Source organism: Hyphomicrobium sp., from assembly GCF_003987855.1.
Lineage (GTDB): Bacteria > Pseudomonadota > Alphaproteobacteria > Rhizobiales > Hyphomicrobiaceae > Hyphomicrobium_B.
The window spans coordinates 25,095-140,437 of sequence record NZ_RXIZ01000008.1; the positions used below are offsets into that span (position 1 = coordinate 25,095).

The 115,343-nt window shown below is 58.8% G+C and carries 95 protein-coding genes, 3 tRNA genes and 1 pseudogene (1 of these 99 only partly in view); 33 read left to right on the top strand and 66 right to left on the bottom strand.

The features are described from left to right. Positions 1 to 64 precede the first annotated feature (64 nt). The 13 genes from EKK30_RS07410 to EKK30_RS07470 form a co-directional block, all read right to left on the bottom strand. Positions 65 to 1,177 (bottom strand): hybrid-cluster NAD(P)-dependent oxidoreductase, encoded by a 1,113-nt coding sequence (locus tag EKK30_RS07410; protein ID WP_290982609.1) that lies wholly within the window; start codon positions 1,175 to 1,177, stop codon positions 65 to 67. A 3-nt stretch (positions 1,178 to 1,180) separates the two neighbouring features. Further along, entirely contained in the window at positions 1,181 to 2,461 is a 1,281-nt protein-coding gene (locus EKK30_RS07415; RefSeq protein ID WP_290982612.1) for an aromatic ring-hydroxylating dioxygenase subunit alpha, read from the bottom strand. A gap of 25 nt (positions 2,462 to 2,486) precedes the next feature. After that, entirely contained in the window at positions 2,487 to 3,266 is a 780-nt protein-coding gene (locus tag EKK30_RS07420) for a hypothetical protein (RefSeq protein WP_290982615.1), read from the bottom strand. Continuing rightward, complete coding sequence (locus EKK30_RS07425) at positions 3,259 to 4,386, bottom strand: electron transfer flavoprotein subunit alpha/FixB family protein (protein WP_290982618.1); 1,128 nt, start codon at positions 4,384 to 4,386, stop codon at positions 3,259 to 3,261. The genes EKK30_RS07420 and EKK30_RS07425 overlap by 8 nt, the downstream gene beginning before the upstream one ends. Continuing rightward, the gene (locus EKK30_RS07430) at positions 4,383 to 6,263 is read right to left on the bottom strand and encodes a (Fe-S)-binding protein (RefSeq protein WP_290982620.1); all 1,881 of its coding nucleotides are present in this window, start codon (positions 6,261 to 6,263) and stop codon (positions 4,383 to 4,385) included. Before EKK30_RS07430 ends, EKK30_RS07425 begins: the two co-directional genes overlap by 4 nt. Positions 6,264 to 6,265: 2 nt before the next feature. Continuing rightward, complete coding sequence (locus EKK30_RS07435; RefSeq protein WP_290982623.1) at positions 6,266 to 8,332, bottom strand: FAD-dependent oxidoreductase; 2,067 nt, start codon at positions 8,330 to 8,332, stop codon at positions 6,266 to 6,268. A gap of 22 nt (positions 8,333 to 8,354) precedes the next feature. Next, positions 8,355 to 9,752, bottom strand: a complete 1,398-nt coding sequence (locus EKK30_RS07440; RefSeq protein ID WP_290982627.1) for an L-serine ammonia-lyase — start codon at positions 9,750 to 9,752, stop codon at positions 8,355 to 8,357. Further along, a complete protein-coding gene (locus EKK30_RS07445; RefSeq protein ID WP_290982630.1) occupies positions 9,753 to 10,382 on the bottom strand; it encodes a sarcosine oxidase subunit gamma in 630 nt (209 codons plus the stop codon). Next, the gene (locus EKK30_RS07450; protein WP_290982633.1) at positions 10,375 to 13,422 is read right to left on the bottom strand and encodes a sarcosine oxidase subunit alpha family protein; all 3,048 of its coding nucleotides are present in this window, start codon (positions 13,420 to 13,422) and stop codon (positions 10,375 to 10,377) included. The genes EKK30_RS07445 and EKK30_RS07450 overlap by 8 nt, the downstream gene beginning before the upstream one ends. Beyond that, positions 13,419 to 13,718 carry a sarcosine oxidase subunit delta gene (locus tag EKK30_RS07455; protein WP_290982635.1) on the bottom strand — a complete coding sequence of 100 codons (300 nt, stop codon included), beginning with the start codon at positions 13,716 to 13,718 and terminating at the stop codon, positions 13,419 to 13,421. Before EKK30_RS07455 ends, EKK30_RS07450 begins: the two co-directional genes overlap by 4 nt. Before the next feature lie 15 nt (positions 13,719 to 13,733). Next, positions 13,734 to 14,987 (bottom strand): sarcosine oxidase subunit beta family protein, encoded by a 1,254-nt coding sequence (locus EKK30_RS07460; RefSeq protein WP_290982638.1) that lies wholly within the window; start codon positions 14,985 to 14,987, stop codon positions 13,734 to 13,736. Positions 14,988 to 15,177: 190 nt separating this feature from the next. After that, complete coding sequence (locus EKK30_RS07465) at positions 15,178 to 15,666, bottom strand: hypothetical protein (RefSeq protein WP_290982641.1); 489 nt, start codon at positions 15,664 to 15,666, stop codon at positions 15,178 to 15,180. Between the two features lie 156 nt (positions 15,667 to 15,822). Further along, positions 15,823 to 16,365 (bottom strand): hypothetical protein, encoded by a 543-nt coding sequence (locus EKK30_RS07470; protein WP_290982644.1) that lies wholly within the window; start codon positions 16,363 to 16,365, stop codon positions 15,823 to 15,825. Between the two features lie 1,250 nt (positions 16,366 to 17,615). On the opposite strand from EKK30_RS07470, the gene EKK30_RS07475 reads away from it, so the two are divergent. The 6 genes from EKK30_RS07475 (at position 17,616) to dinB (ending at position 24,875) form a co-directional block, all read left to right on the top strand. Further along, positions 17,616 to 18,152 (top strand): HD domain-containing protein, encoded by a 537-nt coding sequence (locus tag EKK30_RS07475; RefSeq protein WP_290982647.1) that lies wholly within the window; start codon positions 17,616 to 17,618, stop codon positions 18,150 to 18,152. Positions 18,153 to 18,252: 100 nt separating this feature from the next. Next, positions 18,253 to 18,630 carry a hypothetical protein gene (locus EKK30_RS07480; protein WP_290982650.1) on the top strand — a complete coding sequence of 126 codons (378 nt, stop codon included), beginning with the start codon at positions 18,253 to 18,255 and terminating at the stop codon, positions 18,628 to 18,630. A 583-nt stretch (positions 18,631 to 19,213) separates the two neighbouring features. After that, positions 19,214 to 20,845: a B12-binding domain-containing radical SAM protein gene (locus EKK30_RS07485; protein ID WP_290982652.1), complete on the top strand. Its 1,632-nt coding sequence runs from the start codon at positions 19,214 to 19,216 to the stop codon at positions 20,843 to 20,845. A 391-nt stretch (positions 20,846 to 21,236) separates the two neighbouring features. Then, on the top strand, positions 21,237 to 21,434 hold the full coding sequence (locus EKK30_RS07490) for a hypothetical protein (protein WP_290982655.1): 198 nt from the start codon (positions 21,237 to 21,239) through the stop codon (positions 21,432 to 21,434). 56 nt (positions 21,435 to 21,490) lie between these two features. After that, on the top strand, positions 21,491 to 23,326 hold the full coding sequence (locus EKK30_RS07495) for a patatin-like phospholipase family protein (protein WP_290982658.1): 1,836 nt from the start codon (positions 21,491 to 21,493) through the stop codon (positions 23,324 to 23,326). 472 nt (positions 23,327 to 23,798) lie between these two features. Then, positions 23,799 to 24,875 (top strand): DNA polymerase IV, encoded by a 1,077-nt coding sequence (dinB, locus tag EKK30_RS07500; RefSeq protein ID WP_290982661.1) that lies wholly within the window; start codon positions 23,799 to 23,801, stop codon positions 24,873 to 24,875. 558 nt (positions 24,876 to 25,433) lie between these two features. On the opposite strand, the gene EKK30_RS07505 is transcribed toward dinB, so the two are convergent. From EKK30_RS07505 to EKK30_RS07520, 4 genes are all read right to left on the bottom strand, one after another. Beyond that, positions 25,434 to 28,583, bottom strand: coding sequence for an efflux RND transporter permease subunit (locus tag EKK30_RS07505; RefSeq protein ID WP_290982664.1), 3,150 nt, complete (start codon positions 28,581 to 28,583; stop codon positions 25,434 to 25,436). A 9-nt stretch (positions 28,584 to 28,592) separates the two neighbouring features. Continuing rightward, positions 28,593 to 29,612, bottom strand: coding sequence for a hypothetical protein (locus EKK30_RS07510; protein ID WP_290982667.1), 1,020 nt, complete (start codon positions 29,610 to 29,612; stop codon positions 28,593 to 28,595). A 285-nt stretch (positions 29,613 to 29,897) separates the two neighbouring features. Beyond that, entirely contained in the window at positions 29,898 to 30,815 is a 918-nt protein-coding gene (locus EKK30_RS07515) for a hypothetical protein (protein ID WP_290982670.1), read from the bottom strand. A gap of 1 nt (position 30,816) precedes the next feature. Then, a complete protein-coding gene (locus tag EKK30_RS07520; RefSeq protein WP_290982673.1) occupies positions 30,817 to 32,253 on the bottom strand; it encodes a CHASE2 domain-containing protein in 1,437 nt (478 codons plus the stop codon). Between the two features lie 348 nt (positions 32,254 to 32,601). Here EKK30_RS07520 and EKK30_RS07525 point away from each other — a divergent pair, with 348 nt between their 5' ends. After that, complete coding sequence (locus tag EKK30_RS07525) at positions 32,602 to 35,397, top strand: caspase family protein (RefSeq protein ID WP_290982677.1); 2,796 nt, start codon at positions 32,602 to 32,604, stop codon at positions 35,395 to 35,397. A gap of 78 nt (positions 35,398 to 35,475) precedes the next feature. Here EKK30_RS07525 and EKK30_RS07530 read toward each other — a convergent pair whose 3' ends face one another. Further along, on the bottom strand, positions 35,476 to 36,372 hold the full coding sequence (locus tag EKK30_RS07530; protein WP_290982680.1) for a LysR family transcriptional regulator: 897 nt from the start codon (positions 36,370 to 36,372) through the stop codon (positions 35,476 to 35,478). Between the two features lie 141 nt (positions 36,373 to 36,513). Between EKK30_RS07530 and cysD (EKK30_RS07535) the strand changes: the two are divergent. From cysD (EKK30_RS07535) to EKK30_RS07555, 5 genes and pseudogenes are all read left to right on the top strand, one after another. Further along, a pseudogene (gene cysD, locus EKK30_RS07535) lies at positions 36,514 to 37,422 on the top strand (sulfate adenylyltransferase subunit CysD); the annotation flags it as partial. Next, a complete protein-coding gene (locus EKK30_RS07540; protein ID WP_290982683.1) occupies positions 37,422 to 38,327 on the top strand; it encodes a DUF6671 family protein in 906 nt (301 codons plus the stop codon). The pseudogene cysD (EKK30_RS07535) and the gene EKK30_RS07540, both read left to right, overlap by 1 nt. A 321-nt stretch (positions 38,328 to 38,648) precedes the next feature. Further along, the gene (gene ccrA / locus EKK30_RS07545; protein ID WP_290982686.1) at positions 38,649 to 39,968 is read left to right on the top strand and encodes a crotonyl-CoA carboxylase/reductase; all 1,320 of its coding nucleotides are present in this window, start codon (positions 38,649 to 38,651) and stop codon (positions 39,966 to 39,968) included. 214 nt (positions 39,969 to 40,182) lie between these two features. After that, complete coding sequence (locus EKK30_RS07550; protein WP_290982689.1) at positions 40,183 to 41,748, top strand: proton-conducting transporter membrane subunit; 1,566 nt, start codon at positions 40,183 to 40,185, stop codon at positions 41,746 to 41,748. Between the two features lie 11 nt (positions 41,749 to 41,759). Beyond that, positions 41,760 to 44,159: a YbcC family protein gene (locus EKK30_RS07555; RefSeq protein ID WP_290982691.1), complete on the top strand. Its 2,400-nt coding sequence runs from the start codon at positions 41,760 to 41,762 to the stop codon at positions 44,157 to 44,159. 229 nt (positions 44,160 to 44,388) lie between these two features. Here EKK30_RS07555 and EKK30_RS07560 read toward each other — a convergent pair whose 3' ends face one another. From EKK30_RS07560 to EKK30_RS07590, 7 genes are all read right to left on the bottom strand, one after another. Next, positions 44,389 to 44,946 carry a heme-binding protein gene (locus tag EKK30_RS07560; protein ID WP_366927324.1) on the bottom strand — a complete coding sequence of 186 codons (558 nt, stop codon included), beginning with the start codon at positions 44,944 to 44,946 and terminating at the stop codon, positions 44,389 to 44,391. A gap of 317 nt (positions 44,947 to 45,263) precedes the next feature. After that, a complete protein-coding gene (locus tag EKK30_RS07565; protein ID WP_290982697.1) occupies positions 45,264 to 46,304 on the bottom strand; it encodes a hypothetical protein in 1,041 nt (346 codons plus the stop codon). After that, positions 46,301 to 47,083: a creatininase family protein gene (locus EKK30_RS07570; RefSeq protein WP_290982700.1), complete on the bottom strand. Its 783-nt coding sequence runs from the start codon at positions 47,081 to 47,083 to the stop codon at positions 46,301 to 46,303. Before EKK30_RS07570 ends, EKK30_RS07565 begins: the two co-directional genes overlap by 4 nt. Positions 47,084 to 47,093: 10 nt before the next feature. After that, positions 47,094 to 48,455, bottom strand: coding sequence for a type III glutamate--ammonia ligase (glnT, locus tag EKK30_RS07575; RefSeq protein WP_290982703.1), 1,362 nt, complete (start codon positions 48,453 to 48,455; stop codon positions 47,094 to 47,096). Positions 48,456 to 48,546: 91 nt separating this feature from the next. Further along, a complete protein-coding gene (locus EKK30_RS07580; RefSeq protein WP_290982706.1) occupies positions 48,547 to 49,515 on the bottom strand; it encodes an ABC transporter substrate-binding protein in 969 nt (322 codons plus the stop codon). 59 nt (positions 49,516 to 49,574) lie between these two features. Further along, positions 49,575 to 50,423: an ABC transporter ATP-binding protein gene (locus EKK30_RS07585; RefSeq protein WP_290982709.1), complete on the bottom strand. Its 849-nt coding sequence runs from the start codon at positions 50,421 to 50,423 to the stop codon at positions 49,575 to 49,577. A 3-nt stretch (positions 50,424 to 50,426) separates the two neighbouring features. Beyond that, entirely contained in the window at positions 50,427 to 51,281 is an 855-nt protein-coding gene (locus EKK30_RS07590; protein ID WP_290982712.1) for an ABC transporter permease, read from the bottom strand. Positions 51,282 to 51,518: 237 nt separating this feature from the next. On the opposite strand from EKK30_RS07590, the gene EKK30_RS07595 reads away from it, so the two are divergent. Further along, complete coding sequence (locus EKK30_RS07595; RefSeq protein WP_290982715.1) at positions 51,519 to 52,202, top strand: TetR/AcrR family transcriptional regulator; 684 nt, start codon at positions 51,519 to 51,521, stop codon at positions 52,200 to 52,202. A gap of 173 nt (positions 52,203 to 52,375) precedes the next feature. Here EKK30_RS07595 and EKK30_RS07600 read toward each other — a convergent pair. The 7 genes from EKK30_RS07600 to EKK30_RS07630 all read right to left on the bottom strand — a co-directional run bounded on the left by EKK30_RS07600 (position 52,376) and on the right by EKK30_RS07630 (position 59,951). Further along, a tRNA-Lys gene (locus tag EKK30_RS07600) sits at positions 52,376 to 52,451 on the bottom strand. A gap of 186 nt (positions 52,452 to 52,637) precedes the next feature. After that, a complete protein-coding gene (gene rodA, locus EKK30_RS07605) occupies positions 52,638 to 53,765 on the bottom strand; it encodes a rod shape-determining protein RodA (RefSeq protein WP_290982718.1) in 1,128 nt (375 codons plus the stop codon). Next, positions 53,765 to 55,627 (bottom strand): penicillin-binding protein 2, encoded by a 1,863-nt coding sequence (gene mrdA, locus EKK30_RS07610; protein ID WP_290982721.1) that lies wholly within the window; start codon positions 55,625 to 55,627, stop codon positions 53,765 to 53,767. Before mrdA ends, rodA begins: the two co-directional genes overlap by 1 nt. Beyond that, positions 55,627 to 56,136, bottom strand: coding sequence for a rod shape-determining protein MreD (gene mreD, locus EKK30_RS07615; protein ID WP_290982725.1), 510 nt, complete (start codon positions 56,134 to 56,136; stop codon positions 55,627 to 55,629). The genes mrdA and mreD overlap by 1 nt, the downstream gene beginning before the upstream one ends. After that, positions 56,133 to 57,086, bottom strand: a complete 954-nt coding sequence (mreC, locus tag EKK30_RS07620) for a rod shape-determining protein MreC (protein WP_290982728.1) — start codon at positions 57,084 to 57,086, stop codon at positions 56,133 to 56,135. Before mreC ends, mreD begins: the two co-directional genes overlap by 4 nt. Before the next feature lie 42 nt (positions 57,087 to 57,128). After that, positions 57,129 to 58,169 (bottom strand): rod shape-determining protein, encoded by a 1,041-nt coding sequence (locus EKK30_RS07625; RefSeq protein ID WP_290982730.1) that lies wholly within the window; start codon positions 58,167 to 58,169, stop codon positions 57,129 to 57,131. Between the two features lie 201 nt (positions 58,170 to 58,370). Continuing rightward, a complete protein-coding gene (locus EKK30_RS07630; RefSeq protein WP_290982733.1) occupies positions 58,371 to 59,951 on the bottom strand; it encodes a 2-isopropylmalate synthase in 1,581 nt (526 codons plus the stop codon). A gap of 506 nt (positions 59,952 to 60,457) precedes the next feature. On the opposite strand from EKK30_RS07630, the gene EKK30_RS07635 reads away from it, so the two are divergent. Beyond that, positions 60,458 to 61,018 carry a cytochrome b gene (locus EKK30_RS07635; RefSeq protein ID WP_290982735.1) on the top strand — a complete coding sequence of 187 codons (561 nt, stop codon included), beginning with the start codon at positions 60,458 to 60,460 and terminating at the stop codon, positions 61,016 to 61,018. Between the two features lie 16 nt (positions 61,019 to 61,034). On the opposite strand, the gene EKK30_RS07640 is transcribed toward EKK30_RS07635, so the two are convergent. The 3 genes from EKK30_RS07640 to ilvC all read right to left on the bottom strand — a co-directional run bounded on the left by EKK30_RS07640 (position 61,035) and on the right by ilvC (position 64,568). Continuing rightward, a complete protein-coding gene (locus tag EKK30_RS07640; RefSeq protein WP_290982738.1) occupies positions 61,035 to 61,946 on the bottom strand; it encodes a PhzF family phenazine biosynthesis protein in 912 nt (303 codons plus the stop codon). Between the two features lie 110 nt (positions 61,947 to 62,056). After that, positions 62,057 to 62,794 (bottom strand): NUDIX domain-containing protein, encoded by a 738-nt coding sequence (locus tag EKK30_RS07645; protein WP_290982741.1) that lies wholly within the window; start codon positions 62,792 to 62,794, stop codon positions 62,057 to 62,059. A gap of 754 nt (positions 62,795 to 63,548) precedes the next feature. Next, positions 63,549 to 64,568, bottom strand: coding sequence for a ketol-acid reductoisomerase (gene ilvC, locus EKK30_RS07650; protein WP_290982744.1), 1,020 nt, complete (start codon positions 64,566 to 64,568; stop codon positions 63,549 to 63,551). A gap of 276 nt (positions 64,569 to 64,844) precedes the next feature. Between ilvC and EKK30_RS07655 the strand changes: the two genes are divergently transcribed. Then, positions 64,845 to 65,315 (top strand): DUF1190 domain-containing protein, encoded by a 471-nt coding sequence (locus tag EKK30_RS07655; RefSeq protein WP_290983329.1) that lies wholly within the window; start codon positions 64,845 to 64,847, stop codon positions 65,313 to 65,315. A gap of 12 nt (positions 65,316 to 65,327) precedes the next feature. Here the strand turns inward: EKK30_RS07655 and EKK30_RS07660 are convergent, their stop codons facing one another. The 9 genes from EKK30_RS07660 to EKK30_RS07700 form a co-directional block, all read right to left on the bottom strand. Beyond that, the gene (locus EKK30_RS07660; protein WP_290982747.1) at positions 65,328 to 65,933 is read right to left on the bottom strand and encodes a LysE family translocator; all 606 of its coding nucleotides are present in this window, start codon (positions 65,931 to 65,933) and stop codon (positions 65,328 to 65,330) included. Between the two features lie 72 nt (positions 65,934 to 66,005). Next, positions 66,006 to 66,551, bottom strand: a complete 546-nt coding sequence (gene ilvN, locus EKK30_RS07665) for an acetolactate synthase small subunit (protein ID WP_290982750.1) — start codon at positions 66,549 to 66,551, stop codon at positions 66,006 to 66,008. A 17-nt stretch (positions 66,552 to 66,568) separates the two neighbouring features. Next, the gene (locus tag EKK30_RS07670; RefSeq protein WP_290982753.1) at positions 66,569 to 67,246 is read right to left on the bottom strand and encodes a glutathione S-transferase family protein; all 678 of its coding nucleotides are present in this window, start codon (positions 67,244 to 67,246) and stop codon (positions 66,569 to 66,571) included. A gap of 2 nt (positions 67,247 to 67,248) precedes the next feature. Continuing rightward, a complete protein-coding gene (locus EKK30_RS07675; RefSeq protein WP_290982756.1) occupies positions 67,249 to 67,761 on the bottom strand; it encodes a hypothetical protein in 513 nt (170 codons plus the stop codon). Positions 67,762 to 67,787: 26 nt separating this feature from the next. Further along, positions 67,788 to 69,554: an acetolactate synthase 3 large subunit gene (locus EKK30_RS07680; RefSeq protein WP_290982759.1), complete on the bottom strand. Its 1,767-nt coding sequence runs from the start codon at positions 69,552 to 69,554 to the stop codon at positions 67,788 to 67,790. Between the two features lie 82 nt (positions 69,555 to 69,636). Then, positions 69,637 to 70,575 (bottom strand): tRNA (adenosine(37)-N6)-dimethylallyltransferase MiaA, encoded by a 939-nt coding sequence (gene miaA, locus EKK30_RS07685; RefSeq protein WP_290982762.1) that lies wholly within the window; start codon positions 70,573 to 70,575, stop codon positions 69,637 to 69,639. 70 nt (positions 70,576 to 70,645) lie between these two features. Then, a complete protein-coding gene (locus EKK30_RS07690; protein ID WP_290982765.1) occupies positions 70,646 to 71,923 on the bottom strand; it encodes a carbohydrate porin in 1,278 nt (425 codons plus the stop codon). A gap of 269 nt (positions 71,924 to 72,192) precedes the next feature. Beyond that, positions 72,193 to 72,888, bottom strand: a complete 696-nt coding sequence (locus EKK30_RS07695; protein ID WP_290982767.1) for a hypothetical protein — start codon at positions 72,886 to 72,888, stop codon at positions 72,193 to 72,195. Positions 72,889 to 73,203: 315 nt separating this feature from the next. Further along, complete coding sequence (locus EKK30_RS07700) at positions 73,204 to 73,509, bottom strand: ETC complex I subunit (RefSeq protein WP_290982770.1); 306 nt, start codon at positions 73,507 to 73,509, stop codon at positions 73,204 to 73,206. Between the two features lie 271 nt (positions 73,510 to 73,780). Between EKK30_RS07700 and EKK30_RS07705 the strand changes: the two genes are divergently transcribed. After that, positions 73,781 to 74,962 carry a hypothetical protein gene (locus EKK30_RS07705; protein ID WP_290982773.1) on the top strand — a complete coding sequence of 394 codons (1,182 nt, stop codon included), beginning with the start codon at positions 73,781 to 73,783 and terminating at the stop codon, positions 74,960 to 74,962. Here the strand turns inward: EKK30_RS07705 and EKK30_RS07710 are convergent. The 4 genes from EKK30_RS07710 to EKK30_RS07725 all read right to left on the bottom strand — a co-directional run bounded on the left by EKK30_RS07710 (position 74,959) and on the right by EKK30_RS07725 (position 77,683). Further along, positions 74,959 to 76,110: an NAD-dependent epimerase/dehydratase family protein gene (locus EKK30_RS07710; RefSeq protein WP_290982776.1), complete on the bottom strand. Its 1,152-nt coding sequence runs from the start codon at positions 76,108 to 76,110 to the stop codon at positions 74,959 to 74,961. The two genes, EKK30_RS07705 and EKK30_RS07710, sit on opposite strands and share 4 nt — an antisense overlap. Before the next feature lie 305 nt (positions 76,111 to 76,415). Further along, positions 76,416 to 76,492: transfer RNA gene (locus tag EKK30_RS07715), tRNA-Pro, on the bottom strand. Positions 76,493 to 76,551: 59 nt separating this feature from the next. After that, complete coding sequence (locus EKK30_RS07720; RefSeq protein WP_290982780.1) at positions 76,552 to 77,028, bottom strand: DUF192 domain-containing protein; 477 nt, start codon at positions 77,026 to 77,028, stop codon at positions 76,552 to 76,554. A gap of 55 nt (positions 77,029 to 77,083) precedes the next feature. Continuing rightward, positions 77,084 to 77,683, bottom strand: a complete 600-nt coding sequence (locus tag EKK30_RS07725; RefSeq protein WP_290982783.1) for a cold-shock protein — start codon at positions 77,681 to 77,683, stop codon at positions 77,084 to 77,086. 586 nt (positions 77,684 to 78,269) lie between these two features. Here EKK30_RS07725 and EKK30_RS07730 point away from each other — a divergent pair. The 6 genes from EKK30_RS07730 (at position 78,270) to EKK30_RS07755 (ending at position 84,280) form a co-directional block, all read left to right on the top strand. After that, entirely contained in the window at positions 78,270 to 78,710 is a 441-nt protein-coding gene (locus EKK30_RS07730) for a VOC family protein (RefSeq protein ID WP_290982786.1), read from the top strand. Further along, entirely contained in the window at positions 78,704 to 79,924 is a 1,221-nt protein-coding gene (locus tag EKK30_RS07735) for a TIGR03862 family flavoprotein (RefSeq protein WP_290982789.1), read from the top strand. Before EKK30_RS07730 ends, EKK30_RS07735 begins: the two co-directional genes overlap by 7 nt. Positions 79,925 to 80,096: 172 nt before the next feature. Continuing rightward, a complete protein-coding gene (locus EKK30_RS07740; protein WP_290982792.1) occupies positions 80,097 to 80,906 on the top strand; it encodes a phosphoadenylyl-sulfate reductase in 810 nt (269 codons plus the stop codon). Continuing rightward, positions 80,903 to 81,808, top strand: coding sequence for a sulfate adenylyltransferase subunit CysD (cysD, locus tag EKK30_RS07745; RefSeq protein ID WP_290982795.1), 906 nt, complete (start codon positions 80,903 to 80,905; stop codon positions 81,806 to 81,808). The genes EKK30_RS07740 and cysD (EKK30_RS07745) overlap by 4 nt, the downstream gene beginning before the upstream one ends. Continuing rightward, the gene (locus EKK30_RS07750) at positions 81,808 to 83,343 is read left to right on the top strand and encodes a GTP-binding protein (RefSeq protein ID WP_290982798.1); all 1,536 of its coding nucleotides are present in this window, start codon (positions 81,808 to 81,810) and stop codon (positions 83,341 to 83,343) included. Before cysD (EKK30_RS07745) ends, EKK30_RS07750 begins: the two co-directional genes overlap by 1 nt. 136 nt (positions 83,344 to 83,479) lie before the next feature. Then, on the top strand, positions 83,480 to 84,280 hold the full coding sequence (locus EKK30_RS07755; RefSeq protein ID WP_290982800.1) for a sulfite exporter TauE/SafE family protein: 801 nt from the start codon (positions 83,480 to 83,482) through the stop codon (positions 84,278 to 84,280). Positions 84,281 to 84,344: 64 nt separating this feature from the next. Here EKK30_RS07755 and EKK30_RS07760 read toward each other — a convergent pair whose 3' ends face one another. Continuing rightward, a complete protein-coding gene (locus tag EKK30_RS07760; RefSeq protein WP_290982802.1) occupies positions 84,345 to 85,220 on the bottom strand; it encodes an oxidoreductase in 876 nt (291 codons plus the stop codon). A gap of 105 nt (positions 85,221 to 85,325) precedes the next feature. Further along, positions 85,326 to 86,735, bottom strand: coding sequence for a cysteine--tRNA ligase (gene cysS / locus EKK30_RS07765; protein ID WP_290982805.1), 1,410 nt, complete (start codon positions 86,733 to 86,735; stop codon positions 85,326 to 85,328). Positions 86,736 to 86,994: 259 nt separating this feature from the next. On the opposite strand from cysS, the gene EKK30_RS07770 reads away from it, so the two are divergent. Next, a complete protein-coding gene (locus tag EKK30_RS07770) occupies positions 86,995 to 88,296 on the top strand; it encodes a DUF2865 domain-containing protein (RefSeq protein ID WP_290982808.1) in 1,302 nt (433 codons plus the stop codon). A 21-nt stretch (positions 88,297 to 88,317) separates the two neighbouring features. Here the strand turns inward: EKK30_RS07770 and gltX are convergent, their stop codons facing one another. The 8 genes from gltX to rpiA form a co-directional block, all read right to left on the bottom strand. Further along, positions 88,318 to 89,688, bottom strand: a complete 1,371-nt coding sequence (gltX, locus tag EKK30_RS07775; RefSeq protein WP_290982811.1) for a glutamate--tRNA ligase — start codon at positions 89,686 to 89,688, stop codon at positions 88,318 to 88,320. A gap of 94 nt (positions 89,689 to 89,782) precedes the next feature. Beyond that, on the bottom strand, positions 89,783 to 91,501 hold the full coding sequence (locus tag EKK30_RS07780; protein ID WP_290982814.1) for an NAD+ synthase: 1,719 nt from the start codon (positions 91,499 to 91,501) through the stop codon (positions 89,783 to 89,785). Positions 91,502 to 91,555: 54 nt separating this feature from the next. After that, on the bottom strand, positions 91,556 to 91,717 hold the full coding sequence (locus EKK30_RS07785) for a hypothetical protein (protein ID WP_290982816.1): 162 nt from the start codon (positions 91,715 to 91,717) through the stop codon (positions 91,556 to 91,558). 76 nt (positions 91,718 to 91,793) lie between these two features. Beyond that, a complete protein-coding gene (locus EKK30_RS07790) occupies positions 91,794 to 93,197 on the bottom strand; it encodes a class II 3-deoxy-7-phosphoheptulonate synthase (protein WP_290982819.1) in 1,404 nt (467 codons plus the stop codon). A gap of 135 nt (positions 93,198 to 93,332) precedes the next feature. After that, a complete protein-coding gene (locus tag EKK30_RS07795; protein WP_290982822.1) occupies positions 93,333 to 94,088 on the bottom strand; it encodes a glucose 1-dehydrogenase in 756 nt (251 codons plus the stop codon). A 51-nt stretch (positions 94,089 to 94,139) separates the two neighbouring features. Beyond that, positions 94,140 to 95,522, bottom strand: a complete 1,383-nt coding sequence (gene gor / locus EKK30_RS07800) for a glutathione-disulfide reductase (protein WP_290982825.1) — start codon at positions 95,520 to 95,522, stop codon at positions 94,140 to 94,142. A 13-nt stretch (positions 95,523 to 95,535) separates the two neighbouring features. Further along, positions 95,536 to 96,030, bottom strand: coding sequence for a DUF2059 domain-containing protein (locus tag EKK30_RS07805; protein WP_290982828.1), 495 nt, complete (start codon positions 96,028 to 96,030; stop codon positions 95,536 to 95,538). Beyond that, on the bottom strand, positions 96,030 to 96,752 hold the full coding sequence (rpiA, locus tag EKK30_RS07810; protein WP_290982831.1) for a ribose-5-phosphate isomerase RpiA: 723 nt from the start codon (positions 96,750 to 96,752) through the stop codon (positions 96,030 to 96,032). The genes EKK30_RS07805 and rpiA overlap by 1 nt, the downstream gene beginning before the upstream one ends. A gap of 178 nt (positions 96,753 to 96,930) precedes the next feature. On the opposite strand from rpiA, the gene EKK30_RS07815 reads away from it, so the two are divergent. Continuing rightward, positions 96,931 to 97,614 (top strand): HAD family hydrolase, encoded by a 684-nt coding sequence (locus EKK30_RS07815; protein WP_290982834.1) that lies wholly within the window; start codon positions 96,931 to 96,933, stop codon positions 97,612 to 97,614. Between the two features lie 4 nt (positions 97,615 to 97,618). On the opposite strand, the gene EKK30_RS07820 is transcribed toward EKK30_RS07815, so the two are convergent. Both EKK30_RS07820 and EKK30_RS07825 read right to left on the bottom strand, forming a co-directional pair. Next, positions 97,619 to 97,996, bottom strand: coding sequence for a DsrE family protein (locus tag EKK30_RS07820; protein WP_290982837.1), 378 nt, complete (start codon positions 97,994 to 97,996; stop codon positions 97,619 to 97,621). Positions 97,997 to 98,077: 81 nt separating this feature from the next. After that, positions 98,078 to 100,393: an MMPL family transporter gene (locus EKK30_RS07825; protein WP_290982840.1), complete on the bottom strand. Its 2,316-nt coding sequence runs from the start codon at positions 100,391 to 100,393 to the stop codon at positions 98,078 to 98,080. Positions 100,394 to 100,682: 289 nt separating this feature from the next. On the opposite strand from EKK30_RS07825, the gene EKK30_RS07830 reads away from it, so the two are divergent. From EKK30_RS07830 to msrA, 5 genes are all read left to right on the top strand, one after another. Beyond that, complete coding sequence (locus tag EKK30_RS07830; protein ID WP_290982843.1) at positions 100,683 to 101,216, top strand: hypothetical protein; 534 nt, start codon at positions 100,683 to 100,685, stop codon at positions 101,214 to 101,216. 83 nt (positions 101,217 to 101,299) lie between these two features. After that, a tRNA-Val gene (locus tag EKK30_RS07835) sits at positions 101,300 to 101,374 on the top strand. A 209-nt stretch (positions 101,375 to 101,583) separates the two neighbouring features. Then, positions 101,584 to 102,132 carry a YSC84-related protein gene (locus EKK30_RS07840; RefSeq protein WP_290982847.1) on the top strand — a complete coding sequence of 183 codons (549 nt, stop codon included), beginning with the start codon at positions 101,584 to 101,586 and terminating at the stop codon, positions 102,130 to 102,132. A gap of 91 nt (positions 102,133 to 102,223) precedes the next feature. Continuing rightward, on the top strand, positions 102,224 to 102,817 hold the full coding sequence (locus EKK30_RS07845) for a YceI family protein (protein ID WP_290982850.1): 594 nt from the start codon (positions 102,224 to 102,226) through the stop codon (positions 102,815 to 102,817). 83 nt (positions 102,818 to 102,900) lie between these two features. Further along, on the top strand, positions 102,901 to 103,644 hold the full coding sequence (msrA, locus tag EKK30_RS07850) for a peptide-methionine (S)-S-oxide reductase MsrA (protein WP_290982853.1): 744 nt from the start codon (positions 102,901 to 102,903) through the stop codon (positions 103,642 to 103,644). A 26-nt stretch (positions 103,645 to 103,670) separates the two neighbouring features. Here msrA and EKK30_RS07855 read toward each other — a convergent pair whose 3' ends face one another. The 3 genes from EKK30_RS07855 to EKK30_RS07865 all read right to left on the bottom strand — a co-directional run bounded on the left by EKK30_RS07855 (position 103,671) and on the right by EKK30_RS07865 (position 109,199). Continuing rightward, positions 103,671 to 104,849, bottom strand: a complete 1,179-nt coding sequence (locus EKK30_RS07855) for a type III PLP-dependent enzyme (RefSeq protein WP_290982856.1) — start codon at positions 104,847 to 104,849, stop codon at positions 103,671 to 103,673. A 266-nt stretch (positions 104,850 to 105,115) separates the two neighbouring features. Continuing rightward, positions 105,116 to 107,425 carry a DUF4384 domain-containing protein gene (locus tag EKK30_RS07860; protein WP_290982858.1) on the bottom strand — a complete coding sequence of 770 codons (2,310 nt, stop codon included), beginning with the start codon at positions 107,423 to 107,425 and terminating at the stop codon, positions 105,116 to 105,118. A 514-nt stretch (positions 107,426 to 107,939) separates the two neighbouring features. Continuing rightward, positions 107,940 to 109,199, bottom strand: coding sequence for a threonine ammonia-lyase (locus tag EKK30_RS07865; protein WP_290982861.1), 1,260 nt, complete (start codon positions 109,197 to 109,199; stop codon positions 107,940 to 107,942). Between the two features lie 156 nt (positions 109,200 to 109,355). Between EKK30_RS07865 and EKK30_RS07870 the strand changes: the two genes are divergently transcribed. Together EKK30_RS07870 and EKK30_RS07875 are read left to right on the top strand one after the other, a co-directional pair. Next, positions 109,356 to 110,093, top strand: a complete 738-nt coding sequence (locus tag EKK30_RS07870) for a hypothetical protein (protein WP_290982864.1) — start codon at positions 109,356 to 109,358, stop codon at positions 110,091 to 110,093. Between the two features lie 112 nt (positions 110,094 to 110,205). Further along, on the top strand, positions 110,206 to 111,081 hold the full coding sequence (locus EKK30_RS07875) for an NAD(P)-dependent oxidoreductase (RefSeq protein ID WP_290982867.1): 876 nt from the start codon (positions 110,206 to 110,208) through the stop codon (positions 111,079 to 111,081). Between the two features lie 28 nt (positions 111,082 to 111,109). Here the strand turns inward: EKK30_RS07875 and EKK30_RS07880 are convergent, their stop codons facing one another. The 3 genes from EKK30_RS07880 to EKK30_RS07890 all read right to left on the bottom strand — a co-directional run bounded on the left by EKK30_RS07880 (position 111,110) and on the right by EKK30_RS07890 (position 112,786). Continuing rightward, the gene (locus tag EKK30_RS07880; RefSeq protein WP_290983332.1) at positions 111,110 to 111,604 is read right to left on the bottom strand and encodes an Lrp/AsnC family transcriptional regulator; all 495 of its coding nucleotides are present in this window, start codon (positions 111,602 to 111,604) and stop codon (positions 111,110 to 111,112) included. A 128-nt stretch (positions 111,605 to 111,732) separates the two neighbouring features. Then, a complete protein-coding gene (locus EKK30_RS07885) occupies positions 111,733 to 112,344 on the bottom strand; it encodes a glutathione S-transferase (protein WP_290982871.1) in 612 nt (203 codons plus the stop codon). A 10-nt stretch (positions 112,345 to 112,354) separates the two neighbouring features. After that, entirely contained in the window at positions 112,355 to 112,786 is a 432-nt protein-coding gene (locus tag EKK30_RS07890; RefSeq protein ID WP_290982874.1) for a thermonuclease family protein, read from the bottom strand. A 268-nt stretch (positions 112,787 to 113,054) separates the two neighbouring features. Here EKK30_RS07890 and EKK30_RS07895 point away from each other — a divergent pair, with 268 nt between their 5' ends. Together EKK30_RS07895 and EKK30_RS07900 are read left to right on the top strand one after the other, a co-directional pair. Then, complete coding sequence (locus EKK30_RS07895; protein WP_290982877.1) at positions 113,055 to 114,689, top strand: HAMP domain-containing sensor histidine kinase; 1,635 nt, start codon at positions 113,055 to 113,057, stop codon at positions 114,687 to 114,689. Positions 114,690 to 114,714: 25 nt separating this feature from the next. Continuing rightward, a protein-coding gene (locus EKK30_RS07900) for a TIGR02281 family clan AA aspartic protease (protein WP_290982880.1) crosses the window boundary here: on the top strand, positions 114,715 to 115,343 show its 5' portion. The gene runs 67 nt beyond the window's last position; the window shows 629 of its 696 coding nt (coding positions 1–629); its start codon is at positions 114,715 to 114,717; its stop codon lies off the right edge, out of view.

The window sequence follows — 115,343 nt, forward strand, 5'->3', positions numbered from 1 at the left end:
GTGCCTGACGTGCTTCAGGCGATACTTCGGCGCAAAGAATAGCGAAGCACAGCCGTCGTCCGCGTCATTTGTCTATTACAACGTCGCTGAGCGGCTTACTGCAGCAGATCAGGACCATGCCTGCGTCGATCTCGCGCTGCCTGATCCCACCGCCATGGTTCATGACCACCTGCCCGGAGATCTTCTTGCTCTTGCAAGTACCGCAGACGCCCTTGCTGCACGAGAACGGAAGGCGCATACCGGCCGCCTTCGCCGCATCCAGGATGAATTGATCCGGCCGACAAGGAATGGAGCGGCCCGATTTCGTAAATTCAATCGTATACCCCGTGTTGGGAGCTTCAGCCTGCAGGTTTTGAACTTCCGCCTTCTCTTCAGCGCTGAGATTCTCGAAAGAAAAACTCTCTTCGTGGTAGTGCGCCCGATCGAAGCCCACTTCGGCCAACATGGCTCGCACATTCTTCATGTAAGCGTCCGGACCGCAGCAGAAGATTTCACGCTCGGCCAGATCGGGAACGATGGATTTCAACAACGGCAATGTTAGATATCCGGTCGGCGCGCTCCAGTCCCGATGCTCGCCCATCTGCTCGCAGACGAAGCCCGTGCGAAACTTCGTCATGCCGTGGGTCATCATGGTGAGTTCATTACGGAAGATGATGTCGCGCGGGGTGCGGGCGCTGTGCACGAAAACAACATCGGGGTCTTCGCCCAACTCGTAAAAAGTGCGCGACATCGACATCAGCGGCGTCACGCCGGAGCCGCCAGACAGAAAAAGATATTTGGGCGCCGGATGGAAGGTGCAGCTGAACTCACCGGCCGGGCCAAGAGCCTTTATTGCCATCCCTGGCTTTAGATTAGCGTGGAGCCAATTGGATACCTTGCCTCCCGGCGCGCGCTTCACTGTGATCGACAGCGTGTCAGGGCGCGTGGGGGGCGATGAAATCGTGTAGCAGCGGTTGACCGCCTCCCCATCTATCTCCACTTCGATGGTTATGAATTGCCCGGGACGGAAGCGAAACAGACGAGGCGCTGGAGTTCGGAACAAGAAGCTTTTGACATCGTGTGTCTCCGGACGGACATGCGTACACACCAGCACGTCGTCCTGGTCCGAGTTCCACTTGGCTGGCACCGCATCCCAAAGGGCGGGGCCAAGCCTTTCGCGCGCTTCCTCTTCGCTCATTGATCAGGCGCTCGCGGCGAGCGGGCTTATCGTCGCCGACTCCTGTCCGGTCTCGGAACGAAGCCGCTTGAAATACCAGGACATAAATTTTTCGACCAACTCTTCGGTGTAGGGCGAATAGGGCCCGGGCTGATACGCGGCGTTGTACGACCCGATTTGGGTTCGTTCGACGAGCGATCCATCCTGAAGGTTCGTTGCGTGCCAGACCGCGCTCAACTCCTTTGGATCGTAATCTTGTCCCTCGACGGCATCTTTATGCACGAGCCACTTGGTGCGAAGCAGAGTCCGGTCCGGGCTTATGGGTAACACGCTGAACGTCACGATGTGATCACTCATGAAGTGATGCCAGGAATTGGGCTGGGTCCAGAATGAAAGTCCGCCAAGATTCCGTTGCGTCAGATCGCCAAGAAGCTTCTTGCACGCAACCTTGCTGTCGAGCGTCTGCGACTCGCCGGCCTTATCCAACGGCAAACGCTCAGTGCGATAGGCGGTAACGCGACTATCCAGAAACTCTCGTTCCACGGAGGGAAGTCCGCAGGATTCCCATCGCGCATGCTCCCGCTTGATCAGATCCTGAAACGCGTGAACCTCAGCGGCATTCTCCGGAGACGGTTGATATCCAAATCCGAATTCATAAAGGGAAATGGTCAACTCAGGGTGATTGCTTTTGCAATGGTAGCACTCACGATTGTTCTCCATCGTCAGCTTCCAATTGCCGTTCTCGATCAGGTCCTCTTCGTAAGCGACTTTACACTCTGAAATCTTATGCGGAAGGATGTAGGGTTCCATCTCCCGCCGCATCTGATCGAAATCCTTGGGCGGCTCCTCAGCAAGGCAAATGAAGATCAGGCCGGCGATATTCCCGACGTGCACCATCTTCAATCCAAACTTGCTGCGATCGAACTCGTCACCCATATGCTCGGTGTGGATGAGATTTCCTCGCAGATCATAGGTCCACTGATGATAGGGACAAACGACGTTGCCAACGCTTCCCTTGTCTCCGTCACAGAGGCGTGCTCCGCGATGACGGCAAACATTATGGAATGCAGTGATAGACATATCATCGTCGCGCGCTACGACGATCGAGGTCTTTCCCATCGGCACGGTGAAGTAGTCACCAGGCTCCGGGATATCGGGTTCCGATCCGACGTAGATCCACGTTCTGCCGAAGATGACATCCATGTCGAGATCGAAAATTTCGGTGCTCTGATAGAATGGAGCCTCAAGGCTATAGCGTGGCCGCCTGCGTGCAATCATGGACCGCAGTTCATTTGATAATTGCATGGGGTCCTCCCTTTTGAGGGGCTCGCTAAAAATCGACGAGGCGATGTTCTCTCAGATAATTCAGCACCACTTGTGCTTTATCGACAGTTGTCCCCTCAAAAGCGACAACGCCGCCCTTCGCCTCAGACACTATCGCTGACAGCAAACGAGCATGTCCGGCCTGCTTTTCTGCTGCTTTCAGGCGAACAGGCCGCCGCGGCGCGGCTTCTACGGCCCAGCTTGGCTGACGCGCCGGCGCAGCACTTACGGATCCGATAACGTTGATTGTTCCCGAGACACGGCGCGAATGAGCGTACTTCAAAGTTGCAGCCGCAAAAGGATGGACTGCGATCACAAGCGGTGTCGCAGATGCGATCGAACGGCGTTGCCCCTTCGGGAGGAATTGGCTGATTACGACATTCGTTCCGGTATCAGATTGGTCAACTCTGATGTCGAGCGCATTCGTGACGACCGGGCACGCCATCGCATGAGCCAACATATAAGGAAACATGCCGCTGCCGGCGGCCACCTCGGCCCTAGTGCCGGTCAGAACAATATCGAAGTTTTTCACAACATCGGCGACAGCGTTGATATCAACGTCGCCCTTATTCGCCGGTATGACCTCAACTTTGTCGGCTCCATACGCCAGATAATCTCGCAAAGACGGCTCGTCGACGCTGCCAATATGGAAAAGGGCGAACTTCTCACCCGCAAGTGCACGTCCGAGAGCCATTGCGACGGCATCACCACGACATGCGCGCGGCACGCCCGTTAACGGGTGGCGGCCGGCCGAAACGAGCGCCGCTACGGACGGGACGTCACCCATTGCTGTCGCCCTTAAGTTCAGACTGTTCACGGGCCTGAGCCACTCGTGTTATTAGCGCCTGCATGAATTCTTCGGCATCAGCAATGACGGTCAGATCGGCACGCTTCACAATCGGCGCGCCGGGATCGCGGTTGACCGCGATGACATGGCGGCATGACTTGATGCCTTGAAGATGCTGCACGGCGCCGGAAATGCCGACCGCAAAATATGTTGTGGCGCTGACTGTCTTGCCCGAGGCTCCGATCTGCTTGCTTCTCGGTAACTTCCCATCATCGACAGCTACGCGGCTCGCCCCGACTGCCGCGTCGAGGGAACGCGCCAGTTCTTCGAGCGTCGCGATGCTATGCACACCGTTTCCGGCCGACACTATAAAGTCCGCCTCCTCCAGGGCAATTTCCGATGGCTTGGACGGAGCCAAGCCGAGGTCAACGCACCGTTCGGATGCCAACCCTGTTGACGGAACAGCAATTTTCTCACCCGCACCGACAAACGGCAAATTTGCGTCGACTGCGCCAGGATCGAGCAGCACGATTCGAGGTAATGGTGCGCATGCGAGTCTGTTGCCGCTAGACCAAACAATCGCGATGTGCTTGCGGTCGATTTCTATAACGTGTGTCGCCCCTGAGCTCTGCTGCTTGGCGAGCAGCCGGCGTCCAAGATCTCCATCGCCCAGAGAATTGTCCGGCAGGAAAATGTGCTCAGGGCAATAGTCTTGGAGGAAAGCGTCGACCAAAGCCTCTTCGCGGACGGGCTCATATCGCGACCAGTCCAGATCATCAACGATAGCAATCCTATCTGCGCCGAGCGGCGATGGGTCCTCTTGAAAGGTTCCCAGCACGACAACAAGGACGCCTGTGTCGGGCTCCGCCAATATGGCGGCGCAAGCGATCGCTTCGCGCGCATGGTCATCCAGCCGACCGCGATAACTATGAGCCACAACCATATGCCATTTCGTCGGTTGAATCGTGGTGCGTAGCGGCTTGGCCTTCGGACGCCGCGAAGCTTCGACAGTTGCTGAAGTCGTACCATTCACAGAAATCTCGCCAAGAACGATCCTTCGGAGACCTTGTGGACCGACGCGATAAGCGCGCCGTGGGTCGATTCTTTTCGGAGGATTCATGCAGGCACCTCCAGCGCCGAGGCGACGAGTTCGGCGATATCCAAAACCTCCGCGTGAGAACCGGCAACCCCCTCGAGCATCGCCGTACACTGAGGACACGCGACCGCTACGATCTCAGCGCCCGCTTCACGAACATCGGCCATGCGCATGTCGGGAATTCTCTGAATTCCCGCGATGTCCGTTAGCGGCGCGCCGCCTCCCCCACCGCAACACCGGGCGCGAGGACCCGATCTTTCCATTTCACGGAGGGTAGCGCCGAGCTTTCGGAGGACGGCACGCGGCGCCTCGAATTCGCCGTTGTACCGACCGAGATAGCAAGGGTCATGGTATGTCAGCGGCTTTCCATTCGTCAGCGTCGCAGTGCTCAATCGCCCTTGTTCCATCAGTTCAGCGATCAAGGCGGTGTGATGGACGACGACATAGTGTCCGCCGAGTGCAGGATATTCGTTGCGGAGGCTATGCAGCACGTGGGGATCCGCCGTCACGATGCGAGAAAACTTCAGCGTTGCGAAAGTGGAGATGTTTTCTTTGGCTAGGCGTTGAAACGTTGCTTCATCGCCTAGGCGCCTTGCCGTGTCACCCGTATCGCGCTCCTCGCCCCCAAGGACGGCGAAGTCGACCTTCGCTGCCTTCAGAATTCTCACGAGCGCCCGAAGTGTTCGCTGATAGCGCATGTCGAATGCGCCTTCTCCCGCATAGAGGAGAACGTCAAATGGCTTCCCGGGTACCGCCTGGGGGACATCGAGATCGATCGACCAGTTGTATCTCGCAGGTTTGGGGTACCCGCCTTGCGTATCCGTCTCTCGTAAATTCGCCAGGATCTCAGGAGCGGTGCCTGGAATTTCCCCGCGCGTAAGATTTAAGCTTCGGCGCATCCCGACGATCGCATCGACATGTTCGATCAGCATCGGGCATTCCTCGACGCATGCGCGGCAGGTGGTGCATGACCAAAGGGTTGCTGGCTCGATGAGCTGCGGAACGATTGGATTGTCCAGCGCTCCGCTGTGCGCGCCAATCGCAATCCCCGGATAAGGGCGACCGGCGTAATTTGCATCGCTAGTTCCAGATAAGCCGCAAACCAAATCCTGAATGAGTTTTTTCGGATTGAGCGGCTGCCCGGCTGCGAAGGCCGGGCACGATTGCTCGCATTTCCCGCATTGGACGCAGGCATCAAAACTCAGAAGTTGGTTCCAGCGAAAATCAGCCGGCGCGTCGACGCCAAGTTCCATCTTCTCCAATTCGAGCGGCTTGAGCGCGGTGGAGCGAACGCCGGAAAATCGTTCCGGGCGCGGATGGAACGCCAAATGCAGGAGGCCCGCCACGGCGTGCTTCATCGGCGCGCCGAAACCAATGCCTAGAACAAGCTCAGCAGAGCCCGCCAGCAGGAAAAAAAGCGCGACGGAAGCGATTGCCGCCGATAGATACTGCGCGGGCGTCGCGATTACTACGAGCAGACCGACGGCGAAGAGAGCCAGGGTATAGGGCAGCCGATCCCACGCTCCGCGCGACAGACGCTTAGGTGGATGTCTCCGCCGCTGCCAAACGAAAAAAACGCCCGCGACCATCACGAGCGCCGCGAGCACAATCGCTACATCGAGGATCGGAGAATAGATCGCCAAACCATAGTTTAGCGCTACCAGTAAAATCGCTGCTACCGCGCCGCCTGCGACCGCAACATGGGTGTTTGCGATATAAGGCTCCCGAGCTACAACGTGGTGCAGGTCAACAAAGTAGCGCTTGGGAACGGCGAGCAAACCAGCCCATTCAACGGGCGCTCGCTGACCTGCACGCCAAAGCCTCGCGCGCCGCGCTAAGCCAATCATCAACGTTGCCGTTGACAGCCAGAACAGAACAGTAATGGCAGGCGCGACTGCCATCCTCAGAAGTCCTTGCAGAGACGTAGCGAGTCATAGATGGCCGCGTGGATGTTGTGCATCGACACACAATCACCCACCCGAAAAAGCACAAAGCGATTACCATCTGTTTGTTCGTTCAACACCGGCTGGGCTTCGTTCGAATAAAGCGCGTTTATGTCGATCTGTCCGCGATTGATCGACATTTCCTTCAGCGACCAATAGAGTTCGGTGTTGGGAGTGATCCCGTTTTCGATCACCACCTGGTCGACAGCGCGCTCTTCGAGTTCGTCGGTATACTCGTTGCGCAGAACTGCAATCTTCTTATTTCCTTCTGCGTAAACTCGATCGAGCCAGAAATTGGGGGTCGGAATTATGCCCTGCGCGTACATCCGACGATAAAAAATGGGGAACGTGGTTCCCCCGACGTCATCACCGACTTTAACGTCCGGCGTAACGATCTCCACCGTGGAGCCGCGGCTCGCGAGAAAATCTGCAGTGCCAAAGCCCGCGTGGGTGCTGATCCCATCGTAGACGAGCACGTTCTCGGCAGGTTGTACCTTCTCAGCAAGAATATCCCAGGAGCTGACCGAGAGTCCCTCGGATGCTCCCCACGCTTCGACTTGATGAACATGGCTCCGGCCGCCTGTCGCGAGAACGACGATATCAGGCTTTTCCGCCAGGATCATTTCTGCGTTCGCTTCGGTGCCGAGACGCCGATCGATGCCCAAGCGCTTGGTTTCGAGATCGAACCAGCGAACGATGCCCGCCATCTGCTCCCGCTGCGGAGCCTTTGCAGCCAGGTTGATCTGGCCCCCGACCGTCTCGTTCCGTTCGAACAACACGACATCGTGCCCACGCGAGCGGGATACGCGCGCGGCCTCCAGCCCTGCCGGCCCACCACCCACCACAACAATGCGGCGCATCGGTCCGTTCGTCGGAGAGATCACGTGAGGCATCGTCGCTTCACGGGAGGTCGCCGCGTTTTGTACGCATAGGGTATCAGAACCAGAATACATTCGATCGATGCAATAGTTGGCACCCACGCACTGCCGGATTTGATCCTCGCGCCCCTCCCTCACTTTGTTCATGATGTGAGGATCTGCAATATGCGCACGGGTCATGCCGACGAGATCGACAAGGCCATTCGCCAAGATGCGCTCTGCCTGAGACACATCGCGAATGCCTTGGGCGTGCAGCACCGGCACCTTGACGACGGATTTTATCCCCGCGGCGAGATGCACGAATGGCTCAGGTGGAAGCGCCATCGGCGGCATGCAATTGGCAAGCGAATTATGCGTATCTGCTCCTGACCCGATTACACTGATGAAATCGATGAGCCCCGTCTCCGACATCGCCTGTGCAATGTCTTTCAGCGTCTCATGATCCAAACCGTCGTCATGGAATTCATCGGCACACATTCGAATGCCGACGCAAAAATCCCGGCCCACCGCTGCCCTAACGGCCTGCAACACTTCCAATCCAAAGCGCATGCGGTTTTCGAGGCTGCCGCCCCATTCGTCGGATCGCATATTCGTGCGGGGCGACCAGAACTGATCGATGAGTTGCTGGTGGGCTGCGGAGATCTCTATTCCATCGAATCCGGATGTCTGCACGCGCTTTGCTGCCTTCGCGAAGTCACCGATAATCCGCTTGATCTCTTCGATCTCAATCTCTTTCGCGTTACCGCGATGAACGGGCTCGCGCACGCCCGAGGGCGACACCAGGTGCGGCCAGGGATCGCCGGCGTAGGCGGAACGCCGGCCCATATGCGTCGCCTGAATCATGATCTTCATGCCGTGGCGGTGCACTGTGTCGGCCAAGCGCGCCATAGGCTCGATCACCCGGTCGGTCGTGAGATTCACGGGCTTCCACGAGCCCTGCGGGACATCTATTGAGACGGGGCTTGAGCCGCCGCAAATCGCCATGCCTAATCCGCCTTTGGCCTTCTCTTCGTAGTAGCGGATGTAGCGATCCCCCGGCATTCCGCCGGCATCGGCGTAAACCTCGGCGTGTGCAGTCGAATAGATGCGGTTCGGTAGCGTCAGCTGATTGAGCTTGATCGGAGTGAAGATATTCGGATAAGCCGCCATCGCCTGATCCTCTCATCCGATCTCAGCAGTAGACGACCGTGGCGGCTAAGCCGCCGAGCGACGTTTCTTTGTATTTCGATTGAAGATCGTGCCCGGTCTGCCGCATCGTTTCGATGACGGCATCGAGCGAAACGAGGTGCCCCCCGTCATCCATCATTGCAAGACGCGCAGCATTGATCGCTTTCATTGCCCCCATGCTGTTGCGCTCGATGCAGGGAACCTGCACCAATCCACCGATCGGGTCGCACGTCATGCCGAGATTGTGCTCCATACCGATTTCGGCGGCATTCTCCACTTGCTGTGCCGTAGCACCCATGACTGCAGCAAGTCCGGCCGCTGCCATCGAGCACGAAACGCCGATCTCGCCTTGACAACCCATTTCGGCTGCAGAGATCGATGCATTCTTTTTGTAGAGCATGCCGATCCCTGCCGCCGTCAGCAGAAACGTGATGATGTGGTCGTCACGGATATCGGAATCGGATGCCGCGTCACAGAAGCGAATATAATAAGCAAGTACTGCAGGAATGACGCCCGCCGAGCCGTTCGTCGGTGCAGTAACGACCCTGCCTCCCGCAGCGTTCTCTTCATTGACTGCGATCGCGAACGCGCTGACCATATCCATGGCTCGAAAGTCCGGCGTCAGCTTGCCTGCCACATCACAGGCTTGCCTATAGAGCGCAGGCGCTCGGCGTTTTACCCTGAGCCCACCCGGTAGAATACCTTCAGTGGTCAAGCCGCGCTGCAGGCAGGTATTCATGACGTCCCAGACTTTGAGCAATCTGGACCGCGTCGCCGCTTCATCTTGATAGGCGAACTCGTTGCGCCAAACGATGTCTGCGATCGACAGGTTGTAGCGCTGGCAAAGTGCAAGAAGTTCGCCCGCTGTGCTGAACCCATAACGAACAGGGCGATGTGGAACTTCGTCCGTCCTGCGACTCGCGATAAGAGCGGTCTTATCGAGAACAGCGCCGCCGCCAATCGAGAAGTATGTATTTCTATAGAGCGATGCGCCGAGCTCATCGAATGCTTCAACAGTCATCCCATTGGGATGCTCGCTCAACATCCGGTCGCGGAGAAACAAAAGGTCAGTCTCGGGTGAAAATGCGATCTCTCGAAACCCACCAAACAGAAGGCGCTTTGTGCGACGAACTTCGCCTACACGCTCAGCCAGAATTTGCGGATCGGCATCTTCCGGTGTCGCGCCGAGAAGTCCGCTAATCACAGCGAAATCCGTCGCGTGCCCTACTCCCGTGAGCGCCAGCGAACCGTATAGCTCCACGACGACCCTCTCGACGTGATGCTCGAGTTTACGATTGCGAAGCTCGGCAATGAAGCTGCCCATGGCACTCATCGGCCCAACCGTGTGCGAACTTGAAGGGCCTATGCCGATACGGAAAACTTCAAAGACGCTGTAGTTCATTCATGCCACTACCAGCGCAGCGTGGCCCGTCGTCTCTACGACGGCGATTCCTAATCCATATGGCGCCGCAGCGCGGACAAGATAGCGCCAGATATAGTCGGCGAAACTGCGACGCATTACGAGGCAAAAACCCTCCCCAGACCTATGCGCGTAAACGGAAGATTTTCCGAAGGTCGTGCCGACCACTCGCCCAGGCTCAAGCGCCGCAAAGTCATAAACCGTGGTGTGCTGAAGAACATCCAACGCGTTCCGGCCTCGGAGAAGAACTTGCGTATAGCCGCCGGAGTTATCCGCGACTTGGCTTCTAACGCCTTGGAGGGCCGCCTTTAGGTCGGCCGCCAATGATCCAATCCTGTCCCGCTGGCTGACGATCAGCCACTCGTCAGGAGAAATCCAAAGGACCTTGGCGCCGTCGGTGCCTGCATAGGTGCATGGGGACGTGGGCAAGGCAACACCGAGTGAATGCGTTACCTTTTCAACGAACGTCCTGTCCTTAGAATCCCCGCGAAGGCTGACATATCCAAGCGACGGTAGTTCGTTTGCCCAGACCCCGCGCGTATCGTTGATGGCGGTTGCCTGCAAAGGGAGTCCAAACGCATGAAGAGGCGATCGAGACACGTGTTCAAGCATTCTGTCGCTCCCCCTTCGGGTCGACGAATACCGGTGAGACGACTTGCACCCGATGCGTTTGTCCACCAAAATAAGCAAAGAGCCGATCCCGGCCCGCATTCTGGCCTTCCGGGGAGCGCCGCTTGATGCCATCCCGCACAACCGCCAGGGCGATAGAGCGCCCAAGTTCAGGGCTGAAATAGCTGGAAGTTACATGCCCGAGCATTGCTACTGGCGGGTTCACCTCGGGCGCTTCAATAATCTGGGCACCTTCTGCCAATACGATGGACGGATCTTCTGTCAGCAATCCGACGAGCTGCTTTCTATTGGGACCGGCGGTATCGCTTCGTGCAAAGGAACGCTTACCGATAAAGCTGAAGGGCTTTTTCATCGATACAGCCCAAGCCATGTCAAGGTCGAATGGCGTCATCGAACCATCGGTGTCCTGCCCCACGATGATGAAGCCTTTTTCCGCTCGCAGTAGATGCATCGCGTCAGTGCCGTATGGCGTAATGTCGAACTCGGCACCGGCAGCCAGCAGTGCTTCCCACAGATGGTATCCGTAATTCGCGTCAACGTTCACCTCGAACGCGAGCTCCCCAGAAAAGCTGATACGGAAAACCCGTGCTGCGACGCCCGCGACCGTGCCCTCGCGCCAATCCATGAACTTGAAGGACGATGGCGATAAATCGATGTCGGAGCACACCTTCGCCAGAACCTCGCGGCTCTTTGGTCCTACCACTGCCGCGGTCGCCCAATGGTCGGTGACGGAGGTCATGTAGACGTCAAGATCCGGCCACTCCGTCTGGTGCCAGTTCTCCAGCCAGGACAAAACGCGCGCAGCCCCGCCCGTCGTCGTCGTCATGGCGAAATGCTCGTCTGAGATGCAGGCGGTGACGCCATCGTCCATCACCATTCCGTTCTCGTCCAACATCAAGCCGTAGCGGCACTTGCCCGGAGCCAGTTGCGTCCACGAGTTGGCATAGACGCGATTGAGGAACTCACGTGCATCCTTGCCCTGCAAGTCGATCTTGCCAAGTGTCGACGCATCCATAATGCCGACGCCGCGGCGGGCAGCGATGCATTCCCGCCTGATGGCCGCGTCCTGATCTTCGCCGGCCTTGAGAAAATATTGCGGCCTGAGCCATTGCCCCACGTTCTCGAAAACTGCTCCCCTTGCCACGTGCGACGCGTGCATCGGCGTGTAGCGTTTGGGTTCGAAGGTGTCCCCCTCATGAGGGCCAGCAAGGGTGCCGAAGGTCACCGGGGAATATGCCGGACGGTAGGTCGTTGTTCCAACGTCCGGAATGCTTTTGCCGAGCGCTTCAGCCGCGATGGCAAACCCGTTGACGTTTGAAAGCTTGCCCTGGTCGGTGCCAAAACCTAGAGCGGTATAGCGCTTGATGTGCTCGATGGAGCGATAGTTCTCGCGCACCGCCAGGTGAATATCGGCGGCAGTTACGTCATTCTGAAAATCGACGAACGCTTTCTTCCCGTGACCCTCAACTTTGCCGTCCGGAACGCGGAAGATTCGTCGTGCAGGGATGGCATTCGGTTCATCCGTTTCGATGCTACGGCGCTCACCGACCGACGCCTTACCCGTCGCAGCAAGCACGGCGTCCGATACCTCGTGAGCTTGCATCAAGGCGGGCTGCAAACCAAATGTGCCGGTGATGCCGCCGACGCAGTAAATACCGGTTGCAGCACGCCCCATTGCGGGAGCAACGAATGCCAGCTTCTCTTCATCCCAATGGGGACGACCACCGTCGTGGCAGTAGAGATGCACCGTTGGCGACAAGCCCCCTGAACTGCCGAGCGCGTCGCATTCGATGGTAGGTCCATCGCCCGAGATAGAATTCTGGTCTGCGCTGATCTTGACGAGCTTTGCCGCCTTCACGGCCCGAGACCCTAATGCTCCGGATATGGCGTATCCCGGGCGAACATCGACACCCGCGGCGTGAGCGCGTTGCTCCCAAACGGTATTGGGTCGCGTTCGCGTGTCTGCCAACACTACGGAGCAGCCCGCGCGTGCGAGATCGCAAGCACCCTGGTAGGCGAAATCATTGCTTGTTTGCATCACCACGCGCCGGCCGACCGCAACGCCGTAGCGGTTAAGGTACGTTGTTAGAGCCGATGCGGTCAAAATTCCTGGAAGATCATTATTCCCGAATACCAAGGGGCGCTCGATCGCTCCCGTCGCCAGAACGATGTGCGACGCCCTGATACGGTGAAGCCGCTGCCGGGGCGACGTCTCCGAACGCTCGGCTAGGGGAAGGTGGTCCTGCAGCTGCTCGACAGCTTGGATCAAGTTCAGATCGTGCAGAGCGAAGGCGCTGGTCCGCGTAAAGATCTGCACGCGAGGCAAAGATCGAAGTTCCGCAATGATGTTTTTTAGCCAATCATAGCCCGGCTGGCCGTCAATGATCGCATGTGGATAGGACAGCAGCCATCCGCCCAGCTCCCTTTGCTCATCAAGGAGGGTTACATTCAATCCAGCTCGACCCAGGTTGAGCGCCGTTAGCAGCCCGCACGGACCTCCACCCACGACCACGACCTCAGCGTGCCGATGACTGTGATCATAGCTGTCAAGATCGGCTTCCTCAGGTGCAGAGCCATAGCCCGCCGCTTGTCGAATGACGTGCTCGAATTTGGGCCAAAGAGCCCTGCTCTGAAACGTCTTGTAGTAGAAGCCTGCCGGCATGAAACGGGAAAAGCGCCCCGAAACACTCTTGAGATCGAAATCGAGCGCCGGCCATCCCGTCGTTCGGCGGGCCGTCAAACCATCATAGAGCTCAACTTGCGTGGCCTTCAGATTTGGGATCGTCGCGGCGCCAGTCTCTACCTGCGTAAGGGCATTCGGCTCTTCAGCTCCCGCGCCAACGATCCCGCGAGGCCGTCCATATTTGAAACTTCGCCCCAGCATTCGAACGCCGTTGGCCAACAACGCCGATGCAAGAGTGTCGCCGGCATATCCCGTGTACGATTTTCCGTCGAAGTGGAAACTGATAGGGCGCCCGAAATCGACGCGGGCCTTTTCATGCCGAATGCGGTGGCTTGTCATTGCGAGCCACCTTCCGCGTCATACACTTTGCGCCCGTCGGATAACGTCCACGAACCCGCGATCGAGTTGGTGGCGGTATTACGCTTCACCACGAAAAATTTCCGGCATCCCGTGGCGTGGGACCATAACTCCCAATTCCAGCCCTTGGGATTGGTGCGCATGAACAGATAGTCAGCCCATGTATCGTCGTCCGCGGTATCGGGTGACGCCGGACGGATGCGGAAAGCCTCCCCTCCGTAGCCAAATTCCTCTTCCTCGCGCTTCTCTTGGCAGTGCGGACAAAACAGTACGAGCATCGAAGCGTCCTGGATCTAGTGAGCGACGGCGGCGGCGCCGTGCTCATCTATGAGATGTCCCGTAGAAAACCGATCGAGACTGAAGGCTTTGTTGAGCGGATGTGGCTCGTCATTCGCGATCGTGTGCGCAAAAACATTTCCCGATCCGGGCGTAGCCTTGAAACCGCCGGTGCCCCATCCGCAATTGAAGTAGAGGCCTTTGACCTTCGTCTTGCTGATGATCGGGCACGCATCCGGTGTTGTGTCGACGATACCGCCCCACTGACGATTCATGCGCACGCGGGAGAATATCGGAAACAGCTCAATGATAGCTGCAGCAGTATGCTCGATAATGTGCGGGCTGCCGCGTTGGGTATAGCTTGTATAGTGGTCGATACCCGCACCGATAACGAGTTCACCCTTGTCGGACTGGCTCGCGTAGCCATGCACTGCGTTCGACATCACCACGGTATCCAGCACAGGCTTCATGGACTCGGAGACGAATGCTTGAAGGGGATGGCTCTCGATCGGGAGACGAATGCCGGCCATCTTCGCTAGAACGGAGGAATGCCCCGAGGCCACGCAGCCGACGCGATCCGCCCGTACAGAGCCGCGCGACGTTTGCAGGCCCTGGAGCCTGCCGTTCACGATATCCATGCCCGTGACTTCGCAATTCTCGACGATGTCTACGCCGTACTTGCTGGCCGCACGGGCAAACCCCCACGCCACGGCGTCATGACGCGCAACGCCGGCGCGTGGCTGATAGCTCGCACCAAGAACAGGATAACGGGCATTTCTGGAGGTATTGAGGATCGGGATCCTTCGCTTGACTTCGGCCGCATCCAGAACCTGAGCGTCAACACCGTTCAACACGTTGGCATTCACGCGGCGTTCGATATCGCGCATATCCTGTAAGGTGTGGCCAAGATTGAAAACGCCACGCTGGCTGAACATCACATTGAAATTGAGCTCTTCAGTGAGGTGCTCCCAAAGTTTCAGCGCGTGCTCGTAGAGCATCGTCGCCTCGTCCCAAAGATAGTTCGAGCGCACGATGGTCGTATTGCGAGCCGTATTCCCGCCTCCGAGATAGCCTTTCTCGATAACAGCGATGTCACGGACGCCGTGCTCTTTCGCGAGGTAATAAGCTGTTGCGAGCCCGTGGCCGCCAGCGCCGACGATCACTACATTATAGGAAGGCTTAAGCTCCGCACTCCGCCACGCCGGATCCCAGCCCTCATTATAATTGAGGCCTTTCGTGAAAAGCGACCAGATGGAGTAGTCTTTCTTCATCGAAGTCCTCGGCGAATAGGTCTGCGACCGCAGCGCACCCCAAACACGCATGTAATTTGTGTCTTGTCAGTTAGCGAATGCACTTATTTTGCGTCCGGCCAAGGGAGACGCAAATTTTGCTATTTGCGACACGCGGGAGCTGGTCCTAGCGAACCCTGAAGGCACCGGGCACGCTTTTGGGAGTTGAGCTTTAAGCCTTTCGGGCCGAAGCGATAAGCGCGCGCGTCGGCTCGATCGACACATCGGCTCGGCCCTGGAGTTCGAGGTCGCAAAAGACCTTCGTCACCACTTCGTGCTCGGTAAGAAACCGCAAAGTCGCGGCATCCTCTGGAGCGCACTCCCTCTCTAATTGAGCGTAGCGCGCGATCACGGGCTCCAGCTCACGGCTGTAAAGTGCCATAAAGTCTTGCCAAGCGAGGCTAGAATATTTGGCGACGTTGTCGACGCCCTTCTGGCGGAACACTTCGCTCTCACGCGTGTCCCCGCCGAGCTTTTCGACAAGCGCTCGCATCTGAGACTTCGTTACGGCCTCAAGTTCTGCGAGAAGACGCCATTTGTCGGAGCGAGAGCGGTCCGTTATGGCTTCCGCCAAACCGTTGTATAGGGCCTCGCCGTAAATCTCTCCCTGGTAGGCGCGTTCAACCCTCGACAGAAAGTCAGTTCGTTGGTGCGCAGACAATTTCAAGCCGCCCTTGCAGGGAGTGGTCTAGCCTAGGCCACTAGTCGTAAAGCTTATCCGATTTCAGCTCAAGATCATTGCTGAAGTCAGCTCTTCCGCGATCGCCGCCGCAGAAAGCGAGCAAGTCCGTGCGGTTGCAGCGACCTAAGAGAAGGTTTATGCGAGCCTTCTTTCGATCGATAGCGCCGTATGGTCGTCAGCCCGCCGGCGAAGCCAAGTGCCACCCTGCTTGTCCGCTTCGCTGGCGCAATCATCGACCCAGGCAATCAGATTGGATGACTGCCTCCGAAGATCCTCGAGTTTGATCGTCCGCTTCGCTTCCATCATCCGCCCTGGCTGGTGCGGAAAAACCGGCCGTCCGCTTCGGTCGCGATGCCACTGGCAGACGATATGAAGGTCGCCGTCGCCGGCCGCGCCCTCCTTGATAACCTCAGAAACAATATCATCGACTGGAAGGATTTCTGCACTCCCGCCGCCGAAGCCCACGAACAGGAGAATCTGAGCCAGATTTTGGGGACGGCGCAACGCGTTGCGCAGGATTACATGACGATGCATCGCGCGAAGAGCATTCTTGAACTCCAAGCTCAAGATCTGCAGTAACGCCGTGCCCCGGTCACGATCAATATCGCGCCAGATCGTTTGTTCAGGATCGAATTCGAGTTCGAGGGTTTCGACTTTAAGATCGCGATGGATCGACATAGCGGGCTCCGAATAGTCGGACAGGCGCGGCGCTTACGCACCGACGCACATTTTCGAAATCCCGCAAGACCAGCTAATGCAAATACTGGGTCAAAAGAATGGCCAATTGGAGCATTTATCGCGGTTCAAAAAACTAATTTGCGCGAACTCTGCTGGCGATGGCCCGGGGAACACTCCCCACACCCTCCGTTGCAATTTGAAAAGGAGTTCTGAATTGGCAAAACAGATCGACAGTCGCAATTCTCGCCGTACTTGGCGCGCGGGCCTGTGGACTGCGTTGTGGGAGTGGTTTTGATTTTGCAGTCGCCGTCGATCGATTTTGTTGTATGGGCCACGAGGACGCCCCATCCTTCGGCAGCGCAATAAGCGCCGCGGGACAGGAGTGCTTGGCAGGCCTTCGGCAACCATCATGACATTGTCTTGAATGAGTCGGAGGACCGTCTATCCACAGCCAACCCACAACTTTCGTGTCCCTCGATCATAACGTGAATTGGAAGTCCTCTCGGGACAGTTAGGATCGCATCTCGGAAATGGTCGCGAGCTAAGCCGGAGAGGCTGCGGGGGCGGGCGTGACGGAGGGGTTCAAAGCAATCGTTATTCCGGCGACAGCGAGTTCGTCTCGCGCAAACCGCCCGCACGTATTTAATACGTTTTCTTCCGCCCTCGCTTTCATGAGAGGCACGCGCGCTTCCACCGTAATAATCGAATTCAGCGTCGAGGTCGAAACGCTCGATTTTTACGATGCTGTGAAAGCGATTAGCGTTCCAGTTATTTTTTCCGCCAACCGACTCGACGCCTCGCAATTTTCTCAACTTGGAATTCGCGCGGCGGATGTGGTCTGCCAGAACGACGAGCGCGGCGTCGAAAGTTTTGCGGGCTACCGGCCGCGACCGGGGCTAAAGGGATCCCGCTCCCACGTCCGCCTTATGACCTCCAGCGCGCTTCTTGAAGCTTGAAGATGCCGCTGGGTACGCGCTGAACTTTCGCGCATCCTTTCAGCGAAAGACAACACCTGCTTATCTCGGATATCTTTCGATAAACGAAAATCGACCCAGATAACGTTGTCCCATTTCATGACACGCTGAACCCAATGAACTTCCGATAATCGAACTTGCAATCAGCATGCCGCGTTCCTCCGGCAGGAAAGAGGCAGCAAATCTCATTTATTTGAGCGCTCCTTTGTGACGTAGACGGAACTTTTGTGCCGATCCTGCGTTGACGCCCGCCGGTCTGGTAGCCTGAGATTTCGCGTGCCAGTAGCAACCGTCCAGAACAAGGTCGAGATGGCTCGGATGTTCGCCGTGCACAAGCATGGGTCACGCCGGCGGAGCTTGGATGGCGCCCAAACAATCGCTCATCTGGAGAACGTCGTCGCAATCCTAAAGGATCACGGACACGATGCGCAGGATCTTCTGGCGTCTGCCTATCTGCACGACTGTCTCGAGGATACCGATACGACGCTTCAGCATCTTATTGTAAGGTTTGGGAATCCGATCGCTGAACTCGTGTTCTGGCTGACAGATACCTACGACGGGAACCGGATGTCGAACGCGCTAAAATCGGCTTGGCGATTATCTCGCGCACCCTGGGATGCGAAGCTTATCCAGATGGCTGACATCGTCGACAACTGCCGAAGTATCCGTCTGTACGATCAGGCGTTTGCAGCGTCCTATCTGGACGAGAAGCGACAGGTGCTTCGCCTGATGGCGGAGCGAGAAGGTCCCGCTCTCATGCAGCTTTCGCTATTTCAGCGCGCGGTCGCCGTAACGGATTTGGCAGAACGGTAGCCGTTTTTCTGGACCTCACAAATCCGTAAGGTTGCGTCTCGAAACTCCGGAAGCGCGATCAGGGTTGAGAAATCAAACCGCACGGTTTGAAGGAGTACTCATGTTTAGATTCAAACAAGCAACCGCCGCCTTGATCACAACGGGCGCGCTTGCAGCATTTTCACTTCCGGCCTCAGCGGCCCACTTTGGCGGTGGACACATGGGCGGAGGCGGGTTTCGCGGCGGCCATTTCGGTGGCGGTCATTTTGGTGGTGGTCATTTTGGTGGACGTCACTTCGGAGGCGGCCATTTCGCTGGCGGCGGTCATTGGCATGGTGGCGGCTGGCGCGGCCACGGATGGCGTGGCCGCGGTTGGGGCTACGGGTTCTATCCCGGCATCGCATTCTATGGCGGTCCCTACTACGATGACTATTACGATGACGACTACTACGGGTACGACTGCTACTGGCGTCACGGTCGCCGCTACTGCGGCTACTGATGACACGACCTGAAAGCGGGCCCCAGCTTCTCGGAAGCTGGGGCTTTTCGTTCGCAATCGTTTGCCCGGTACCATTCCGCCGGGGCGTGTCGGGAGCACGTAAGATAGTAGCTGCCAACAAAAGTCTTCACTCGATGACTCGTGACGGTCTGCTTGGGCCAGCGCCTGCGCTCGCTAACTAAGGCTGTCCTGGTTCCCGACGAGAAAACCCGGAGGTGGCGTCGATGTGCACCCATGAACATGCTCTCATCGACGAGTAGTGCTCCACCAAGCCAACGCTGGTTTGGTGGTTATCTGACAGCTTGGGCGGTTGAGTATGCAAAAAAGCGGGAGACGCGCATTTCTTACGCCGTTGGTCTTGCTGGATAAATAGAGTGAGATCACGTTGGGCCGAATGTGGCGTCCATTCAGAAATGCTCCCCGTCACCATCAGCGCAGAATGCAATCGCTCGCTTGCTCTCAACGAGCCGTAGCGCTTTCGGCAATGTAATCGTATTCTCCCGCGAGAGCCCGGAACGCTGTTGCTTCCAAAGCATTTTGAAATAGGGCGCCATACTCAACCACAATTCTATGGAGGCGATCTTTGGCTGACATTGTGATCGTCAACCCCCGGTTCGGCACATCGTTCTGGGGCATGGAGCATTGCATGCGCATGCTCGGTAAGAAGGCCAACCTCCCTGTCGCCTGTCTCCCTTTGCTGGCTGCGCTCGTGCCACCTGGGCACAACGTGACGATTATCGACGAGAACGTTGAAGATCTGGACTTCGATCGGCTCGCTCGAGCGAACATGGTCTGCGTCACTGGCATGTCCGTACAGGGCGGGCGCGTTCTTGAAATTCTCACGGAGTTGAAGGCCCGAGGCGTTTTCACCGTCATTGGTGGGCCCATGGCGACGGTCGAGCCGGAAGCCGTCGAGCATCTCGCCGACGTTGTCTTCGTTGGCGAAGCGGACGTGACGTGGCCTCAATTCATCAAAGAATGGGAGGTAGGTCGGCATGCTCGGCGTTACGAACAACTCGAAAAGACCGACATGGCCACACTTCCCCGGCCGCGCCTCGATCTATTGAAGTCCAGCCGCTACATGTTCGGAAGCATGCAAATCTCACGCGGCTGCCCGTTCACGTGTGAGTTTTGCGACATCATCGTCACGTTCGGGCGCAAGCCGCGACTGAAATCGCGGGAACAGGTGCTTGCGGAGCTAGATTCCTATTATCGCGAAGGCATCGACATCGTCTTCGTCGTCGATGACAATCTCATCGGAAACAAGAAGGCGATCAAGCCGCTGCTGCGTGATATTGCCAAATGGCAAGAAGAGCACGCGTATGCGCTCACGCTGTTTACGGAAGCCTCGCTCGATCTAGCTGAAGATGACGAGCTCATGCAGCTGATGGGGCAGGCAGGATTTCAAAGCGTGTTCATCGGCATTGAGAGCCCCGACGAAGCGTCGCTTAAGGAAACCAAGAAGTACCAGAACGTTCGCGAGAGGGCCGGCACGATCGTTGAACGCGTACAGCGCATCCAGGAAAATGGGCTGGACGTCTGGTGTGGAATGATCGTGGGCTTTGACAATGACAAACCACAGGCTTTCGACGTTCTTCCCGGTTTCCTATCTCGCGCTCGCATCGCGAATGCCTTGATTGGATTGCTCCACGCGATCCCGACGACTCCGCTCTATGACCGGCTCAAGGCAGAAGGTCGGCTGAACACTGGCGAAGGTAATGACACGTATGGAACGAATGTAATTCCGCTTGGGATGTCGCCTGCGATGCTTCGCGACGGCCTCATCGGGGTTACAGAGCAATGCTATTCGACCGACGCATACTTTCAGCGGCTCGACGCGCTGTTTATCGAAGGGAAGTTCAAGTTCGCTGTTCATCAATTGCCTTATTGGCGGACCCACAGGATCGCGTGGGCCAAAAGATGCGCTGCGAATTACATCAAGTTCGCTGTGCTGACCCGCCGTCTCTCACGGCAAGTGGCAGACCGAGAGTTGGCGAAGCGCTATCTTACTCAACTGCGGGGCGCCTTTGCCAAGCGACCGCTTGAGCCACAATTGCTTTTCACCTACGCGATCAAGACCGCGATGCACCACCATTACGCTACGATAACTCAGGAGCTTTCCGCGTCGCGCGGCGGGACCATTCCGGAGTCTGTTCGCTCCTTCTCGCGGCGCTCTGCGACAGCAAGAGGTTCCGCCTCGACGAAGGCGGCATAGTCGAGACGGCGCCAGGACAAGTGCCCGGCAGAAATGTCTCACTGGCAGGCGTTCTCGGTCGGAGTGCAAGCGCTGCGCTGTTAGCGCAGCCCTTCCTACTTCATCGACACGCAACCGCGGGCACCCCCAAAACCAGCGTGATGGGCGGCATCTATAGAACCGCGATGGCATAAGCCCTCCTGTTGAATAGAAGAGGGTTCTCAACCCCAGCATAATTTTGCATCGCAACGCGGGCATCTCTCACGGCCCATCCCTTTGCGCTTAAGGTTGCTGTGCCTTTAATCGCGGGGCGACCCCTAATCGCAAGCCAACGCACCTGCGAGACTGCGGGGGTGCTCCGCAGCTTTTTTCCATCTACGATAGCATCTTTGAGTAACTGGAGATGCGTTTGATGTTGAAAGCACTGTCGATCAGCGTGGTCAGCGCTGCTGCAATCATACTCCTGACTGTCTCCCCCACGATGGCGAAGAAAAAGCAAAAAGCGGCGGAAAAACCGGCGACATCACAGATCATTTCGCAGCCTAAATGCACGGGTATGAAGACCATGCATTGGGACGACGCGACGCAAACATGTCAGAAAAATAAGTAAAGGGATCGCATCCGCTCCTCAAAGAGCGGCCTCGCGGTTTGTCGTACGGCGCACAGATGCCATCCCGGCAGCCCTTCATCTCGCGTGTTTCGATCTTTAAGGATCTTCCTGAGGATGCGCTTCAAGCGCTCGAGAGCCGTTTACAGCCCGTTCGGATCAGTCGCGGCGATCTCGTGGTTCGAGAGGGCGAGGAAGCCGATGCCCTCTTTATTATCGTTTCCGGTCGCTTCACGGTTGAGGTGAATGGCCACGCGGGCATTATCACGGAAATCGTGCGCGGCTCCACGATCGGTGAGATTGCATTCTTTGCGGGCGGCAAAAGAACGGCCACTGTGCGGGCAATCCGTGATGGCATAGTAGTACGGCTCACGCGCGCCGATTTTGACGAGATCTCTAAACACTCTCCTGAAGCATGGTCAGCCATCACCAGCGTGCTTGCGGAGCGCTTGGCGGAAGAAACGCGGCGAAATACCCATAACAGAATGGCCGCCGTCGTAGCTCGCGCGCGGCCGCGCCCCCGTACAATTGCGATTGTAGGAGCGACCTCAGGCCAAATCGATAGATCGTTTCTCAGCGCATTCACTGAAGCAGCCTCGCGTCGCTCGGGTACGTTGGTCCTTTCCAGCGCTACCGTGACTGAGGTCCTTGGCGCGCCATTCCAAGACAACCTGGACGTCACCGAAGCATTAAATGGCCTTGAAAGCCGCTTCGACACAGTTGTGTTCATCGCGGATGAAGGAAGGACGCCGTGGAGCGAGAAGTGCATCCGTCAAGCAGATGAATTGCTCCTCATCGCATCTGCGCCAAACGATCCCATCGTTTCAACCGTAGCCTTAGGTGACCTGGAAAGGTTCGCCCAATGCGTTCACCCGCCAGGTACGCGTCGCCTCGTCTTGGTTCATGCGCGGCAAGGCTCACCCGAGGGCACACGCTATTGGCTAGCCCTTCGTCAGCCCGCCATGCATCATCACGTACTCGGCGGTTGTGAGGCGGACATCGCGCGGCTGTGGCGCTTTATTGCGGGCGAAGCCCTCGGCTTCGTGGCGTGTGGCGGTGGTGCATACTGCTCCGCGCACATTGGTGTTTACAGCGCTTTTCGCGAAACAGGCATCGACTTCGATATCTACGGTGGAACGTCGGGCGGGGCGGCAATGGCTGCCGCGTTCGTGCAGGATCTGGACCCGCATGCTATCGCTTCCGGTGTTCATCGCATGTTTGTCGAAGGCCGCGCATTGTCGCGGTATACACTTCCGAAATACAGTCTTCTCGATCATGCGCATTTTGACGATCATCTCAAACGCGAATACGGGGCCGTTCGTATAGAGGATCTATGGAAGCCGTACTTCGCCGTTTCCACCGATCTTTCCAACTACGAGATGGAGATTCATCGCCAAGGACCTCTCTGGGAAGCCATCCGCGCCAGCGCGGCGATACCTGGTCTGCTCCCGCCCTACTACACCGCTGATGGCCGAATGCTGGTCGATGGATCAGTGATCTCGAATGTGCCCATAGAGGCGATGCACGCCTTGAAGCGAGGACCTAATGTCGTCGTGAGTTTTCAATCCGGCGGAACTGAGAAATTCTCGGTTGATTACACTTCGCTTCCCAGACGCAACGAACTCATTTGGCGCTCTCTCAATCCATTTTCGAGCTCGACTTTGCCTGTCGCGCCGTCCGCGGCCACCGTTCTAATTCGAAGCTTGATGGCCAACCGTGGTCACTTCGAGCGCTATCTGGAAGCCGAAGATTGGCTGCTGGTACCGCCTACCCCTCCAGGAATGGGAGCACTGGACTGGCGGCGGCATAGCGAGGTCATGAACGCTGCTTACGATTACACCCGCCGGCAGATAGCCCAGAACGATGGTATCAACCTAGCTCGGTTCGAAACATAATCTCGTGCTCAAACATACCGGACATCAAATTCAGTTCCGGGAACAATCGTCGCTCAATGTCGGTTTTGCCGATCAACAAAGGAGCTCGATGATGGCAAGATTCGATCCAGATACTGGTGAGCGCGTTGTGCCGGCGAGAAGCAGGCGGCCCTCGGTTCTCATGGTCATCTTATTCATCGTGGTGCTTGGTGCGATCGTCTGGGCTTTGGTCCCAAAGGACCATGCGTTTGTTACCTTTAGCCCAGCGCCTGGATCACAAAATGTCGAACTTCCGAAAGCCCCAGCCGGGTCAGTCTCTGGCGTCGGAAGCGTGCCCCCGTCGGACCCGGCGCCATCAACGGCACAGCATCCCGTAACATCGCCTCAAGATCCCAACGCGCCGCCACCAAATCCAGGACCATAGCCTAAGAAGATTGGCGGAAGAATAATCACCGTTTGCCGCCATGCGCGAGCACTGCGCTAGGCTGCTGACATGAGCGCTCCCGGTACCCGCAAGATTATCCATGTCGATATGGACGCCTTTTACGCGTCCGTGGAACAGCGAGACGATCCGCAACTACGCGGAAAGCCAGTCGCTGTCGGACATGGCGCGAAGCGTGGCGTGGTCGTTGCGGCAAGTTATGAAGCGCGCAAATTCGGTGTCCGCTCTGCGATGCCATCGACGATTGCGATCCGGCACTGTCCCGATCTCATCTTCGTTCGCCCACGTTTCGATGTTTACCGTTCGGTTTCCCAGCAGGTCCGAAACATCTTCGCGGATTACACTTCATTGATCGAGCCGCTCTCCCTTGATGAAGCGTACTTAGACGTCACCGAAAACTTGCGGCAGCTTGCAACCGCCTCCGACACCGCGGCTGAGATCCGGGATAGGATACGGCAGGAAACTAACCTGACCGCATCGGCGGGCATCTCCTACAATAAGTTCCTTGCAAAACTTGCCTCCGACATGCGTAAGCCTGACGGGCAGTTCGTGATACCGCCGCACAAGGGAGCAGCGTTTGTCGAAAGTCTTCCGGTTGACAAATTCCACGGCGTCGGCCGCGTTACCGCAGAAAAGCTAAACACTCTCGGCATCTACACCGGGGCAGATCTCAAGGCGAAGTCGCTCGACTATCTGGAGAAGAATTTTGGCAAGTCCGGTGCATGGTATTACGCAATCGCGCGCGGCGAAGACCCTTGTGAAGTCCGGCCGAACCGTGAACGAAAGTCGTGCGGGTCTGAAACGACATTCCCCGAAGACCGGTTCGAACCAAGCCACATCGAGGCGGGCGTCATCGAGATGGCCGACGAGGTTTGGCAATGGTGTGAAAACAATCAAAGGTTCGGCGCAACAGTTACAGTGAAGATCAAATACTCAGACTTTCGTATCATAACCCGAAGCAAAACCATCGGTGGGCCGATCAACTCGCGTAAGTTGCTTCACGAGCTCAGCATCGGATTGACGAGGTCCATACTCCCACTTTCGAGCAGCATTCGGCTCGTCGGTGTATCCGTCTCCAGCTTTCAGGCCGACGAACTCCAACAGTTAGCATTGCCACTCAGCGATTGATGAAGTTACAAACCTTTTCGATCAATCGGACTCTCCAAAAAAATGCCCGAGTTGGGACTCAGGCGAGCGGCGGGCCCGCGACGCCAACTTCGATCGCACCTGCAGGAACCATCGTAAATGGAGCCGCTGCCCGATCTTAAGCTTTCCCGGCGAAGCTCCCACGTGCATTCGGTAAATGATCCCGGGTTCCAGAATGAACTCCAAAGGCTTCAATCGAGCGCGATCATAATGCCGATTGGGAAGGCGCGCGATAATTCCTGCAAATGAGTATCGACGTCCCCAACAATCATCCACGCGTTCATGGATGTCTTCGCCGCAAAACGAGCCGACGACCGGACCTACTCTTTTGGGATGAAGTATAATGAGATAATGTGCATCGTCGCGCACGTGATGGCCAAACATGGTCCTCACCTCTTCTGACTGCCGGGCCGTCCCGGGCTCTGTCTCGAAATGAGGGAGGTCGTGGCCTCACGAAATGCGGCAGCTGTAAATCGGGCCGCCACCACGAACAAGTTTAGCACAATCGGCGGCTAACGAAAGGTTCTGATCGGCAGCCCGTTACGTTTGTGGCTTTGCGATTGATGGATTCGGAGCTTGGATGAGCCGCTCCGGGGTGTTCGTCGAAGTATTTTGTGTATTGGATATTCCAAGTAATCGGCTGAGCCGGATTAAAGCCTCCGGCAGAACTCCCAGATTCAAGAACGTAGCGGTCGCCAATCCACCGAGAATGGTGATGGCCATGGGGGCTTCAATTTCGTGACCCGGCCGTCCCAAACCTAGGGCAAGTGGTATCAACCCTAGCGCAGCCATCAACGCCGTCATGAAGACCGGAGCCAGCCGTTCGGCGGCTGCCAATCGAATCGTCTCGGCGCTCCAACCTTTGCCTTCGTCGTCGGCTAGATGTTCCACGTGCGCGAGCATCATCACGGAATTGCGGGCTCCTATGCCGAACACTGTGATCAATCCCACGAGGCTCCCCAGAGTCATCCCGATACCGCTCGCTACGATCGCGGCGATGCTGCCGATCAGACAGAACGGGAGGTTTATAAGTACGAGGATGGCGAGGCGCCGACGCCGAAATGCAATCGTCAGCACCGTAACGATCAAGGCAGTGCTGAGTGCCGTAAGGCCCGCCAGCCGCATCTGGCCTTCACGCTCTGCCTCCGCCTGGCCGGTAAAGGAAACAAAGACATCCTTCGGCAATTCCAGCTTGGCAACGCGCTGACGAGCTTCCGCCACGACGTTGCGCAACGAATAACCCTTGGCTCCGTTGAACGTTACCGCGACGCGGCGTTGCGCCCTATCGTGCTGAATATTCGAGCGACCCTCCGTCAGCGTGATCGATGCGACGTTCTTCAAAAGCGTTTTCGTGTTGGCATTGGCGATCATCAATGTCGAGAGCGCATCGAGGCGATTGCGATCATCCGGGGCCATGATAACGACAACATCGACAGTTCGCGTTCCATCATATGTCTGGCCGACTGTTGTCCCCGCGAATGCCGTCTGAATGGTATCGAGCGCATCCCGTTCGGTCAGGCCGTAGTTCGCGAGCGCAATGGGATCGAGTTTGACGGAAAGGGTGGGAACCGCCGCGGTTCTCGGCATTCTGAGATCCGTGACGCCAGGGATGTCGGAGACAGCCTTCTGAATGTCGGCGCCGGCTTTCTCCAAGGCATCCAAATCAGTGCCTATCGCACTGATGACGACCTGGGCCGTCTCGCCGCTTAAACTTTCGCTGATCCGATCGCCCAGAAACGTGAGGGTTTCCGTTCGAACTTCCGGAAAAGCACGCAGGGTGTCACGTATAATGTTCTGGGCTTCCTCCTCGCTCTCCGAATGAACCGGCCTCAGTTCGATGTGAAATTCACTTCTATCGACACTCCAGGTGTCCTCGCCGGCTTCCGCACGACCTATCTGGTGAGCAACCGTTTCGACAAATGGGAGCTTCAGCAAAGCTGCCGTTACGCGTTCTCCTACGGCAACTACATCGTCCGTGGATGTTCCCGGAGAAGCCATAGCCATTTGCAGAACGAAGTGCCCTTCGCGGAATTGCGGAATGAGTTCGCTATAAAGGAAAGGAACGACCGCGACTGAGGCTGCTACGCCGCCCGCTAGCGCCAGAACGGTCAGCCACCAGGCGCGGCGTACGGCATCGAGAATTTTAGACTGCGTACTCTTGAGCACCCGCAGGAGCGGCGACTCCTTCGTGTCCTCGGCATTCGTCAAGAATAGCGCGCAAAGGGCCGGCGTCACTGTCAGGGCAACGACCATCGACGCGAGCACGGCGATGATGAATGTGAGTGCCATTGGACCAATGAAACGGCCCTGCACCCCGCTGGCGAACAACACTGGAAAAAATGCAAATATTACGGCCAACGTTCCATAGAGCATCGAACCGCGAATTTCGATAGACGCTTCCTCAATGACCTTTAGCCGATCGGCGTCGGGGCCTGCGAGCCGCAGACGGCGAGCGATATTCTCGATATCGATGATCGCATCATCGACGAGGACACCCAGCGCAAGCGCGAAGCCGCCCAGCGTCATCGTATTCAGCGATTGACCGCAAGCGCTGAGAATAGCAACAGCAGCCAACAGAGACAGTGGTATCGCGAGAAACGAAATCAAAGACGCCCGAACGCTGCGAAGGAAGGCGTAAAGCACGATCAAGATCAGACCGGAGCCTATGACCAGGGCCGTCTCTAGATTTTTCAGCGCTCGAACCACAAACGATGCGGGTCGGTGCAGCGCAGGGTACAGGGTAATCCCACGCCGCTCCAAAGCCGGTGTCAGTTCCGCGAGAGCCGCTTCAGTCGCATTGGTTGCTTCTAACGTATTGGCGCCGAACTGTCCGGAGACGGTGATGAGGACGCCAGGCTGCCCCATGATAGTCGCATCGCCAATTTTTGGAGCGGGTCCTATCGTGACTTTGGCAAGATCTTCCACGAGCACGGGACGATTATTCTGCACCGTCACGACGGCTTGGGCTATCGTCTGGGGAATTGGTGACGGAGGCGGCGTCTCGATCGTAATTCGCTGAGCAGACGTTTCGATCACGCCTCCGCCCCGAAGCGCAAGTGCCTCGCTGACGGCATTCATTACGTCGGTGACGGTCAGGCCGATCGCGGCAATTCGCTTTAAGTCCGGCTGGACTTGTACCTGCCGGACTGCGCCGCCATACACGGTTACGCGCGCAATGCCCGGCACCGCCAGCAGGCGTGGCTTTATGGTCCAGTCGGCGATATCGCGAAGAGTGTAAGGATCGACTTGATCCGATAGAATTCCAAGTTTGAGCACGTCCATGGTGCTCGACGTTAACGGCGTAAGCTTGGGCGGCCCAAAGCCAACGGGGAACTTCCCGTTGAGAGTCGTCAGACGCTCAGAAATCCCTTGTCGCGCCGCGATTGCATCCACATCGCCCTTGAAAGAGATCAGGACAACAGAAAGCCCATAGATTGACTCTGATCGAACCGTATCGATACCTGGCGCGCCGACGATCGCGGCTTCTATCGGACGGGTGATGATTTGTTCGACTTGGTCCGGGGCGAGGCCCGGCGTCTCTGTTTGAATGGTGACCTGTGGCGGCACGAATTCCGGAAACACATCCAGAGGCGCTCTCATAGCGAGAAAAGTACCGGCTATGAGCCAAACGATCGATAGCAGAGCGACGAAACCCCGATATCGAATGGACCACCTTATCAGCGCGTTCATGACGGACGCCTAATCTGGGTCCGCACGTGGCCCAGTGTGATTTTGGGCGACGGGCGATGGCGAGCCTGTCCCTGCTCCGGCGGGTTTCTGCGGCTCTGCCCCGCCCCCATCGTCATCATCAAGGCTGCCGGGCGTAGCCTCACGCGCGAGCAAAATCGATGCGCCTTTGATTACCACTCGGGTACCGGCCTCAAATCCGCTTTTGACAAGAAATCCCTCTTGGACCGGCGCCTCCAGAGATACTTCCTTGCGCTCATATTTTCCTGGACCCATTTTGACATAGCACCAGGACTTGCCTGCGTAGACTACGATGGCGGCACTCGGAATGACGACGCCGGCGGGGCTTTCGGGATTATCGGCAATGACACGTGCCCGATCTCCGATGCGCAGGCCTGGGCCGGCCTTGATCAAGCCAAGAAATGATACGCCAGGCATCGCGACGTTACCTGACGGAGCGGCCCACATTTCGTCGACCTTCGTCTCCTGACCTCCTCGCAACGGCACCACGCGGACGTTCTGGGGAATGCCATTCGCGGTGTCTGAAAAATCCAGGCGAAGAATTGCACGCGACCCATCGGCGATATCGCTCATCAATGCCTGTCTCGACTCCGCATTCAGGAACGGCGCCTTGTCACCCCATGTCTGCCGAAGTCGTGTGAGTGCCAGCCGCAACGCCGATGCGTCAATGCCTTCTTGCCGTACCGCGTTCTCGACCATCTGTTTGGACAGCATCGTTGAAGCTCTAAAGCGTTCGAGCTGTCCTCGGCTGAAGTTCTCGGAAACCGTGGCGGATCGAATGTCCGCATCGAGCTGCAACAGGCCGTCTGGATTGAGAACAGTCGCGATGCCCTCAAGCTTCTGGGCATCTGACGCTTTCGCGAGGGGAACGGCGAGTACCGGCGGCGGCGATACGTTGCTGGGCGCGTCGTCGTCGCGGCCGGCCGCCTCTTCGGAAAACGACGGAATTGCATCGCCGAACCAGAAGCTAGCGATGAGCGCGCAACCAAATATTGAAATCGCCGCTTTCACTCGACGTCCGATCCGCCATTTCAATCACTTAGATCGGGAAATTTTCTCCCGTAAGGCGGGAAGAATGCTCCATGAAGGCAAGATCCGCTAGCACTTTTTTAGGCAAAAGCGGGGTTAGAAGGCATGGGTCCGGGGTAAATGGCCCATAAGCGATCGCGGTCGCCAGCTGCTGCTTTGCATGCCCGCTAGCTGACCTGGAGTTTTCCCTCCAGCCTCAACCTCCGCTCTGTCGTTAACCGAACAGAATTGGCCGACTGAATGAAGCCTTGAACCCTCCATCCGGCTCTAAGGGACTTGTCCCTCACGGATCTGCTTGAGGAGAGTTCGTGCCGGGGCATAAGTGGTCGTCGCGGAGTTAAGTTCTCTTGCGCTCTCCAGAACATACTCACCGTGCCCGCGGTCGAGAAGGTCCGTTGCCCGCAAGAATGGCCCAAGCTTGCCGAGCTGCGTGACATCCGCAAGCTCGCCCTTCCATGTGACGGGCTGTTTTATCACTTGCTTCTTCCATATTGCGCCGTCGGAGCTTTCCAAACTCAATTCGAGTTCGTCGGGAGCACCGGCCAGTGAAAAAATCGCCTCGCGGTTGCATTCCTTTCCGCTGTCGGCGGGACACACGATGACTCTTGCAACCTGCTTACCATTGGAGGTGGCGGTCAACGTGAATGGAGGCTTGCCGCCGGACCATCCAAGCCACAGCGGCGCCGCGCTATCACGAGAGATGATGAGCGGACGCCGCACGTGGGGAAGCACCGTAAGCGGATCGTCACCGCCGCGAGAGACGGCGTTCTCAAATTTTACGTTGTCCTCGGATGACGATGCGACCCAACGGTAGGCCGCAACGAGACGTGGCCAGAGGGCCTGTAACATTGGCCAATTTTGATTAGGTAACTCTTGGTGCTCTGGATCGAGCTTGATGACATTGTCGCCACTGACCAAGACGTCGATGAACGTCGATTTTCGATCGGCTTTGCTGTCGAAAGCAATGGTATCGCCTTCGTAGATTATCTCGCTCTCCCGGACAGCAAGGGAACGCCCATCGCGCTCGATCGTGAACGGGAAGCTACCCTCAACCTTACCGCGCGGCGCGAAATCGACGATTATGCCGACGACTGTTTTGGGCGCTCCGGCCCCCATAATAAGCGAGAGAAAAAACGGTGCCACGCACATCGCGATAGCGCCCACCACTTGCTTCGCTCGATGCATGTCACGCTTCCCCGGGTTCGTGCCTTGTTCGCATGAGGGCGCGAATGCCCTTTCCCTTGTACCAATCGATGGCAATTTCGAGGAGAGACTCGATCGCCAAGAATACGGCAAGCAGCCCGAGTGACTTGCTCAATACATTCACCGCATCCGCAGCGCTAAGGTAGATGTAGGGCGATACGAGAAACCAACCGTAGCTGAAAGCGAAGATAATTATGGCGGCCGGAAGCGCGCGAAAGGTTTTAGCAACCGATATATAAATGATGCCGAGAAGGAGAGCGAGGATCGCCCTTGAAATGTGGCGCGGAGGGACGTCCAGAACGACAGGCGCGACGGCGACCGAATTCGCGATTACCGCAACGCCAGGCAATACTCCCAGCGGCGTTTCAAACTTGTCCGGCCCGTAGCTTGCGCCCACTAGAACGACTCGGTCCGCGAACGCGCTCGGAGCGACCTGTTCGTCGTGCACTTCGTCAAGAACGCTCGTAGCGCGTACGCGCTGATAGCGAAGCTCGTTGGCGGAAAGCCAATCCGATATCCGAGTTTGCGATGGTCCGCCGATTATGAAGGGAACGAGTTCGGCATAAGCGGACTCATTGACGGGCCAGGACTTCTTGCATTCACCAGTAGCAGGAAGATCAGTCTTGCCGTGGCGACCGAGAAACGCTGAAAGGCACGCCATTCCCGCAGCGTCCTTATCCGCTAGCGCGGTTGCGACTAGAGCCGGCGAAGGCAGCAACAACGGCTCCCCATTCCGACAGACGCCCTCCCAAAGTCGCGCACTGCGAACGACGCCATCGCCGTCTGGCGAAAAGACGCTTGCGACCCAGATGATGTTTGCTTTGCCGGCCGAACTCTCAAATATCGTACGGGGCTTCTCGGCGGCCGGCTTACCCTCTGGCAGCTTGCCAGCTGGCGGGGTGGCCTCTGGCGGAGGACACTTCTTGTAGCTCTCGCACTCGCCGTCCCGGCACGGGATCGGCTCGAGTGAACGTGTAAGGAGCAACGGCGGCGCATCTTGCGGGTAAGCCGCCAGAACCTTTTTTAGTTGCTCGTCTCCGGCGTCCGAAGCATCTCCCGAAAGATCGAAGTCGATAAAGATCAACTTTGGCTTTTTTGTTCTGAGTTTTTCGATGAGCGCGGCGATCTGATCGCGGGGGGTGGTCCGCGTGACCGAACTCCATTTCTGGATGGCCGCGTCATCAACGTCGACGAGGGTGACCGCCAGCCCCTTCGTCGACTTTGCGCGGCTGTCAGCGGTCGCCCGAAGCTGGTTATCATATCCTATGTTGACGTCGAACAATTCGGGAATCTTGCTGAGTGTCTCGCGATCGAAGTGGAAAGCGGCAAATATAGCCAGTGCACCGGCAACGGCCGTTGCGAGCCCAATGGGCAGGTTGGATACAAGCATCTCCAAGGAAAAACGCCCCTCTTCCGACATGCCCCCTCCCTTTGATGCCGCCAGCCGCGAAAACCTGCGTCTGCTGAGCGTCGTGGTCGTTGAGTTCAATAATGGCTCTCTTTATCATTTGTTAGTGTCGACGGGGAACAGCGCATGCGCATTCAGCCTCATTTAATTGGCGCAGCCTTTCGGAGCGCCCTTTTTTTCTTGGTCTCGATCAACATTGCCGAGGTCTGCTCGGCCGAGACGCCCCACGCCTCTTCGATCCTCAGAGGACTGATTGCATCTGGCTGCCTCGCTCCGTCTCAAACCGACCCCACGACGGCTGAACTCGGTTCCGCGATTTCAAACTGTCCGCCAATCGATCCGGTGTTCAGAATTGAAAGTTTGACGAACACAGCCAAGATCAATCGAGTTTCCGCCGACGACAAATGCTCTATCATCGCGACCGCAAGCGAGGATAAAACGGCTCGCGTTTATCGCGGCGACGGCACGCTACTCAGCATTCTTCGACCGCCGATCGGGCCTGGAAACGGCGGAAAGCTGCGCGCGGTAGCTGTCTCACCCGATGGGAGGTTGGTGGCGACCGGGGGTTGGGACGTGGCCGTAGGAAGCACACAGGCCCAACAAATTTCGGGCGCGACAATGAACAATGGGGTCTACATTTTCGACGCTCAAAGCGGCAGCTTGGTGAAGCGCATCGAGAATTTTCCTTACGACATCAAAAATCTCGTGTTTTCATCCGACGGCAAACGCCTAGCTGTTACCATGGGGGGTAATGTCTATGTCTTGGACACCGAAGGTTTCAAACCGATCTTCCACGACGGCAGCCTCGAGGATATGCCATACGGCGTTGCGTTTGGCCCTGACTACACGCTCTACGTTGCGAGTTTGGACGGCTCGATCCGCAAGTACAATCCGAAGGGCCGTCTGGTCCTTGCCCGTCGCTTCAACAGACTGGGTCGGGTATACGGCCTCGTGGCCGATCCATCCGGCCGATACTTGCTGACGTCGTCGATCGATGTCGCAGGTGCGATCTATTTCGATGCAGCCACGCTGAAAATCATCGGTCAGCTTAATCCAACGGGGTTGACCACCACGCCATTGGGTATTCTTGCCGGCACTATCGATGGCAATGTCGCCGGCGGGGGCGCTTGGATCGACAGCCGAACAGGCGTCGGCATTCTGCGCATTTGGCACCCTTCACAGACCTATACCGACTTCGAACTGCACAATGACAGTGTTGCAGCCATCACCGGGTGCGGGTCGGGTTTTGTGTTCGCAACGTACAGTCAGACCCTGACGCGTATCGATGCGGAAGGCAAAATCCAATGGAAGCTTCAGTCGGCGAACTACAGCGCATACGAAAAGAAGGGCAAAGCGTTTCTTGTTTCTAAGGATGGTCGCCGAGTGTGGTTCGGCCTTGGGCGCGGCGCCGAGGATCCCGTCGAATTCGACCTCGCCAATGAGCGGCTTTTCAAAAGCCCCGTCGCGGGAGACGGCTTGTTTCCTGCTGTCGACAACGTGCTGCCCGTGACCGGCTGGGATGCATCAGGCGATCCAAGGCTAGGCTCGCTGCAGCTTTATCACGAGACGGATGAAACGTTCCGCTCTATGGCGCAACTACCGAACGGAGGCGGCTTTGTACTTGGCTCCGAATTTCAACTGTGGGCATACGATCAAACTGGCAAGGTTGTCTGGCGGGTCAAGCCGCCTGCACCGGTGCACGGCGCCAACATTACGCGCGACGGCCGGCTGCTTGTCGCTGCTTACAATGATGGCACGATAAGATGGCATCGCCTGACGGATGGCGCGGAGCTTTTGGCGCTCTATCTCGATCGCAAGACGCTAGCGTGGATCGCATGGACACCCACGGGTTATTTCATGTCATCACCCGGAGGCGACAATCTCGGCGGCTGGCAAATCAATCGCGGATTTCATCAATCAGCCGATTTCTTCCCCATGTCGCGTTTTAGAGACCGCTTCTATCGCCCGGATATCGTCAAGCTGGTATTGGCGAAACTGGACGAGAGAGCCGCCATTGAAGCTGCGAACGCCGCTTCCGACCGCAAGCCGGCGCCGCTCAATCCCGACGTGTCCGAGCAGCTGCCGCCGGTGATCGCGATAACATCGCCGATAGACGGATCCCTTGCGCAGCCAGGGACCGTTTCTGCCAACTACGAACTTCGGTCACCATCCGGCGATCCTGTGAATTCAATAGAAGTGCTGATCGATGGCCGGCCCATCGACGTAAAGCAAACGCCCCCGCAAGCAACAAGTTCTGGTGCCACCGTCCTCGGTAAAATCGATATCCCCCTTCCTCAAACTGCTTACGGCAAGATCGAAATTGGCCTGATCGCACAGACGCCAAATCGAAGAAGCGCAGTCGCAAAAATCGCTCTTCAAGTGAATGCGCCGCAATCAGACGATCTGAAGCCCTCGTTGTTCGCTCTCGTCGTCGGTATCAGCAATTATCAGGCGTCCGGTATTCAACCGCTTCAGTACGCTGCCAAGGATGCGCAGGATTTTCGAGATCTTTTGCAACGCCAGGCAAACGGGCTCTATGGGGCAGTTGAAGTCAAGATGCTCACTGATCAGGGCGCCAAAACAGGAATGATCAAGGAGGGTCTTCAATGGCTCGCTGATCAGGTCACGCGGCACGACGTCGGTGTCGTTTTTCTCGCCGGGCACGGCGAGACGGATTCCCGCAATCGCTTCTGGTTTCTGACCGCCGACACCGATAAGGCGCACCTCGCTGCAACCGCGTTATCGAAAGAGGATATCGACGTTACGCTGCAATCCTTGCGCGGGCGCGTGGTTGTATTCCTCGACGCCTGCCATGCGGGTAACGCTGCATCCGATCAAGGAGAAGGTTCGGTCGATACGAACGCACTTCTCGGAGAGTTGTCGGCAACGGGCCAAGACATGGTGATCTTCTCCTCCTCGAGCGGCCGGGAGGTCTCCTACGAAAGCCCGGACTGGAAGAATGGCGTCTTCACCAAGTCGGTGATCGAGGCTATCGCCGATGGGAAGGCCGACCTCTTCAAAACCGGCCGCATAACGTCGTCTCTGCTTGACGCCTACGCTGCGAAGCGCGTCGGCGATCTCACGGGCGGACGTCAGCATCCTTTGATGTTCCGCCCTCGCGATTCCGCCGACTTCGATATCGCTGTGGTGCGATGAACTCCAGGATTTAGGAACGAAATGCAATGCCGCAGTGGCCGAGGTGAATGTGGCGATCCATTCTGATCATCGCCGACTTTAGCGCTTTCGGCCGGACTTTCGCGAAGCACCGAGCAGCTCGCCGACAAGTGGGTTGGGAAACTTCCTATCTCGGGTGATCGCGTAAAATCGCTCTTGCAGTCCGGGAATTCGGCAGCGCTCGACGAGAACCCTCGATTTGAGTTCGCCCCTCACCACGACGGGAGGAACGACAGTCAAAGCCGGGCGTGCAATCGCGAGGAGTCGCAGCATCGACATATCATCAACTTCGGCAACGATAACGGGCTCAATCTTATGCTGTGCCATGAGTTGATCGAAGGCGACGCGGATGTTCGAGTTTGCGGACGGAAGGATGACGGGAAACTCCGTCAGTGCATCCGGAAATTTGAGGGGAGCGCGACCTTCGGACGTACGACCGATCAGACTTACATTTTCGCTGTGCAACAGCGTACTGTGCCAACCGGTTTCGGCGTCGTGAGGCGCGGGCAGGTTGGACAGCACGATGTCCAGAGTATGGTCTCTGAGTTGGGTCAGCAATTCTGACAACCCCCCGGACTTCAACTCTATCTCGACCTCCATCCGTTCATAAAGCGGGCGCAAAAATTCGATCTGGAAGTTTCTCGACAACGTCGCAATTGACCCGATTTTCACGGACAGAGCACGTTTGCCTGTCTTTTTTCCGAGGGCTTGCGAAAGCTCTTCGCCCGTCCGGAAGATGATATCGCAATGATCTAAGACCAGCCGCCCCGTCTCGGTCAGAATAAGCTTCCGGCTATCCCTTGTGAATAACGGTCCGCCGCACCGGTGCTCAAGTTCTTTCAGTTGGGTCGAGAGCGACGAGGGAGAGACGTTCAATCGAGCCGCAGCGCCGGTCAGGCTTCCGACCTGAGTGATCATCCAAAAGTAGCGCAAATGATGGAAGTTTAAGGTCAGCATCTCAGTTCTGTTTTTCCGAATGATCCGTTTTAATAAGTGTATTTTTCCGCTTCCGTCAACTTCGCTAACGTGACGTCCGTCTCGATGGGCCCCGGCTAGGGCGGCGCAACGGGCGACTTTCGAGGCAGCGGGACGGAGACAGCCTTGGCCAAAGCCTTTGACTATCTAAGCGCGCTCGAGGCAGAAGCGATTCACATTCTCCGCGAAGCCGCCGCGCAGTTTAGGAGCCCCGTACTTCTCTATTCCATGGGGAAGGACTCAACCGTGCTTTTGCATCTGGCGCGGAAAGCGTTCTGGCCAGCACCCTTGCCATTTCCATTGCTGCACGTCGACACAACGTGGGAGTTTCGGGAGATGATCGATTTCCGAGAGCGGCTGGCTCAACGCGGCGACGTGAAGATCATCACGCACATCAACAGAGAGGCACTCGCAAAGGGCATCAATCCGTTCGACTACTCGCCTTCGATCTACACGCAGGTGATGAAAACAGAAGCGCTGAAGCAAGCCCTTTCTGCGCACGGCTTCGATGCCGCTCTTGGTGGTGCGAGACGCGACGAGGAGGCCAGTCGCGCGAAGGAGCGGGTCTTCTCGTTTCGCTCAGAGGGCTACCAATGGGACCCCCGCCATCAACGACCGGAAATGTGGAATTTACTCAACGGCCGACTTGGCCGTGGAGAGACGGTACGCGTATTCCCGCTCTCGAATTGGACGGAAAAGGATGTGTGGTTCTACATCGGGCGCGAACAGCTCGATGTCGTCCCGCTCTACTTCGCATCAGTACGTCCGACTCTTCTTCGAGATGGTCAAATCCTCGTAGTTGATGGTCCGGGCATGGTCCTTCGGCCCGATGAGGAAATCCAGCACCGTAGAGTTCGATTCCGCACTCTTGGATGCTGGCCCAATACTGCAGCTGAGATCTCGGACGCGACCAACGTGGAAGAATTGTTAGCCGAACTCATACAGTCGAGGTCGTCCGAAAGAAGGGGCCGCCTTATCGATCATGACGAGATCGGCGCCATGGAAGCAAAAAAACGCGCGGGCTACTTCTGATGTCCAAAAGAGAGGCACGACATGATGACAACTCCCACTCCTTCTGGTCCGCGCCGTCTCGTTCCCACCCTTATCGCGACTGCATTCCGGCACTTGCGACCATGCACAAGAAGGAACGCGCGATTGCACCGCCATTCAAACGCCTTCTCAGCTTGCCCGTCATCACGTGCGATGCGATCGATACCGATGCCCTAGGTACATTTACTGGCGAGATTGCGCGCCGGGGGTCGATGAGAGATGTGGCTGGCCAGAAAGCCCGTCTCGCATGCCGCATATCCGGACGGCGACTGGGAATTGGCAGTGAGGGAAGTTTCGGCCCTCACCCTTATATTCCCTTTGCAGCCGTCGATCATGAACTTATCGCTTTCCACGACCGCGAGCTCGGCACAACGATTTGCGAGAGCGTTCTGTCGCTTCGAACCAATTTCCTCCACCTCGACTTGAATGAGTCGTCAGATCTCGATGACTTCTTGGAGCGCATCGGATTTCCGGAGCACGCCGTCGTCGTTGGACGAGCTGATGGCTCGGCGCCGTGGATCAAGGGTGTGCAGACGCGCCGCGACCTTGACATTGCGATCAGGCGAAGCGCCGAACAGGACGGCGGAAGCACTATTCGCGTTTCGACGGACATGCGCGCGCATGTAAACCCGACCCGTATGTGCATCATCAGAGCTGCGGCGACGCGGCTGGCACAGCGCATCAAGGTGCTCTGCCCCATCTGCGCCGCACCAGGTTTTGGCATCGTTGATTGGAAGCGTGACGTACCCTGTTCGGAGTGTGGCGCGCCGACGGAAAGAATTGCTGCGAAGGTTCTTGGATGCGCACGTTGCAGCTATCGCCAAGTGGAACCCGTTCGAAGGGCACCCTTAGCAGATCCCAAATACTGCTCGGCATGCAACCCCTGACGTCAACTGACGAGACTAACGATGGCGTGTCGTCTCATCGTCGAAACCCCGCCTGCACACGTCAGCGGCGTTCTGCAGGTGATGCATAGCTTTGGGTGCTCCGCTTTCGACGTCCTCAGCTGCGAGCAAGAAGACGCCTTTGGTTATGGCAGTGCGCGTCTGATCGTGTCGGCAAATGCACAAACCCACCTCCGGGGGATTCTTGAAAAGGAATTGCGACGCGTACTCGCAGGATCCGGGAGCGTGGCGATCGTGGACACCACAAGTATCCAATAACTAAAGCCAAGGCTTAGCGATGAGTTTGAAAAGGGGGCAGGGACGATGTCCAATCAGGTAAGGTGTGCACCGAGCGTCTCAGAAAAGACCGCGCCACTTCAATCCAACATCGCCTTCCCCAAAAAAGATCTTTACGAGGTGGGCGAGATTCCGCCTTTGGGGCATGTACCCGTGCAAATGTACGCCTGGACAATACGAAAGGAGCGCCACGGCCCGCCCGACACTGCCATGCAGATCGAAGTCGTGCCGACGTGGGAACTCGATAGCCACGATGTTTTGATACTCGTGATGGCTGCCGGCGTGAACTACAATGGCATTTGGGCTTGCCTGGGTCAGCCAATCTCTCCACACGATGGTCACAAGCTGCCCTATCACGTGCCCGGATCCGATGCGTCCGGAATTGTATGGGCCGTGGGATCGAAGGTTAGCCGATGGAAGATCGGCGATGAAGTTGTTGTACATTGCAATCAAGACGACGGCGACGACGAGGATTGCAATGGCGGTGATCCGATGCATTCGCCGAGCCAACGAACATGGGGATATGAAACTCCCGATGGCTCATTCGCACAATTCGCGCGGGTACAAGACCGGCAGCTGCTCCCTCGGCCAAAGCACCTCTCCTGGGAGGCAAGTGCCTGCTACACGCTGACCCTCGCGACGGCCTATCGGATGTTGTTCGGCCATCGGCCCCATGTTCTCCGCCCGGGGCATAACGTTCTAGTTTGGGGCGCTGCGGGTGGCATAGGGTCGATGGCGGTTCAACTCTGCGCCACTACCGGGGCTAACGCGATCGGCGTCGTATCCGATAGAGACAAAGAGGATTTCGTTCTTCATCTGGGCGCCAAGGGGGTGCTAAACCGCAATGATTTTGCTTGCTCGGGACAACTGCCGCCTATCGGTTCGTTGGAATATGGTGCCTGGATGAGCGAGGCTAAGCGGTTCGGTCAAGCAATTTGGAAGCATACCGGGAAAGGTCGCAACGTCGATCTCGTCTTTGAGCATCCAGGCGAGCAGACCTTTCCGCTTTCCACGTTTGTCGTAAAGCGGGGTGGAATGGTGGTGATTTGCGCGGGTACAACGGGGTTCAACCTGACACTCGACGCGCGCTATCTTTGGATGCATCAAAAACGCGTACAGGGTTCGCACTTCGCGCATCTTAAGGAGGCGGCGGAGGCCAATAAGCTAGTGCTCGAGCGTCGCATAGATCCCTGCATGTCGGAGGTCTTCGCATGGCACCAAATTCCGAAGGCCCACATGCGCATGCTTCGAAATCAACACAAACCTGGCAACATGGCCGTACTCGTCTGTGCACCAACGACCGGCTTAAAAAGCCTTGAAGAGGCTAAGAATGCGCACGGGCGATAGCTCGCATTGACGCAAGCGCGCCGGATCTCTGGCAACTCAACGACGCGCAGCATCTTCATCCGAAGTGCTGCGCTTTCTCTTTTTAGGATTGTGGGCAGGCGATATTTTTAGTTCTATTTTTTCGAATATTGACGTTCATAAGTTCGAATTTTTTAGCTATCAGGCATTTGATACCGTCAGTGCGCTTCAACATCATATCGGGAGCTGCACTCACATGATGATGCTTATCGCACTCGCCGCGCCCGGCGCACTCGTCGTTGCCACCCTGCTCTCCTTGATCTCTCCTGGTCGACGGCCGAAGTGGCTCTTGCATTACGCGAATGCCGCGTGCGCGCTTGCGGTCGCGCTTGCCATTGCTTCGGCAGCCTACGTTGCAATCAACGGTCCGGCGACGAGCCAAGTTGTCGGCTATCGAGGCGCTGGAATCTCCGTCCGCCTCGACAGCGTCAGCTGCACCATGTTTCTCCTTGTCGCCTTTATCGGTTTGTTCGTCATTAAATACTCGGCAAGTTACCTCGATGGCGAAGAACGACAGGGCAAATTCGTGGGGGCGATGGCCGGGGTTTTAGCTTCCGTCCAGCTGCTCGTCATTGCGGGCAATCTCGGTCAGTTCGTTGTCGCTTGGATTGCGGCGAGCATATTCCTGAATCAGCTTCTTCTCTTTTATCCCAACCGGCTCATGGCGCGGCGGGCCGCGCGCAAAAAGGCACTCATGGCCCGCTTGGGAGATGTCTCGCTGATTGTTGCTGCCGGTATTCTGGCGCTCTCTTTCAATACCTTCGATATCGCGACGATCGCCCAATTGGCGCACGCGAGCGAAGCTTCGTTGCCGCTTGCCTTCGCCGCAGCCTGCCTTGGTGTTTCAGCAATCCTTAAGTCCGCGCAGTTCCCCACTCACGGCTGGCTCACGGAGGTGATGGAGACGCCGACTCCGGTTTCCGCTTTGCTTCACGCGGGCGTTGTGAATGGCGGAGGATTTTTGCTGATCCGCTTTGCCGATGTGATGCTCCTCGCGCCCGGAGTATTGGCGGCACTTGCAATCGTCGGCGGATTCACAGCGCTATTCGGCGGCATCGTCATGATCACTCAGCCGGCGATCAAGAACGCTCTGGCATGGTCGACGATCGGACAGATGGGCTTCATGATCTTGCAGTGCGGACTTGCACTTTTCCCGATCGCCCTACTCCACATCGTCTGTCATTCTCTTTACAAGGCGCACGCCTTCCTAGCTTCTGGCAGCGCGGTCGACGACGTTGCCGCCCTCAGACGCCCTGGACCTGTCGCCACCCCAAGCGTGCAGGTCATTGCGAAGTCGTTCCTGATTGCGCTCATTATCTACGCAGCAATCGGACTGACCCTCGGCTTGTCGCATAAGTCGCCCCAATCCATCGCGCTCGGGATCATCTTGATCCTCGGCGTTGCTTATCTGCTAGCTCAAGGGCTTGCCGATGCGGCGCCGCGCCAGTTGACCCTGCGAACAACACTCTTCTCCCTCGGCGCGGCTGTTAGCTACTTCGCGCTTCAGGCAGGCGCAGAGTGGCTCACGTCCGGAACACTGCGCGCCCCGCCCGCCCCAACTGCCCTTGAATGGTCGCTCATGATCCTCGCTGTTTTGAGCTTCGGATCGGTAGCACTCGTGCAGACCATGCTCCCACTATGGGGATCTCATCCCGCAGCAGCTGGTCTTCGGGTCCACCTTTCAAACGGTCTTTATGCGAACGCACTGCTCGATCGAATGCTCGGCACCTGGTCCGCCGGCAGTTCGACCTCCAAGGCCTAGGAGAAACGTCCATGATTGAATTACACATGAACCGTATCCAGAACGCCGTTGCGACTGCCGTGAAGATGATCCCGCCGGCTTGGCCGTTAGCCTCAAGCGTCGCCGTAAATCCCTTCCTCGGACAGACGAACGAGCGTCTGGCGTCGGTTGAGGAGCGCCTCGGAAAGATCGCCGACGTCACCCTTGCAATGCCTCGCACGTGGTACCTAAATCGCATTGCATCGGGTTTGATCACAGACAAGGATCTTTCAGCCGCGCTAATGGCTTGCCCTCACAGTGGCAAGCCATACGACCTTAAGTCCCTGAAGGAGGCCGCTCGATCCGTGGCTGAGCGGCGCGAGCCATTGCCGACCGTCGCAGATCTCGCCGCGAAAGCTTCCGGACTCGCGTGGCCAGCTCTGCTCGGAGAGCGTATTGGAGCCTGGGCGGGATCCTACTTCGATGAAGGTCAGGCACTTTGGGCAGCGCCGCGCTGCCGGAGTGCGTGGGCTTCCTGGAAAGCGTACGCGTCGCACGACTTGACTCCGGAGCTGCACGGTCTCGGCGGGTTCGCAGCGCGGGTTATGGGTGCACCTGATAGCGCTTTAGAAGCCATCGCACGCTCTGCTACGAGGCTTGGTCTCTCTGATGGAGAAATGCCGAGTTATTTTCATCAGCTCCTGCTTTCGATTTCAGGCTGGGCCCAGCTAGGGCGTTACAAACTTTGGCAAGCCGAACTGGCGGGCCGGAGCGATACAACGCTCGGAGACCTGCTCGCGGTCAGGATACTCTGGGAGGAGGCACTTTACGATCTCAGCGCGAAGCAGATCGAGCCTGAGTGGAGGTCAATCAAAAGCGCGCACTGCGCTGCGATCGAGCCTTCGAGGACGTCGATCGTCAACGAGATTCTGCAGGAGGCGTGGGAAAGAGCCGAGCATCGCAAGCTCGCCGCTGTCATCGCCTCTCCCTGTACGACCTCATGGCGGGAGGGGCCTTTGATGCAGGCGGCTTTTTGTATTGACGTTAGGTCGGAAGTTTTCCGCCGTGCCCTTGAGCAAATCGATGCCCGGATTGAAACGATTGGCTTCGCAGGCTTCTTCGGAATATTTCTCAAGCACCGTCGGTTTGCATCCGACGTAGAGGAACTGCGCCTTCCCGTGCTTTTGAATCCATCCGTCTCGTCCAGAGCGGGAGATGAGAAGTATTCTGTGGAGGAGAGGTCGACGCGCATCCGCTCGCGTGCGGTTCGCGCTTGGGGACGGTTCAAGCAAGCCGCCGTATCGTCCTTCGCCTTCGTCGAGGCAAGTGGTCCATTGTATGCGGGCAAGCTCGTAAAAGATGGGTTGAGCCTGAGGCGCAAGTACTTGCCTGATGAGCCCCCTCCATCGCTCGATCCTCCATTGAGCCTCGACGACCGGGTGAAGGCCGCCGAGACCATTCTGCGAGCCATGTCATTGACTAGCGGCTTTGCTCGATTGGTTGTTTTGCTCGGACATGGAGCCAATGTCGTCAACAATCCGCACGCGAGCGGTCTCCACTGCGGGGCATGCGGGGGATATTCCGGTGAGGTCAATGCACGTTTGCTCGCGGGTTTATTGAACGAACAAGCTGTGCGTGATCGGTTGGCTCAAAATGGTATTGCTATCCCCGCCGACACCCTTTTCGTTGCCGGCTTGCACGACACGACGACAGATAGCGTGAAGCTCTACGATCGCGATCATCCAGAATCGGCGCACCGGCCGGATCTCGCGAAGGCGCGCGCTTGGTTCGCAGCCGCAGGGAAACTCTCACGCGCGGAGCGCGCCCTTCGGCTGCCCGGCGCGTCGGGTCCACACAGTGTAACGCGCCGCAGCTATAACTGGGCGGAAGTTCGCCCGGAGTGGGCTCTTGCACGTTGCAAAGCCTTTATCGCCGCGCCGCGCGCGCGGACCGCTGGAAAGTCTCTGGAGGGCCGCGCCTTCCTTCACACGTATGACTGGAAAGAAGACAGCGAGCGCGGCTTTCCTGTGCTTGAGCTTATCATGACGGCACCTGTCGTGGTCGCCAGCTGGATCAGCTTGCAGTACTTTGGCTCGACCGTGGCGCCCAATCTTTTCGGCTCGGGCAACAAGCTCCTTCACAATGTTGTCGGGGGTGTGGGCGTCATCGAAGGCAACGGGGGGGCAATGCGCGCAGGCCTATCGTGGCAATCGGTCCACGATGGACAAAACTATGCCCACGATCCGCTCCGGCTCGCTGTGTGCATCGAAGCTCCGCGCGAGGCGATGACCGATATTCTTTCGCGCAACTCAGGTATTCGCCAGCTCTTCGACAATACCTGGCTTCACCTCTACGCCATGGATGGCGAGGGCCGGATTAGTCACCGCTACCGCGGCGATCTCCAATGGGATGCGATGCTGAGTACGATCGAAACGACAGCCAACGCGGCATGATCTTATATGACCCGCCAATTGTTTCGGTCACATAGGCCATTTCCTAAGCGACGCGGGAGTTCGACCGGTGAACCAAGACGCTCAACGCCACGTATCTTCTGAGCCGACCGACGAGGGGATATTCTTCCCTTTCCCCCGCGTCGCGGTGCTTTGCGGTGTTTCTCACCGCAAAGCATTTTTTTACTTACAAGTGGAGCGCAGAGACAACCTCTGAGGATCGTCTGACGTCTCAAAGAGTTCCAAGCTCAAACATGACCTCGTTTCTTCGCAGAAATGGCAAAGTCCAGGGAGGATTGTAGAACGCTAAAACCGGGTCCCCGCGCAGATCGAGCTTGTTCTTTAAAGCGAATTCACGAAGCTCCCCGATTTTGGTCGCGATCAACGCGTCGTTCGCCGTACCCGAAAATCGGATCGCGAGCATACGCCTCTCCTGGACTGGAACGAGTTTAACGCGAGCATCCGAAGGCTCAGGCAACGTCTCTGTTGTCCATTCAGCCGGCATGATGAAGCGTACCGTCCAGCGGGTGCCATCCCCCTGCTGAACGACCGGCGCGGTCATCGCGATTTTTTGAGATTGCTGTTCGACCGGCGCCGTCATCGCAATCTTTGTGTGCGGCTTGTTGGCGCCGAAAATGTAGGCTGCGATGATACGAAACCCATTTTGAATAGCCGCCGAGCGTTCTCCAGTTACAGCGACTTCGGCGGCAACCTGGGGAGCGTATTTGCGGATCTCGATTGGGCCCTCTGCGAGCAAAGTTGTGTATTTGGGTTGTTCTACGTTGCTCATGATGGGTCCTGCAGCGGCAATAGCCACCAAAACCAAACCAATAAACGCCAAGACCAATGAATAGCGCTTGCGGCGTGACATCAATATCCTCGCCAAAGAAAGGGCAGCATCTGAGCTCCGATGAAGCGCAATGCGATCAAAAGGTATCAGGATGCGCCTTCATCATACGTATCCTGAATGCGATCGGATCGCCAATCAGAGATGACGCGGTCGCAGTCGCGCGCGGCGACGTGGAAGCCGACCGTTTAAGCGGCTGATTTTCTTACCACGGTCGACCCGTTAACTTGGATGCCACTAGCAAACACGCGGACGCGCGCTTAGTCATCCACTGCCAAATCAGATTTTATGATCGGAAGAAGTTCTGAGTAATTGGGTACGATCGCGTAGTCCGCGCAGAGCGACATATCCTCTTCGAATTCATCCCATTGCATAGCGTTTAGATGATCGCGGTGGAACGCGTTGAATACCCGAGGCTCGCCCATTTGAACTACTGGATTGCAAGCTCCAGCCGCCAGAGATCCTGCGACGGCGCCTCGTGCGGATGCGATATACTCGAGAAACGTCTCCCCGGCCCGGTGCAGCTGCGTCGAATTCTTTATGAGCGCGTTTATCTCGACGAATGCGACACCGCCTTTCCCTGAGATCGGACCCCTCGCCGGTGTAATCGCGCGTACTTCGAGACGACCCGCGAGTCTAGCCGGAGACGCGGTATATACGCCGCCGCTCATGTAAAAATCGATGTCGCCATCGACCAGAGCTTGGTTCAAGCGATTATGATCGGCGGTTATAATGCGCGCGGATCGAAATATCGATCGCGCGGCACCTGAAAAAGCTTCGATTTCCCGGGCGTCAAGATCACGGAAGGGATCGAGCCCGGCCGCAATCGCGACGTGCATGACATTGAAATCCTCATAGGAGAGGATCCCGAAGCGCCTGCAAAAGTCCGGATTCAAAGCGAGAGCGAGGCCTTCAGTCTTCGCTACCGAGGCTGAGAGGCTTTTCTCGTTGATCACCAGATTGAAGGGGCCGCATCTTTGGGGAATGCCAAGTATTTCTCCAGCGGCACTTTGCGCAGCAGTTTTGAATCGATCGAATGAACCGCTCAGTCGATTTAGCGCCGCAGCGAACTTTTCCGTCAACGGCGCAATGGTACCGCGTGGGTGCAAGACGTCGCGCACAAAAGGTGTGTTGATATTGATGACGTCATAGTTATTTGGCTCTGCCAATATTCGCCGGCAGGCGAGATCATCAGACAAATGGGTCTCGCCTTCGACGACGAGACCCGTGTCGCGCTGAAGTACGAGGGCGAAATCACCGTCAGCATAGCCCTCCCAACCGAAGTACCTCAGTTTCGTCATTGAGATTTATCGGATGTTCCCGCGCCCCCTCCAAAGTAGCAAAAATCAAGCGGAGGTTTCTCGGACTTTCCTTTTTCGATGAGGGCCGAAAGATCTTCGACCATCCAATCAAAAAGCTCTCGACCGTCCTCGACGAGCGCGCGACTCGGGAATCCCGTGACGCCGTTAAGACTGGTTCTATTAACGGGATGCGCGAAGACGAGTCCCGATGTCCGATCTTGATCATCGGACAGCGGTAGGAGGTCGGTTCGCACGATTGCGGGAGCTTCGGCTAGCATGAGTGCCGTCTCAGCGGCATTCGCATGCCAATCTTCCGCGTCCGCAAAATGCGCAGCGCGTACTCGTTCGCTAATGGTAGCGGTGTTGACCACGGCGACCATCATGTCGTCGTGCTCGGCTCGGAGCATCTCGAGCGAACACCGTAGCGGCGCGGCATTCGTCACATGGCTGTTGACGATAAAGAGCCGGCGAACGCCACTGTGATAGGCCCAATCGCCGATTTCCTTCACGATAGTGATCAAAGTAATCGGTTGAAGGGCGATCGTGCCGGGCCACCGCCGGCTATGTCCTAACGAACATCCATAAGGGAGTGTCGGGAGCATGGGCGCGCCCGTCCTCTTGGAAACCTTCTCGCAGAGCTTCTCCGCTAGAATGAAATCCATTCCGGTACCAAGATGTGGCCCATGCTGCTCCGTAGCCCCCACGGGGAGGATAGCTGCGCAATCGGCTTCTCGTAGGTCGCGCGGCAATTCACACCAGGTTCTATCCGCCCATTTCATAGCCGCACCATCAATAGAACTTCAGATAGCGAGCACGCTCCCAGTCAGAGACGTGGTTGATGTAACTCAGCCATTCGTCCCGCTTGAAGTCCACCCAGGCCTTCTTCATGGCAGGACCGAACGTTGCCTCACTCAACGGGTCGGCATCGAATGCGTCTACTGCTTCTTCGAGAGTTCGCGGCAAATGGAAAACGCCTAGTTCTTTGAGCTCTGCTTCGCTCTTGAGATACATGTTCTCGGTATGGGGATCGCCCGGATCGAGCTCTTGAGAGATGCCCTCGAGACCAGCAGCAAGAACCAGAGCCGCACCCAAATAAGGGTTGCATGAACTATCGGTCGCGCGCAGCTCTACGCGTCCACCTCCGAGTGGTATGCGCAGCGTGTTGGTGCGATTGTTGTTGCCGTAGCAGGCCCAGACCGGCGCCCACGTAAATCCTGACATGGAACCCTTGAGAACCAGTCTCTTGTAGCTGTTGACGGTGGGTGCCACGACCGCGCAGATCGCTGGGAGATGCTTTAGGATGCCCGCGAGAAATTGATAGCCCAACTTCGAGAGACCGCATCCTCGCGCATCGGACGCATCAGCGAATAGGTTCTTGCTGCTCTTCTTGTCGAACAGAGACATGTTGAAGTGCGCGCCACTACCGGCACGATCGCCGTAAGGCTTCGGCATGAAGGTGGCAAAGCCGCCGTGCTTGCGCGCGATCTCATGCGCCATCATCCGGAAAAATACAAACTTGTCGGCCATGGACAGTGCATCGAAATAGCGAAAATCGATTTCGAACTGTCCGATACCGTCTTCGTGATCGAAGCTATAAACATCCCAGCCAAGGCTGTTCATCGAGTCGATCAGCTCACCAATCCAACCTAGATTGTCGAGCGTTCTCGCGACGTCATAAGCGGGCTTTTCGAGGTTTTTTCGATCTGAAAGCGGCTTAAAGCCGAGAACCGGATCGTCCTGCAGCACAAAGAATTCAGCTTCCATGCCGAGGTTGAGGCCATAGCCCAAAGCCTCCGCTTTCGCGAGGGCTCGTTTGAGAATGTTTCGGCTGCAAGCCTCGAATGGCTTGCCTTGACACCACAGATCGCTCGCGAACCACGCGACATCCTTGTTCCATGGGAGAACAGCGCAGGAAGCTGGGTCGGGGTGCGCGGCCACTTCTTCGTCGCTGACATCTTGCGGAATACCGTCGAGGGCCGCGCCTGTGCAAAGTTCGGAACCGGCCATCATGCGATCCAAGTGCGCGATCGGCACTGACTTGCCTTTTGAGACGCCGTGCATATCGACGTAGCTTGCAAGCAGGTATTTCACACCTTCACCAACGAGCTTGTTTTCGAGCTCTGTAGGCCCGTTTTTCACGATGGCATCCATTGTCGTCATTACTCCGCTATTGTTTTAGCCTGTCCAAGGCGCGTGCCGATAAGCGAAGCGGGTGGCCGCTTCGCTGCTCTTGTCGTGATGTTTATTTCGAGGCGACGATCGAACTGACGAATTTTGCGTCGAACGTATCTTCGATCTTTGGAGTTGCCTTGATTTGCCCGCGCTTCACCAAGACTTCGGCAATCAACTTACCGGATGTGAAGAGAGACTTTGCGTCATCATGCGGCGTGAAATATCCAGCCATCTCCGAAACCGGAATATTGTAGGCGCCCTTTGCCTGCTCCTTAACGTCATCGACGGTCGTCGAGAAATACTTCGCGACGATCGCATAAGCCTCCTCCGGGTTGGACTTCATAAAGGCCATCCCGTCGATATAGCCCTTTATGACGCCGTCGATCGCCTTCGGATTCTTGCTGATGTAGTCGGTCGAAAAATAAAGGATGTCGGTGATGAGACCTGGTGCCGACGCTGACGTGTAGATCGCGTGGTAACCCCCATTGACGTCCAGCTTCAGAATCTTACTCACGTTCGGTTCGTACGTCGCGCCGGCAACGGCACCGCCAACCAGGGCGGCGGCGACGTTCTCAGGCGTCGTGTCCAGACCTTCGACATCGGCCTCTGTTAGTCCCGACTTCTGCAATCCATATGCGACGAGGAGATTGTCACACGTTGCGAAGGGATAGGCGACCTTCTTTCCCTTGAGGTCCGCCATCGACTTGATGGATTTCAGTGCTACGACAGCATCGGCACCGTTCGAGTAATCGATCGGCATGACGACTTTAAACGCGTTACCGTTCGCGACAAGATTGATGACCTGGTCGTAAGTATACATGGCACCTTGGATGCCGCCGCTTTGCAATGCTGCCGGGATGAGCGCCGGGTCCGCAAAGTCCTTTAGGGCGACTTTGACGCCATATTTCTCAAACAAATTCTTTTCGACGGCGACATAGAAAGGCGCGTATCCTATCCACGCGACGGTTGCGAGCGTGACCTGTTCCTCGGCCCGCGCGGCGCTCGGATGAAAGGCAGCCGAACTGGCGACCGTGATCATACATGCCAGTCCGATATTCCGGAGTTTAGTCCAAAGCTGTCGCATTCTGGGATACTCCTTCATGAATTAGGCCGAGCGGATGCTTCGGCTCCTGTGCTTCCAAGTGCCGACCTATCAAGCGACAGGCCAACCGTTTCGCGGACGCGCTCCATTACCTGCCGCTTGAGAGTTAGAAATCTTGGATCGACCCGCATCATGACGTTCCGCGTCTTCGGAAGGGGCACGTCGTAGATTGTGTCGATGCGGCCGGGATGCGGAGACATCAAGACGACGCGAGAGCCGAGATAAAGCGCCTCTTCGACGTCGTGCGTGACAAACAAGATTGTCGTCCCCTCTTGCGCTACGACGCTTAGGACGAGATCCTGCATCACTTCCCGCGTTTGCGCGTCGAGCGCGCCGAACGGTTCATCCATGAGAATGATGGCTGGCTTTGACATCAGCGCCCGAGCAATCGCGATGCGCTGGCGCATTCCGCCGGAGAGCTGTGAAGGATATGCGTCTTCCGCCGCGCTTAAGCCGACGAGAGAAATGAGCTTTTGAGCGCGTTCTTCCTCGGCACCTCGCTCAAGCGCCAGATTGTCGTGGGTATTGGCAGCGAGCCGGCGGCTGAACAGAACATTTTGCTTTGCGGTCAACCATGGAAAAAGGCTGTAATCCTGAAACACCACTGCGCGGTCAACGCCCGGACCATTAATGGGCTTGCCGCCGACCAGGATCACGCCACTATCCGCGGCTTCCAGACCAGCGATGATCCGGAGAAGAGTGGATTTTCCGCAACCCGACGCGCCCACGATTGTCAGGAATTCCCCAGCGGGTATTGCCAGCGACACGTTTTCGAGGACAAGCGTGCTGTGCCGCTTTCCCGCGAAACTTTTGAAGAGACGGCTTATCTCGATCGATTTCGTCATCGCTTACCGCCCCCTCAGATAGGGAAAGAGCGCATGATGGAGCGCGCGCAAAAGCTGATCCTGGATGAGACCGAGAAATCCGATGACGATGAGGCCGGCGAAGATTTTATCAGTCTGCAGAAACCGCTGGGCTTTGAGGACGGCGTATCCAAGCCCGGAATTCGCGGCAACTATTTCCGCCACGACGAGGTACGTCCATGCCCAGCCGAGGGTGATCCTGCACGTGGTCAGAAGCGACGGAGCCGCTGAAGGAAGGATCACTTTGTAGAGGATTTCCCGCCGCGTCCCCCCCATCGTCTGCGCGGCTTCGATCTGCTGCATCGGCACTTTGCGGACGTCGTCGGCGAACATCAGGACCATCTGGAAGAAAGTACCGATGAAGATAATCGCGATTTTCGAGAGTTCGCCGACGCCGCACCAGAGCATCACGAGCGGAACAAACGCTACGGCGGGCATATAGCGGACGAAGTCCATCGCCGGCTCCAGAAAAGCTTCGGCAGGCTTAAACGTTCCTGCAAGGAGCCCAAGCGGAAGTGCGATTACCAAGGAAGCCAAAAATCCAACGGTCACTCGCTGGACACTGATGGAGAGATCAGCGGCGAAACCCTCGTTTAGCACCCAGGATCCGAAGCGCTTGGCGACGTCCACAGGCCCCGGCAGGAAGATCTTTGGAACGATTGCCGCTTCATTGAAGAATGCCCACAGGAGAATCGGAATGAGCACGCCAGCTACAGCGTACGTCGTGAATTGCCGACGAGTGAGTTGCCCACGTATGGACCAGTGCTTCCGTGATGCTGACTTCTCCAGTGCTTCCACCGGAGCGGGCTTGACGGAGATTTCTGCAGTCGAAGCGTTCATTGCAACTGTCCGCATCCAGAAACTACTCGTCGCCTTGGCCGAGACACTGCAGCCCTTGCCGCGCAGTAATTAAACGCTTAATTAATTATGGATGGCAAGCGAATGCTCCCCGAAAAATGCGGAATTTTTGAACAATCTTTCCACCATACCGCACAAATTCGAGGCGCAGGAAGTGTAGGCAGTCTTGCTGGATTTGCTATCAATGCCGCGCGACGTCGAGATTCGGGAGATCGAAGAGTGGGAAATCACAGTAAGCCGTCGATTGCTGTTCGCCCTCTGAAGCGTCAGGGAGTGAAGCCGGCGAGCGGGCGGCGCGGCACCCGCGTTGGAAGGCCCAAGCTCGACGTCGACAGCCCTGGTGCTGAAACCCGAATTCGCGAGGTTGCTCTCGATCTCTTTGCCGAACGCGGATTTTCCGCCGTTACAACGAAGGATATAGCTGACGCGACAGGCTTCAATCCGGCCCTGATCTACTATTATTTCGGCAGCAAAGAAGAGCTGTTCCGAAAAGCAGTTACACTCGCGGTGGAACGTGCGTTCCACCAATTTCGCGTCGCTCGGCAGGGGCTAAAGGACCCGCGATCCATCATCAATGGATGGCTCGATAACCACATCAAAGAGTATGAGACAATCGCCAAGCTCATCAACATATCTATCGATTATGCGAAGACATCGAAGCGTAACGTGCGGATCGATGGTGCAATTAGGCGCTTCTATGAAGACGAGCGCGAAGTGCTACGCGCTGCATTGGCCGATGGGATGAAGAGCGGAGAGTTTCGCAAGGTGAACGTCGATGAGACAGCGAGCTTCATCTCGACATATCTCGACGGCGTGTTTGCGCGTGCGATGATCCTCAAGGACTTCAAACCCGTTCAATCGATTCGCGAGCTTCGAGCTTTTCTCGAGGCTTATCTGAAGTAACCGGTCGGCAGAAGTTTGGTAGGTTCGAGGACAGACACTCAAGATCCATGGGGGACCGATGAATAATGATTGCCCGACGCCCTGTGGGTAATGATCGAGAACTGGGCAGCCGCACGCAAGGCCGGGTTAATAGCACCCGAATCGCGGTTCAAAGCGCTGAGTTACGGATTCTTTGGTGGGTGATGAAGGACTCGAACCTTCGACCCGCTGATTAAGAGTCAGCTGCTCTACCAACTGAGCTAATCACCCGTACCAACGCCATCCGCTGTACATTTCGGGCCAAGCCCAAGGACGGCGAAAGGGCCCGAATGGGCCCTGAGAATGGAGCGCATAGCATCGCTAGCGGGGTCTGTCCACCCCCCTCTTTCCGGTCGCCAGACAATTGAGGAAACTGAGTTATTTCCGACTGCGAAACGCTAGCCTTTTGCAGCAATGTTAGCTGTTGCGACCGTGGACGTAGGCCGACATGGCGATGCCGAGGCCGAGCATGAGGGTCGTCATCGAGGTTCCACCATAGGACAGCAACGGTAATGGGATTCCGACAACCGGAACCAAGCCGGTCACCATCGCCAGATTGATGAAGACGTAGATGAAAAACGTCATCGCTGAGCCAGCGATGACGAGGCGGGCGAACCGGTTCTCGCACCGTTGAGCCATCACCATCATCAACAATATAAGCAGCGTGTAGATGGCGAGCAGCAGCACCATTCCAATAAATCCCCACTCCTCGCCGACCACACTGGCTATGAAGTCCGTGTGCTTCTCCGGCACAAAATCGAGTTGGCTTTGCGTGCCAAGCATAAAGCCTTTGCCGGCGACGCCGCCGGCACCGAGCGCGATCTTTGACTGCGTGATGTGATAGCCGGCGCCGAGCGGGTCCATGCCGGGATTTAGAAAGACATCTATGCGGCGCCTTTGATAATCGTGCATGCCCGACCAGATCGCGGGCAGAGCTGCTGTCACTGCAATGGCGCCGAGCGCAAAATAGCGAACGGGCACGCCGGCAAGAAACATAAGCGAAAGTCCGAGCGCAACGAACAACGCAGCAGATCCAAGGTCTGGCTGTTGCAACGTCAGCAGCACCGGTACGGCTATCATTCCCAGCGGAACAAGCACATTAGCGGCCTTGCGGACCTCGCCCGGCGGCAGTCGAAGATAGTAGCGGGCGAGCGCTGCGACCAAAGCAAGCTTCATGAGTTCGGACGGCTGGAAGGATATCGCTCCTACGCCAATCCATCGTTTGGCGCCCAAAGCGTCGACGCCGATGAAGGGAACAAGCGCCAGCATCAAAAGCGCTACAGCGTAGGCGGGGTATGCAAGCGCGATCCATTTCTCGAGCGGAATCGTCGCCATGATGACAACGACGACGAGCAGGACCAGGAACCGCAGCGTGTGGCGCTCTCCCCAAGGGATGAAAGAGCCGCCGGAAACGGAATAAAGGGTCACGGCACCGATGCCCGCGAGAATGCAAGTCGTGGCCAGTACCGGCCAGGGAACACGCCAAAGCTTCTCCGCCAGCCGCATCGGCCGCCGCGCGATCCACTCGGAATAAACGCTGCGCATCAGCCCTCCCTGCCGGCAGCCCGGGAGACACCGGGCAGATCGTTGCCTGCCCGAGATTTGACGTCGGCAGCATCACGCTCCAGCACGAAGTTTATAACGTCGCGACCGAGTCTTGCCGCAGCATTCCCATCGGCGCTGCGCTCGGTAACGGTTGCGATCGCATAGCGCGGCTTATCGGCGGGTTCGTAGCCGACAAAGAGAGTCGTTCTGCGCTGCACTTCGTTTGTTCCCTCCGCGCTCTGACGCGCGCCAGTTTCACTCGAAACAGTGCCCGCCACGAGCGGCTTTCCGTCGCCAAGTTTGGCCTCTCCGCCGACGCCGAGTGAATCGTTTGCAGCTGCTGTCAGCGCTTTGCGAACCAGATCGCAGTTAGCGAACTTGAAGGACAGAGGCACGAAGTTGGTATCGGCCTCTCCTCTTTTGGCTTCATCTGAAATGGAAAGGCTCGGCGCGACCAGGCAACCGCTGGCAATTCTCGCCATCATGACAGCCAGCTGTAACGGGGTCGCCACGAGATATCCGCGGCCGGTTGCGGTGAGCAGCGTTTCGCCGCCATGCCATCCGCTATCGAGATTGCCTCGCTTCCAATCGGGGTCTGGAACGGTGCCAGGCTTTTCCTCCGCCAGACCGATGCCGCTCGCAACGCCCAACCCTAAAGCTCGCGCCGCAGCCGCGATGGGTGAAATTCCCAAGCGTGAGGAGATCTCATAAAAAAACACGTCGCAAGACGACCTGATCGCATCGTGTACGTCGACGCTTCCATGGCCTTCCGGCTTCGAGCAGCGAAACTGCTGGCCGCCATATTCGTATTTGCCGTTGCACACGATATGCTCTTCGGGGGACACGACGCCCGCTTCGAGCGCGCCAAGCGCAGTTACGGAAAGGAATGTCGCTCCCGGAGGGTAGCAACCCGCAACGGCACGATTGAGCAAGGGTTTGGATTCGGAGCTTGATAGCTTTCCCCATTCGCTGTCGGAGATGCCTCCGGCAATGTCGCGCGCGTCATAGCCGGGAACGGAGGCCAGCACCTGGACATGTCCTGTTGCGACATCGAGTACCACAGCAGCGGCACAGATGTCTGCCTGCATGCGCTCCACTGCACGACGCTGAAGTTCCGCATCGATGGTGATACGAATGTCGCGTCCCGGAGTCGGATCGATTGTTTCCAGATTGCGTACGATGCGGCCGCGAGCGTCGACCTCCAATTTCTGCGTTCCGCCGATTCCTCGCAGCTCTGAGTCGAAAGCCAACTCGGCGCCATTCTTGCCAACGCGCATGTCTGGAAGGCGCATCACCGCGTCATCGTCGATGGCGAAACGATTAACGCTGCCGACGACGCCGACCACATGGCTGAGCGCAGCGCCATCATGATATCGGCGCCGCCAAGAAAATTCGGTCTTTATACCCGGCAGACTCGGAGCGAGAAGATTGAGCTTTGCCACCTGCTCGAACGTCAATGCAGAGGCGATCGTCGTTGCAGCATATTTCCCCTGCTTGCGGGCACGCAAAACAATCTGCGCGATATCGTCGTTCGCGAGTGGCACGATCTCGCTAACGCGATGGAGCGTATCGGATACGTTCCTCGTCAAAGCAGGCGTGATGGTGACGCGGAACAGCTCGTCATTATCGGCGAGCAAGCGGCCGTACGCATCGAGGATTCGCCCTCGTTTCGGAGCGAGCGCCTGAAAATCGATGCGATTTTGATCGGCGAGAGGCGCATAGCGGGGAGCGCCAAGCACCTGAAGGTCGAAAAGCCGCCATCCGAGCAACCCGAAGGCAGCAGCCTGAAAACTACCGAGCAGCACGGCGCGGCGCGTGAACGGATCTTCGTGCGTCGGGTCGTCGTTTTCGTTATCCGCCATCAGTCGCCTCGGGTCAGATGCAGCGACGTGGCGGACTTGGATGGCTTGGCGATTACGAGAGCGAGTTGCACGAGTGCGGCAAGAATGAGCGCGAAAAAAGCGCCGCGCGCGTACGGCTTCCAATCGAGAAGCTCGAGGAAGTACGCCGATGCGGCAAGCCAAGCGAAAAACGTCACTGAGATGATCGCAGTCGTAAAGAGCGCAACCTTTCCGCGCGGGCTTTCGATAGCAGAGCGCGAGGCGTAGACAGCCGCGATATAGGCCACGAGATAAACGAGCGCCCAGTACCCGAGTGGACCCTGGGTGAGAACATCGAGCAGAAGACCGCAAAGAAAAAGCACCCATTCGGGCAGCCAAGCGGCGTCATCGCGAGTCCAATAGTAAATTGCCACGACCGGCAGAAGCGGGAGGACGAAGCGGTAATCCGACGGAAGGCCCCACGGAAGGATTGCAGCAAACGTCAGAGCCAGGACGGATAGCGCGGGCAGCACGGTCACGCGCCACGTCATTGGCCGCTCCCCGAATGGAGAGACGTGCCGGAATTGGTTCCGGCATCACTGTGGGCAGCGTCTGCGGTTGATTTCTGGTTTGCCGGCTCATCGGTCAGATTCGATGATGGATCGTCGTAGAAAAGCACGCTGACGTAGTCGAGGTGATCCAAGTTGGCTCGTATGCGAACGCGGGGCTCAGTGTCCTTGCCGCCGTGGACAACGCCAATTCGAAGCCCGGCAGGAAAGAGCCCGCCGGTGCCTGAGGTCGCGACGTCGTCTCCTTGTGAAACCTTCGCTCCGTCGGGAAGATAGATGAGGCGCGGCTCACTCGTATTGTCGCCTGCAAGGATGGCGCGGGCAGCGGTTGGTCCGACGACCACGGGGATTCGACTATTTATGTCGGTCGCAAGCAGCACGCGAGCGGAGGTCGGTCCAATATCGACAATGCGACCCAGCAGACCGTCGGCATTCACTACCGGATACCCAACTTTGAGTTTGTTGTTGCTGCCGGCATCTATGGTGACGTTGCGCACGAAAGCGCCGCCGCTCGAATCTGCGATGACGCGACCGGTGATGAAATCGAGTTTCTGTGCCGGCACGGTTCGGGCGATCGCTTCCAAATCAGCGAGCTTGGATTCCAGCTGCCGCGCCCGCCATTCCCAACTGGCGAGCCGCTGGTTTTCCTGCTTCAGCCGATCGACCTCATCCTGAAGTCCTGCCTGCGTTCCGAGCGTTCTCCCAACATCGCGCAGTGGATCGAGCGGCACCATGGCCGATTGAAATAGGGGCGACATTGATGATGCGACCTGCCAACGAAGGTCGCTGAGCATGCTGTGGTCCATCCGGCTTAGCAACATTAGCGCGGACGAGATGAAGAGCAGGAGAAGGATCAACGGGCGCAGCCGCCGTCCCCGCGTCGGTGCTCGACCGCGCGCAAAAATGAATTGAGCATCCTTGAGGCGAGTCATTGCAGTTGCCTGCTGCTCAAAAATGGAAATTGCTCAGGTGCCTTACGGCCGGATCAAGAGGTGCTCGCGCTCTTTGAGAGTGTCGAGTATGGCGGCCGATCCGGCGATGACACACCGTTCCGGCTGTTCAGGTAAATGAATTTTTATGCCGATACGCCTTTCGAGCTCCTGATCAAGCTTGGCCAGCTTCGAGCCCCCGCCCGAAAGATGGATGCCGCGCTCGCAAATGTCGCTTGAAATCTCGGGAGGCAGATCTTCGATCGTGTGTTGGATAAACTCCGCGATCTTTTCGATAGGTACTTCGAGCGCCTCGGCGATGTCATGCGGAACAAGTACGGCCGTCTTAGGTTTGCCTTCCCGGATTTCACGCCCGCGGATGAAGATCTCGGCCGCTTCCCCGTTCGCTTCTCGCGATGCCGAACCCGCTTCGATCTTGATGCGCTCGGCGTTGGCTTCTCCGATCAGCAGCTGGTGGCGACGGCGGACATAGCGAATGATAGCTTCGTCCATCGCATTGCCGCCGCAGCGGATCGAGCTTGCCTGAACGACGCCGCCGAGCGATAGGACGGCGATGTCGGTCGTGCCCCCGCCGATATCGACGACCATCGAGCCCTTCGGCTCATCAATCGGCAAGCCGGCGCCGATGGCGGCGGCAACGGGCTCCTCGACAAGGTAGACCTTCCTGGCGCCGGCCATCATAGCCGTCTCGTAGACGGCGCGACGCTCGACGGGCGTAGCGCCCGCTGGAACGCAAATCAGAATTCGGGGGCGCACGAAATCGACGACGGACTTCGTGCGGCTGATGAATTGGCGCAGCATTTCTTCGGTGGCGACGAAGTCGGCTATGACGCCGTCACGCAGCGGCCGGATCGTCTCGATGCTTTCAGGCGTGCGCCCAAGCATCTGCTTCGCCTTCTCACCGACCGCCAGGACTTCCCGAACACCGCCCTTCGAGCGGATGGCGACGACGGAGGGTTCATTGAGGATCACGCCGCGGCCCGCGACATAGACAAGAGTGTTGGCTGTTCCCAAGTCGATGGCGATGTCGTCGGAGAGGACACTTTTGACTTTGAACCCAAACATACTGTGAATTCCGGCCCACTCTTCGACGTCCAGGTTAGGGGACGCACAATGTTTCTCAAGGTCGCTGCGCTCATCGGGCGAAGCGAGCATCCGGTCTCGGAACCGGCCACGGGCATGTTCATACACAGGCAATGGGTCGTCGGGTAGCATGCAGAGATTGTGGCATGCTGCCCCGACGAAAGTGCGGCTCCAGCTTGGCGTCTAAAAGGCTTGCTGAGCCTGCGCCGTCTTTTGCCGTTTGACGACGAGTTTGTTGAGGGCGGAAACGTATGCCCGAGCGGAGGCCACCAGAGTGTCCGGATCAGCGGCACGGCCCGTTACAGCCCGGCCATCCTCCTCAAGACGCACCGAAACCTCGGCTTGCGCGTCCGTCCCCTCTGTCACGGCGTGGACCTGATAGAGTTCCAGGCGCGCGTTGTGCGGCAACAATTGCTTGATGGCATTGAAGGTGGCATCGACCGGACCGTTGCCGACGCTTTGCACGGTTTTTGACTGCCCATCGATATCGAGCGTCAGAGTGGCAGTCTGCGGTCCCATCGTCCCAGCAATGACGGTCAAAGCGGTTACCTTCACGCTGTCGTTCATATGCGCGACACCGTCGTCGACGAGAGCCTCGATATCCTCGTCGTAAATGTGCTTTTTGCGGTCGGCGAGGGCCTTGAAGCGATTGAAGGCATCTTCCATGGCATTGTCGCCCAAGCTGTAGCCCAGTTCCTTCAACTTGGATTTGAAGGCCGCACGTCCCGAGTGCTTGCCCATGACAAGCGATGACTTGCTGACGCCTACGGATTCGGGCGTCATGATTTCATAGGTTTCGGTATTCTTGAGTACGCCGTCCTGATGAATGCCGCTCTCGTGAGCGAACGCGTTGCGGCCGACGATCGCCTTATTGTACTGAACCGGGAAGTTCGTCACCGCGGAGACCAGCTTCGAAGCTCGCGATAGCATCTCGGTCGTGATGTCAGTGCGATACGGCAACAGATCGTGGCGCGTCCGGATTGCCATGACGACTTCTTCGAGTGCGGCATTGCCCGCGCGTTCGCCGAGGCCATTGATCGTGCATTCGATCTGTCGCGCACCCGCCCGAACGCCAGCCAGCGAATTGGCGACGGCCAGACCGAGGTCATCGTGACAATGAGTCGAGATGACGACCTTGTCCATGCCGGGCACGCGTGTCTTCAGCATCGTGATGAGGTCGAAGTATTCTTCGGGCGTGGCGTAACCCACGGTATCGGGGATGTTGATGGTCGTAGCGCCCGCCTTGATGGCCGCTTCGATCACGCGGCAGAGGTAGTCGTGCTCGGTACGCGTGGCGTCCATCGCGCTCCACTCAACGTCGTCGGTGTAGCCGCGCGCCCGGGTCACGGAACTCACCACCCGCTCGTAAACCTGATCCTGCGTCAGCTGCAGTTGATGCTGACGGTGCAGGGGAGAAGTGCCGATGAACGTGTGGATGCGACCGCGCTTCGCCGGCTTGATTGCCTCACCGGCGCGGTCGATATCCGTGAAGTTGGCGCGGGCAAGACCGCAGATCACAGACTGCTTGGCCAGTTTGGCGATCTCGGTCACGGCCTCGAAGTCGCCTTCGGAGGCGATCGGGAAGCCTGCCTCGATGACGTCGACGCCCATCGTGTCAAGCAGTTCGGCGACCTGAAGCTTCTCCTCAAAGGTCATCGTCGCGCCGGGGCACTGCTCGCCGTCGCGCAGAGTTGTATCAAAAATGATAATCTTGTCGCTGTCGCGCTTCGGGTTTGCCGGCGCGTCTTGTGTTTGAGATGTCATCTGCTTCTCATCCTTTGCCGAGGCGTCCTCTGCGGTCCGCCCTCGTCGCTCTCAAGCTCTAATTCCGGCCATCCTATCCCCTGGGCACAAACCCGGCGGACGGCCGGGCGTCATGCGGCCCAGGGGCCGCTAAGGAGAAGCGATAGCAGAAGCTCGGGGGCGACAGCCGGCTCGCGCACGCTCGACTGAGGCGCAAAAGAAGCGGCAATGTCCGTCGCACAGGCCATAACGGCGTTTTATCCCAAAATCGGCTGTCAATAAGCGCGATAAGCGGTCAATACCCGATCTTCGCCCCGGAAATCAAGCCGTCCCGCTGTCGCGCTCCGGTCGGAAGACGTCGCGCTCGCTAGCCAAACAATGCCGCGTTTCGCGAAGGATATCGGATGCTTTCTCGTTCCTTAATGCAAACCATTCGGATTTGAGACCTTTGCAACATTGATCAGCCTCAATTCGGCCCCAGCCCTCGGGGCGTTGATCAAGTTGCGAATTTCATGGAGCAAACAAAGGTGACCGTCTCCACAACTCCATCCTCGAGCGCGACGTCCTATACTCCCAGCGCCATCACGTTGCATTGGATCATGGCCCTGCTGATCGCGGCCGTTTTCACGGCCATCGAACTCAAGGACTACTATCCTAAAGGGAGCGACACACGCGCCTTCCTGGGTTCACTCCATATGATGCTCGGGATAACCGTGCTGCTGCTGGTCGTCGCGCGAATCGCGATACGCGCTCAAAATCGTCCGCCGGCGATCGTCCCTACGCCGCCCGCTTGGCAGACGGGGCTTTCGCATCTCGTCCACTTGGTGCTTTACGCGGCGATGGTCGGAATGCCTTTGCTCGGTTGGGCAATGGTCAGCGCCGGCGGCCATTCGGTGCCGTTCTATGGGCTCTCCCTGCCGCCGATCCTGCCCGAAGACAAAGCGCTGTCGCATGAGCTTGAAGAGATCCACGAGTTCATCGGCAATGCGCTGTATTACGTGATCGGCTTGCACGCCGCCGCCGCGCTCATCCATCACTATGTGTTCAAGGACAACACTCTCGTGCGGATGCTGCGGCCGGGTCGCTGAGGAAGCGATGCGGGGTTTAAAACTTTAGTACGCCCTCGGCAACGCGGACGGCATAGCCGCCGATCCGCACGCCGTCGAGCTTGCCACGCGTGACCGACATCGTAAGGGCAATCGCGCTCGGACGTCCCATCTCGTAGCCCTGCTCGATCGCACGCTTGTGCACGCCATCGGGAAGGGCATCGAACTCCTGTACGACATAGGCGAAGCTCGCAGCCGCCGAACCCGTCGCGGGATCTTCCGGAACCCCGAGGTCGGGCGCAAACATACGCGCGTGGAATGCCGACTGCCCGCGAACGCACTGTCGCGTGTAAAGATACGCGCCCATGATACCTCGGTCAGCGAAGGCCCGCGCCCAATGCTGCGGAGCGACCCTTGCTTTCGCCATCGCTTCAAGATTGCTGACGGGCAAGAAGGCGAATGAGGGTACGCCCCGGATCATCGTCGCCCTGTGATTTTCGAATCCCAGCTCGGCAGGGATCAGCCCGACGGAAGCTGCAATCTGCTCGGGTTCGGGCAACGACTCGATCGGGTTCGTCACCTTAGGAGCATCGAACTCGCCAAACGACGCGCCGCCGCTTCGCGTTCGGACGCCGACGCGAATGCTGCCCACTTCCTCCTCAAGTGCAATGATCGCATCGCCGTGACCGTTGCCAAGCGGTGCGCGCAGCTCCGCCAGCAGCACGGCCGCACCGACGGTTGGATGGCCGGCAAAAGGCAGCTCACGGCTCGGCGTAAAAATACGGATGCGCGCCGTGTGACCAGGGCTCGTGGATGGCAGAACGAAGACCGTTTCCGAGAGGTTGAACTCTCGAGCGATCGTCTGCATGTCGGAAGCACTCAGACGATCCGCGCCGAGAACCACCGCTACCGGATTGCCGCCGAAGGCGCGCTCCGTAAAAACGTCCAATACGTGATAGGTCAGAGCCATTGCGCGTCAGTCTCCCCGCTGGCGGCCGCGCTGCCGAGAGTTCGCGCGAGCGGCGGCACCATGAGGCAACGGCCCGCTTGCGCCAAGCATTTTTTCGGACCTGCAGGTTGTTAGCGCGCGACCAGAACGGCCTCAAGCAACGCGCGGGCGAATGGCAGAATCTTCAGGTCGTCGAGATCTTCCATTCGGCGGACGGGTACGACGGAGTCGATCTCGGGATCGGGCGTGATCTCGTTGTGGCGTGCGACCATCGCGATGAACTCGTCTGAGGTAATCGGGAGATGGAACGGAACCGCAAAAGAGAGATGGATGCCTTCGCGAACGACGATGTAGCCCTCATCGCGGCGAAGGGTGCTCGCCACTTCGCCGATCTCTTCCTCGAGTTCGCGCTCAACGCTTTGGCCGATATCGACGGTCCCGTCCGGCAGAACGTCGTTTTGATCGATGAAGCCTGACGGCAGGTAAGCAAAACCGTGATTGACGTTCCCGGCTCGCTGCATGATCAGCATGAACAGTCCGTCGGAGGACCGGATAAGCGCTGAGCCGAAACCGTCGATCACGCCAGCTTCGGGAAATCCGTGCTTTCGCCAATAGATATAACTTTTGAAATCGCTTCGAACGAGCGTCGCATCGATTACGCTACCGTCGTAGGTCGCGTTTTGCATGAGATAGACAATGCCGTTGAAGTAATTCGGATTGGTGAGTTTCGCCTGCTCCCAATTGGCTTCGATGGCAGCTGCATTTTTCTCCGCGAAAGCCCAACTCCCTTCGACGACTTTCAGCGTGCAATCCGCGATGACTTTGACGCCATTTGCGTGAGGAAAGCCGCTCTCGGACATGTCTTTCATTGATGCCTTCGCGATTGAGCGGAGTGCGTTGAAGGCCTCCGCGAGCCACAAATAAGTCTCGGTGTGATTAGAACGGGGAAGCGACACCTTGATGCAAATTCAAATGCTCAACGCGCCGATATTCGCGGCGAATTTCGGCAAAGCTCAATTCTCAGAATTTCACTTCAGCCTTTTGTTGAGCCAAGTTTCGTCATGACGTGGCCAAGATTCGACAGCCATATACCGTTAACGACAGCGTCGCTGGGGGGCGACAGTCAAGATCTCCCAGCACCTCACGATCCGGTTTAGCTCCCTGGTGTTGCACCAGGATCAATGGATCAGAGGTGCACTGATGGGATCATCTGCCGCCCGATGGAAACTCCATCGGGCTCACGTAGCGGTCGCGCTACGTTGGAGCCCCTTCAAATCCGAAGATGCCGCGTCAGCGGCAATATTCGGAAACGGGCGGCAGAGGTCCCCGCTCCTCTGCCGCCCGCGTTAGTCCCGGCCCGCGTCCCGAAAGGACGAGGGTTGGAAATGACGTGGACCACCCGCGCTGCCGCACGTAAACCCTCCCCAAGAGCGCGGCAGTGCGGGGCGGTTCCCTTCTCTTTGCCCCAAGAATCTCGCACCCATCGATTCGTCGTTGTCTCGAAGAAGCGCCATGAGGCAGTGATCTCGAGTCGCGACGCGGTAGCGATGGCCGCTCCCATAAAAAACGCGGCTGCCGCTTGGGCCGCCGCGTTCTTGTTCTAAAGACGTAGATCTCTGCGGATCAGTTCTTTCCCTTGTCGACGAGCTTGTTCTTGGAGATCCAGGGCATCATCGCGCGGAGCTTGGCGCCAACTTCTTCGATTTGGTGCGCGTCGTTGAGGCGGCGAGTCGCCTTGAAGTTCGGCTGGCCAGCCTTGCACTCGAGCATCCAATCGCGAACGAATCGACCTGTTTGAATGTCGGTCAGCACGCGCTTCATCTCCGCCTTGGTTTCGGGCGTGATGATGCGCGGACCGGTCTTGTACTCGCCGTACTCGGCCGTATTCGAGATCGAGTAGTTCATGTTGGCGATGCCGCCCTCGTAGATGAGGTCAACGATGAGCTTCACTTCGTGCAAACATTCGAAGTAGGCCATCTCCGGGGCATAGCCAGCTTCAACGAGCGTCTCGAAGCCGGCGCGGATCATCTCGACGAGGCCGCCGCAGAGGACCGCCTGCTCGCCAAAGAGGTCCGTCTCGCATTCTTCGCGGAATGTCGTTTCGATCACGCCTGAGCGGCCGCCGCCGATTGCAGACGCGTACGACAGGAAGAGGTCGTGTGCGTTCCCGCTCTTGTCCTGATGGACCGCGATGAGGCACGGCACGCCGCCGCCCTTCTGGTACTCGCCGCGCACCGTATGGCCGGGACCTTTCGGCGCGACCATGCCGACGTCGAGGTCGTCGCGCGGCTCAATCAGGTTGAAGTGAACGTTGAGGCCATGCGCAAACAGGAGCGCGGCGCCCTTTTTCATATTGGGCGCGAGGTGGTCCTTGTAGATGTCGGCCTGCAACTCGTCCGGCGTCAGCATCATGATGACGTCGGCCCACTTCGCGGCGTCGGCAACTTCCATCACTTTGAGACCGGCCTGTTCGGCTTTCGCTGCCGATGGCGAGCCTTTGCGAAGGGCAATCACGATATCCTTGACGCCAGAATCCTTGAGGTTCAGCGCATGCGCGTGGCCCTGGCTGCCATAGCCGACAATGGCAACTTTCTTCGATTTGATCAGGTTGATGTCGGCATCACGATCGTAATAGACGCGCATGGGCGGCCTCTCGGGTTCCCCGGTCGAAATCGACGGACGGGCTGGGTTGAAAGCTAGGGGATCCAGAAGAGATTGGTTCCGGGGCCCTGAAATCTGGGCGGAACCTATAGATATCGGGATGAGGATTCAACGGGCCGCGGGTGCTACCGACTGCCCTAATCCATGGGGACCGTCGGCGGGATTTTAGCGTCTCAGGAGCAACCATTAACCGAACCCTAACTCGCGGGTCGGAGACTTCTCTCAGCGTGATTCGAACCGCGGGAGATGGCCGTGAAAATGCTCGGTCTGACAGGTTTTCTGCTTGCGCTTGCAGCACTTGGCGGGTGCGGACGAAGCTCACCGGCCAGCTCCGGCCCACCGGTGGAACGCGGAATCTTCATCTCATCGGACGACTGCGCGCAGTTCGGCAAACTCTCGATTGAGGAATGCGGCCAACTCATTGATCACGCCGTCGCACTGCATCAAAGGCTGGCACCTGCCTACGCGTCGCTCGATGCCTGCACTGCCGCCGAGGGCAAAGACCGCTGCGCGAACGGGATCGACAGTAAGTATCATCCGACCGTTGCCGCTTTTCTCATTACGTTCGGCGATAAGCCCAGCGCCCAGCCGCTCTACGGGGTATCGGACGCCTCCCCGGGCTTCAAAGGGCTCGACAAGACCAAGTATGCGCTTGGCGACAAGGACTATAGCGTTTCGGATTCCGCGGAAGCCATCGCGCGCGAGAACGCGCAGGGCACAAAGGGCTGATCAAAGCCGCACTCAAAACATCTCCCGCAAGATGGGCGAAAGGGATGCGACCAGCGCAATCGCCATCGCGATGTTGAAGATCCGCATCGACCTCTCGTCTTTGAGGAACGGGCGCAGCGAAGTTCCGAACAGCGCCCAGCTCGTCGCCGAGAGAAGCGATACGATAAGGAAAACGGCTGATAGAACGGCAACGTCCGCCCAGAGATTGTCCGGGGTGACGTAGTTCGCCGCCACGCTGAGGCAAACCATCCAGCCTTTCGGATTGATCCACTGAAAGAGCGCGGCTTCAGTGAAGGTCATCGGTCGCGCTTCGTCGCCTGGAACAGGGTCAGTTGCTCCCGACGTGCCGATCCTCCAGGCGAGCCAGAGCAGGTAGGCGATGCTGATCGTGCGCAGTAGCGAATAGAGGGGCGGAAATACACTGAATATGCGCCCGACCCCAAACGCTACGGCGAGCATCATGATGGTGAAGCCAATCACGACGCCGAGAATGTGAGGTTGCGTACGGACAAAGCCGAAATTCACACCCGATGCCAACAGCATCGTGTTGTTGGGACCGGGCGTCATCGCTGTGACGAGCGCAAATGCGATCAGCGATATAAGAAGATCGTGAGACATGTCTTATCGGCAGCAGGCATGCTGCCGGCCCTCGTTGAGGTCTTCATGTCGGCGGAAGCGCGGTAGAAGCGCTCAGGCCACGGCGCCGCGCCCAATGGCTGCGATGCCGGTCCGTGAGACTTCTACCAGTCCAAGCTCCGACATCAGCTGGATGAAAGTTTCGATCTTCGAAGATTTGCCGGTGACCTCGAAAACGAAATGCTCGGTCGATGTGTCCACGACCTTGGAACGGAAGATTTCGGCCAGCCGCAAGGCTTCGATGCGCTTCTCACCCTTGCCGGCAACCTTCACCAGCGCAAGTTCACGTTCGATGCCGCCCCCCTCTTCCGTCAAGTCGCGCACGCGATGCACGGGAACGAGCCGCTCCAACTGCGTCTTGATCTGCTGGATGACGACCGGCGTTCCGTTGGTGACGATTGTTATGCGGGACAGGTGTTTCTCGTGCTCGACCTCTGTCACCGTCAGCGATTCAATGTTGTATCCCCGCCCTGCGAAGAGGCCGATGACGCGCGCCAGCACGCCCGGCTCGTTGTCGACGATGACGGATAGCGTCCGCGACACGACATCCTGCGAACGGGACGGGCTCGGATAGTGGGATTGCTTCAGAGGTTCGGACATCGTCGGTCTCTTCTTAGTCAAACGTAGTTTTCAATGAGAGTATGGCCGGCGGAGTATTCAGGAATGCTCCACGGCTCGACAAGAGCGGCCTTTCGCCATTCGCCCAGCGCGGGATGCATGAGGACTGCATCCATATAGGATCGTGTCGCTTCGCGAACGGGCATCTGATAGGTTTCGAAACGCGTAACGACCGGAGCGTACATTGCATCGGCCGCGGAGAACGCGCCGTAAAGGAAGGGCCCGTCGCCATTGCCATAGCGGTTGCGGGCTTCCGACCAAATGTCTTCAACGCGATCGACGTTTGCGCGCAGTGCGTCTGTGATGGGAGGCGTCGCGAAGCGAGCACCCAAATGCATGGCACAGCCCTGCCTCAGCGCCTGAAAGCCCGCATGCATTTCGCTCGCGATCGCGCGGGCGTGTGCCCTCGCCTTACCGTCGCGCGGCCAGATCGGCAAATCGGGGAACTTCTCGGCCAGGTATTCGATGATGGCGAGGCTTTCCCAAACCGTGACGTCACCGTCGATAAGGACGGGCACCTTGCCCGAGGGCGAATACTCCATCAACTGCGAGGCAGTTTCCGGCCGCCGCAGCGGGATAACTATCTCTTCAAACGGAATAGAGAACGCGGACAATACAAGCCACGGCCGAAGCGACCACGACGAATAAAGCTTATTGCCGATAACGAGCTTCAGCATCGCTACTTGCCGCCGCCCTCGGCTTCCGCGTTGTCGTCCGGCTCGCCGGGCTTTTTAGGCGGGAAAGCAGATTTCAAGAAGATCGGCATGCCGTTCTGGTCGACCATCTTCTTGAATGCTTCGGCCTGTTTCACCGAAATCTTGTACTGAGAGAAGGCAGCAACGAAACGCGCGCCCATGCTGCGGGCGATGTCCTCGGGTGCTGGCGTACCCATGCGCACACGATCGGCCTGAGGAATCCGCGCATAGATCTGAGCGAGCACCTGACTGTGCATGTAGTCCTGCGCCAGACACGACTCGAGGCCCTGATTGAATTCACTGGCGAGCATCTGGGTGCGGTAGCACGCATCGAGAAACTTGAGGACGCCCGCCGAGCCTTCGCGGCGATGTAGATCGCCCAGACGCTTGGCAGCGTCCTTAATATTGGCGACGTGGTCCCAGGTCTCCTTGGCGGCCGATGCGTGCGGCATCCACGTGAGCATCACCGCGAAGAGCGCGACGATCACCCGTGTCATGCCGGAACCTGGTCCCCCGTGTGTTCTCACACCAGCACCTTTCCTTCGTCGCTGATCGCGTGCTCGACCTCTTCGTCAGAGATATTTTCGCCGAGCAGCATCTCGTTGTGGGCCTTGCCCGAAGGGATCATCGGGAAGCAGTTTGCGAGTTTCGCCACTCTGCAATCGAAGATCACCGGGCCCTTGGTGTTGATCATTTCCTGTATGGCGTCGTCGAGATCCGCCGGATGCTCGCAACGCATACCCGTCCACCCATACGCATCAGCAAGCTTCACAAAGTCCGGAAGCGCTTCCGTGTAACTCTCGGAAAGACGGTTTCCGTGTAGAAGCTGCTGCCACTGCCGCACCATGCCCATGTACTCGTTGTTCAGGATGAAGACCTTCACCGGAAGGCGATACTGGACTGCGGTCGAACACTCCTGAATGTTCATAAGAATGGACGCATCCCCCGCCACGTCGATGACGAGCGACTTCGGATGCGCAAGTTGTACGCCGATCGCGGCCGGCAATCCATATCCCATCGTGCCCAAACCACCGGATGTCATCCAATGGTTCGGCTCATCGAAATGGAGAAACTGGGCGGCCCACATCTGGTGCTGACCGACCTCGGTCGTGATGTAGGTATCGCGGTTCTTCGTCAGCTCATACAGCCGCTGGCAAGCGTACTGAGGCATGATGATGTCTTTGGAATTTTTGTAGGACAGCGATTTCTTCGCACGCCATCCCTCGATCTGCTTCCACCAAGCCTTATGCGCCGCCTTGTCGAGAACGGGCGCCTTGGCTTTCCAAATACGCAGCATGTCTTCCAGCGCGTACGCGCAGTCGCCCACGATCGGGATATCGACCATGATGTTCTTGTTGATCGACGATGGATCGATATCGACATGGATCTTCTTCGAATTCGGCGAGAACGCGTCGACGCGGCCCGTGATGCGATCGTCGAAGCGGGCACCGATGTTGATCATCACATCGCAATCGTGCATCGCAAGGTTGGCCTCGTAGGTGCCGTGCATGCCGAGCATGCCGAGCCACTGCTTGTCGGATGCCGGATATGCGCCAAGCCCCATCAGCGTTGACGTGATGGGATATCCCGTCAGCCGGACGAACTCTCGCAGAAGTTGACTGGCCTTGGGCCCCGAGTTGATGATACCGCCACCGGTGTAGAACACCGGACGCTTCGCGCTCGCAATCAGGTCGACGGCGTCGCGCACGGCTGGCTGGTCCGGCTTCAGCTTGGGACGGTAAGTCTTGTGCTGAATGTTCGAGGGTCCGACGTAATTGCCCGTTGCGAACTGCACGTCTTTCGGAATGTCGACAACGACGGGGCCTGGGCGGCCCGTGCGTGCAATGTGAAACGCCTCGTGCAGAATGCGCGCAAGATCGTTGACGTTCTTCACGAGCACGTTGTGCTTGGTGCAAGGGCGCGTGATGCCGACCGTATCGCATTCCTGGAAGGCATCGTTGCCGATGAGATGTGTCGGCACCTGCCCCGTGATGCAGACGAGCGGAATGGAATCCATCAGCGCGTCGGCAAGGCCCGTCACGGCATTGGTCGCGCCGGGACCCGAGGTGACGAGACAGACGCCCACCTTCCCCGTTGAACGCGCGTAGCCTTCAGCGGCATGCAGCGCGCCGCCTTCCTGCCGGACAAGGATGTGACGGATCTTCTCCTGCTGGAAAATCTCGTCATAGATCGGAAGAACAGCCCCGCCGGGATACCCGAAGACAGCCTCGACGCCCTGATCGGCAAGTGCCGTCAATACGATCTCAGCGCCGGTCATCGTGCGTGCCATCTAGCGACTCCTTCGCGGGCCTCACCCGCCAACATAACGAAAGTGCTGGGCAACCTAGGGGCGAGGAGGCCGATGGTCAACGCTAACCACGAATAAATGCGAAAATATCGCGCATATTACTTTCCAAATATTGCGTATTTATGCATTTCCACGAAATCATATGTCTTCTAAGCCAAGTTTCCTGCCGTTTGATGTATTGGCGCGTTTCCGCCTGCCCGCTAGAGACTGCCTGCTCAAGGGTCGATTCGCCGGCTAGGACGGCTGAAATCGGGGTCACGCCAATTGCGCGCATCGCCGGAAGGCCGGAATCAAGTTGCATATCGACCAGCGCGCGAACTTCCTCGATTGCACCGCTTTTGATCATACTCTCGAAGCGGCGGTCAGCCCGCGCGTGCAGCTCGGCGCGGTCGAGCCCGATCACAAGCCGTTTCGTCTTGGCTTCCTCAAGCACGGGCTTCCCGCGCATCATTTGCCACTCGGCGAGGGACCGCCCCGTCGATTTCAAGACCTCGAGAGCTCGCACGATCCGCTGGGCGTCGGATGGCTGCAGCCGCGTGGCCATGATGGGGTCCAGCCTGGCAAGATCTTCGTGCAGTGCCGATGCGCCGCGTCGCTCGGCTTCGGCGCGCCAGTGCTCCCTGATGTCGGCCCGAACCTCAGGGATCGGCGACAAGCCTTCCAGGAGCGCCTTGAAGTAGAGGCCGGTGCCGCCGACGATGATCGGACGCCGGCCTTCGCTGAGCGATTTCGCGATCGCTGCGGCGGCATCGCGAACAAAGCGGCCCGCTGAATAGGCTTCCGATGCCGGAACGAAACCATAGAGCGCATGCGGAACGCGGGCTTCATCCTCGGAAGTCGGCCGTGCCGTCAGCACGCGCAGCTCGCGATAGACCTGCATGCTGTCAGCATTGATGATCGTGCCGTCGGTCGCCACCGCGATGGCCATGGCGATAGCAGACTTGCCGCTCGCCGTAGGTCCCGCGATCAAGATGGGGGTAAGATCTCGTTGCGTGGCACTCATGACAACGCCTCCTAGCGCTCGCGAGCTAGGAGGCGCAAGTCAGATGGTGAATTCAGATTACGACGAGAACTCAGTAACTGACCTTCAGGCGCGCGCCCCACACGGCGGCATGGCCGACATCGGCAACGGCGCCGGGATTCCAGAAATATTGGAAGTCTGGGGCAAGCGATATGCCGTTTCGGATGTGAGCGAGATAGTTGATTTCGAGCACGGATTCATAGGTGCGCAGAGACGAAGGATCAGCATTGGCCTGGATCAGGTCGTCTGAAATCTGACCGTAACCAAACGCGGCGCCCAAGGTATCTTTAGCTCGGCCCGGCACGAAGCCCGTGAAGAGGATGCCGGTGTCGAAATAGAAGTCCATTTTGCTGCGGTCACTAGGGCTGCCGGAGATGCGGCCGAATACGGTGACGTTCTTGTCATCGCCGCTCTTCCAGATCGTCTGGTCGATGATGCCGTAGATGCCGTAGTCGCTATTGACCGGAGCCCCGCTCCTGAAGTCCGTATAGATCCCATCTGGCGCGTTGAACTGCTTCCAGCCGCCGACCTTCACCGTGCCGCCGAGACCACCGAATTCGTATTTGTAGGCACCTTCAAGCAGCATGAGTTCGCCATCGCCGAAGCGGAAGTCGGTGCCGTGGTTGTTGGCTCGTTGCGGATTTGCGGCGTAAGGATCGGCCGGACTGCCGTTGAATACAGCGCCCATGAGCGTCAACTGCTCATTGGGCGTGTAGGTTACGACGGCGCCCATCGAAGTCAGGGGATAGCCAGGACCGCCCGCGATCGTATTCGAGGCCAGGATACCGGGCCAACCGAACGTGCCGTTCAAGAAAACGGCTGCGGTATCGCTGATAAAGAACATCGTATCGGCCGCAATCGAGCCGACCTTCACCTTCAGCTTGTCGCCCAGCAGCGACTGCTCAAGCCAAAGCTCATCCAGGCGGAAAGTTTCATAGCCTTCGAGGTTGCTCACAGCGAAGGTGCTGCCGGTTTTCGCCGTCGGCCCCTTGCCGTGAACGTAGAAGGCGTTGGCATGAATGGCTGCGCCTTTCCAGCCGAGCAACTTCTCGAGGTCGATGTCGGTGTAAACCTCGATGAGGCCGTTGTAGGTCGAGCCGCGCGAGAGGCCGCCTGATGTCACGTCGTAGTATTCGCCGGTGTAGTTCAAGCCGTACTTTATCCCCGACGCGGCCATTGAGGCCCGAGCGGCATCGTACGGCATGTCCTGCGCGATCGAGAATTCCGGAACTCCGGTGTCGGGCTTGTCTTCGGCGCGAACAGCCGTGGTCGCGGCGAGCGAAGCAAGCGCCAGAACCGGTGCAAAGCCGGTGACGAATAGCGGTCTCATTAAGTCCCCCAATTCCACCGGTGCGATCAGCTGATCACGCCGGCATTGAACCTCCTCCCGGCCCAACGGCAGTGAACAGAGGATACTTGACGCAAGTAGTCAACATTGGAATGCCCATTTGAGGTGCGTTTACGTTCGCAGGCACTCCTGTGTTGCGCAATTGCAAACCGTAGCTGCGGCATCAGCCTGATTTCACAAGAAGCGGTGCCACATGCGGGAAAAACTCCCGATTATCCGGTCCGCGCGCAGATTTCCGGGTCCCATTCGAATCACTTGCCTACGATATCTGCGTCGGTTCGCGGACTGCCAGAGAAAGGAAGCTCGCGTCCCGTGTAGCGCTGCCACAGCGCCGCGACGCGCGGACGGACACGCGCCCATGCAGCCCGCACTTCAGACATTGCCCGCGCTTTCACGATCCGGCCGTAACGCCAAGCCCAGGATGCGCGGATCTGGGCGTAGAGTGCATCCTTCCACGGAATGAACCACTCGTAGGCGGCCGCGAACCATCCGATCTGCATCAGGGATGGCTTCACCAGAAGGAAGATCCGGGCAATCAGAGCGGTTGAGGCAATTTTCGCCCCGACGAATAGCAACGTCGCGGAGAGAAAATGCTCATTTGCGAGCAGCCAGATTGCCAGGAACTTCAAGGGCAAGAGCAACGAGGTTGGGAGCACCAGCGCCACCAGCGCCGCATAGGGAGGCAAGCGCGCGAGCAAGCGCTCGATCGCAGCGACGGGCGCGAACGCGGCTAGGCGGCCGAGAAGATTGGAAAGCGGGCGCCAGCCCCATTCTTCGAACAGAATGATCAGTGCGGCGGTGACGTTCAGCGCCGCAATGAGCGGGCCGCGGACAATCGACCAAGCTGTTCTGAGAAGCTCGCGAATTGTCCACAGTGCAATGACGGTGACGCGCCAGAGAGAGCCCAGCGCCCGCGTTGCCGTCTTGCGAAACTCGTCAGTATCCAAACCCGTGACCCGCTGCTGTCTTACAATCTTGAGGGATTGTACCACCGGGTTTTGAGGCGGGGATAAGTTTCCGGGGCGGAAAAACGGGGCCTCCAGGATGCCACAAGCGCGTCAAAACAGCACTTGAGCGTGCATCTCCGCTAATCTATACTTTTTACGTAAATAATTGATCGCGCGGCTCGGTCCGGGTCGTCGCCACGCAATCGAGTTGAGCCCGACGCTGACCTGGAAGAGCGGAAGGCAAAGCTCGTGATAACCCCGAGATGGGTCTCCCGGCCTCAATCTCGGGGTTGGCTTCTCTTCCTCCGGACGATCCTAGTGCGTCCAGTTTGTGGTGCGGCCGAATTTGAAATTATCGGCGTATGACTTCTTGATCGGCTTGCGAGGTTTCGGCTCGCTCAGTGTGTAGGCAATCCCCGCGCGCGTCGCGTATTCTATTGCTTCTTCCTTCGTATCGAACTCGAGGCGCACCTGGGATTGGGTATCTCGGGAGCTGACCCAGCCCATCAGCGGATCGATATCGCGCGGACTGGCAGGTTCGAACTCCAGGATCCATTCCTTCGTCCGGGCCTCGCCCGACTGCATCGCGGTTTTCGCTGGCTTGAAGATTCGTGCCGACATGGAGGCTCCAAAGCGACGATGAATTTGGTTGCCTGGGCAATAGGATAAAGCTCGGGCGCCGTCAAAAGTTATGATCTGACCGATTGTATGAAAATGAACCTGCGCATTCCGTATTCTCAATCTTGTCCCAAAGTTACATGGCTTCTTAGACTTTACTTTTTATCCGCTCTTTCGTGAAGCTTGCGATGCTGCCCTGAGCCGGGCACGGTTGGTTCGTTGCCGCGTTCACCCCGCCGGCACCTGAAGACATTATTGGGACTGCGAGATTGAAATGAAGGCGGTCTATTTCGGCGGCGACATCACGAACCCCACGGTGATCCTGCGCATCCGCTCATTTTTGACCGCCGGACTGAACGCCACGTCCTTCACGTTCCGCCGGCGGAAATTCAACGCGGACTTCCAGCCGACCTGGCCGAACATTCACCTCGGGGAGACCGTCGACCGGCGATATTCGCGCCGCTTCTTTTCGATCATCCGCGGCTGCTGGATCGTTGCGCAGAATCGAAGCGAATTCGAAGGCGTTGACTTTCTCTACGCGCGCATGATCGACATGGCGCTGATCGCGCAATTCGCGAAATGGTGGTTCCGGCTCGACGCCAAGCTCATCTACGATCTCGAGGACGTGCAGGCGATCTTCTTCAAGAAGACGATCGCGGGACAGTTTTACCGCTGGCTGGAGCGATGGCTGCTCGAGCGCACGCAACTTGTCGTCGCCATGTCGCCGGGGTTCGTCAGAGGGTATCTCAAACCGGTGCAAGGCTACATGGGGCCGGTATTCATTCTTGAAAACAAGCTGCAGCTCGCCGAACCGGTGCCCGCCCCCTCACCTGCTGCCCATGAATGGCGGACCATTCGCGATCGCTGGGTCATCGGCTGGTTTGGAACGCTGCGCTGTCCGCGAAGCATGACGCTTCTTGCCGAGATCGCTGAGCGGCTCGGCGACAGGGTCGAAATCCAGACGCGGGGGTTTCCGACGGAGACAGGACTTGAAGCCTATCTCGCGGTCGTCAACGCGCATCCGAATTGGCGCTACGGCGGCGAATACCGGATCCCGGACGACCTTGAAGAGATGTACGGACGCGTCCACTTCAGCTGGTGCCTGGATTTCCTCGATGCGGGTGGCAACTCCGATCTTCTGCTCGCCTGCCGCATGTACCAAGGCGGCTATTACGGGTCCGTGCCTTTGGTCGCGAAGGGCTCGGAGATGGATCGCTTCCTCTCGCCACACGGGATTGGTCATGCGATGGCGGAGCCGATCGCGGACTCCGTCGTGGCGTTCCTCGAAAAGCTGACATGGGACGACTATGAGCGGGAGCGAGAACGCGTGGCGAGCCTCGGACGCGAGCTTTTCCTCGACACGGGCCAGGACGTGCAGCGACTGATCTCGGTGATCCAGCAGCTGCCCGTCGCGAGACCTTTGCAGCGAGCCGACTACTTCCGCCGTCGCGCTTAGGCTGCTGCGAATATATGCGATTTATCGCAACGGAACGCGTACCGGGCGACGATGTCCTTGGTCTCGCACATCAGCTCCTCGCCGAGTGTCTTGGCCCGGAAGCCCAGCGCAGAAAAGCCGGCGTTCGAGACCTGGAGTTCGTTGCTCTCGGGCTCCTCGCGGGGGTTCTCAAGGAAGTTGATCTTGGTTCCACCGAGCGTTCTGCCAACCAGCAGGGCAAGGTCCATCACGCGTTGCGTCTCGGCGACCTGATTGAGGATCACCATCTTGTCGCCGCGGCTCGGCGCGTTGGCGAGGGCCAGCTCGATGCAGCGAACCGTATCCGTGATGTGGATGAAAGCGCGGGTCTGACCGCCGGACCCGTACACTGTGAGCGGCTGGCCAAGCGTCGCTTGCAGGATGAAACGATTGAGCACGGTGCCGTAGACCGCGTCGTAATCGAAACGATTGACGAGGCGTTCGTCGAGCGCCGTCTCCGGCGTTTGCGTGCCCCAGACCGTGCCCTGCAGCAGGTCCGAGATCCTGACGCCTTCGTTCTTGCTGTAGTATTCAAGGACAAGCTGATCCATCGCCTTGGAGAGGTGATAGATCGAAACAGGATTGGCAGGATGCAGGATCTCGCGCTCCGCCGCCCCCTGGCTCGACTGGATCGAGACTTTCACATGGCCGTCCGGGACGCGGTAACCGAGCGTCTCGTAGCCGTAGACGCCGATCGAACTCAGATGCACGAGATGCGCATCGACGCCGGTTTCGACCAAAGCGGCGAGGATATTATGCGTCCCGCCGACATTGCCATCGAGCGTCGCGCGACGGTGCTCGATCGACGTCATCGAGTACGGCACCGAGCGCTGCTCGGCGAGATGGACGATGGCATCCGGCTTCTCGAGCTGCAGCAAGCGCTTCAGAGCGGTGTAATCCCGGACGATATCGAAATTGACCCAGCCGATCTCCCGCCCGCTCACCTCCCGCCACACCCGGAGGCGCTCGTCGAGCGGACGTATGGGTGTCAGCGATTGACTGCCAAGCTCGCGATCGATGCGCCGGCGGCACAGGTTATCGATGATCCAAACATCATGGCCCTTCGCCGACAGGGCAAGCGAAACGGGCCAACCGCAAAAGCCGTCTCCGCCTAAGACGAATATCTTCATAATATTCCCACCTACGCGCCGAACGAGGCTCCGGCGTACCAAACCGCGACAATATGGACGTCGAGAGTAGGTCCGTCGCAATCCGTGCGCCAGATTGAGCAAAGGTATGAACCTCTACGACAATCGACGGATGCCGAGGCAGGTTTTGCGGGCGGAACGGGGATCCGTGGCGCGGGATTTCCAGCTTTCGGGCTGGACCGATCGGGTTTCGAAGACCGGATCGTTCGTCAGCGTATGGACACCAACGTTAAAGGATCGCTAAGCGACCAGTCTGCGAGCGCTGAGGATTATAGGTGAGGGAATGTTGGTCGGGGCGACATGATTCGAACACGCGACCCTCTGCTCCCAAAGCAGATGCTCTACCAGGCTGAGCTACGCCCCGACTGACCTTCATCTGCCGTGTTCACCAAGCAAGGTCAAGCGGCACGGCGTTTCCGCCGGTCAGGTGCCTGAGAAAATGGGGTAGCGGACCTTGTCGCCGGCCTTGATGCCAAGGCGCTGCGCCGCGCCGCCTGGGAGTTCGAGAACGGCAAGGACGGGCGAGCCCGACGAGATCACGCGGTCCGACAGCGGCTCGGCGCGTTCCTCGATGCGAGCGATCGTGCCGTCGGCGCGAATGAAGAGCATATCGAGCGAAATGTATGTGTTGTGCATCCACATCTGCAGACCGCGCTCGATCGGATAGGGAAACAGCATGCCCTGACCGTCACCCAATTCGGTGCGGAACATCAGCCCCAGCGCTTTCTCCTTCTCGCTGGCGGCGACTTCGATGTCGAATGAATGCTCGGTGCCGCTGCTCGATATGATCTTCAGCGTGTCCTGCCGCATCTTGGCGTAGGCGGGCGGCACGATGTCGATCAGCGCGTTCATGAACGGCCACGCGGCGACGAAGAGCGGAGAAAAAATAAAAAGGGCCACGCAGATCGCGGCCCCCTTCGTTGAACTCGACACAACTGTCGGCATCGGTCTCGCGTCAGTTTCGGGATGGCAGTCCCGTCGGCACGCCATCCGGCCTGAGTTCCGCAGCCATGCAGCCCTTCGATCCGTAGCCCCAACGGACTTGGACGATCTGGCCCGGCCGAAGCTCAGTGAAGCCGAAGCGGCGAAGCGTTTCCATGTGACAGAAGATATCGGGCGTGCCCTCGCCGCGCGTCAGGAATCCGAAACCGCGAACACGGTTGAACCATTTCACGTAGGCCCGGCACCAATCGCTCTCGGGCTGTACGATGACGTGCGTACGCTGCGGGAGCTGAGACGGATGAATGGCCGAACTCTCATCCATGCTGAGAATACGGAATGCCTGCATGCCCTTCGGCCGACGCAGGACTTCGCAATGAACCCGTGCGCCTTCGTAAGCCGTTTGAAAACCTCCGGCCCGAAGACACGTGACGTGGAGAAGTATGTCCGGCAGTCCGTTATCCGGAACGATGAAACCGTATCCCTTCGAAGCATCGAACCACTTGATCATGCCAGCGACTTCAAAGACCTCTGTCGCAGCGTCGTCGAGTGCTTCGGGGCTTATCGGCCCGATATCCATAAATTCAGATAGGCCGGGACGTTTATTATCCCCCATACTGCTTACCCCGCGTGTACTGTGCGTCAACGATAACTCCTTTGTCTCACCGCGCCGGGCACCTACTTCATTCTGGAAGAGCCCTCTTCAGAACGAAGCGGCGAACGCCACTGCGAAACGACGCAAACCATAACACCGGCTCTGCCCGGAACTAGGGGCAATATTTTGGCATAGCCCCCTTGACCATCAGTTGTGATGATTGAATTCACATTGGGAACTCTTCGCTAAACGCATGATAATGCGTGCGAAATTTTTGTCGTGATTCTTGCACAGTTTCCGTCGCGCGCGCTGTGGCGGTGAACTTTCTTCCACACGTGGGGATGACGTCGCGCGCGAAAAACATCAACGAAGTGATTCGTTTTTCTTCCGTTGATTCGTTGCGTTTTTGATGCCAAGCGACTGACTCGAAAACGAGAGATGTCCAACGCTCGTCCACAGATGCGCGAAAATGACGGATATGGCGCTCCGCTGCCGAGAGACGTTTCGGATCGTGGTGTGGCCGAGGTGCAGCGTTAGCGCATGCGGGATGATGTCTTGGTGGCACAACGCGCAAATTTAGATCGCGATTTCAATTGAGAGGATAGCGATGCGTTATCTGCACACGATGGTTCGGGTGAGCGACCTCGCAGCGAGCCTGCGGTTCTATTGCGACGCACTCGGGCTGAAGGAGATTCGCCGGATGGAGAATGAGCGCGGACGCTTCACTCTCGTCTTCCTCGCAGCGCCCGAAGACGAGGCGCGCGCGCTGAGCGAGAAAGCGCCAATGCTCGAGCTGACGTATAATTGGGATCCGGAAGAGTACGGCTCCGCGCGCAACTTCGGACACCTCGCTTTCGTCGTCGACGACATCTACGCGACCTGCGCCAAGCTTCAGGCAGCGGGCGTGACGATCAACCGTCCGCCTCGTGATGGGCACATGGCGTTCGTGCGCTCACCCGACCTCGTTTCCATAGAGCTACTGCAGAAGGGATCTGCGTTGCCGCCGCAGGAGCCTTGGACGTCGATGCCGAATACCGGCGCATGGTGAGCACGGCATCGTCGGCACGCGAGGTAGCGATCATCGGGGCCGGGCCTGCTGGGCTTTTCGCGGCAGAGATCATTGCCTCCGCCGGGCATCGCGTCACGATATACGAGCGGATGCCATCGCCGGCGCGGAAATTTCTGCTCGCGGGTCGCGGCGGGCTTAACCTGACGCACAGCGAGCAGCTCGAAGACTTCGTCACGCGCTATGGCGACGGCAACGGACGGGTTCAAGCTTCTGTCGAAGCATTTCCTCCATCGCGGCTCGTCGCGTGGGCGAATGACCTCGGCGCGGCGACTTTCGTCGGCACCAGCGGACGTGTGTTTCCAAAGGCGATGAAAGCCTCGCCCCTTCTTCGCGCGTGGCTGAGGCGGCTCGATAGCCTCGGTGTCGTCATCAGGACGCGGCATCGCTGGAAGGGGTTTGGAGAGGGCAACAGCCTTTTGTTCGATACGCCTGCCGGAGACGTGACGGTCAAGCCCGCTGCGTGTCTCTTCGCTTTGGGCGGCGCGAGCTGGCCGAGACTGGGCTCGGACGGAAGCTGGGTCGAACGCTTCGAGCACGCGGGCATCAGGAGTACCAAGCTTTTGCCTGCGAACTGCGGCGTGATCATTCCATGGTCCGAGATCTTCAAATCGCGGTTTGCCGGGCACGCACTGAAACGGATCGCAATCAGCGTTGGGGGCAAGACTGCGCGGGGCGAAGCCATCATCACCGAAACCGGGTTGGAAGGTGGGGCGATCTACTCGGTTGGCCCCTCGATCCGCGCCGCCCTCGCCGCTGATGGCGAGGCCACGCTCATGCTCGATCTCAAGCCGGACCTTGATGGCCCTGCCCTCACCGCCCGATTACAAACCCGTCGCCCGAAGGAAACGATGACGAACTTCCTTCGAAAGGCGGCGCATCTCAGTCCGGCCGCGGTGGCTCTACTCCGTGAGGGCAGCACCCCCTTGCCCGAAACCGCGGAGGATCTGGCGGCGAGGGTCAAGGCCGTCGCCGTTCGTGTTGTAGGGTTGACCAGCATAGAGCGCGCCATCTCGACGGCCGGAGGGCTCTCGTGGGGTACTTTAGACGAACACATGATGATTGCGAGCATGCCTGGCATGTTCGCCGCGGGTGAGATGCTCGATTGGGAGGCGCCGACCGGCGGCTTTCTGCTGCAGGGCACGTTCGCCACGGCTGCCGCTGCCGCAAATGGATTGCTGCGTTGGCTGTCATAGCGGCAAAGTTTTGCGCTCCTGGCGCCCCACCCAGGAAGCGGCATCCTCAGCGGTTTGAGAATGGGACACCACCGTTTCGCGTTAGTTTGCGAAATAATATCCTATTCTTATTTGAATATATGCCTTCTCAGGGGAATGATTTTCCCCTATGTATCCGGCCGGAGGTCTTTCCATGACTTTGTTTGAAGCACCAGCCACCGCGACCAGCGGACGGCCAGCAGACGCCCATTCCGCAGCGCAGCAAGCGCTGGCAAGCGATCTCGATCACAAGCTGGCGGGCCTCGCCACGCTTGAAGAGCGCCTCGCAGCCATCCGCGCTGCAATCGAAGGCCCGGTCGCCTTCTCCACGAGCCTTGGTATCGAGGATCAGGCGATCACGCATGCGATCGCAACGACCGGCACCAACATCGACATTTTCACGCTTGATACAGGCCGCCACTTTCCTGAAACGCTCGACGCCCTGTTCGACACTGAGGGCAAGTACGGCATCAAGATCCGCGTGATGTTTCCTGATTCCGCCGAGGTCGAAGACCTGGTCGAGAATGATGGCGTTTACGGCTTTCGCTATTCCGTCGAAGCGCGCAAAGCCTGCTGCGAAGTACGTAAGGTGCGCCCCCTGAACCGCGCCTTGAAAGGCGCCGCCGGTTGGGTGACTGGGCTGCGCCGCGAGCAGTCGCAAGGCCGCTCCCATGTCCCGTTCGCGACCTATGATCCAGCGCAGAAGCTTATCAAGCTCAACCCGATTGCCGACTGGTCGTTGGAAAAACTCGAAGAATACGTTGCGGCGAACAAGATCCCCGTCAATGCTCTCCATGCTAAGGGTTTCCCGTCGATCGGCTGCCAGCCGTGCACGCGGGCCATCAAGCCCGGCGAGGACATCCGCGCCGGCCGCTGGTGGTGGGAAAACGAGAATGGCAAGGAGTGCGGGCTTCACACGCAGTCCGAAGATCCTGGCTTTGAACCGAAGGACCGTGCAGCATGACGGCCTCGCCATCTCATCTCGATCTGCTGGAAGCGGAAAGCATTCACATCTTCCGCGAGGCTGCGGCTCAGTTCCGTAAGCCGGTGATGCTGTACTCGATCGGCAAGGATTCGACGGTCTTGCTGCATCTCGCGCGCAAGGCCTTCTTCCCGGCTCCGCTTCCCTTTCCCCTTCTCCACATCGATACGACTTGGAAGTTCCGCGAAATGATCGCATTTCGCGATCGCACGGCGCGCGAGCTCGGTCTCGACTTGATCGTCTACACCAATCACGACGGCATCAATCGCGGCATCAATCCGATCGACCATGCGCCGTCGATCCATACGGACGTCTTGAAGACGCAAGCGCTCAAGCAAGCACTCGATAAGTACGGGTTCGATGCAGGCTTCGGCGGCGCACGTCGCGACGAAGAAGCGAGCCGCGCGAAAGAGCGTGTCTTTTCCTTCCGTGCTGCTGGCCACCGGTGGGATCCGCGCAAGCAGCGGCCCGAGATGTGGAACCTGCTCAACGGCCGGCTTGGCACGGGAGAAACGGTGCGCGTCTTCCCGATGTCCAATTGGACCGAGAAAGACGTGTGGCGGTACATTCTTCGCGAGAAGCTCGAAGTCGTCCCGCTCTACTTCGCGGCCGAGCGTCCGACGATCGTACGCGACGGACAGATCCTGATGCAGGACGACGATCGCCTGCAGCCGCGCGCAGGCGAAAAGGTCGAGATGCGGAAGATCCGTTTCCGCACACTAGGCGATTATCCGCTCACCGCCGCGGTTGAATCCGAAGCAGATACCATCGAAGCCGTCGTCGCCGAAACTTTGAACGCGCAGACGTCGGAGCGCCAAGGCCGCCTCATCGATCATGATCAGGCCGGCGCGATGGAGAAGAAGAAGCAGGAAGGCTATTTCTGATGTCGGTCCACGCCCTGCATAAAATGAAAGCCTCGGAAGACTCCGCGCCGCGGCTTGATGTCGTCCCCAATCTCGTACGTGACCTCGGTGGCATCACGCATCTCCTGACGTGCGGCTCGGTGGACGACGGCAAGTCGACGCTGATCGGCAGGCTGTTGTGGGACGCGTCGGACCTTTATGAGGATCAGCGCGAAACCGTTCGCCGCTCTGGACGCAAGGCCGCCGGCACGGATCTGCCCGATTTCTCGATGCTGCTCGATGGTCTGGTCGCCGAGCGCGAACAGGGCATCACGATCGACATTGCGTGGAAGTATTTCGATACATCCACGCGCCGGTTCGTCATCATCGATTCACCCGGACACGAGCAGTACACGCGCAACATGGCTTCCGGCGCGTCGCATGCCGACGTGGCGATCGTGTTGGTCGATGCGCGTTCGGGCGTGAAGAAGCAGACAAAGCGGCATACGGCCATCCTCGATCTCGTCGGCGTGAAGCACGTGGTGCTCGCCGTCAACAAGATGGACCTCGTCAACTGGTCTGAAGACGTGTTCCGCAAGATCGAAGCAGACTTCCGCACCCTGTGCTGGAAATTCAACTTCTGGGACGCGACAGCCATTCCGTTGTCGGCTGTGTTCGGTGACAACGTCACCAACCCCTCGACCAACATGGCCTGGTACACCGGCCCGACGCTGATCCAGCACTTGGAAAAGACGCCTAGCCGCGTCAGCGAAGCTGGATCGGTTTTCCGCTTCCCAGTTCAAACCGTGCTGCGCGATGGTCAGGACTTCCGCGGACTTGCAGGTACGGTGACGTCGGGCTCGATCAAGGTCGGCGACGTTGTGGTCGACACGTTGAGCAACGCCAACGGCAAGGTCGTTCGCATCGCGACCATGAGCGGCGATCTCGATAGCGCATCGGCAGGACAGGCAGTCGCTCTGCAGCTCGATGTCGATATCGACGTGTCGCGCGGCGCCGTACTTTCCGTGCCGGATGCGCGGCCGACCGCAGCGCAGACGATCGAAGCGCGCTTCGTCTGGCTGTCGGAAAAAGCCTTCAGCCTGACGGACGGCTACCTGCTGCGAACGTCCACCGATCTCATTCCGATTTCAGCGATCGAGATCAAGGCGCTCCTCGATCTCGAGACGATGGCGTCGCGGCCGGCTCGCGCCTGTACAGCGAACGACATCGCGATCATCAAGATTTCGCTTGGCCGGGCAGCGGCGATTGATGTCTTCTCGGAAATTCCCGAGACGGGGACGCTGTTGATCGTCGATTCCGTAACAGGAGCGACCGTCGCGGGCGGCGTTGCGACATCGGTCGATTCAAGAGCCGAGGCTGCGCCGGAAGGACACTTCGTGCTGAAGCGCGACATGCTTGCCAACGGCCTCAATCGCGATCTCTCGATGAGTTCGAAAGATCGCGAGGAGTTCATGCGCCGCGCCAACGAAGTTGCAATCCTGCTTCGTGCGGCCGGCGTCGCGGTTGCGATCGAGCCGCCGCCTCCGGTCGACGACGGCATGGACCCCGGCCTCTAGAAAGAAATACACGCGCGCTGCGACGCACCAGGCGCAGTCGCGCGCGTGTCTCCTCCAACAAAACATCAGTCATTCCGAGATTGCAGACAGGCGCGATCTCGCGTAGGTCAGGCTGTCAAGATCCTCGCGGAATCCCATGCCGGAATTCGATCTCACCACTCTTTGGCCCGTGGTCATTCTGGGCGGCTTCGTTGTCGGATTTCTCGTCGGCATGACGGGCGTCGGGGCCGGGTCGCTTATGACGCCGTTTCTCATCACGCAGATCGGTGTGCCGCCGACGTTGGCGGTCGGCACCGATCTTCTGTTCGCGTCCATCACGAAAGCGTCGGCGGCTTGGCCGCATCATAATTTCGGGAACGTCAATTGGCGGCTCGTCGGCTGGCTGGCAGCAGGAAGCGTGCCTGGCTCGCTAGCAATGCTCGCCGTGCTGCATCTTCTCGATCCGGACACCGCAGCGCTCGGTCACCTCATCAAGGAAGCGCTGATCGTGGCGCTGCTGCTCAGCTCGTTCGCCATTCTGATTTATCCTCTCGTGGTGCGCGGGCATGCCCTCGTTGGTGAGCCGGCTGAAGTGCATGTCCGGTACATTCCGACACTTCTTCTCGGCCTGACCCTCGGCGCGATCGTGACCGTGACATCTGTTGGCGCGGGAGCGATCGGCGTCGTCGTGCTGACGCTGCTTTATCCGACGCTGCGAACGCGGCGTCTCATCGGCACCGACGTCGTTCATGCCGTGCCGCTGACGCTAATCTCGGGGCTCGGCCATCTGTCGATTGGCAACGCGAGCTTTTCGCTGCTGGGTCTATTGCTCGTAGGGTCGCTCCCCGGCATCGCGATCGGCACCCGCCTCACCGGCGTCCTGCCCGATTGGCTGCTGCGGATCTTCCTTTCGCTGATCCTCTGCTTCGCGGCTTACCAGTTGAGCCGCAAGCTCTAGGCGCGCGTCTTCGACTTTTCACAGCGGACCAGACGCAGCGAGGCCGAAACCGGCCTCGCTCCCTCTAACGCGCGTTCGCCAATGCATCAAGACGGCGAAGATGCTCCGCGTCCAACGACAGGCTCGCGGCGGCGATGTTGGCGCGGAGGTGTTCGCGGCTCGACGTGCCCGGAATGAGCAGGATGTTCGGGCTGCGCTGCAATAGCCAAGCCAGCGCCACCGACTGCGGCGTCTCATTGAGTTCGGCCGCGATCGTGTTCAGATCCTCGACCTGCAACGGCGTGAAACCGCCGAGCGGAAAATAGGGCACATATGCGATGCCATCGGCGGCTAGTGCTTCGATCATCGCTTCGTCGGCGCGCTGGACCAGATTGTAGTGGTTCTGCACGCAGACGATCGGCGCAACGTCGCGCGCCGCCTTCAACTGCTTTTCATCGACGGTGCTGATGCCGATGTGCGCGATCAATCCCTCGTCCTGCATCTGCCGCATGGCTCGCATCGGCGTGACGATATCGTCGTCAGGGCCGCCCATACGCAGGTTGACAATGGCCATCTGGTCGAGCCCCAGGTGCTCCAGATTTTCTTCGACGGACTTGCGGAGGAAATCGGCGCTGCGCTCTAGTACCCAGCCGCCCTTGTCGTCACGCCACGCGCCGACCTTGCTGACGATGGTGAGGTTCGCGGGATAGGGATACAGCGTTTCGCGGATCAGCCGGTTCGTAACATAGGGGCCGTAGTAATCGCTCGTGTCGATGTGATCGACACCAAGCGACAGAGCTTCGCGTAGAACTGCCCTCGCCTCGTCCGGGTTCTTGGGCTCGCCAAAGACATGCGGGCCGGCGAGCTGCATGGCGCCATAGCCCATGCGGTTGACTGAGATGGTCGAGCCCGGGAAAGTGAAACGGCCGGCTGCTCCGGCATTCGGTGTCTTGTCGGTCATGGGAGCATTCCTTCAGGGACGAAACGTTCTGGCAGGGAAGGTTTTGCTCGCCGGTGGACTCCCGGCTTGCCAAGCGTGCAGCGACGCAGCACGCATTCCCCTGCACTAACGCGCAACCTCCCACGTCGTTTCGATCTCACCCGTTTCCTTGTTCTTGGTGTCCTTCAAGGTGATGCCCATGGCCGCGAGTTCGTCGCGAATGCGATCGCTTTCGGCGAAGTCCTTGCGCTTGCGCGCGTCGAGACGGGCGGTAATCAGCGGCACCACCTTGGAAGCGACGGCAAGAGCGCTTTCAGCGGCGCGCTCGTTCGCAGCGCGCAGGGTCGAGCCATCGAAGCCGAGGAAGCCCAGCGCGCCGCCGAGCGCGTTCACATCCTTCGCAGCGGACAACGCATGGATTTCCGCAATTGCTTTTGGCGTGTTTAGATCGTCTTCGAGCGCGTCGAGAACGGCGGGGGTTATCTGGTTGCGCGCTGTCGTGTCGATGCCGTCCTGAGCAAACCAGCTGCTCAAGATCTTCTGACTTTCCTCCAGACCTTTCTTGGTCCAATCGATCGGCTGGCGGTAGTGCGTCCGCAGCATGTTCAATCTCAGCACTTCTCCCGGCCAGCCATCGTCGAGCAGCTCGCGAATGGTGATGAAATTCCCGAGGCTCTTCGACATCTTCTCGCCTTCGACCTGCAGGAAGCCGTTGTGCATCCAGACATTGGCCATCACAGCGGTGTTATGCGCGCAGCGTGATTGCGCGATCTCGTTCTCATGATGCGGGAACGTTAGGTCGATCCCGCCGCCGTGGATGTCGAACACGGGCCCGAGAAGCGCGCCGGCCATTGCCGAGCATTCGATGTGCCAGCCAGGGCGGCCGGGCGTCGTGATACCCGCAGGCGACGGCCACGCGGGCTCTCCGGGCTTCGATGGCTTCCAGAGCACGAAGTCCATCGGCCCTTTCTTGTAAGGCGCGACCTCGACGCGGGCGCCAGCTTCCATCTCGTCGAGCGAGCGGTTCGACAGGCGGCCGTAGTCGGGCATGGAGGCAACGTCGAACAGAACGTGGTCTTCGGCGACGTAGGCGTGCCCGTTCTTCACCAGCGTTTCGATGATGGAGACCATGTCCTCGCCGCCTTCGACACGACGGATGTATTTCGTGGCGCGCGGCTCATAGGTCGGCGGCAGAACGCCGAGCGCGGCGATGTCCTTGTGGAACTGTGCCTCGGTCGCTTCCGTCACCTTGCGGATCGCGTCGTTGAGCGGCAGGTCCGGATAATCACGCGCCGCGCGGGCGTTGATCTTGTCGTCGACGTCCGTGATGTTGCGAACGTAGGTCACGTGATCGGCGCCGAAGATATAGCGCAGCAGCCGGAACAACAGGTCGAAGACGATAACGGGGCGCGCGTTGCCGATATGCGCGTAGTCGTAGACGGTCGGACCGCAGACGTACATGCGCACGTTATTTGGGTCGAGCGGCGCGAAATCCGCCTTCTGCCGGGTCAACGTGTTGTAGAGTTTAAGCGCCAAAGTCGAACCTCGTCCGTCGTCTATCCAATCCATATGCCGTAGTATGCCACAGCGGCGAGAGGCGGGGATGAGTCTGCCGTTGCGGCCTTATGCTTTTGTCCCCAGATCCGTCAAGCTCCTGATACCATTCGCAAAACCGCGAATGTCTCAATTGCTCCGCATTGACCGGCTAGCAAATCGCTGCTTAGGCTTCGGAACACGCCGGTCCGGCCCTCCTCGGGCGGCCGGCCAATCCGTCAAAAGGTCGTCGAGAACAGGCGTGAGCCAAGGAAATTCAATTGCCATAGCGGCCCGCCGGATCGCGCTTGCGCTCGCCGCGCTGGCTTTCGCGCTGTTGTTCGTGACCGAGGTCGCGTCAGCACAAAGCTGGTGGCCGTTCGGCGGCGGAGGCGACGATCGGGAGGCTGACCGGCCGCCCGTCCCGCAGGAGCCCGTCTATCGTCAGCCGCCGCCTGGCGCGCCGCAGGGAGCACCACCCGACCAAGCCCCTCCTCCGGCATATCCGGCTCCCGCTTATCCGTCCTCGCCGCCACCGGCTGCCTCCGGTCCGCCGCCAGCGTCCCCCCAGCAGCCGGCCACCAATTGGTCGCAGAACCGAAACCCGATCTGTCTGCAGCTCGAACAGCGCCTCGTGCAGGAGAACCAGAAGAACGGTCAGACACAAAACGATCTGCCACGTCTCGAAGGTGAAATCCGGTCGCTCGAGCGGGTCGTCGACCAGACGCAGGCGCAGCTCGATCGCGGTTGCTACGAATATTTTCTTTTCACCAAATCGCTGCGGAACACGCCGCAGTGTAAGGACCTCGCGCGGCAGGTCGATACCTCGAAGCGGCGATTGTCCGATCTCGACGCGCGGCGTCAAGACATCGTCGGGTCTTCGGGGCGTTCCTACCAGAACGACATCATTCGCGAGCTTGCCCGCAATAACTGCGGATCGAATTACACCGACATGGCGCGGCGTGCGGGTGGCGACAGCGGCGGCATGTGGGAAGACGAAGAGTCGAGCGGCGGCAACACGTGGAACCCCCGGGCCGCAAACGGAGCGCAAACCTATCGCACGCTGTGCGTCCGGCTTTGCGATGGCTTCTATTTCCCGGTGAGCTTCTCGACGCTGCCGAGCCATTTCGCGCAAGACGCGGAGTCGTGCACCTCGCACTGCGCAGCGCCAACGGAGTTGTACTACTATCCCAATCCCGGTGGCACCGTTGAGCAGTCGGTCGCGCTCCAGAACCAGGAGCCCTACAACAAACTCAAATTCGCGTTCCGCTATCGCAAGGAGTACGTGCAGGGCTGCTCGTGCAAAGCTGCCGAGTATGTCTCGCCGGACGGCGACAAGAAAGCTGATGCGACCGCGGGTGGCGCGGCGGCATCACAGCGGCAAGCCGCGGCGGCCTCATCGTGGCCGTCATCGACGGGCGGCACGGGTGCAAACACTACAGCACCACCTCCCCCCGTTCAGTCGGAACAGCTGCCCGATGCGCAACCGGCGCCAACATCTCCTAGTGATGCAGGCGCTAGCGATGCAGGCGGCTGGCAGACTCAGGCGCAGCCCGGACAGTAAGGTCGGCAGCGACCTCGTTTGTCAGGCCGTCTTGCCTTCAAGCCGCGCGAGGACGCGGTCGCGTCCCATCAACGGCAGCAGAAACTTGAGTTCGGGTCCGGCCTCACGCGAGGTCAACGCAAGGCGAAGCGGATGAAACAACGCCTTGCCCTTCGCGCCCGTCTTGTCCTTCACGGCGGCCGTCCATTCCGACCAGGTGGCCTCGCTCCACGGTTCGGGCGGAAGAACAGAGGCTGCGGCCAAGGTCATTTTCGAGTCCTCGATTGCCGGCTCGATCGTTCCCGAAACGACATCCCACCACTGGCGCGCGTCGGAGAAGACTTCGAGGTTGCCGCGTACCGCGTTCCAGAAGCCTTCGCCGCCCGCGACGCCCAGCGCGGGAAGGCGATCGGCGACATCCTTGTAGTCGAGCATGTGCAGGAGCTTGCTATTCAACGTCTTGAGATCGGCGATGTCGAAGCGGCCGGGGGCGGTCGAGATCTTAGAGAAATCGAGCTTCGCTGCGAGCTCATCTCTGGCCTTGAAAGGCTCGATCGCATCGGATGTCCCGACGAGAGCGGCGTGGCAGAGCACTGCCATCGGCTCCAGTCCTTCGTCGCGGAAGCTTTGAACGGACAGCGCGCCCAATCGCTTCGACAACGCCTGACCGTCGGCGCCCACAAGAAGCGAGTGATGTCCGAAGGCAGGCGGCGTCGCGCCCATCGCTTCGAAGATCGCGATCTGCACGCCTGTGTTCGTCACGTGGTCCTCACCACGGACGATGTGCGTTATGCCGAATTCGACGTCATCGACGACGCTGGTGAACGTATAGAGATAGCTTCCATCGGCGCGGATCAATACGGGATCCGATAGCGAGCCCAGATCGACCGTCTGATCGCCGCGTATCAGGTCATTCCATGAAACCAAGGTTGGCTGCGGAGTGAGGCCGCGTTCTTCGCTCGTGTTGGGCAGACGAAAGCGCCAATGCGGCTTTTCTCCGCCGGCGATGCGCGTCCTGATCTCATCGTCGCTCAGCTTCAGAGCGGCGCGATCGTAGATTGGAGGCTTGTGCATCGCCAGCTGGCGCTTGCGGCGACGATCCAATTCCTCTTCCGTCTCGAAACAGGGATAGAGCGCGCCGCTTGCCTTCAAAGCTTCAGCAGCCTCGTCGTAGAGCGCGGTGCGATCCTGCTGCCGGGCCTCCTCGTCCCACGCCAGTCCCAACCATCTCAGATCGTCGCGTATGGCATTGGCGAACTCGTCGGTGGAGCGGACGGTGTCGGTATCATCGAGCCGCAGCAGGAAACTGCCGCCGTGCTTCCTGGCGAAAAGCCAATTCAACGCCGCCGTCCGGATGTTGCCGATGTGGATGCGCCCGGTGGGACTCGGGGCGAAGCGGACGCGTGGGGTCATTGGAAGCTTCTCTGATCGATATTTTGGGGCAACCTAACCTGCATGCGGGCGAACGCAAGGGTTAGTGACGTGAGCGGATTGTCGGGGACAATCATCACTCGCTCGGCGCGGCGGACTTTTGGATTGGGACGGCCGGAGCGGTGGACGGCTCGACCGTTTCGCGAAACTTATTCGTGATCGGATAACGCCGGTCGCGACCGAAGTTGCGCGAAGAGATCTTCACGCCCGGGGCAGCCTGGCGGCGCTTATACTCAGCAAGGTAGAGCAGCCGCTCGACCTTCTTCACCGTCTCGAGTGCATGTCCCCGCGCCACGACATCGGCAACGGGCATTTCCTTTTCGACGAGACAGTTGAGGATGTCGTCCAACTCGTCATAGGGCGGAAGCGAATCCTGATCGGTCTGGTTGGCCCGAAGCTCGGCGGTGGGCGCCTTCGTCAGAATGCGTTCCGGAATGACGATGCCGGCCGGCCCAAGAGCACCCTCGGGCCGGTGCGCGTTGCGCCAACGCGCAAGCGCATAAACCTCAGTCTTGTAGAGATCCTTGATGGGATTGAAGCCGCCGTTCATGTCGCCATAAAGCGTGGCGTAGCCGACCGACATCTCGCTCTTGTTGCCGGTCGTCACGACCATGCCGCCGAATTTGTTCGACACTGCCATAAGGATCGTGCCGCGAACGCGGCTTTGCATGTTCTCTTCGGTGATGTCGGCGTTGGTTCCGGTGAAGAGATCCTTGAGGCTCCAGGTCAGGCCGGCGACCGTCGGCTCGATCGAGACCTTGTCATAGCGAATGCCCAGCGCCTTGGCGCAGGCCGCAGCGTCATTGAGGCTGTCGTCGGACGTGTATTTCGAAGGCAGCATCACGGCGTGCACGCGATCGGGTCCCAGTGCGTCGACGGCGATAGCGGCGACGAGCGCGGAATCGATACCTCCCGACAGTCCGAGGACGACGCCGGGAAATCCATTCTTTCTCACGTAGTCGCCAAGGCCGAGGACGCAGGCGCTATACGCCGATGCGCAGCCCTCGCTCAGCGCCGCGATTTCTCCCTTCTGGCAACGCCAGCCCGTCTCGGTCTTTGTCCATTCGGTGAGAGCGATGGCTTCGCGCCACGCGGGAAGCTGCACCGCCAGGCTGCGGTCCGCATTCAAGACGAACGAGGCGCCATCGAACACCAATTCATCCTGGCCGCCGACCTGATTGAGATAGGCGAGCGGTAGACCGCTTTCGGTCACGCGCGCGACGACGACGTTCATGCGGCTTTCGGGCTTGGGCCAATCGAACGGCGAGCCGTTGGGTGAGATCAGAATCTCCGCCCCCGTCTCCGCCAGCGTCTCGACGACTTCGACGCCCCAGATGTCCTCGCAGATCGGAACGCCGATACGAACACCTCGAACGTTCAGCGGACCGGGAAGCGGCCCGGAAGCGAACACGCGCTTTTCGTCGAAGACGCCGTAGTTCGGCAGATCAACCTTCAGCGTCACTGCTTGAATGCGGCCGCCGTCGAGCAGAGCGACGGCGTTATAGAGCTTGAATTCCTCGACCCAGACGGTGCCGATGAGAATGGCCGGCCCTTCGGCGCATCGCACAGCGAGTTCTTCGAGCTTGGCGCGGGTGTCTTTCTGGAAGGCTGGCTTGAGCACCAGGTCTTCGGGGGGATAGCCGTTGAGGAACAGTTCGGGAAAGACGACGACGTCGGCGCCAAGGTCCTTCGCCCGCGCGTGAGCGGAGACGGCGCGTTCGGCGTTGCCATTCAGATCTCCGACGATGGGATTGATCTGAGCAAGGGCGATCTTGAGCGAGCGAGGTGATGTCATGCCCGCTATTTAGGGCGCGCCGGGATAGAGGTCCAGAACGGCGAAAGCACGCGCTTAATCCTCGTCGTCATCGCACGGCACCGGGAATTCCACGTCCGGGTCCCAGCAGACATCTCCGGAGTGGACACGCGCCAGCGACTGCGGCCGATCCTGGTGCGCCATCGCGACCGGCGCTGCCGACAGGAGGGTCAGGATCAAAAGAAAGCGCCGTCCCATACGAAGCACCACAGAAAAACGGCGGCTCGAAGCCCGAGCCGCCGTTCAGCATACATCAGAAAACGGAACGCTGGAATTATGCGATCAGCGTCTTCGGCTCGGGGTGGGCTTCGGCATCCCGTTCCTTCTTCAGCTGCTCGGCGACCAGGAAAGCGAGTTCCAGCGCCTGGTCGGCGTTGAGACGGGGATCGCAATGCGTGTGGTAGCGATCGGAAAGATCCTGCTCGGAAATCGCCGTTGCACCGCCCGTGCATTCCGTCACGTTCTGGCCGGTCATCTCAACATGGATGCCGCCCGCGTGCGTGCCTTCAGCCCGGTGGACTTCGAAGAACGAGAGGCTCTCTTTCAGAATGCGGTCGAACGGCCGGGTCTTGTAGCCGTTGACGGCCGAGATCGTGTTGCCGTGCATCGGATCGCACGACCACACAACGGAACGGCCAGCCTTCTTCACCGCCCGAATGAGCTTCGGCAGATGCGTTTCAACCTTGTCGTAGCCGAAGCGGCAGATGAGCGTCAGACGTCCCGCCTCGTTCGCCGGATTGAGCAGATCGATCAGGCGCAGCAGCCCGTCGGCATCCAGCGATGGTCCGCACTTCAGGCCGATAGGGTTCTTGATGCCGCGGCAATACTCGATGTGCGCGTGATCCGGCTGGCGCGTTCTGTCGCCGACCCAGATCATATGGCCGCTCGTGGCGTACCAATCGCCGCTCGTCGAATCCTTGCGCGTCAAAGCCTGCTCGTAGCCTAGAAGCAGGGCCTCGTGGCTGGTATAGAAGCTTGTTGTCCGCAGCTGGGGCGTATTGTCGGACGTGATCCCGCAGGCGCGCATGAACTGCAGCGTCTCGGCGATGTGGTCTGCAAGCTCCTGATAGCGGTGCCCCTGAGGGCTGTCCTTGACGAAGCCCATGTTCCACTGATGCACGCGTTCAAGATCAGCATAGCCGCCGGTCGCGAAGGCACGGATCAGGTTCAGCGTCGCGGCCGACTGACGGTAGGCCTCAAGCTGGCGTAGCGGATCGGGAATTCGCGCTTCTGACGTGAACTCAGGCCCGTTGATGATGTCGCCGCGATAGCTCGGGAGCTCTTTGCCGTCCTTCTTCTCGGTCGGCGAAGAGCGCGGCTTGGCGAACTGACCAGCGATACGGCCGACCTTCGTCACCGGCTCGCCGCCGGCGTACGTGAGGACAACCGCCATCTGCAGGAAGACGCGGAAGAAGTCGCGGATGTTGTCGGCGCGGTGCTCGACGAAGCTCTCGGCGCAGTCGCCACCCTGCAACAGGAAGCCGCTGCCGCCCGCAATCGCCGCGAGTTGCTTCTTGAGTTCACGCGCCTCACCGGCAAATACGAGCGGCGGGAAAGTGGCCAAACGCGTTTCGACATCCTGAAGCGCCTTGGCGTCAGGGTATTCCGGCACCTGCATGATCGGCTTGCCGCGCCAGCTCTCTGGCGACCATTTTTCGGCTTGGGCGTTCGACGCCATCGTAAACTCCTGAAAAGCAGTGAAGGGCCCCGCCCGGAAGCGGTGCCTTCCCTACTCTGTGGCATATCATCTCGGGGCGCTTATAGGAGATATCCCGGCCCCACGCCAGCCCACCCGGGCTAGCTGGCTCTGCGGTTACAGCCCGGCTCCCATGCCGCCGTCGACGGCCAGTTCCGAGCCCGTGCAATATAGGCTGTCGTCGGAGGCGAAAAAGACCGCCGCCCCCGCGAGATCCTCAGGGCGGCCGAGCCGTCCCATAGGCGTTTTGTCGATCAGGGCCTGCTTGACTGGCGGCAGCTTGAGCAACCGGTCGGTAATCCCCGTTTCGACGTATCCCGGCGCGATTGAATTCACACGAACATTGAACTGCGCGTACTCGACGGCCAAGCCTTTGGTCAACGCGGTGATAGCGCCTTTGGTGGCGGTATAGGCCGCGAGCGGGCGAAGACCCCGATGGGCCATGATCGAAGATATGTTGATGATGGTCGGCGCTTTGGATTTTCGAAGCAGCGGAAGCGCGTCGCGCGAGATCCTCAGGATGGCGTCGAGGTTCACTTCGCGCAGCTTGGTCCACTCTGCATCGGAAAGCTGACGTACTTCGCCGCGAACGAGGATTCCGGCATTGTTGACGACGATATCGATGTATCCATGCGCGTTCTCGATGTTGCGAAGAAGTGCTGTGACGTCCTGGCCTTTCGAGACATCGACGCTCATAGCAGTGGCGGCGCCGCCCGCCGCCTTGATGTTGCGAACGGTTTCCTCAGCTGTTTCGCCGTTGATGTCGGTAACCCAGACGTGTGCGCCTTCTACGGCGAAGCGTTGCGCGATCGCGGCGCCGATGCCGCCGCCCGCGCCCGTGACAACTGCGATTTTTCCGCTGAGCCGCGCCATCTCATCCCTCACGTTTTGGAGGGGAACCCATAATGCTCGGACCTTCTACGATCAACCCGCCGCTTCTGTGGGCGCGACCCATTTCTCGCGCAAAGTGACAAGTTCTTCTGCGGCCGATGGATGCAAGGCCATAGTCCGGTCGAAATCAGATTTTGTGGCGCCCATGCGCACGGCGATGGCGGCCATCTGGACGATCTCGGCGGCGTCTGGTCCAAGCACGTGAACACCGACCACCCTGTCGGATTTTGCCTCAACAACGATCTTCATCAGCATACGCTCGTCGCGTCCCGCCAGGATCGCTTTCATTGGGCGGAAGGTGGCCCGGTAGATGTCGATGCTGCCGTATTGCATCCGAGCTTCCTGCTCAGAGAAGCCGACTGTTCCGATCTCCGGCGTGGTGAACACAGCTGTCGGAATTGTCGCGTAATCGACCTGTGAAGGCTTATTGCCGAACTGACTGTCGGCAAACGCGTGGCCTTCGCGAATTGCCACCGGCGTGAGATTGACGCGATTGGTTACGTCGCCCACCGCAAAGATCGACGGGACCGAGGTTTGCGAATGATTGTCGACGACGATCGCGCCTTCGGCGTCCGTCAAGACACCCAGCGTTTCCAAACCAAGTCCGCGAGAATTCGGCGACCGCCCGATGGCAAACAGGATTTCGTCGGCATCTAGCTTTTCACCGCTTGTGATCGTGCCGGTGAGACCAAGCGGTGTCTTCTCGATTTTCGTGAAGACCTGCTCGTTGATGATGCGGATGCCGCGCGCTTGCATCGAGGAGACGAGCGCGTCGCGCAGATCCTCATCGAAACCGCGGAGGACCTTTGCCCCGCGATAGATCAGCGTGACCTCGGACCCCAGGCCCTGGAAGATCGATGCGAATTCGGTGGCGATATAACCCCCTCCGGCGATCACGATCCGACGCGGAAACGTGGGAAGATGGAAAACGTCATTGGAAGTGATGACGTGTTCGACGCCCGGGAGCTTGCGGTCGACGTTTGGATGGCCGCCCGTCGCAATAAGGATGATTTTCGCCGAGACGGTTTTGCCTGATGCCGAGAGGCGCACCTCGTTGGGAGAAAGGCAGATTGCGCGCTCCGGAAAAACCGAGACATTGAAGCGGTCGAGCGTCGCCTTGTACGCAGTCTCGAGTCGCGAGATCTCCTTGTCTTTCGCGGCAATCAGTGCCGGCCAGTCGAACTTTGGTTCCGGCACCGACCAGCCGAAGCCCTTCGCATCCTCGAACTCGTCCGGGAAGCGGCTGGCGTAGACGAGAAGCTTTTTGGGTACGCAGCCGCGGATGACGCAGGTGCCGCCGATGCGAAATTCCTCCGCGATCGCGACGCGGGCGCCATAGCTCGACGCAATACGGGCGGCCCTGACGCCGCCCGAACCTGCACCGATGACGAAAAGATCGTAGTCGAATTCAGCCATTGCCGTGAGGCGCCTATTTCTGATCGGGCGAAGGCGTTTGGCCGGCCTTCATTTCATCGGCGATCTTGGTGCTGTACTTCATGCCGATCTCGGCGCCCTTCTTCATGAGCTCGGGCGTTTGCGCGATGAACTTCGCGCCGGGGCCGGAACGATAGAAGTCAGCAACAGCTTTCATCTCCTCCGCCGTGAAGGTTTCCGCATACAGGTTGGCGAAGTCGGTGATCATCTGATCTTTGTAGGCCAGCAACTTCTTCATGCTCGAGTCGAACTGATCGGAAAGCTTCTTGCCTGCTTCGGAATTGTCGGCATTTGCACCTTTGGCAAAGCCGCGTGACATCGCTTCGACCATACCGTCCATCTGCTTCGTTACGCCCGTTACTTCCAACAGATCGCGGGCTGCCGCCACGCGGGCGGGATCGGGCGTCGCAGCCGGCGCGTCATCGGCAAGCGCCGCGCCGGAAAGGCACATCAGGAACAGAGCGAGGGTCTGCAGCAGCTGGCGCATCATCAAACGTCCTCATCAAAATCGATGTCGATTTCCGAAAGCACTTCCACACCTTTTGGCCCGACGATGATGCCGACGTCGGCGACACCGAGGAAAAGGCCGGTCTCCACAAGTCCGGGAACCAGCTTCAAAGCGTCGTCCAAGGCTTCCGGATCGTCAATCGAGCCGAACGCGCAATCGAGTATAAGGTTGCCATTGTCGGTTACGAAGGGCTTGCCGTCCGTACCAATCCGCAGCTTGATGTCGCCTTCGCAGCCGCTATCCTCGGCGAGCTTGGCTATCAACCGTTCACTTGCCCGAATGCCAAACGGTACGACTTCGAGGGGCAGCGGGAATTTTCCGAGGACGTCAACGCGCTTGCTGTTATCGGCGATAATAACGACGCGATCGGAAGCAACCGCCACGATTTTCTCGCGAAGCAGCGCGCCGCCGCCGCCCTTGATCAGACGCAGCTCCTCGTCGATCTCATCGGCGCCGTCGACCGTCAAATCGAGTTCGGGCGTATCGTCCAAAGTCGTCAGCGGAATGCCGAGCGCTGCCGCCTGGCTGCGCGTCGCTTCCGAGGTCGGGACGCAAACGACTTTAAGCCCGCTTCTTACCTTGCCGCCCAGCAGCTCGACGAACTTTGCCGCCGTGGAGCCCGTACCGAGGCCGAGCTTCATGCCGTCCTCGACATACTCCAACGCCTGCTCTGCGGCCTGCCGTTTCCAATCGTCAGTGCTCATCTCTGCCCCCAAAGATCAAAAACGGCTTTCACGCGCCGTGCGCCGCCCTGTCTAGGCTGGCGCTGCGGCGCTTTCAAGCCGCAACGACCGCCGCAGCCAACATCTAGCAGGCATTCGTGACGCCGTGACAGGTCCGGGCGGCGCAGATACGGTGCCGAGCAAATCGCGAGGAGAATTCATGAAGGATTGGACGATCGTCTTCGATCTCGACGGCACGCTCGTCGATACAGCCCCTGATCTTGCCGAGGCCACGAACCACGTTCTCTCGACCCTTGGGCTCGAGCGCGTCAATGAACTGGAAATTCGACCTTTCGTCGGGCATGGCGCCCTCGCCATGATCGACGGCGCGGTGAAGGCGCACGGCCGCAAGTTATCGGAACGGGAACTGCACGATCTCTTCGAAGTCTTCATCGTCTACTATTCCGCGCACCTCGCCGATTATAGCGCTCCCTATCCCCATATCATCGACACGCTCGATGCCCTGAAAGCCGAGGGGGCGACCCTTGCGGTATGCACGAACAAGATGGAAGCGCAGGCTCGCGCCGTGATCGAAGCGATGAAGCTTGATAAATATTTTTCGGCGCTCACCGGACGCGACAGCCTTGGCGTCTATAAGCCGGATCCCGGACATTTGACGGGCACCATCGCTCGCGCGGGCGGACGGCCTGCGAGGAGCATCATGGTTGGCGATAGCGAGACCGATATCAAAACGGCTCGTGCTGCGGCGATCCCAGTGGTCGCCGTCAGTTTCGGATATAGCGTCGATCCTGTTCTTTCGTTCGGACCAGACGTCGTGATCGACGATTATCGCGATTTGCGCTCTGCCATTGGCAAGCTTCAGGCAGCAGCGCTCAGCTCTTAGCCGATCAATAGGTAAGGACGCGGCAATCGTCGCTCATGACCTCTTCGATGAAATGTGCGGCGCCGATCACGCCGCTGCATTCCGTGATGAGATCGTTCTTGCACATCGCGCAAGTGTCGAGCCCCGTCGAAAAGCAATGAAAGCGCGCGCCGGCGGCGTGGGCCTCCTTGATGAAGTCGTAGAGCGAGCGGGCTTCCGCGGCCTTGACGTGAATGCCGGCGGCAAATCCGTTCTTAAGGATCAGAGCCGAGCCGCCTGTGCACACCACTTCGACCTGATGGCCCATCGACGCCGCGACAGATGCTTGGAAGAGCGGCGCGCCAATGGCTTCGTCGCTGTTGGGGTCGGCGTTCGCAAGGACGATGATGAGTTTGCGTGCCACGGCCAACTCCTACGCGGAAGTAATGCCCGACAGTAGGATGTGCAGGGTGCGGCTCGCAACCCCTAACGCCGTATCACCAGCTCAAACGTCGTGTCCGCTGATATAGCGACGGTAAACCAGGATCGTCGCCGGAAGAAAGACGAGATCGGCGACAAGGGATGCCATCAGCGTTACACCGCAGACTAGGCCGAAGAGCCGAAGCGACGGCAGGTCCGAGAAGATTGTGACGCCCAATCCGAAGGCCAATACGATCGTGGTCAGGATGATCGCGGGCCCCACCAGAACGCGAGCGCGTCGGATCGCAAGCTCCGGCGCAACACCGGGCTGCTCCTCCATCCGCAGCCGGTTGAGGAAGTGGATTAGTGCATCGACGCCCAATCCGAACACCACGATCAAGGCCACGACGGATGAGAACTCAAGGCCGCCGCCCAGGAAGTACAGCATCGCGCCGGAAGTGACGACGGGAAACAGTCCCGGCAACAGACTGATGAAGCCAACGAAGCCGGAACGAAACGCCAGCGCCAACAGGACTGCAGCAACAAGGACACAGAGCGGAATGCTCTCGTCGAGCTGTGAAATCATTCGATAGCTGTTGCGCGCAGCGATCGCGGGAAGACCCGTCACCGAGATCTCGTACTCCGGATTGGCTTTACGGATAGGATCGAGCGCTTCGTCCACTTTCTGCACGAGGGGAAGGATCTGACTGGCGTCGACGTCAGGCAGGCGCCCGGTCACGAGAACCGCTTTTTCGTCCTTCGCGATGAAGCGTCGAACGAGATGCTCCGGAAGAAGGCCGACATACTTCTTGATCGTTTCGACGTTGTCTTGGTTGCTCTCGCGCAGCCAACGGCGAAGGCTCTCGACCGACCAAACATTGCCAAGGCCTGCGGCTTTCTCCAGCGTCTGGTGCGTTTCTTCGATCACCTTCAACGTTGCCGGATCATAGAGGCTGGCGTTGTTCTTCCACTGGATCATGACATGAAACGGATTGGCGCCGGTCAGCTTCGAGTCGATGCGGCCTGTGGCAGCGATAGCCTGTTCGCGGTCTGGGACTTGATCGGCAAGACGGTATCTCGGCTCAAGCTCGAGATGCAGATATGCGAAACATGCGAACAACACGAAGCCCAGGATCGTGTAGGCCAGCGAGCGTTTGACGACGCGATCGACGACCGTTCCGACGAATATTCCTAGGGCATCCATGAGCCCGTCCGCCGGCGTGTGATCGCGCGCGAGCGTCTTTTCATTGCGGACGAACAACAGGGCGAGGATCGGCAACACCACGATCACGGCGACGAACGAGATGCACACGGCCATGGCGCCAGCTTCGCCGAACGTCCGGATGAGGCCCGACTCCGAGAACAGCAAGGCTAGAAACGACAGAAGGGTCGCTCCGTGGGCGAGCACGCAGGCGGGGCCGACGACAAGGATGGCGAAGCGAATGGCCTGGAGCTTCGTGTCCCCCTCGCGCAGACGTATGCGGAATGCGGACACCATCTGCATGCTGTCGGCGAAGCCCATCACCATGATGAGCGGCGTCATGACGTTGAGAAAAAGGTTGAGCTTGAAATCCAGCCAACCGAGAAGACCCAGCGACCACGCAACCGCGATTACCGGCGGGAGGGCCGCAACCAGCATCAGCGACACGCGCCGGAAAAACAGCGCCGCAATTCCCGCGCCAAACAGCAGGCCCAGGCCGTTATAGACGATCTGGTCGCGCTCGACAGAGTTGCGAATTTCAAGCTGCATCACAGGCGCGCCGGCCAGCTTCGCCGACAGACCGGCCGGATTGAGGTCCTGCTTGGCGGTCTCTTCGATCTCGCCGATGACAGTCTTCGCCGATTTCTGGGCGACCACCTCGCGATTGAGCGACAGCACGATCATCGCGAGCTGACCATCGTTCGACAGGAACTTGCCCTTGACGATGTCGTTGGTCTTCAACGACTCGAGAACCTTGTCGAATTCGGCTTGGTCTTGCGGCAGCTCGTCAGGGACGATGGGCGGCGCGTATCCGGTCGGGTCAGGTTTCCCACGCGCGGAGAGCATCGAGACGATGCCGTTCACGCCGTCGACGAGTTGCAGGTCGGCAGCAGCCGTTGAGAACGCGCTGAGACCCTCGCGACTGAGCAGTGCCTTGCCTTCAACCACGACAAGGACGTCGTACTCGCTCGAAGGAAACCGCCTGTCGATTTCCTCGTAGGTTTTGAATTCCGGTGTGTTGGTCCGAAAGAGTTCGGAGAGGCTGTCATCGACCTTCAGGCGGGAAATGCCCGCCGCAGCCGCGAACGTCACCAGCAGAACAATGATCGCTGAGAAAGCAGGGGCCTTGATGCCCAGCAGGCCAATTTTATTCAGCCCCAAAGAGATGAGGTTTGGGCGTGCCGGCTCCGATGGATCCAAGATGTCCTCCCCAACGACTTCGATATCAGAAGTCGCTCCCGCGCCCCCCGGCATCGTTCGTTCTTTGCCGCAGACATGGCATCTCGCCGCCCCCCTCGCAAGGACCAGTTGGCCTCACGCCGGTGGGCAAATGAGTTTCGGTGGAAAGTGCAGCCAGCTTTCGGCAACCTTCGCGCGTGGGGGCGGGTCGCATCCGCGAATCACCGGCAATACTTTGGGTTTCGCTTGCGTCGGGTTCCACGCCATGGGACAGCCTTCGCCAAAGACGAGCGGCCTTGGAGTTATTTGAATGTTCGGCAACGTTTTGCTTCGAGGTCTTGTCGTGGGCGCGCTTCTTTCGCTCGCATTGTCTCTTGCTGGGGCCGCTTCCGCCTCTGCCAAGACGTTCGTCGTAGGTCCGGTTTCGCTCGAAGCTCCCGACGATTTCAAACCGGTCGCGGGTAACGTGCCCGCGATTCGTCAGGACTCGTCGGGAATCACGATCGAGGCGTCGGAGCTGCCTCTTCAAGCCCTGCACGAATGGAAGGGACCGCCGTTCCTCCAATTTCTGAAAAGCCTTGGCTATTCCAACCCGGCCTATTCCGACGGCTCGCTAAAAAGAGCCGGCGACTACACATACGTCCTGGCGGACGCCAAGGGTGCGAAGGGTCCCGAATCGCGCTTCCTGCTCGTGATCGGGGGCGATGGCCGCGCGGCTATTCTGACGGCCTACGCGCCGAAGAGCGAAATCGCCAACGGGCACGCGAGCCGAGCCAGCATTGAGAGTGTCCTGGCGACGGCGACCGTCTTGCCCGCGAACGGGGCACCTGCGGCCAAGCCCTAGGTTTAATCCGAGTGGGCCAGTCCCCGTCCCTTTGCAGCTTGACAGCTTCGACCGCCGCCTCGCATAAGGGCCGTTCGCGAAACGGGCGGTTAGCTCAGCGGTAGAGCACACGCTTCACACGCGTGGGGTCATAGGTTCAATCCCTATACCGCCCACCATCGCAATCCCCACTTCCGTCGATTTTTCAATGCCCCGTGCCTCGCCTCGGGCAATCGCAATTCTGCTCAAGCGGCGCCTTGGCTTCTGCGGCAAACATCGTTAATCGCCCAATTAGCGTCACGCGCCGATATTTTCACGCCGGAATGCTGAATTCGGCCATGAACACGGGGCAAGCGTCGCTGGGGGAATTCGCGAGGGAGAGACAATCATGCCCGTTAAAAGTCTATGCGCGGCCTTTTTAGCGCTGCTGGCGATCACCGTCATGGCTCCGCAGAGCCACGCTGCGTCGGCGCGCGAGATCGATGCCGGTGTGCGGGAGACGCTTGATCGGTTCTTTTACAAAGTCGGCGGCGCACGCGAACTGGCCAATAAATCCGTTGGCATGCTGGTATTCCCCTCGATCGTGAAGGCCGGCTTCGGCATCGGCGGCGAATATGGCGAAGGCGCTTTGCTCATCCACGGGCGCAACGCCGGGTACTACAATACCGTCTCCGGCTCGTTTGGATTTCAGCTTGGCGTGCAGGAACGATCCGTCATCATCGCCTTCATGACGCCGGAGGCTCTCCGCCAATTCAGAAACACCGCCGGCTGGAAGATCGGCGCGGATGCGTCGGTGGCCATCATAACCATCGGTGCAGGCGGCGCTATCGATACCAACAAGATCACAAGCCCGGTCGTCGGTTTCATCCTCGATCCCAAGGGCCTTATGTATAATCTGACCTTAGAGGGCTCGAAAATTTCGCGCATCTCCAGATAGCGGCAATCGCCGGCTTATCGCGCGCTGTTCCGTAGGGAACTGCTGCAATAGATGCGCCGCTCCATTCTTGTAACCTTTTCGGAGGGGCAAAATGGGAATGCCATCGATCCATGCGGGCAGCGTGTTCGCTGCCGCCGCTTTCGGCTTGGCCGGTCTCCACGGTGCTGCCCAAGCCGAGAGCTATGTCTTCGACACGCGGAGAACAGAAGTCCGCTTCTTCTATGTCATGGGCCTCGCCAAACAGAAGGGCCATTTCGGTCAGGTCAACGGGACACTGCAGTATGACGACGGCAAGCTCGATCAAAGCCGCGTCACTGCGACGGTCGTAACGTCGAGCCTCTCGACCGGCGAACCTTTCGTCGATGATGAACTGAAGGGGAGCGACTTTTTCAACGTCGCCGTTGCTCCAGCGATGACCTTCAAAAGCCGCAGCGTGCGCGCGACGGGGGATGACACCGCGGAGATGACTGGCGATATAACGCTGAACGGCATTACGCGTCCGATCACGTTTGAAGTTTCACTTCGGCCGCATTCGGATCCGGCTTTGAAATATAGCGCCGGCGCCCGACAGTTTAAGGCGACGGGCAGCGTCAAGCGCAGCGATTTCAACATGGTCGCCTACCAGACAATGGTCGGAGACACCGTCGATCTTGAGATCGATGCCATTGTCCGGAAAAAGCGCTGATCTGCTGGTGGCGCTCGGCGTAACGAACGGCTGCGGGCCAGCGAATATGGCTGTGCGAATTCCACCGCCTACGGAGTGCTCCCATGTCGAATGATCTCAAGCGGTTTTGGCGCGCTGACCGCCTTTTCTACTCGCTCACAGCGATAGCTGCTGTCCTCGCGCTGATCAGCGTGCTGGGAAACGTTCGCGTTGCCGCCGAAGAAGGCTTACGTTTGCCGCCGCCGGTGCTCGATGAGCAGGCAAAGCAGAACGGCGCATTGGAGACGGCGGTTTTTGCGGGCGGCTGCTTTTGGGGTGTGCAGGGCGTCTTCCAGCACGTGCAAGGCGTGCGCAACGCTGTTTCCGGTTACACCGGAGGAGGCGCGCAGGATGCGCATTACGAGGTTGTCGGCAGCGGGACGACCGGACACGCGGAATCCGTGCAGGTGACCTTCGATCCGAGCAAGGTGAGCTACGGCAAGCTGCTTCAGATTTACTTTTCGGTGGCGCACGATCCTACGGAGTTGAACCGCCAGGGCCCCGACTCGGGAACGCAGTACCGCTCCGCGGTCTTTCCTATGACCGATGAGCAAGCCAACGTCGCGAAGGCCTACATCGCCCAGCTCGACGGAGCTCACCTCTTTTCACAGCCGATCGTCACGACGATCGAACCCGGTCGCACCTTCTATGCGGCTGAAAATTATCATCAGAACTTTCTGACGCTCAATCCGAACTATCCTTACATCGTGATCAACGACATGCCGAAGATCGAGAATCTCAAGCGGTTGTTCCCGGAGACATACCGCGAGCAACCCGTGCTCGTATCGCTCGCCAAGGCGTCGAACTGAGGCGGGCGCCGCGCCCCCTCAGCCGGTCATGCGTTGCGAGCGATCGGCTCCAGATCTTGCGTATAGATCGAATACATCGGCTCGTCCTGAAGGATGACGTCGATGTATTCGCCGTAACCGTTGAAGCGCGTTCCCATCGCCCGCGCATAGGCTCCGAGGTTACCGATCTCGATGTAGTCGCCTTCGCGCACGGAAGCGGGCAGCATGAACGGCCCCTTCATGTGATCGATGGAGTCGCACGTCGGCCCCCAAAGCTCGAAAGGCTCGAGGGGTTCGTTGGGATCGAGACCCGGGCGGATTAAACGGACCGGGAAGACGAAGCCGAGGTGCGCGCTGTCGAATAGTGCGCCGTAGGAACCGTCGTTGATGAAGAGTTGATTGCCCGGCTTTCGCAGGTCGACCTTCACAATCAGGCTTTCAGCTTCAGCCACGAGGGCGCGGCCTGGCTCGCAGATGAGACGGCAATCTTCTGTTACGGGCATGTTAGCCATCGAAGATTTGATGACCTCGATGAAATCCGAAAGCCGTGCCGGCACGCTGTCGGTGTAACGCGAGGGGAAACCGCCGCCGATGTCGATGGCATCGACGACGACGCCCGCCTTGACGATGTGCTTCTTCACTTCCTCGAACGCCATTGCATAGGCGTCGGGCGTCGTGGTCTGAGAGCCGACGTGGAACGTGATGCCGAGTTCATCGGCTGCTTGCCGCGCTTTGACCAGCAGGCGCTGCGCCTTCTGACCAGAAATACCGAATTTATGTTCAAGCGGCACGCGGCTGTTCTTCGCGGGCACGGCCACGCGCACGAACAGTTCGAGGTCCTTGGCGCCTTCCGTCTCTTCGATGATCTTCTGCAGTTCGTCCTCGGTATCGAGAGCGAAGCATTTGATATCGTAATCGAAGTAGGCGCGGCGGATCGCGTACCGCGACTTGACCGGATGCATGAAGTGCAAGCGAACACCAGGGATCGTCGCGGCATCCTCGAGTTCGGCGACGGAGGCGACGTCGAACTGCTTAATGCCGGCGCCATAGAGCGCGCCGAGGATGAATACCGAGCTGTTCGCTTTGTAGGCGTAGGCGACTTCACCGGGGAAGTTGTTGATGAACCACCGGGCGGCACGGCCAGCGGCGTGGGGACGCGCGGCGAAGACCGGAAGATCCGGCTTCATCTCCGTCACCATCTCGAGGGCGGTGGCAAACTTCTCCATCGCGAAAGAACCTCCTGAGGAAGAGCTATCCGGTTTCGCGCGCGGTAGCCGAGCGATGTCGGCTCTGGATACAATATTGAAGGGGTGCATTTAGGTACCTCGGCTGCCGCTGTAAAGCCTTTCCGAACCCAAACGCCCTCCAAGGTTGCCGGATTCTATCCGGAAGGCGAGTGGCGGAATGCGATTGGACCGCGCAGCGATGCGTTTGGGCATCTATGCGTGCGACAGTTTCGTGAAAGTGACCGCTTAAGCGTCGTTTGGTGGCGCTAGCGGGGACTTAAGACCAGTACCGCTCGGCCGTCGCGCAGCGGTGTGCCGCTCGCCAAATCCGGGCGCGGCGCCTCGACCCGCTCTCCGCGCGCTTGACGACGTTCGATTGCCCCGGTGCGGGCGAGGCGCGCGCTCTCGGCCTTCTCGGGGCTCGCGCGCATTTCCCAATCGGTCACCAGCGTGTCGCGGATGAAGTTGTCCCAGTTCCCAAGCACCGTGAAGCGCTGACGCTCAAAATCATGTTCGATGCCCACGGGCGGCGCAGACCTTGTCGAGCATCGGCCGAGGATCGTCTCACTTCCTTGGGCTTTATAGCGAAGTTGAAAGGTGGCATCCGGCGGCGGGATGCTGATCGCTTTGTCGGCGGTCAGCAGGTTGTCGGTCTGGAAGTCGCTCGGAAAAAGAACGGTCGCTACTCCGTCCGTATCAACGCTGATGACCGTCAGGTAGCAGTCGCTGTCGGCCTCCGCCTTGATCGTGATGAGATCGCCGGGAGCCGGTCTCGGCTTATCGAGCCATAGCGTGAGGCCGATGTCTGATTTCACCTCGCGCAAAAAGCCGGCGGAAGATTCTTGTTTCGGAACGTCGATGCCCTTCAGGAGCGAAAAAAGCCGTTCAAGGTCTGGCCGCGACAGTACTCCGTGGAGAAGGCGTCTCGCGAGAGGAGCGGCAGGGCCCTTCGCGTTCGTGAGTTGGTTCAAGAAGTCCTTGCGCTCAAGTCCTGTTTCACCCAGCGCGACTTCGAAATCAGCTCCCTCCCGATAACGCCGAGCGAGACCCGAGATCAGTTCTTCGCCGTGGATCGTCATGGCTAAGTCAACGCCGGCGGCCTTGGCGGCGGAGCGATAGCGATCGGTGCCGCCAAGCATCAATAAAGCGTTCTCGCTATCGGTACCAAAGAGCGGAAGTGCGGCACGCCGGTCGGCTAACATCGGGGTGGAGCCGATATCGACGGGCCCCGCGCCACGGAAGTCGTCTTTCGCTTCGACGAGCCCGCGCGTGTGGCAGGCGAGACAATTGTTTCCCGCTTTGGTCGTCGGCTCTACTGCGTTGGCTTGGACGCCCGCATAGGGTTTTTCGATACCGGGCAGAACGCGGTCGATGCGATTGCCGTTGGCATCGAACAGAGCGAACGCGTAGAAGCCGTTTGGAAGCTCGAGCAGCGCGCGTATCTCGTCCGGCTTAAAGGCGAGCGGCGCGCTCGTCGCTGACTTCGGGCCTAGCGGACGCTGAAAAATATTCTGCTCGCCGGTACTCGTCGCAAAGTCGTAGACCAGCCACAGCCCTGCCCGGCTTCCCGGGTGCCGCTCGATCAAACGATTTCCGCGTGTCACCGTGCTCGCACTTACAGCGATCCGGCGGACCGATCCCGCGCGGATGTCAGTTTCGATGTTCGTGCCATTGATTGCAGCAAACTCCGAGAGCTTGGGCGGAATTCCGAGGAGCAGGTAATACAGCGGTGTTTCGCCTGCCGCAGCTGCCAGCCAATCTCCGTTGACGATGACCGCCTTGCTGCCTGACACTTTCGAAACGTCAGGTGCAACGCCGTGGGCGAGCGCTGGAGGATAGGCGTCCTCGATGAGTTTCCAGCGTTCCTGCGTCCAACCGAAATCCGCTAGCCGAAACGACAGGACGGTTCCCGCCGCATCGAGAGGCGTCAGCTTCGCTGGTTCTCGGCCCCACGAGAGGCTGTTCATCAGTTTGTTGAGCGCCGCGACATAGGCCGTCATTTCTTTCGGCGTGGCGCAAGAATTATAGAGATGGACGAGCGACACGAAACGCACATCGCCCGCCTGATCGCGCTCGAGACGTTGCGCATCGCGCATCATCGCGTCCACGTCGGCGGGGCGTACAAGCTGCCGCGACGAGCATGTTTGCGCATCCGGCGGCAGATCCTCGATCCAACGCCGAACGGCAAGAATGTCGTCCGGCTGCGGTTCGGCCGCGGGGGGCGAACCAAGAAAAATGTCGAGCGGCGCGTGTCGTGTCTCGAGAACATCATAAAGCCTCGAGGCGTCGGGAATGCCTGGCTTGACGAGGACTGGATCGCGCGCCAGTTCATCGACGGCCAGAATGTTGGCGATGCCGCCCGATGCGAGCGGCTGTTCGAGACGTCCGGTTTGATGGCACCGCGCGCAGTAGGTTTCGAAAATGCCATAGGCCTTCGCGGCACGCGGGTCGCTGGGGCGTGGAGGCACGGCGGCTGTTACAGCTGGAGAATCCGCAAGAACCTTTCCGGCCAGCGAGGCAAGACCAAGCGAGGCGACGAGCAGCACGGCATAACTGCGTAGTGATCGCTGCTTCACGTCTTACTTCCCGCTCGCGGCATGCGCCGCATCGTAAGCGCAAGCGGGGGCGCCATCGTGGCGGCGGAGAGCGATCGTGGGACGCGACATTTCCAATTTCGGTACGCCTCTTAACGGCGTCTTCAGAGAGGTTTAACGGGGTATTAAAATCAGCGTTTAGCGATTAGTCATCATGAGCGTTGGAATTCGACGCTTCGCTCGACTTCGGTTACAAGAGCCTTACTTCAATTGCAGAGCGCAGGTCGTTCCCATGGACCTTAAGGCAGCAAGTGCTCAAAACTATCGCATCGACGTTTTGACACGCACGCTTATGGCGGTGTGCTTCCTGGCTACCGGATCAATCTTAATTGCGGCTCTTGCATTTGACCAAATGCATCACGACAACTCCATTCGATCGTTTTCCATCGCGAGCAAGTTTTTCCTGAAGTAGCGAACTCTCTTCCGATCCCTCTCTGATCCCGTCCTATCCTTGGGTCCTACGCCGAAGCGCAGGGCCCATTCTTTTGTGGGCCGCTCAAGCCGCGCCAGCACCCGTCGCGCTTTTTACCATCACGACGTAACCCGCCTCCTTGAGACCGTTCACGACCTGCTCCAGATGAACGCGGTCTCGCGTTTCGATGACGAGATGCAATTCCGTGCCCTTTGCAGGAACGTCGGTAAAGACGCGCTGGTGATAAACCTCGACGATATTGGCGCCGACACTGCCGATCACACCCGAGACTTTCGCAAGCTGGCCGGGACGATCCGGAAGATCGATTGCCAAGCGGGAAAGGCGGCCGTCACGGGCAAGCTCGCGGGTCAGGACGCTCGCCAGCAAGCGTGTGTCGATGTTGCCGCCGCAAAGGACGAGGCCGATCTTGCGGCCCTTGTAGAGGCGGTTGGCGCCGATCAGCGCAGCCAATCCAGCGGCCCCTGCCCCCTCGACCACCGTCTTCTCGATCGTGATCAGCAGGGACACAGCACGTTCCAGATCGGCCTCCGAGACGAGAAGTATATCGTCGACCAATGCCTCGATGATCTGCTGCGTCAAAGTCCCGGGCGTTTTAACCGCGATGCCTTCAGCTAGCGTATCGCCGCCAACGGGGAGCGACGACTTCTTCACCGCGTTGAGCATCGAGGGATAAAGCTGCGCTTCGACGCCTACCACCTTGATTTTCGGATTGATGGCCTTGGCAGCGATCGCCATGCCTGAGATCAGACCGCCGCCGCCGATCGGCACGATCAGGACTTCAAGCTCAGGTGCCACGGCCAGCATTTCGGTCGCGACGGTGCCCTGGCCAGCGATAACTGCCGGATCGTTGAAGGGGTGGACGAATGTCATCCCCCTCTCATCGCCATAGGCAACGGCGAAAGCGAAGGCTTCTTCGAGGGTCTGGCCTTCAAGAATGACGTGAGCACCGTGGCTCCGCGTGTTCTCGACCTTAATCGTCGGCGTGGAGGCGGGCATAACGATCGTTGCCGGGATATTCAGGCGGTGCGCATGGTAGGCGACGCCCTGCGCGTGATTGCCGGCAGACATGGCGATGACGCCGCTGCTGCGTTCCGCGTCTGAGAGGGACAGCAGCTTGTTGAGCGCGCCTCGTTCCTTGTAGGACGCCGTAAATTGCAGGTTCTCGAACTTTAGCCAGATTTCGGCGTTGAGAAGCGTGCTGAGGGTCCGGCTCGGCTCGAAACGTGTGGGTATAACGGCGCCTCGGATCGCTTGAGCCGCATGGACCACATCGCCATAGGTTACTGCTAGGGGTGAAGTGTCACGTTTCGCCAAATTTGTCATTATCGTCCGGCAGGTTTAAGGAGGCACTTTCCTTAGCATATGGCTCGCGGGCGCAGGGCATGTCCACGCCCACATTCTGCCTTTGAGCACTTTGCTTTGGTTTCGCCTTTACCGGCGAGACAATGTCGAACTGATTTGCCGGCCCGGAGAACTGGAATGGACCGACCGCACCTGAAGTTGATCCTCGCTGTCGCGGCGTTGTTGGCGGCCATGGCGACACCTTCGGTGGGCCAGCAGTTCCAATACACACCATACCGCGGGTTCAACAACACGGGTCAACCCAATGACCCGCCTCCGGACAACTACTCCGCGACCCATCCGAGTGGCGTTGGCACAGGGGGCTACGACGCCAACGCGGCTTCGTCAGCACCATCGCCGTCCGGGGAGGCACGCCAATCGTCGCCTTCCGACGCGTATAGCAGTCGCCGGGCTGCAGCAGCGCCGGACGCCTCGCCCCCGCCACCGCAAACCGGCGGCAGCTATTCTCCCTCCGGCGACGTTTATTCTCCGCCACCGCGAGGCGCCTATTCCCCATCTGAGGACGTCTATTCCCCCTCACACGTGGGCCGGGGGGCGCCACCGCCGGACGACACGGCCGGTGGCCGCAAGTACGCATCGAACTTGCCGCGTGTCGAAGTCCAGGCCGCAGCACCGGACGACGGCTTACCATTCGAGGTTCGCCAGCATGACGCTCGCCGGGCCGCGATAGAAGGGTGGAGCAGTAAGGTCGCCAACCGTTACGGCCCGGAATTTTCGCAATGGGGCGTCGCTGCGGGCAAGCACGTCGACTGCCATCCCGATAGTCGCGACGGCATCGTCTGCACAGCAAGCGCTCAGCCTGTACGGGGCGGCCGCGGTGGCGGACCTGCCGCGCCGGACGATTACCGCAATTGATTTCGCTTCAAAGCCGAAGATGACGCGGCGACGGCAATCGGCTGTTGATCGGAGCTCGTCTTTTTGCCATTGCGAAAGCCGAGGGGCTCAATAGCCGGACAGGATTGGCATTATGGCAAGAGTGGCTTGGTTGGGATTGGGCGTCATGGGTTATCCCATGGCTGGCCACTTGAAGGTCCGCGGCGGCCACGAGGTGGTTGTCTACAATCGTAGTCCGGCGAAAGCGGAAAAGTGGCAAAAGGAATTCGGCGGAACCGTTGCGGCCACGCCGGCAGAGGCCGCGCGCGGCTGCGATGCCGTTTTCTCCTGCGTCGGCAACGATGATGACTTGCGCAGCGTCACGACGGGATCGGACGGCGCGTTTCAGTCGATGGCCGCCGGTTCTCTCTTCATCGATCACACGACGGCATCGGCGAAGGCTGCTCGTGAACTTGCCGCAGATGCGGAGCAACGCGGATTTCATTTTCTGGATTGCCCTGTCTCGGGTGGGCAGGCTGGTGCGGAAAATGGCGTGCTCACGGTAATGGCAGGCGGCGAGGAGGCTGCCTTCAAGAAAGCGGAGCCGCTGATCTCCTGCTTTGCGCGGGCCGTGCGGCTGATGGGCCCGTCGGGTTCGGGCCAACTCGCCAAAATGTGCAACCAAATCGCCATCGCTGGGCTTGTGCAGGGCTTGGCCGAGTCCATCCACTTCGCCGAATGCGCAGGGCTAGACGTGACAGCACTTATCGAGACGATCTCGAAAGGGGCGGCGCAGTCATGGCAGATGGAAAATCGATGGAAGACGATGCACGGACGTAAGTTTGACTTTGGCTTTGCGGTCGATTGGATGCGCAAGGACCTCGCGATCTGTTTCGATGAAGCCGCTTCCAACGGCGCCGATCTCTCGGTGGCGAAGATCGTGGACGGGTTCTATCGGGAGGTGCAGTCGCTGGGCGGGAGCCGTTGGGATACGTCAAGCCTGATCGCGCGCCTGAAACCCAAGACGTGACGTTGAGGCGTGATCGGCCCCAAGCTCGTCAGGCTTCCGCGCGTTCGCTTCGTCCCTTCTCGGTGATCGCGAACTGCAAGGGCAGCGCAGTCGTATACTTGATCTGTTCCATCGCGAAGGCGGATGAAACTTTTGCGATGTCCACTCGGGAAATCAGCTTTTTGTAGAACGCGTCGTAGGCGGCAATATCGGGGACGGCGACGCGAAGCAGATAGTCGATCTCGCCCGACATGCGGTAAAATTCTACGACCTCCGGAAATTCTGCGACTGCCGCATGAAATTTCTCAAGCCAGTTGAGCGAGTGCTTGTCTGTCTTGATGGAGACGAAGACCATCACACCGGCATTCACCTGCTCCGCGTCCAGGATCGCGACGCGCCGTTGGATGACCCCGGATTCTTCGAGCTTTTGCACGCGTCGCCAGCAGGGCGTGGTCGATAATCCCACCTCTTTGCCGATGTCGGCTACAGGGCGCGTGCAATCCTGCTGCAGGATGCGCAGAATTTTGACGTCCATATCGTCCAACATGCGAAGAGTCTCCGGTCACGAAAAGAGATTTTTAAAGATCATCGATTTCGTAGAATTATTGTGCTTGGCTGGCTCAAAGTCAATAAAACGCGGGCAATATTTTCCCCGGAGCGCAAAGGGGTAGGTTAAGCCTTCGCGCTTGGGCGGCATGAAACCTCCGCATGCCAGCGCATGATGTTGTCGAACCTTTCCGGTTTGCCGAGGCGCGCAGGCTTCATGAAGTCGACGGTGACAAGGGCCGTGATGTCCGCGACGGAGTAGTCGCTGCCGGCGATGAAGCGGCTGCCCCCCAATCGCTCATCAAGGCGGCACAACTCCGACGTTACCTTTTCTTTGTTGGCCTCGCCCCACTCACGAATTTGAGGAACTTCGAGATGCGCCATTTTCGGATGAAGATGCCGAAAGACGGCGAATACCGCATTGGAGAGACCCAGCTCGACGCGCCGGTTCCACATCTCGACCTCGGCCTTGCCTATGGGACCGACGCCGAACAACGGCGGCTCCGGCGCGATCTCCTCGAAATACCGACAGATCGCGATCGTTTCGCAGATTGCCCGGCCGTCATCGAGCACGAGAACGGGAACGCGATGCCAGGGGTTCAGCATGGCGAACTCGCCTCCCTTGAGATCCTCCGTCATCATGTTGCGCTCTTCGCGCGGAACAGTGATGCCTTTCTCGGCAAGGAAGATGTTGACGCGCCTCGGACTTGGCGCAGCGTGCGTTTCGATGATGCGCATTAAATCGGCCTCATCTGGCTTCATCCGCCACGTTGCCGGCGCGCCAGTCGCGCGGGTTTTCGAAATCTCCGGCCCAAATACCCGCCTTCGACGATCGGGCCGCTTGCTGCTCGCTGTCGAAAGCACCGTAAGCGACGGCCATGCCCGTGGATACCATATGAGCATTGAGATCACGGCCATTGGCAACGCAGTTGCCAAGCAATCGGCCATAGACGTCGCGCTCGCTGATCCGGCAGGTGACTTCGTTGCCGCCAATGGCGCGAGCTAGTTCATCGCGAGCGGCAACGCCGCATTTCCAAGAAACACCGGCGCGGCCGCACTCCTGTTTCCATTCCGGCGCATCGATACCCTTCAGGCGGACTTCCTCGTCACCGACCCACAGACTGTCGCCATCGAACGGATCAGCCCTGCCGGTGACCGACGGCGGGAAGGGGTCGCCCACATGCGGGGCATTCCACCTACTCCGATGATGACCGAAAACGATCAGGATAGCGGAAAAAATCAATAACAGGCCGAGCCTTACGTACGAAGCTCGGCTCCGCCGCAAAGGCCTGCCCTTCCACGTTCTCGGACCACGGCCGCGATATGGTTGCATCGTCAATTTTTGGCTCTTGGGCGAAGCATTTAAGGCTTGCTTTAACGAATTGCCGCCAATTTACCAGCGCGCCCCGGCCGATGCCCCAGCGCTTCATGGGATTGCGACAACCGGTATGGACGATCACGCCAACAGCATCGAACCGGCCGCCGTAAAGCCGTCGCGTCCGCCACGATCTGCGCAATCCAGGAATGAGTTAAAATCATTCCGGGAGAAGCTGTCGCAAGGCGCCCCAACCAAGCCAGAGTTCGAATACGAGCTGCTGACGATGTTCGCGCGCAACGAGACGAGCGCGCCCTTCGCCATGCCGGCCCTGTGCTTCATTTTTTACATAACGTCGATGTTCTGGGCGTCGTTCGCCGAGGCTACGACCTGGATCGCGATCGTCTCGATTTCGCGCGTCTACATGTTGGATCAATGCCGCCGGTTGCTGTCGATCCCTCGTACCGAGGTGAACGTCAGGCAGTGGCAGCGGCACTTTTTCCGCATCGAACTCGTCAACGGCTCCGCTCTTGCAGCCTTCGCCCTGATCGGGATGACGATACAGAACGACAACATTGCCATGTCACCGGCAACGTTCTCATCACATGTTTTCATCTTCGCGACGTTGATGGTCGTGCTGGCGATCCGAATGACGTTCGCGTCGACACTGCCGCAGCTTTTCCTTGCTGGCACGGTGCCGATGACGGCAGCCGTGGCCGTCCGGCTTTTTACCCTCGGTGATCCCTTCTATTTCGCACTCGCGTCGATGGCGATCGGCATTCATGTCTTCTTTGTTTACCTCGCTCGCGGCCTGCATTCGACGGCTTTGGCGATGGTGGAGTTTCGCGCCGAGAAGGATAGCCTGATTTCGGAGCTCGAAGAGGCGACGGCCATTTCTGATGAAGCGCGGCGGCGCGCGGAAGCCGCCAATAAAGCGAAATCGCGCTTCCTCGCCACCATGAGCCACGAGCTGCGGACGCCGCTCAACGCCATCATGGGATTCTCGGAAGTGATGGAAAACGAGTTGCTGGGTCCGATCGGCAGCGACGTCTATCGCGACTACGCGCACAACATCTACCAGAGCGGCGATCACCTCCTCTGCATCATCAACGAGATTCTCGATCTGTCGCGGATCGAAGCCGGCCGCTACGATCTCAATGAAGAAAAAGTCACTCTCACCGATATCGTTGAAGACTGCGAGCGGCTCGTGAAGATCAAGGCCGATGCAAAGGCCCTCATGATCGTCGAAGATTTCGCGCCCGATCTGCCGCAAATCTGGGCGGATCCGCGGGCTCTCAGGCAGATCTGTCTCAACCTTTTGTCTAACGCGTTGAAATTCACGCCGCGAGGCGGACGCATCACTCTCATCGTCGGCCATACGGAAGACGGCGGCCAGTTTCTTACCGTGGCCGATACCGGTCCCGGTATTCCGAAGGACGAAATTCCCCGCGTGCTGCAGGCTTTCGGTCAAGGATCCCTTGCGCACGAAACTGCTGAGGGTGGCACGGGGCTCGGCTTACCGATTGTTCAAAACCTGATCCATCTTCATGGTGGCACGTTCGATCTGCATTCGGAGCTCCGCAAGGGCACGGAAGTGACGGTCACGATCCCACCTCAACGTGTGATGAAGCCCAACTCAACTCTTAACCCGGCCGGACAAGATCGCCTTCGCGAAGCAGGGACGCGGCCGCCGCGTCAGTCGCGGATGCGTGCCACCACTTCCTATAATCCCGACGCGTCTTACCGGCTGGCGGGCGATGTGCGTTGAATGCCGACGTTGAGAGCGTAAAGCGATGATGCTTTTCTCGATAATTTTTGTTGCTCTTGGCTTGGCTGGAATTGTCGGCGCCACAGTTTTCGGCGGCCTCAGCTTTACTGCCATCCCGGATCTGCCCGCCGCGGGATCGGTTCTAGCCATCCTTGTTGTTCTCTATCTGGCAACGCTTCTGAGCCATCGGGGGGAACGCGGACTTGCGTTTTGGCCGACACTACTCGCGTGTCTCTCCGGCGCAGTTCTGGTGGCAGGCGCGTATAACAAGAACGCTTCGCTGATGTTTTCGGATCTTCTCAGTCGCGCCAAGACCGCAGACGAGACACCCGCCCTTCCCTACAGCGGTCCAGCGTCTGTTCGCGTCAGGCGCAGCGATGACGGAAGCTTCTTTGCGAACTCGGAAATAAACGGTGCCACCATGTCGGTGCGCATTGATAGCGGGGCCGCCACGGTCGTTCTGAAGCAGTCGGATGCTGAAAGAGCCGGCATCGACCTTTCCGGGCTCAACTTCGACACGCCTTTAAGAACTGCGAACGGAACGAGTTATCTTGCGCCCGTCAGACTCAAATCTGTGCGCATCGGTCCCCTCGTCATGCACGACGTCGAGGGACTTGTTGCTCGCGCGGGGAGTCTTAACGAAAACTTGCTCGG

Coding starts and splice junctions, on each gene's coding strand:
- gor (WP_290982825.1), bottom strand. CDS start 95,522: ATGGCTGAATTCGACTACGATCTTTTCGTCATCGGTGCAGGTTCGGGC.
- EKK30_RS07520 (WP_290982673.1), bottom strand. CDS start 32,253: ATGTCGGAAGAGGGGCGTTTTTCCTTGGAGATGCTTGTATCCAACCTG.
- EKK30_RS07790 (WP_290982819.1), bottom strand. CDS start 93,197: ATGGCGTCGAACGCCCAAGCCGAAAAATGGTCGCCAGAGAGCTGGCGC.
- EKK30_RS07515 (WP_290982670.1), bottom strand. CDS start 30,815: ATGCATCGAGCGAAGCAAGTGGTGGGCGCTATCGCGATGTGCGTGGCA.
- EKK30_RS07585 (WP_290982709.1), bottom strand. CDS start 50,423: ATGACGAAATCGATCGAGATAAGCCGTCTCTTCAAAAGTTTCGCGGGA.
- rpiA (WP_290982831.1), bottom strand. CDS start 96,752: ATGAGCACTGACGATTGGAAACGGCAGGCCGCAGAGCAGGCGTTGGAG.
- EKK30_RS07410 (WP_290982609.1), bottom strand. CDS start 1,177: ATGAGCGAAGAGGAAGCGCGCGAAAGGCTTGGCCCCGCCCTTTGGGAT.
- ccrA (WP_290982686.1), top strand. CDS start 38,649: ATGTCCAATCAGGTAAGGTGTGCACCGAGCGTCTCAGAAAAGACCGCG.
- EKK30_RS07480 (WP_290982650.1), top strand. CDS start 18,253: ATGTTTAGATTCAAACAAGCAACCGCCGCCTTGATCACAACGGGCGCG.
- EKK30_RS07530 (WP_290982680.1), bottom strand. CDS start 36,372: ATGCTGACCTTAAACTTCCATCATTTGCGCTACTTTTGGATGATCACT.
- ilvN (WP_290982750.1), bottom strand. CDS start 66,551: ATGTCCGAACCTCTGAAGCAATCCCACTATCCGAGCCCGTCCCGTTCG.
- gltX (WP_290982811.1), bottom strand. CDS start 89,688: ATGACCCCACGCGTCCGCTTCGCCCCGAGTCCCACCGGGCGCATCCAC.
- EKK30_RS07570 (WP_290982700.1), bottom strand. CDS start 47,083: ATGAAATGGGCGGATAGAACCTGGTGTGAATTGCCGCGCGACCTACGA.
- EKK30_RS07630 (WP_290982733.1), bottom strand. CDS start 59,951: ATGACATCTCAAACACAAGACGCGCCGGCAAACCCGAAGCGCGACAGC.
- EKK30_RS07660 (WP_290982747.1), bottom strand. CDS start 65,933: ATGTCTCACGATCTTCTTATATCGCTGATCGCATTTGCGCTCGTCACA.
- EKK30_RS07700 (WP_290982770.1), bottom strand. CDS start 73,509: ATGTCGGCACGAATCTTCAAGCCAGCGAAAACCGCGATGCAGTCGGGC.
- EKK30_RS07725 (WP_290982783.1), bottom strand. CDS start 77,683: ATGGGGGATAATAAACGTCCCGGCCTATCTGAATTTATGGATATCGGG.
- EKK30_RS07780 (WP_290982814.1), bottom strand. CDS start 91,501: ATGACATCACCTCGCTCGCTCAAGATCGCCCTTGCTCAGATCAATCCC.
- EKK30_RS07805 (WP_290982828.1), bottom strand. CDS start 96,030: ATGATGCGCCAGCTGCTGCAGACCCTCGCTCTGTTCCTGATGTGCCTT.
- EKK30_RS07870 (WP_290982864.1), top strand. CDS start 109,356: ATGGACCGACCGCACCTGAAGTTGATCCTCGCTGTCGCGGCGTTGTTG.
- EKK30_RS07785 (WP_290982816.1), bottom strand. CDS start 91,717: ATGGGACGGCGCTTTCTTTTGATCCTGACCCTCCTGTCGGCAGCGCCG.
- EKK30_RS07425 (WP_290982618.1), bottom strand. CDS start 4,386: ATGAATCCTCCGAAAAGAATCGACCCACGGCGCGCTTATCGCGTCGGT.
- EKK30_RS07450 (WP_290982633.1), bottom strand. CDS start 13,422: ATGACAAGCCACCGCATTCGGCATGAAAAGGCCCGCGTCGATTTCGGG.
- EKK30_RS07645 (WP_290982741.1), bottom strand. CDS start 62,794: ATGAAAGACATGTCCGAGAGCGGCTTTCCTCACGCAAATGGCGTCAAA.
- EKK30_RS07845 (WP_290982850.1), top strand. CDS start 102,224: ATGGGAATGCCATCGATCCATGCGGGCAGCGTGTTCGCTGCCGCCGCT.
- EKK30_RS07795 (WP_290982822.1), bottom strand. CDS start 94,088: ATGGCGCGGCTCAGCGGAAAAATCGCAGTTGTCACGGGCGCGGGCGGC.
- miaA (WP_290982762.1), bottom strand. CDS start 70,575: ATGAGTGCCACGCAACGAGATCTTACCCCCATCTTGATCGCGGGACCT.
- EKK30_RS07550 (WP_290982689.1), top strand. CDS start 40,183: ATGATGATGCTTATCGCACTCGCCGCGCCCGGCGCACTCGTCGTTGCC.
- EKK30_RS07840 (WP_290982847.1), top strand. CDS start 101,584: ATGCCCGTTAAAAGTCTATGCGCGGCCTTTTTAGCGCTGCTGGCGATC.
- EKK30_RS07675 (WP_290982756.1), bottom strand. CDS start 67,761: ATGACACGGGTGATCGTCGCGCTCTTCGCGGTGATGCTCACGTGGATG.
- EKK30_RS07655 (WP_290983329.1), top strand. CDS start 64,845: ATGCTCGGTCTGACAGGTTTTCTGCTTGCGCTTGCAGCACTTGGCGGG.
- EKK30_RS07435 (WP_290982623.1), bottom strand. CDS start 8,332: ATGGCGGCTTATCCGAATATCTTCACTCCGATCAAGCTCAATCAGCTG.
- EKK30_RS07895 (WP_290982877.1), top strand. CDS start 113,055: ATGGACGATCACGCCAACAGCATCGAACCGGCCGCCGTAAAGCCGTCG.
- EKK30_RS07455 (WP_290982635.1), bottom strand. CDS start 13,718: ATGCTCGTACTGTTTTGTCCGCACTGCCAAGAGAAGCGCGAGGAAGAG.
- mreD (WP_290982725.1), bottom strand. CDS start 56,136: ATGACGTGGCGCGTGACCGTGCTGCCCGCGCTATCCGTCCTGGCTCTG.
- EKK30_RS07420 (WP_290982615.1), bottom strand. CDS start 3,266: ATGGGTGACGTCCCGTCCGTAGCGGCGCTCGTTTCGGCCGGCCGCCAC.
- EKK30_RS07855 (WP_290982856.1), bottom strand. CDS start 104,849: ATGGAGAAGTTTGCCACCGCCCTCGAGATGGTGACGGAGATGAAGCCG.
- EKK30_RS07505 (WP_290982664.1), bottom strand. CDS start 28,583: ATGAACGCGCTGATAAGGTGGTCCATTCGATATCGGGGTTTCGTCGCT.
- EKK30_RS07755 (WP_290982800.1), top strand. CDS start 83,480: ATGCCGGAATTCGATCTCACCACTCTTTGGCCCGTGGTCATTCTGGGC.
- EKK30_RS07690 (WP_290982765.1), bottom strand. CDS start 71,923: ATGAGACCGCTATTCGTCACCGGCTTTGCACCGGTTCTGGCGCTTGCT.
- glnT (WP_290982703.1), bottom strand. CDS start 48,455: ATGGATGCCATCGTGAAAAACGGGCCTACAGAGCTCGAAAACAAGCTC.
- EKK30_RS07565 (WP_290982697.1), bottom strand. CDS start 46,304: ATGACGAAACTGAGGTACTTCGGTTGGGAGGGCTATGCTGACGGTGAT.
- dinB (WP_290982661.1), top strand. CDS start 23,799: ATGAGCGCTCCCGGTACCCGCAAGATTATCCATGTCGATATGGACGCC.
- EKK30_RS07760 (WP_290982802.1), bottom strand. CDS start 85,220: ATGACCGACAAGACACCGAATGCCGGAGCAGCCGGCCGTTTCACTTTC.
- EKK30_RS07490 (WP_290982655.1), top strand. CDS start 21,237: ATGTTGAAAGCACTGTCGATCAGCGTGGTCAGCGCTGCTGCAATCATA.
- EKK30_RS07415 (WP_290982612.1), bottom strand. CDS start 2,461: ATGCAATTATCAAATGAACTGCGGTCCATGATTGCACGCAGGCGGCCA.
- EKK30_RS07740 (WP_290982792.1), top strand. CDS start 80,097: ATGACTTTGTTTGAAGCACCAGCCACCGCGACCAGCGGACGGCCAGCA.
- mrdA (WP_290982721.1), bottom strand. CDS start 55,627: ATGGCGGATAACGAAAACGACGACCCGACGCACGAAGATCCGTTCACG.
- EKK30_RS07470 (WP_290982644.1), bottom strand. CDS start 16,365: ATGTCGATCCATCGCGATCTTAAAGTCGAAACCCTCGAACTCGAATTC.
- EKK30_RS07580 (WP_290982706.1), bottom strand. CDS start 49,515: ATGATCACGGTCGCCAGTTCGGCTGCCTTTCATCCGAGCGCCGCGCGG.
- EKK30_RS07430 (WP_290982620.1), bottom strand. CDS start 6,263: ATGGCAGTCGCGCCTGCCATTACTGTTCTGTTCTGGCTGTCAACGGCA.
- mreC (WP_290982728.1), bottom strand. CDS start 57,086: ATGACTCGCCTCAAGGATGCTCAATTCATTTTTGCGCGCGGTCGAGCA.
- EKK30_RS07440 (WP_290982627.1), bottom strand. CDS start 9,752: ATGAACTACAGCGTCTTTGAAGTTTTCCGTATCGGCATAGGCCCTTCA.
- msrA (WP_290982853.1), top strand. CDS start 102,901: ATGTCGAATGATCTCAAGCGGTTTTGGCGCGCTGACCGCCTTTTCTAC.
- EKK30_RS07815 (WP_290982834.1), top strand. CDS start 96,931: ATGAAGGATTGGACGATCGTCTTCGATCTCGACGGCACGCTCGTCGAT.
- EKK30_RS07680 (WP_290982759.1), bottom strand. CDS start 69,554: ATGGCACGCACGATGACCGGCGCTGAGATCGTATTGACGGCACTTGCC.
- EKK30_RS07640 (WP_290982738.1), bottom strand. CDS start 61,946: ATGGCTCTGACCTATCACGTATTGGACGTTTTTACGGAGCGCGCCTTC.
- EKK30_RS07590 (WP_290982712.1), bottom strand. CDS start 51,281: ATGAACGCTTCGACTGCAGAAATCTCCGTCAAGCCCGCTCCGGTGGAA.
- EKK30_RS07495 (WP_290982658.1), top strand. CDS start 21,491: ATGCCATCCCGGCAGCCCTTCATCTCGCGTGTTTCGATCTTTAAGGAT.
- EKK30_RS07555 (WP_290982691.1), top strand. CDS start 41,760: ATGATTGAATTACACATGAACCGTATCCAGAACGCCGTTGCGACTGCC.
- EKK30_RS07625 (WP_290982730.1), bottom strand. CDS start 58,169: ATGTTTGGGTTCAAAGTCAAAAGTGTCCTCTCCGACGACATCGCCATC.
- EKK30_RS07460 (WP_290982638.1), bottom strand. CDS start 14,987: ATGAAGAAAGACTACTCCATCTGGTCGCTTTTCACGAAAGGCCTCAAT.
- EKK30_RS07445 (WP_290982630.1), bottom strand. CDS start 10,382: ATGCTTGAACACGTGTCTCGATCGCCTCTTCATGCGTTTGGACTCCCT.
- EKK30_RS07705 (WP_290982773.1), top strand. CDS start 73,781: ATGAAGGCGGTCTATTTCGGCGGCGACATCACGAACCCCACGGTGATC.
- ilvC (WP_290982744.1), bottom strand. CDS start 64,568: ATGCGCGTCTATTACGATCGTGATGCCGACATCAACCTGATCAAATCG.
- EKK30_RS07730 (WP_290982786.1), top strand. CDS start 78,270: ATGCGTTATCTGCACACGATGGTTCGGGTGAGCGACCTCGCAGCGAGC.
- EKK30_RS07735 (WP_290982789.1), top strand. CDS start 78,704: ATGGTGAGCACGGCATCGTCGGCACGCGAGGTAGCGATCATCGGGGCC.
- EKK30_RS07750 (WP_290982798.1), top strand. CDS start 81,808: ATGTCGGTCCACGCCCTGCATAAAATGAAAGCCTCGGAAGACTCCGCG.
- EKK30_RS07885 (WP_290982871.1), bottom strand. CDS start 112,344: ATGCGCATCATCGAAACGCACGCTGCGCCAAGTCCGAGGCGCGTCAAC.
- EKK30_RS07710 (WP_290982776.1), bottom strand. CDS start 76,110: ATGAAGATATTCGTCTTAGGCGGAGACGGCTTTTGCGGTTGGCCCGTT.
- EKK30_RS07830 (WP_290982843.1), top strand. CDS start 100,683: ATGTTCGGCAACGTTTTGCTTCGAGGTCTTGTCGTGGGCGCGCTTCTT.
- EKK30_RS07875 (WP_290982867.1), top strand. CDS start 110,206: ATGGCAAGAGTGGCTTGGTTGGGATTGGGCGTCATGGGTTATCCCATG.
- cysD (WP_290982795.1), top strand. CDS start 80,903: ATGACGGCCTCGCCATCTCATCTCGATCTGCTGGAAGCGGAAAGCATT.
- EKK30_RS07540 (WP_290982683.1), top strand. CDS start 37,422: ATGTCCAAAAGAGAGGCACGACATGATGACAACTCCCACTCCTTCTGG.
- EKK30_RS07560 (WP_366927324.1), bottom strand. CDS start 44,946: ATGAGCAACGTAGAACAACCCAAATACACAACTTTGCTCGCAGAGGGC.
- EKK30_RS07670 (WP_290982753.1), bottom strand. CDS start 67,246: ATGCTGAAGCTCGTTATCGGCAATAAGCTTTATTCGTCGTGGTCGCTT.
- EKK30_RS07865 (WP_290982861.1), bottom strand. CDS start 109,199: ATGACAAATTTGGCGAAACGTGACACTTCACCCCTAGCAGTAACCTAT.
- rodA (WP_290982718.1), bottom strand. CDS start 53,765: ATGCGCAGCGTTTATTCCGAGTGGATCGCGCGGCGGCCGATGCGGCTG.